This is a genomic window from Agromyces sp. LHK192, from assembly GCF_004006235.1.
Classification (GTDB): Bacteria; Actinomycetota; Actinomycetes; order Actinomycetales; family Microbacteriaceae; genus Agromyces.
This window is the reverse complement of record NZ_CP034753.1, coordinates 56,542-169,442: the sequence shown is the minus strand read 5'-3', so window position 1 is coordinate 169,442 and position 112,901 is coordinate 56,542. Positions and strand designations below refer to the sequence as shown.

At 71.3% G+C, this 112,901-nt stretch carries 108 protein-coding genes (2 of these 108 only partly in view); 55 read left to right on the top strand and 53 right to left on the bottom strand.

The annotated features are described in order from the left end of the window. The 3 genes in view from ELQ40_RS00795 to ELQ40_RS00785 are tightly spaced (at most 19 nt apart) and all read left to right on the top strand, a layout consistent with a single transcriptional unit that may run on beyond the window. Positions 1-1,260 carry the 3' portion of an esterase family protein gene (locus ELQ40_RS00795; protein ID WP_164863433.1) on the top strand. The gene continues 48 nt to the left of window position 1, outside the view, so the window shows 1,260 of its 1,308 coding nt (coding positions 49-1,308); its start codon lies beyond the left edge, outside the window; the stop codon is at positions 1,258-1,260. Between the two features lie 19 nt (positions 1,261-1,279). Further along, positions 1,280-1,684, top strand: coding sequence for an NUDIX domain-containing protein (locus tag ELQ40_RS00790; protein WP_127791962.1), 405 nt, complete (start codon positions 1,280-1,282; stop codon positions 1,682-1,684). Next, positions 1,681-2,268: an ASCH domain-containing protein gene (locus ELQ40_RS00785; protein WP_205649397.1), complete on the top strand. Its 588-nt coding sequence runs from the start codon at positions 1,681-1,683 to the stop codon at positions 2,266-2,268. The genes ELQ40_RS00790 and ELQ40_RS00785 overlap by 4 nt, the downstream gene beginning before the upstream one ends. Before the next feature lie 46 nt (positions 2,269-2,314). On the opposite strand, the gene ELQ40_RS00780 is transcribed toward ELQ40_RS00785, so the two are convergent. Beyond that, the gene (locus ELQ40_RS00780; RefSeq protein ID WP_240665878.1) at positions 2,315-3,631 is read right to left on the bottom strand and encodes an alpha-hydroxy-acid oxidizing protein; all 1,317 of its coding nucleotides are present in this window, start codon (positions 3,629-3,631) and stop codon (positions 2,315-2,317) included. Between the two features lie 89 nt (positions 3,632-3,720). Between ELQ40_RS00780 and ELQ40_RS00775 the strand changes: the two genes are divergently transcribed. Next, the gene (locus tag ELQ40_RS00775) at positions 3,721-4,470 is read left to right on the top strand and encodes a triacylglycerol lipase (RefSeq protein WP_127791960.1); all 750 of its coding nucleotides are present in this window, start codon (positions 3,721-3,723) and stop codon (positions 4,468-4,470) included. A 60-nt stretch (positions 4,471-4,530) separates the two neighbouring features. Here ELQ40_RS00775 and ELQ40_RS00770 read toward each other — a convergent pair whose 3' ends face one another. From ELQ40_RS00770 to ELQ40_RS00760, 3 genes are all read right to left on the bottom strand, one after another. After that, positions 4,531-5,451, bottom strand: coding sequence for a hypothetical protein (locus ELQ40_RS00770; protein ID WP_127791959.1), 921 nt, complete (start codon positions 5,449-5,451; stop codon positions 4,531-4,533). Between the two features lie 115 nt (positions 5,452-5,566). Further along, a complete protein-coding gene (locus ELQ40_RS00765) occupies positions 5,567-6,475 on the bottom strand; it encodes a serine hydrolase (protein WP_127791958.1) in 909 nt (302 codons plus the stop codon). Between the two features lie 86 nt (positions 6,476-6,561). Then, entirely contained in the window at positions 6,562-8,583 is a 2,022-nt protein-coding gene (locus ELQ40_RS00760; RefSeq protein WP_127791957.1) for a M13 family metallopeptidase, read from the bottom strand. A gap of 164 nt (positions 8,584-8,747) precedes the next feature. On the opposite strand from ELQ40_RS00760, the gene ELQ40_RS00755 reads away from it, so the two are divergent. Genes ELQ40_RS00755 through ELQ40_RS00745 form a run of 3 tightly spaced genes read left to right on the top strand, consistent with a single transcriptional unit; the run spans position 8,748 to position 12,959 of the window. Next, positions 8,748-10,574, top strand: a complete 1,827-nt coding sequence (locus ELQ40_RS00755) for a substrate-binding and VWA domain-containing protein (RefSeq protein ID WP_127791956.1) — start codon at positions 8,748-8,750, stop codon at positions 10,572-10,574. A gap of 10 nt (positions 10,575-10,584) precedes the next feature. Then, complete coding sequence (locus ELQ40_RS00750) at positions 10,585-11,610, top strand: hypothetical protein (protein ID WP_127791955.1); 1,026 nt, start codon at positions 10,585-10,587, stop codon at positions 11,608-11,610. After that, on the top strand, positions 11,607-12,959 hold the full coding sequence (locus ELQ40_RS00745; RefSeq protein ID WP_240665877.1) for an MATE family efflux transporter: 1,353 nt from the start codon (positions 11,607-11,609) through the stop codon (positions 12,957-12,959). The genes ELQ40_RS00750 and ELQ40_RS00745 overlap by 4 nt, the downstream gene beginning before the upstream one ends. Before the next feature lie 15 nt (positions 12,960-12,974). Here the strand turns inward: ELQ40_RS00745 and ELQ40_RS00740 are convergent, their stop codons facing one another. Further along, positions 12,975-14,039 carry a LacI family DNA-binding transcriptional regulator gene (locus ELQ40_RS00740; RefSeq protein ID WP_127791954.1) on the bottom strand — a complete coding sequence of 355 codons (1,065 nt, stop codon included), beginning with the start codon at positions 14,037-14,039 and terminating at the stop codon, positions 12,975-12,977. An 88-nt stretch (positions 14,040-14,127) separates the two neighbouring features. On the opposite strand from ELQ40_RS00740, the gene ELQ40_RS00735 reads away from it, so the two are divergent. Then, positions 14,128-14,895, top strand: a complete 768-nt coding sequence (locus tag ELQ40_RS00735) for an SDR family oxidoreductase (protein ID WP_127791953.1) — start codon at positions 14,128-14,130, stop codon at positions 14,893-14,895. A gap of 89 nt (positions 14,896-14,984) precedes the next feature. Here ELQ40_RS00735 and ELQ40_RS00730 read toward each other — a convergent pair whose 3' ends face one another. Both ELQ40_RS00730 and tdh read right to left on the bottom strand, forming a co-directional pair. Next, complete coding sequence (locus ELQ40_RS00730; protein WP_127791952.1) at positions 14,985-16,193, bottom strand: glycine C-acetyltransferase; 1,209 nt, start codon at positions 16,191-16,193, stop codon at positions 14,985-14,987. A gap of 2 nt (positions 16,194-16,195) precedes the next feature. Then, positions 16,196-17,239 carry an L-threonine 3-dehydrogenase gene (tdh, locus tag ELQ40_RS00725; RefSeq protein WP_127791951.1) on the bottom strand — a complete coding sequence of 348 codons (1,044 nt, stop codon included), beginning with the start codon at positions 17,237-17,239 and terminating at the stop codon, positions 16,196-16,198. 394 nt (positions 17,240-17,633) lie between these two features. Between tdh and ELQ40_RS00720 the strand changes: the two genes are divergently transcribed. From ELQ40_RS00720 to ELQ40_RS00705, 4 genes are read left to right on the top strand one after another with little or no spacing between them, the layout of a single operon-like run. Further along, positions 17,634-19,019 carry a sugar MFS transporter gene (locus ELQ40_RS00720; RefSeq protein WP_127791950.1) on the top strand — a complete coding sequence of 462 codons (1,386 nt, stop codon included), beginning with the start codon at positions 17,634-17,636 and terminating at the stop codon, positions 19,017-19,019. Positions 19,020-19,079: 60 nt separating this feature from the next. Then, complete coding sequence (locus tag ELQ40_RS00715) at positions 19,080-19,673, top strand: dihydrofolate reductase family protein (RefSeq protein ID WP_127791949.1); 594 nt, start codon at positions 19,080-19,082, stop codon at positions 19,671-19,673. Between the two features lie 48 nt (positions 19,674-19,721). Then, positions 19,722-20,417, top strand: a complete 696-nt coding sequence (gene nucS / locus ELQ40_RS00710; protein ID WP_127791948.1) for an endonuclease NucS — start codon at positions 19,722-19,724, stop codon at positions 20,415-20,417. A 53-nt stretch (positions 20,418-20,470) separates the two neighbouring features. Beyond that, positions 20,471-21,163 carry an HAD hydrolase-like protein gene (locus ELQ40_RS00705; protein WP_205649396.1) on the top strand — a complete coding sequence of 231 codons (693 nt, stop codon included), beginning with the start codon at positions 20,471-20,473 and terminating at the stop codon, positions 21,161-21,163. Between the two features lie 44 nt (positions 21,164-21,207). Here the strand turns inward: ELQ40_RS00705 and ELQ40_RS00700 are convergent, their stop codons facing one another. After that, complete coding sequence (locus ELQ40_RS00700; protein WP_127791947.1) at positions 21,208-21,672, bottom strand: hypothetical protein; 465 nt, start codon at positions 21,670-21,672, stop codon at positions 21,208-21,210. Between the two features lie 278 nt (positions 21,673-21,950). Between ELQ40_RS00700 and ELQ40_RS00695 the strand changes: the two genes are divergently transcribed. Then, on the top strand, positions 21,951-24,857 hold the full coding sequence (locus tag ELQ40_RS00695) for an immune inhibitor A domain-containing protein (protein ID WP_127791946.1): 2,907 nt from the start codon (positions 21,951-21,953) through the stop codon (positions 24,855-24,857). 223 nt (positions 24,858-25,080) lie between these two features. Here the strand turns inward: ELQ40_RS00695 and ELQ40_RS00690 are convergent, their stop codons facing one another. Then, the gene (locus ELQ40_RS00690; protein ID WP_127791944.1) at positions 25,081-25,743 is read right to left on the bottom strand and encodes a TetR/AcrR family transcriptional regulator; all 663 of its coding nucleotides are present in this window, start codon (positions 25,741-25,743) and stop codon (positions 25,081-25,083) included. Between the two features lie 82 nt (positions 25,744-25,825). Here ELQ40_RS00690 and pepT point away from each other — a divergent pair, with 82 nt between their 5' ends. After that, entirely contained in the window at positions 25,826-27,130 is a 1,305-nt protein-coding gene (pepT, locus tag ELQ40_RS00685) for a peptidase T (RefSeq protein WP_127791942.1), read from the top strand. An 83-nt stretch (positions 27,131-27,213) separates the two neighbouring features. Here pepT and ELQ40_RS00680 read toward each other — a convergent pair whose 3' ends face one another. The 4 genes from ELQ40_RS00680 to ELQ40_RS00665 form a co-directional block, all read right to left on the bottom strand. Further along, positions 27,214-27,708 (bottom strand): glutathione peroxidase, encoded by a 495-nt coding sequence (locus ELQ40_RS00680; RefSeq protein WP_127791940.1) that lies wholly within the window; start codon positions 27,706-27,708, stop codon positions 27,214-27,216. A gap of 4 nt (positions 27,709-27,712) precedes the next feature. Next, positions 27,713-30,775 (bottom strand): AAA family ATPase, encoded by a 3,063-nt coding sequence (locus ELQ40_RS19295; RefSeq protein WP_164863432.1) that lies wholly within the window; start codon positions 30,773-30,775, stop codon positions 27,713-27,715. A gap of 132 nt (positions 30,776-30,907) precedes the next feature. Continuing rightward, complete coding sequence (locus ELQ40_RS00670; protein ID WP_127791936.1) at positions 30,908-31,102, bottom strand: hypothetical protein; 195 nt, start codon at positions 31,100-31,102, stop codon at positions 30,908-30,910. Positions 31,103-31,349: 247 nt separating this feature from the next. Continuing rightward, positions 31,350-32,030 (bottom strand): pyridoxamine 5'-phosphate oxidase family protein, encoded by a 681-nt coding sequence (locus tag ELQ40_RS00665; RefSeq protein WP_127791934.1) that lies wholly within the window; start codon positions 32,028-32,030, stop codon positions 31,350-31,352. Between the two features lie 78 nt (positions 32,031-32,108). On the opposite strand from ELQ40_RS00665, the gene ELQ40_RS00660 reads away from it, so the two are divergent. The 6 genes from ELQ40_RS00660 (at position 32,109) to ELQ40_RS00635 (ending at position 39,277) form a co-directional block, all read left to right on the top strand. Beyond that, positions 32,109-33,647 (top strand): PLP-dependent aminotransferase family protein, encoded by a 1,539-nt coding sequence (locus tag ELQ40_RS00660; RefSeq protein ID WP_127791932.1) that lies wholly within the window; start codon positions 32,109-32,111, stop codon positions 33,645-33,647. Positions 33,648-33,865: 218 nt separating this feature from the next. Beyond that, the gene (locus tag ELQ40_RS00655; protein WP_127791930.1) at positions 33,866-34,345 is read left to right on the top strand and encodes a LysM domain-containing protein; all 480 of its coding nucleotides are present in this window, start codon (positions 33,866-33,868) and stop codon (positions 34,343-34,345) included. A gap of 13 nt (positions 34,346-34,358) precedes the next feature. Next, complete coding sequence (locus ELQ40_RS00650) at positions 34,359-34,739, top strand: hypothetical protein (RefSeq protein ID WP_127791928.1); 381 nt, start codon at positions 34,359-34,361, stop codon at positions 34,737-34,739. A 1-nt stretch (position 34,740) separates the two neighbouring features. Beyond that, positions 34,741-35,169 carry a hypothetical protein gene (locus ELQ40_RS00645; RefSeq protein WP_127791926.1) on the top strand — a complete coding sequence of 143 codons (429 nt, stop codon included), beginning with the start codon at positions 34,741-34,743 and terminating at the stop codon, positions 35,167-35,169. 122 nt (positions 35,170-35,291) lie between these two features. After that, a complete protein-coding gene (locus ELQ40_RS00640) occupies positions 35,292-37,100 on the top strand; it encodes an oleate hydratase (RefSeq protein WP_127791925.1) in 1,809 nt (602 codons plus the stop codon). A gap of 29 nt (positions 37,101-37,129) precedes the next feature. Beyond that, the gene (locus ELQ40_RS00635) at positions 37,130-39,277 is read left to right on the top strand and encodes a S9 family peptidase (protein WP_127791923.1); all 2,148 of its coding nucleotides are present in this window, start codon (positions 37,130-37,132) and stop codon (positions 39,275-39,277) included. 57 nt (positions 39,278-39,334) lie between these two features. Here ELQ40_RS00635 and ELQ40_RS00630 read toward each other — a convergent pair whose 3' ends face one another. Further along, positions 39,335-40,879, bottom strand: a complete 1,545-nt coding sequence (locus ELQ40_RS00630; RefSeq protein ID WP_127791921.1) for an MFS transporter — start codon at positions 40,877-40,879, stop codon at positions 39,335-39,337. 109 nt (positions 40,880-40,988) lie between these two features. Between ELQ40_RS00630 and ELQ40_RS00625 the strand changes: the two genes are divergently transcribed. Together ELQ40_RS00625 and ELQ40_RS00620 are read left to right on the top strand one after the other, a co-directional pair. Further along, a complete protein-coding gene (locus ELQ40_RS00625; RefSeq protein WP_127791919.1) occupies positions 40,989-41,675 on the top strand; it encodes a helix-turn-helix domain-containing protein in 687 nt (228 codons plus the stop codon). An 80-nt stretch (positions 41,676-41,755) separates the two neighbouring features. Further along, a complete protein-coding gene (locus tag ELQ40_RS00620) occupies positions 41,756-43,090 on the top strand; it encodes an FAD-binding oxidoreductase (RefSeq protein ID WP_164863431.1) in 1,335 nt (444 codons plus the stop codon). A gap of 7 nt (positions 43,091-43,097) precedes the next feature. Here ELQ40_RS00620 and ELQ40_RS00615 read toward each other — a convergent pair whose 3' ends face one another. Together ELQ40_RS00615 and ELQ40_RS00610 are read right to left on the bottom strand one after the other, a co-directional pair. Further along, entirely contained in the window at positions 43,098-44,129 is a 1,032-nt protein-coding gene (locus ELQ40_RS00615; RefSeq protein WP_240665876.1) for an RNA polymerase subunit sigma-70, read from the bottom strand. Continuing rightward, complete coding sequence (locus tag ELQ40_RS00610) at positions 44,060-44,461, bottom strand: SgcJ/EcaC family oxidoreductase (protein ID WP_127791915.1); 402 nt, start codon at positions 44,459-44,461, stop codon at positions 44,060-44,062. Before ELQ40_RS00610 ends, ELQ40_RS00615 begins: the two co-directional genes overlap by 70 nt. 215 nt (positions 44,462-44,676) lie before the next feature. Between ELQ40_RS00610 and ELQ40_RS00605 the strand changes: the two genes are divergently transcribed. Then, positions 44,677-45,396: a Type 1 glutamine amidotransferase-like domain-containing protein gene (locus ELQ40_RS00605; RefSeq protein WP_127791913.1), complete on the top strand. Its 720-nt coding sequence runs from the start codon at positions 44,677-44,679 to the stop codon at positions 45,394-45,396. A gap of 2 nt (positions 45,397-45,398) precedes the next feature. On the opposite strand, the gene yiaA is transcribed toward ELQ40_RS00605, so the two are convergent. Further along, positions 45,399-45,884 (bottom strand): inner membrane protein YiaA, encoded by a 486-nt coding sequence (gene yiaA, locus ELQ40_RS00600; RefSeq protein ID WP_127791911.1) that lies wholly within the window; start codon positions 45,882-45,884, stop codon positions 45,399-45,401. 208 nt (positions 45,885-46,092) lie between these two features. Between yiaA and iolC the strand changes: the two genes are divergently transcribed. From iolC to iolD, 4 genes are all read left to right on the top strand, one after another. Then, on the top strand, positions 46,093-47,109 hold the full coding sequence (iolC, locus tag ELQ40_RS00595) for a 5-dehydro-2-deoxygluconokinase (RefSeq protein WP_127791909.1): 1,017 nt from the start codon (positions 46,093-46,095) through the stop codon (positions 47,107-47,109). Continuing rightward, positions 47,096-48,001 (top strand): deoxyribose-phosphate aldolase, encoded by a 906-nt coding sequence (locus ELQ40_RS00590; protein ID WP_127791907.1) that lies wholly within the window; start codon positions 47,096-47,098, stop codon positions 47,999-48,001. The genes iolC and ELQ40_RS00590 overlap by 14 nt, the downstream gene beginning before the upstream one ends. Before the next feature lie 89 nt (positions 48,002-48,090). Beyond that, a complete protein-coding gene (gene iolB, locus ELQ40_RS00585; RefSeq protein WP_127791905.1) occupies positions 48,091-49,071 on the top strand; it encodes a 5-deoxy-glucuronate isomerase in 981 nt (326 codons plus the stop codon). Continuing rightward, the gene (gene iolD / locus ELQ40_RS00580) at positions 49,068-50,966 is read left to right on the top strand and encodes a 3D-(3,5/4)-trihydroxycyclohexane-1,2-dione acylhydrolase (decyclizing) (RefSeq protein ID WP_127791903.1); all 1,899 of its coding nucleotides are present in this window, start codon (positions 49,068-49,070) and stop codon (positions 50,964-50,966) included. The genes iolB and iolD overlap by 4 nt, the downstream gene beginning before the upstream one ends. Before the next feature lie 47 nt (positions 50,967-51,013). On the opposite strand, the gene ELQ40_RS00575 is transcribed toward iolD, so the two are convergent. Continuing rightward, positions 51,014-52,063 (bottom strand): hypothetical protein, encoded by a 1,050-nt coding sequence (locus ELQ40_RS00575; RefSeq protein WP_127791901.1) that lies wholly within the window; start codon positions 52,061-52,063, stop codon positions 51,014-51,016. 510 nt (positions 52,064-52,573) lie between these two features. Between ELQ40_RS00575 and ELQ40_RS00570 the strand changes: the two genes are divergently transcribed. The 4 genes from ELQ40_RS00570 to ELQ40_RS00555 all read left to right on the top strand — a co-directional run bounded on the left by ELQ40_RS00570 (position 52,574) and on the right by ELQ40_RS00555 (position 55,303). Continuing rightward, on the top strand, positions 52,574-52,777 hold the full coding sequence (locus tag ELQ40_RS00570; protein WP_127791899.1) for a hypothetical protein: 204 nt from the start codon (positions 52,574-52,576) through the stop codon (positions 52,775-52,777). 290 nt (positions 52,778-53,067) lie between these two features. Next, complete coding sequence (locus ELQ40_RS00565) at positions 53,068-53,832, top strand: hypothetical protein (RefSeq protein WP_127791897.1); 765 nt, start codon at positions 53,068-53,070, stop codon at positions 53,830-53,832. Beyond that, positions 53,829-54,383: an RNA polymerase sigma factor gene (locus ELQ40_RS00560; RefSeq protein WP_127791895.1), complete on the top strand. Its 555-nt coding sequence runs from the start codon at positions 53,829-53,831 to the stop codon at positions 54,381-54,383. The genes ELQ40_RS00565 and ELQ40_RS00560 overlap by 4 nt, the downstream gene beginning before the upstream one ends. After that, positions 54,380-55,303 (top strand): hypothetical protein, encoded by a 924-nt coding sequence (locus ELQ40_RS00555; RefSeq protein WP_127791893.1) that lies wholly within the window; start codon positions 54,380-54,382, stop codon positions 55,301-55,303. Before ELQ40_RS00560 ends, ELQ40_RS00555 begins: the two co-directional genes overlap by 4 nt. A 349-nt stretch (positions 55,304-55,652) precedes the next feature. Here ELQ40_RS00555 and ELQ40_RS00550 read toward each other — a convergent pair whose 3' ends face one another. The 11 genes from ELQ40_RS00550 to ELQ40_RS00500 all read right to left on the bottom strand — a co-directional run bounded on the left by ELQ40_RS00550 (position 55,653) and on the right by ELQ40_RS00500 (position 68,544). Beyond that, the gene (locus ELQ40_RS00550; protein WP_127791891.1) at positions 55,653-56,417 is read right to left on the bottom strand and encodes a GntR family transcriptional regulator; all 765 of its coding nucleotides are present in this window, start codon (positions 56,415-56,417) and stop codon (positions 55,653-55,655) included. Positions 56,418-56,474: 57 nt separating this feature from the next. Beyond that, entirely contained in the window at positions 56,475-59,321 is a 2,847-nt protein-coding gene (locus ELQ40_RS00545; RefSeq protein WP_127791889.1) for an alpha-mannosidase, read from the bottom strand. A gap of 87 nt (positions 59,322-59,408) precedes the next feature. Continuing rightward, complete coding sequence (locus ELQ40_RS00540) at positions 59,409-60,665, bottom strand: CehA/McbA family metallohydrolase (protein WP_127791887.1); 1,257 nt, start codon at positions 60,663-60,665, stop codon at positions 59,409-59,411. 2 nt (positions 60,666-60,667) lie between these two features. Beyond that, positions 60,668-61,744 (bottom strand): ABC transporter ATP-binding protein, encoded by a 1,077-nt coding sequence (locus ELQ40_RS00535; protein WP_127791885.1) that lies wholly within the window; start codon positions 61,742-61,744, stop codon positions 60,668-60,670. After that, positions 61,744-62,673 (bottom strand): carbohydrate ABC transporter permease, encoded by a 930-nt coding sequence (locus ELQ40_RS00530; protein ID WP_205649395.1) that lies wholly within the window; start codon positions 62,671-62,673, stop codon positions 61,744-61,746. Before ELQ40_RS00530 ends, ELQ40_RS00535 begins: the two co-directional genes overlap by 1 nt. Continuing rightward, positions 62,670-63,608: a carbohydrate ABC transporter permease gene (locus tag ELQ40_RS00525; protein WP_127791883.1), complete on the bottom strand. Its 939-nt coding sequence runs from the start codon at positions 63,606-63,608 to the stop codon at positions 62,670-62,672. The genes ELQ40_RS00530 and ELQ40_RS00525 overlap by 4 nt, the downstream gene beginning before the upstream one ends. After that, on the bottom strand, positions 63,608-65,014 hold the full coding sequence (locus ELQ40_RS00520; protein WP_127791881.1) for an extracellular solute-binding protein: 1,407 nt from the start codon (positions 65,012-65,014) through the stop codon (positions 63,608-63,610). The genes ELQ40_RS00525 and ELQ40_RS00520 overlap by 1 nt, the downstream gene beginning before the upstream one ends. A 58-nt stretch (positions 65,015-65,072) precedes the next feature. Continuing rightward, positions 65,073-66,239 carry a Gfo/Idh/MocA family protein gene (locus tag ELQ40_RS00515; protein ID WP_164863430.1) on the bottom strand — a complete coding sequence of 389 codons (1,167 nt, stop codon included), beginning with the start codon at positions 66,237-66,239 and terminating at the stop codon, positions 65,073-65,075. Further along, the gene (locus tag ELQ40_RS00510) at positions 66,236-67,144 is read right to left on the bottom strand and encodes a TIM barrel protein (protein ID WP_127791877.1); all 909 of its coding nucleotides are present in this window, start codon (positions 67,142-67,144) and stop codon (positions 66,236-66,238) included. The genes ELQ40_RS00515 and ELQ40_RS00510 overlap by 4 nt, the downstream gene beginning before the upstream one ends. 287 nt (positions 67,145-67,431) lie before the next feature. Next, positions 67,432-68,097 carry a hypothetical protein gene (locus ELQ40_RS00505; protein WP_127791875.1) on the bottom strand — a complete coding sequence of 222 codons (666 nt, stop codon included), beginning with the start codon at positions 68,095-68,097 and terminating at the stop codon, positions 67,432-67,434. Positions 68,098-68,253: 156 nt separating this feature from the next. Beyond that, positions 68,254-68,544, bottom strand: a complete 291-nt coding sequence (locus tag ELQ40_RS00500) for a hypothetical protein (protein ID WP_240665875.1) — start codon at positions 68,542-68,544, stop codon at positions 68,254-68,256. 44 nt (positions 68,545-68,588) lie between these two features. Between ELQ40_RS00500 and ELQ40_RS00495 the strand changes: the two genes are divergently transcribed. Genes ELQ40_RS00495 through ELQ40_RS00480 form a run of 3 tightly spaced genes read left to right on the top strand, consistent with a single transcriptional unit; the run spans position 68,589 to position 70,265 of the window. Beyond that, complete coding sequence (locus tag ELQ40_RS00495) at positions 68,589-69,050, top strand: MarR family winged helix-turn-helix transcriptional regulator (RefSeq protein WP_127791873.1); 462 nt, start codon at positions 68,589-68,591, stop codon at positions 69,048-69,050. Positions 69,051-69,099: 49 nt separating this feature from the next. Continuing rightward, positions 69,100-69,621: a MarR family winged helix-turn-helix transcriptional regulator gene (locus tag ELQ40_RS18890; protein ID WP_205649394.1), complete on the top strand. Its 522-nt coding sequence runs from the start codon at positions 69,100-69,102 to the stop codon at positions 69,619-69,621. Continuing rightward, entirely contained in the window at positions 69,618-70,265 is a 648-nt protein-coding gene (locus tag ELQ40_RS00480; RefSeq protein WP_127791871.1) for a hypothetical protein, read from the top strand. Before ELQ40_RS18890 ends, ELQ40_RS00480 begins: the two co-directional genes overlap by 4 nt. 67 nt (positions 70,266-70,332) lie before the next feature. Here ELQ40_RS00480 and ELQ40_RS00475 read toward each other — a convergent pair whose 3' ends face one another. From ELQ40_RS00475 to ELQ40_RS00465, 3 genes are all read right to left on the bottom strand, one after another. Beyond that, a complete protein-coding gene (locus tag ELQ40_RS00475; protein ID WP_127791869.1) occupies positions 70,333-71,211 on the bottom strand; it encodes a GyrI-like domain-containing protein in 879 nt (292 codons plus the stop codon). A 119-nt stretch (positions 71,212-71,330) separates the two neighbouring features. After that, the gene (locus ELQ40_RS00470; protein ID WP_127791867.1) at positions 71,331-71,741 is read right to left on the bottom strand and encodes an arsenate reductase ArsC; all 411 of its coding nucleotides are present in this window, start codon (positions 71,739-71,741) and stop codon (positions 71,331-71,333) included. Between the two features lie 47 nt (positions 71,742-71,788). Further along, positions 71,789-73,147 carry an NAD(P)-binding domain-containing protein gene (locus ELQ40_RS00465; protein ID WP_127791865.1) on the bottom strand — a complete coding sequence of 453 codons (1,359 nt, stop codon included), beginning with the start codon at positions 73,145-73,147 and terminating at the stop codon, positions 71,789-71,791. A gap of 113 nt (positions 73,148-73,260) precedes the next feature. On the opposite strand from ELQ40_RS00465, the gene ELQ40_RS00460 reads away from it, so the two are divergent. Continuing rightward, complete coding sequence (locus ELQ40_RS00460) at positions 73,261-73,608, top strand: helix-turn-helix transcriptional regulator (protein WP_127791863.1); 348 nt, start codon at positions 73,261-73,263, stop codon at positions 73,606-73,608. Positions 73,609-73,622: 14 nt separating this feature from the next. On the opposite strand, the gene ELQ40_RS00455 is transcribed toward ELQ40_RS00460, so the two are convergent. Both ELQ40_RS00455 and ELQ40_RS00450 read right to left on the bottom strand, forming a co-directional pair. After that, a complete protein-coding gene (locus ELQ40_RS00455; protein WP_127791861.1) occupies positions 73,623-74,540 on the bottom strand; it encodes an NAD(P)-dependent oxidoreductase in 918 nt (305 codons plus the stop codon). A gap of 153 nt (positions 74,541-74,693) precedes the next feature. Beyond that, positions 74,694-76,238 (bottom strand): FAD-dependent monooxygenase, encoded by a 1,545-nt coding sequence (locus tag ELQ40_RS00450; RefSeq protein ID WP_205649393.1) that lies wholly within the window; start codon positions 76,236-76,238, stop codon positions 74,694-74,696. A gap of 63 nt (positions 76,239-76,301) precedes the next feature. Here ELQ40_RS00450 and ELQ40_RS00445 point away from each other — a divergent pair, with 63 nt between their 5' ends. The 3 genes from ELQ40_RS00445 (at position 76,302) to ELQ40_RS00440 (ending at position 78,976) form a co-directional block, all read left to right on the top strand. Beyond that, complete coding sequence (locus tag ELQ40_RS00445) at positions 76,302-77,276, top strand: cation diffusion facilitator family transporter (protein ID WP_205649392.1); 975 nt, start codon at positions 76,302-76,304, stop codon at positions 77,274-77,276. A 114-nt stretch (positions 77,277-77,390) separates the two neighbouring features. Next, on the top strand, positions 77,391-77,690 hold the full coding sequence (locus tag ELQ40_RS18665) for a helix-turn-helix domain-containing protein (RefSeq protein ID WP_164863429.1): 300 nt from the start codon (positions 77,391-77,393) through the stop codon (positions 77,688-77,690). Then, positions 77,687-78,976: a type II toxin-antitoxin system HipA family toxin gene (locus tag ELQ40_RS00440; RefSeq protein WP_164863428.1), complete on the top strand. Its 1,290-nt coding sequence runs from the start codon at positions 77,687-77,689 to the stop codon at positions 78,974-78,976. The genes ELQ40_RS18665 and ELQ40_RS00440 overlap by 4 nt, the downstream gene beginning before the upstream one ends. A 15-nt stretch (positions 78,977-78,991) precedes the next feature. Here ELQ40_RS00440 and ELQ40_RS00435 read toward each other — a convergent pair whose 3' ends face one another. The 3 genes from ELQ40_RS00435 to ELQ40_RS00425 all read right to left on the bottom strand — a co-directional run bounded on the left by ELQ40_RS00435 (position 78,992) and on the right by ELQ40_RS00425 (position 80,892). After that, on the bottom strand, positions 78,992-79,810 hold the full coding sequence (locus ELQ40_RS00435; protein ID WP_127791857.1) for a DNA/RNA non-specific endonuclease: 819 nt from the start codon (positions 79,808-79,810) through the stop codon (positions 78,992-78,994). Between the two features lie 159 nt (positions 79,811-79,969). Further along, complete coding sequence (locus ELQ40_RS00430; protein ID WP_127791855.1) at positions 79,970-80,191, bottom strand: hypothetical protein; 222 nt, start codon at positions 80,189-80,191, stop codon at positions 79,970-79,972. Between the two features lie 11 nt (positions 80,192-80,202). After that, complete coding sequence (locus ELQ40_RS00425) at positions 80,203-80,892, bottom strand: hypothetical protein (protein ID WP_127791853.1); 690 nt, start codon at positions 80,890-80,892, stop codon at positions 80,203-80,205. Between the two features lie 224 nt (positions 80,893-81,116). Between ELQ40_RS00425 and ELQ40_RS00420 the strand changes: the two genes are divergently transcribed. Further along, positions 81,117-81,320: a hypothetical protein gene (locus ELQ40_RS00420; protein ID WP_127791851.1), complete on the top strand. Its 204-nt coding sequence runs from the start codon at positions 81,117-81,119 to the stop codon at positions 81,318-81,320. 16 nt (positions 81,321-81,336) lie between these two features. On the opposite strand, the gene ELQ40_RS00415 is transcribed toward ELQ40_RS00420, so the two are convergent. Next, on the bottom strand, positions 81,337-81,681 hold the full coding sequence (locus ELQ40_RS00415; RefSeq protein ID WP_205649391.1) for a type II toxin-antitoxin system PemK/MazF family toxin: 345 nt from the start codon (positions 81,679-81,681) through the stop codon (positions 81,337-81,339). Further along, positions 81,678-81,914: an antitoxin gene (locus ELQ40_RS00410; protein WP_127791849.1), complete on the bottom strand. Its 237-nt coding sequence runs from the start codon at positions 81,912-81,914 to the stop codon at positions 81,678-81,680. The genes ELQ40_RS00415 and ELQ40_RS00410 overlap by 4 nt, the downstream gene beginning before the upstream one ends. 178 nt (positions 81,915-82,092) lie before the next feature. On the opposite strand from ELQ40_RS00410, the gene ELQ40_RS00405 reads away from it, so the two are divergent. From ELQ40_RS00405 to ELQ40_RS00395, 3 genes are all read left to right on the top strand, one after another. Beyond that, positions 82,093-82,506 (top strand): hypothetical protein, encoded by a 414-nt coding sequence (locus tag ELQ40_RS00405; RefSeq protein WP_127791847.1) that lies wholly within the window; start codon positions 82,093-82,095, stop codon positions 82,504-82,506. Between the two features lie 219 nt (positions 82,507-82,725). Then, positions 82,726-83,037: a hypothetical protein gene (locus ELQ40_RS00400; protein ID WP_127791845.1), complete on the top strand. Its 312-nt coding sequence runs from the start codon at positions 82,726-82,728 to the stop codon at positions 83,035-83,037. A 15-nt stretch (positions 83,038-83,052) separates the two neighbouring features. Continuing rightward, positions 83,053-83,571: a hypothetical protein gene (locus ELQ40_RS00395; protein WP_127791843.1), complete on the top strand. Its 519-nt coding sequence runs from the start codon at positions 83,053-83,055 to the stop codon at positions 83,569-83,571. A gap of 43 nt (positions 83,572-83,614) precedes the next feature. Here ELQ40_RS00395 and ELQ40_RS00390 read toward each other — a convergent pair whose 3' ends face one another. Beyond that, positions 83,615-85,897 (bottom strand): LLM class flavin-dependent oxidoreductase, encoded by a 2,283-nt coding sequence (locus ELQ40_RS00390; RefSeq protein WP_127791841.1) that lies wholly within the window; start codon positions 85,895-85,897, stop codon positions 83,615-83,617. Positions 85,898-86,000: 103 nt separating this feature from the next. On the opposite strand from ELQ40_RS00390, the gene ELQ40_RS00385 reads away from it, so the two are divergent. Next, entirely contained in the window at positions 86,001-86,396 is a 396-nt protein-coding gene (locus ELQ40_RS00385; RefSeq protein WP_127791839.1) for a helix-turn-helix domain-containing protein, read from the top strand. Positions 86,397-86,441: 45 nt separating this feature from the next. Here ELQ40_RS00385 and ELQ40_RS00380 read toward each other — a convergent pair whose 3' ends face one another. From ELQ40_RS00380 to ELQ40_RS00365, 4 genes are all read right to left on the bottom strand, one after another. Further along, entirely contained in the window at positions 86,442-87,806 is a 1,365-nt protein-coding gene (locus ELQ40_RS00380; protein WP_127791837.1) for a hypothetical protein, read from the bottom strand. 115 nt (positions 87,807-87,921) lie between these two features. Further along, positions 87,922-89,118, bottom strand: coding sequence for a low temperature requirement protein A (locus tag ELQ40_RS00375; RefSeq protein ID WP_127791835.1), 1,197 nt, complete (start codon positions 89,116-89,118; stop codon positions 87,922-87,924). A 5-nt stretch (positions 89,119-89,123) separates the two neighbouring features. Then, positions 89,124-90,092 (bottom strand): acetylxylan esterase, encoded by a 969-nt coding sequence (locus ELQ40_RS00370; protein ID WP_127791833.1) that lies wholly within the window; start codon positions 90,090-90,092, stop codon positions 89,124-89,126. Positions 90,093-90,283: 191 nt separating this feature from the next. Then, positions 90,284-91,201, bottom strand: coding sequence for a DNA-3-methyladenine glycosylase (locus tag ELQ40_RS00365; protein ID WP_127791831.1), 918 nt, complete (start codon positions 91,199-91,201; stop codon positions 90,284-90,286). 176 nt (positions 91,202-91,377) lie between these two features. On the opposite strand from ELQ40_RS00365, the gene ELQ40_RS00360 reads away from it, so the two are divergent. After that, complete coding sequence (locus ELQ40_RS00360) at positions 91,378-92,259, top strand: carbohydrate kinase family protein (protein WP_127791829.1); 882 nt, start codon at positions 91,378-91,380, stop codon at positions 92,257-92,259. Positions 92,260-92,285: 26 nt separating this feature from the next. On the opposite strand, the gene ELQ40_RS00355 is transcribed toward ELQ40_RS00360, so the two are convergent. The 3 genes from ELQ40_RS00355 to ELQ40_RS00345 form a co-directional block, all read right to left on the bottom strand. Next, positions 92,286-93,392 carry a phosphatidylserine/phosphatidylglycerophosphate/cardiolipin synthase family protein gene (locus ELQ40_RS00355; RefSeq protein ID WP_164863427.1) on the bottom strand — a complete coding sequence of 369 codons (1,107 nt, stop codon included), beginning with the start codon at positions 93,390-93,392 and terminating at the stop codon, positions 92,286-92,288. A 126-nt stretch (positions 93,393-93,518) separates the two neighbouring features. Then, positions 93,519-94,769: an amidohydrolase gene (locus tag ELQ40_RS00350; RefSeq protein ID WP_164863426.1), complete on the bottom strand. Its 1,251-nt coding sequence runs from the start codon at positions 94,767-94,769 to the stop codon at positions 93,519-93,521. Continuing rightward, the gene (locus tag ELQ40_RS00345) at positions 94,766-96,250 is read right to left on the bottom strand and encodes an MFS transporter (protein WP_164863425.1); all 1,485 of its coding nucleotides are present in this window, start codon (positions 96,248-96,250) and stop codon (positions 94,766-94,768) included. Before ELQ40_RS00345 ends, ELQ40_RS00350 begins: the two co-directional genes overlap by 4 nt. A gap of 112 nt (positions 96,251-96,362) precedes the next feature. Between ELQ40_RS00345 and ELQ40_RS00340 the strand changes: the two genes are divergently transcribed. Both ELQ40_RS00340 and ELQ40_RS00335 read left to right on the top strand, forming a co-directional pair. Further along, positions 96,363-97,364: an Lrp/AsnC family transcriptional regulator gene (locus ELQ40_RS00340; RefSeq protein WP_164863424.1), complete on the top strand. Its 1,002-nt coding sequence runs from the start codon at positions 96,363-96,365 to the stop codon at positions 97,362-97,364. Positions 97,365-97,605: 241 nt separating this feature from the next. Next, positions 97,606-98,964 (top strand): aminotransferase class V-fold PLP-dependent enzyme, encoded by a 1,359-nt coding sequence (locus ELQ40_RS00335; RefSeq protein WP_240666074.1) that lies wholly within the window; start codon positions 97,606-97,608, stop codon positions 98,962-98,964. 52 nt (positions 98,965-99,016) lie between these two features. Here ELQ40_RS00335 and ELQ40_RS00330 read toward each other — a convergent pair whose 3' ends face one another. Further along, positions 99,017-99,649 (bottom strand): pyridoxamine 5'-phosphate oxidase family protein, encoded by a 633-nt coding sequence (locus tag ELQ40_RS00330; RefSeq protein WP_127791818.1) that lies wholly within the window; start codon positions 99,647-99,649, stop codon positions 99,017-99,019. Between the two features lie 104 nt (positions 99,650-99,753). Between ELQ40_RS00330 and glsA the strand changes: the two genes are divergently transcribed. The 6 genes from glsA (at position 99,754) to ELQ40_RS00305 (ending at position 105,638) form a co-directional block, all read left to right on the top strand. Beyond that, complete coding sequence (gene glsA, locus ELQ40_RS00325; RefSeq protein WP_127791816.1) at positions 99,754-100,794, top strand: glutaminase A; 1,041 nt, start codon at positions 99,754-99,756, stop codon at positions 100,792-100,794. After that, entirely contained in the window at positions 100,791-102,422 is a 1,632-nt protein-coding gene (locus ELQ40_RS00320) for an MFS transporter (protein ID WP_205649390.1), read from the top strand. Before glsA ends, ELQ40_RS00320 begins: the two co-directional genes overlap by 4 nt. A 57-nt stretch (positions 102,423-102,479) precedes the next feature. Then, positions 102,480-103,139 (top strand): hypothetical protein, encoded by a 660-nt coding sequence (locus ELQ40_RS18660; protein WP_164863423.1) that lies wholly within the window; start codon positions 102,480-102,482, stop codon positions 103,137-103,139. Positions 103,140-103,254: 115 nt separating this feature from the next. Continuing rightward, complete coding sequence (locus ELQ40_RS18655; RefSeq protein WP_164863422.1) at positions 103,255-104,007, top strand: YcnI family protein; 753 nt, start codon at positions 103,255-103,257, stop codon at positions 104,005-104,007. A 237-nt stretch (positions 104,008-104,244) separates the two neighbouring features. Further along, on the top strand, positions 104,245-104,451 hold the full coding sequence (locus ELQ40_RS00310) for a helix-turn-helix domain-containing protein (protein WP_127791812.1): 207 nt from the start codon (positions 104,245-104,247) through the stop codon (positions 104,449-104,451). Continuing rightward, entirely contained in the window at positions 104,448-105,638 is a 1,191-nt protein-coding gene (locus ELQ40_RS00305) for a type II toxin-antitoxin system HipA family toxin (protein ID WP_127791810.1), read from the top strand. Before ELQ40_RS00310 ends, ELQ40_RS00305 begins: the two co-directional genes overlap by 4 nt. Before the next feature lie 40 nt (positions 105,639-105,678). Here ELQ40_RS00305 and ELQ40_RS00300 read toward each other — a convergent pair whose 3' ends face one another. Beyond that, positions 105,679-106,311, bottom strand: coding sequence for a TetR/AcrR family transcriptional regulator (locus tag ELQ40_RS00300; protein WP_240665874.1), 633 nt, complete (start codon positions 106,309-106,311; stop codon positions 105,679-105,681). Between ELQ40_RS00300 and ELQ40_RS00295 the strand changes: the two genes are divergently transcribed. The 3 genes from ELQ40_RS00295 (at position 106,310) to ELQ40_RS00285 (ending at position 110,158) form a co-directional block, all read left to right on the top strand. Continuing rightward, positions 106,310-108,019, top strand: coding sequence for an FAD-binding protein (locus tag ELQ40_RS00295; RefSeq protein WP_127791808.1), 1,710 nt, complete (start codon positions 106,310-106,312; stop codon positions 108,017-108,019). The genes ELQ40_RS00300 and ELQ40_RS00295 overlap by 2 nt on opposite strands. Continuing rightward, positions 108,016-109,083, top strand: a complete 1,068-nt coding sequence (locus ELQ40_RS00290; protein ID WP_127791806.1) for an SDR family NAD(P)-dependent oxidoreductase — start codon at positions 108,016-108,018, stop codon at positions 109,081-109,083. The genes ELQ40_RS00295 and ELQ40_RS00290 overlap by 4 nt, the downstream gene beginning before the upstream one ends. Before the next feature lie 142 nt (positions 109,084-109,225). After that, positions 109,226-110,158 carry an alpha/beta hydrolase gene (locus tag ELQ40_RS00285; protein ID WP_205649389.1) on the top strand — a complete coding sequence of 311 codons (933 nt, stop codon included), beginning with the start codon at positions 109,226-109,228 and terminating at the stop codon, positions 110,156-110,158. A 130-nt stretch (positions 110,159-110,288) separates the two neighbouring features. Here ELQ40_RS00285 and ELQ40_RS00280 read toward each other — a convergent pair whose 3' ends face one another. The 4 genes in view from ELQ40_RS00280 to ELQ40_RS00265 are tightly spaced (at most 28 nt apart) and all read right to left on the bottom strand, a layout consistent with a single transcriptional unit that may run on beyond the window. Beyond that, a complete protein-coding gene (locus tag ELQ40_RS00280) occupies positions 110,289-110,747 on the bottom strand; it encodes a GNAT family N-acetyltransferase (RefSeq protein WP_127791804.1) in 459 nt (152 codons plus the stop codon). 28 nt (positions 110,748-110,775) lie between these two features. Next, entirely contained in the window at positions 110,776-111,945 is a 1,170-nt protein-coding gene (locus ELQ40_RS00275) for a zinc-binding dehydrogenase (RefSeq protein WP_127791802.1), read from the bottom strand. Positions 111,946-111,952: 7 nt separating this feature from the next. Next, positions 111,953-112,720 (bottom strand): phosphonatase-like hydrolase, encoded by a 768-nt coding sequence (locus ELQ40_RS00270; RefSeq protein ID WP_127791800.1) that lies wholly within the window; start codon positions 112,718-112,720, stop codon positions 111,953-111,955. Further along, positions 112,717-112,901: the end of a TIGR03364 family FAD-dependent oxidoreductase gene (locus ELQ40_RS00265; protein WP_127791798.1), read on the bottom strand. The gene runs 1,042 nt beyond the window's last position; only the last 185 of its 1,227 coding nucleotides appear in the window; its start codon lies beyond the right edge, outside the window; its stop codon occupies positions 112,717-112,719. The genes ELQ40_RS00270 and ELQ40_RS00265 overlap by 4 nt, the downstream gene beginning before the upstream one ends.

Below are 112,901 nucleotides of genomic sequence, written 5' to 3'. Positions count from 1 at the left end.
TTTACGTGCTGGGTGCTGAGCGCCGCGATCTTCATCTACCTCCTCGGCAAGCGCCCGACGCTGAAGTGGGCGTTCGGGGCGTTCATGGCGGTGTTCCTCGGCGCGCTCGTCGGGTACGCGATCGTGTTCGTGGCCGTGAACGTGCTCGACAGCTTCGGCGGCCCCGTCGACGACTCCGTCTGGATCTGGGTGCCCGCGGCGTTCGCGGGCGTGCTCCTCGCGATCGCGAACCTCTGGGGTTCACGGTGGTGGCGCAAGCTCATCGCGGGCATCGGAGCGGTGGTGTTCGTGCTGACGGCGGTGTTCTCGATCAATGCGGCGTACGGGCTGACGCCGACGATCGGCGGGCTGCTGCACATCAGCACGGACAAGCCGATCCCGATTCCGACGCCACCGCCGACGGATGCCCCCGATCCCGCCGAACCGCTGTACCAGACCTGGCAGCCGCCCGCCGACCTGCCCGCGCAGGGGACGACCGGGCTGGTGCAGGGCGGTATCCCGAACACGAACTCCGGGTTCCCCGCGCGGCCGGCGTCGATCTACCTGCCGCCGGCGGCGCTCGTCGAGAACCCGCCCGCCCTGCCGCTCGTCATCTTCATGATGGGACAGCCCGGCGATCCCGACCCCCAGTACATCGCGGCCGCCCTGGAGCCGTTCGCGGCGAAGAACAAGGGGCTCGCCCCGATCGCGCTCGTGATCGACCAGCTCAGCGACCCATCGACCGATCCGCTGTGCCTGGACACCGCCCAGGGCAAGGTCGAGACGTACGTCATGCAGGACGTGGTGCCGTGGGCCCGCGCGAACCTGCACGTGCTGAACGGCCCGAAATTCTGGACCGTCGCGGGGTATTCGAACGGCGGCCAATGCTCCCTGTACTTCGGGTCGAAGTACCCGGAGGTGTTCGGCGACATCCTCGACATCTCAGGCGAGGAGTACCAGGGTGCCGACATCGCCGACCAGGTGCTGCAGAACACGTTCAACGGCGACCAGGCGGCGTACGACGCGGTGAAGCCGACGAGCATCATGGCGCAGAAGGGGCCGTACGCGGACACCGTCGCCGTCTTCACGGTCGGCGGCCAAGATCCGGGGTACATCCCCGGCGTCCAGCGCAATGCCGATGCCGCCAAGGCCGCCGGCATGCAGGTCACGTACTACGAGGTCCCCGGCGCCGGCCATGGCGGCGACGCCCTTTCGGGCGGCCTGACCGAGGGATTCACGATCCTCTATCCCCGCCTCGGCCTCGCGCCGCCCGCCGGGTGATCGCGAGTAGCCTGATCGGATGCCCCTCCCCGACCTGCTCGTCTCCGCGATCGCGCTCGTGCGCGACCGTCACGTGCTGATGGTCACGGCCCGCGGTCGCGAGGTGCACTACATGCCGGGCGGCAAGATCGACCCGGGTGAGACGGCTGCGCAGGCCGCCGCGCGCGAGGCGTTCGAGGAGGTCGGTCTGCAGCTCGACCCGGCCGAGCTGGCCGAGCTGTTCGAGGTGCGCACGTTGGCGCACGGCGAACCCGACGGCCGTCACGTGCGCATGGCCGTCTTCCGGGCGAAGACGGATGCCTCCCCGGTCGCGTCCGGCGAGGTCGGCGCCCTGCACTGGGTGACCACCGCCGACGCCGACCGGTGCCCCCCGGCCGGCCGCGAGGTGCTCCGTCGGCTCGCGGCATCCGATCTCATCGATTGACGCAAGGCCCCGCCGTGCTGTTCCGTCGCGACGTCCTGGACGGCATCGTCTCCGGCCGGATCGACCGGGTCTACCGGCGCTGGTCCGAACCCCGCGCCCGGGTCGGCGGGCGGCAGCGCACGCAAGTCGGCGTGATCGAGTTCACCTCGGTCGAACCGGCCGACCTCGCGTCGCTCGGCGAAGCGGATGCCGCGGCATCCGGTCATCCGTCGCTGGAGGCGCTGATCGCCGCCCAGGCGGGCACCGGCGAGCTCTATCGCATCGGGGTGCGTCACATCGGCGAGGACCCTCGCATCGCCCTGCGCGAATCGACGACGGTGGACGCCGACGAGCGCCGCGCGATCGACGCCCGGCTGGCCGGCATGGACGCCCGCTCACCGCGCGGGCCGTGGGCGCGCGACACGTTGCGGCTCCTCGCGGAGAATCCCGGCGTGCGCGCCGCCGACCTCGCCGCCACGGCCGGCGTCGAGACGCAGCCGTGGAAACGCGACGTGCGCAAGCTCAAGGAGCTCGGCCTCACGGAGAGCCTCGAGCTCGGCTACCGGCTCTCGCCGCGCGGCCGCGCGTACCTGGACGGTCCGTAGGCTTCCACGCCGGCGGGGCGGACCCGGGTTCGCAGCGACGTTCCGCTCATGCTTCCCGCAGCACCCCCGGCCCGAGGTCGTCGATCGACGTGCAGCCGGCGAGCGCGAGGGTGACGTCGAGCTCTGCGATGGTGTTGCGCACGACCTCGCTCACGCCAGTCGCGCCGGCAACGGCGAGTCCGTAGGCATACGGTCGCCCGAGTCCGACCGCGGTCGCACCGAGGGCCAGGGCGATCACCGCGTCGGCGCCGCCGCGGACCCCCGAGTCGAGGATGATCGGCGCGCGGCCGGCGACGCGCTCGACGATCTCGGGCAGCACGGCGATCGTCGGGACCGAGCGATCGACCTGGCGTCCGCCGTGGTTGGACACGACGATGCCGTCCATGCCGGCGTCGACTGCGCGGTCGGCGTCGTCGGGGTGCACGACCCCCTTGAGCAGCACGGGGAGGTCGGTGAGGTCGCGGATCCGGGCGATGCGCTCCCACGTCAGCGACGGGTCTGCGAAGACGTCGAGGAACGTCTCGACCGCGGCCCTCGGCAGCGGCGAACGCACCGCGGCGGCCAACCCTCCGTCGACGAGCCCGGCACGACTGCCCGCCCGCGCGATGCCGAGCGCGGCCCGGATCGCCTTCGGCGTGACCTTCACCGCCGGGGCATCGGGCGCGGTGTCTGCGCCGTGCTCGACGCGGTCGCGCACCAGTTCGGCGAAGACCGGGTCGGAGGTGTACTGCGCGATCCCCTGCCCGCGCGTGAACGGCAGGAACCCGAGGTCGAGGTCGCGAGTGCGCCAGCCGAGCAGGTGGGTGTCGAGCGTGATCACGATCGCCTCGCAGCCGATCGCCTCCGCACGCCGCACGAGCGAGGCGTTGAGGTCGTCGGACGAGCTCCAGTAGAGCTGGAACCACCGCGACGCGTCGCCCATCGCCGCGGCGACCTCCTCCATCGGCCGGGATGCCTGGTTAGAGAGGATGTACGGCACGTCGAGGGCCGCTGCGGCGCGCCCGACGGCCACGTCGGCGTCGGGATGCGCGAGCTCCATCACACCCAGCGGCGAGAGCACGATCGGGGTCGCCCGCCGACGGCCGAGCAGTTCGATCGACAGGTCGCGCTCGGAGACGTCGCGCAGGACGCGCGGGATCACCTGCCAGCGGGCGAACGCCTCGGTGTTCGCCGCCATCGTGTGCTCGGAACCGGCGCCGCCCGCGAGGTAGGCGAACGCCTCCGGTGCGAGCGCCCGCCTCGCCGCCTCCTCGAGGCCGGCGAAGGTGGTCGGAACCGCCGGGCGCCGCCCCGAGATGCCGGCACGGTAGACCGCGGACTGCACCGCCCTCGCGAATCCTCGACCGGTGTCGAGTCGTGCCATCCGGGACCTCCTCGTCGCCGTTCGCGTCATCCTCGCCGGGCGCGCGAAGGCTCACTCTAGCAACGGCCCCCCGCCCCTAGACTGCCGGGATGGGGGGTCGGGGGCTCACGCCGTGGCGCATCGCGCGGATCTGGATCGCGGACTACCTCTACGCCGGCGTCCGCCAGCTCGCGGTGCTGACCGCGTGGCGGAGGCCGATGGACTGGCTGTCGGGCGACGACCGCCTGCCCGACGTGATCCTCGTGCCCGGGGTGTACGAGCACTGGACGTTCCTTCGGCCGCTCGGCGCGCGGCTGCACCGGGCGGGGTTCCGGGTGCGGACGGTGCACGGCCTCGGCGTGAACCGCCGCCCGATCCCTGGCACCGCGGAACGCCTCGGACGCGCACTCGGCCGCCTCCCGGTGCCGGCCGCGGGCCGCGTCGTCGTCGGCCACAGCAAGGGGGGCCTGATCGGCAAGCACCTCGTCGTCGACGACCTCGACTCGCGGGCGCTCGGGCTCATCGGCGTCGTCGCGGTGGCGTCGCCGTTCGCGGGCACCCGCCTCGCGACCCTGCTGCTCGACCCGAGCGTGCGAGAGTTCCTTCCCGACGGCCCGGCCATCGTGGCGCTCGGCGACGCGAGTTCGGTGAACGGCAGCATCGTCTCGGTCTTCGGGCCGTTCGACCCGCACATCCCCGACGGATCCGCGCTGGACGGGGCGACCAACGTCGAGGTCGCGACGCCCGGTCACTTCCGGCTGCTCGGCGCACCGGCGACCGCCGATGCGGTCATCGAGGGCATCCGGCTGCTCATCGAGCGGAGCGCGCCGAGCGGCCCGTCGTCGCCCGAGGCCACCTGAGGAACGAGAACGGGCGGGCCGTCCGAAGACGACCCGCCCGTTCCGTACGGTCGGCAGGGGTCAGCGACCGGCGACCGCCTGGCGACGGCGCGCGACCACGACGAGCGCACCGAGCGCGACGAGCGCGAACGCGGCGACGCCGACCGCGAGGGGCTCGACACCGGTCTCGGCGAGCGCCGGCCCGGTCGATGCGGCGGCCGGAGCAGCGGCAGCCGGGTCTGCGGGCTCGGGGGCCGGAGCCGGAGCCTCGACGACCTGCACGAACGCCTCGGCCTGGAGGCCGCCCTCCGAGCCGATCCAGACGACGACGAAGTCGCCGACGTGGGCGCCGGCGAGCTGCGCACTGATCGTGCCGGCACCGCTCGCGTCGGCGGTGACGTCGGCCTCGACGGAGTCGACGAGCTCTGGCTGGTCCGCACCTTCGGTGGAGCGGAGGAGGTCGAAGTAGGAGAAGAGCGGCTCATCGGCACCGAAGCCCGCGAACTGCGCGGAGATGCCGGCGGCGAGCTGCTCGGGCGAAGCCTCCCCGGCGACGGTGAGCGACGTGCCCTCGGTGATGGTGAGGTCGACGGTGTTCGAGAACAGCCAGGGCTGCCCCTCCGCGATCTGCTGGCCGACGTTGACGCGGTACTGCGGATAGCCGGTCGAATCGGGTGCCTGCGTCGGTGCTTCCGGCACGACGGCCGCGCTGATCGTGCCGGCAGGCGAGACGGCGACCTCGGTCGACCAGGCGACTCCCCCGCCGTTCTCACCGTAGGAGCCGATGCTGAGCGTCGCCGTGTCCACCGTCGTGTCGAAGCCGGAGCCCGTCACGGTGAACCCGCCGTCCCAGTCACCGGCCGGGAACGAGGTGCGGTCGAGGGAGATGGTCGGGCCGTCTTCGGCGACGGCGGGGGCCGCGCCGAGCGCGAGCCCGGTGATGCTGAGCGCAGCGGCGGCGGCAAGGGCGCCGACGCGGATGCGGAGTGCGGAAGTGGCCACTGAAGGTCCTTCGGGTCGAGGTGCGGACAGAAGGGTCCGGTACCGGACCCCGAACGATCCTATTGATCCGGAGCACACTCGCCGTATGGGCAGGAGTGCCCATACGCAGACCCGCTCAGTGCACGTACTCGAGCAGGTCGAGGCCGACCTGGCGCATGCCGTCGAGCACCGAGAGGCGGCTCGTGAGCCCCGTGTCGGCGAAGTAGGTCGACACGGCGTACGAGACGCTCGCGCGAGGGCCGCGCAGCACGCCGACCTCGCTGCGGACTCCCCCGTCGGTGCCGGTCTTGTTCATGAGCAGCACGTTGTGGTCGGGCATGCGATGCGCCAGCGGATCGAGCCCGAACGCGGATGCCACCATCGACAGGTCGGCGTTCAGCGATAGCCAGCCCACCACGCGCTGCGACACCTCGGGGCTCACGATCTCGCCTCGCGCGAGCGCCGCGAACAGCCAGGTGAGCTCCTTCGCCGAACCGATCGACAGCTGCGGGGCGTCGTCGGGCCCGCGGTGGTCGCGCACGAGGTCGAGCAGCGCCGTGCGGGTCAGGCCCAGCGCCTCGGTTCGCGCGCGCACGGCCTCGAGTCCGACGTACCGGATGAGCACGTTCGTCGCGAGGTTGTCGCTCGTGGCGCCGATGAGCGCGGCGAGGTCGGCGATGGGCAGGCTCGGCGACTGCAGGTGCTGCCAGATGCCCGAGTCGCCGACCGCGTCGCGCGGAGCGCGGTCGAGCACGGCGAACGCCTCGGTGCTCGCCGAACCGAGCCGCGACGCGACCTCGACGAGCAGCAGCACCTTGCCGATGGAGGCCGTCGGCATCACGACGTGGTCGTCGACCGAGAAGAGCACGCGCCCCGTGGCGAGGTCGGTCGCCCGCGCCGAGACCTGCACCCCGGCGAGCGCGAGCTCGCCGAGCGCCGCGAACCCGCGGCTGAAGTCCTCCTTCGGACCGTCGACCTCGTGCTTGCCCTTCCGGATCGCCGCATGGCGCGAGCGACGCTCGGAACCCTGCGACGAGGTCACCACGGTGGCGAGCTCCTTCTCTGTCTGGCGGCGCTGCACCGCAGGCGGCGGCGCAGGCGCGAGTCGGGGGATGTGACCGGAGGTGGGGGTTACCAGATCGTCACCCGCTCGGCGGGTTCGAGCCAGAGTGCGTCTTCAGCGGTCACGCCGAACCCAGTGTAGAACTCGTCGATGTTGCGGACGATCTGGTTGCACCGGAACTCGCTCGGCGAGTGCGGGTCGATCGCGAGCAGGCGCACGACCTCGGCGTCGCGCGACTTCTGCTGCCACGCCTGCGCCCACGAGAGGAAGAACCGCTCGACCCCGGTGAGTCCGTCGATCACCGGCGGCTCCTCGCCGCCGAGCGAGATCAGGTACGCCTTCCACGCGATCGCGAGACCGCCGAGGTCGCCGATGTTCTCGCCGATGGTGAGTGCGCCGTTGACGTGCGAGGGTGCGGCGTCACCGGCGTCGGATGCGTCGGCCGAGGCATCCGCTTCGCCGTCGAGCAGCTGCAGCGGGACCAGGGCGTCGTACTGCTCGATGAGCGCCTTGGTGCGCTCCTCGAACGCGGCGCGGTCCTCGGCGGTCCACCAGTCGGTGAGGCGGCCGTCGCCGTCGTACTTCGATCCCTGGTCGTCGAACCCGTGTCCGATCTCGTGGCCGATGACCGCGCCGATCGCACCGTAGTTGGCGGCCGCGTCGCGCGTCTCGTCGAAGAACGGGAACTGGAGGATCGCCGCCGGGAACACGATCTCGTTGAAGCCCGGGTTGTAGTACGCGTTGATGGTCTGCGGCGTCATGAACCACTCGTCGCGGTCGATCGGCTTGCCGATCTTGCCCAGTTCGCGGTTGAACTCGTACTCGGCGGTCGCCCGCACGTTGCCGACGAGGTCGGCCGGGTCGACCACGAGCGACGAGTAGTCGCGCCACTTGACCGGGTAGCCGATCTTCGGCGTGAACTTGCCGAGCTTCTCGAGCGCGCGCTCACGGGTCGCCTCGCCCATCCACTCGAGCTTCGAGATCGACTGCCGGTACGCCTCGACGAGGTTCGCGACGAGGTCGTCCATCGCATCCTTCGCGGCGGGCGGGAAGTGCCGCTCCACGTAGATGCGGCCGACGGCCTCGCCGAGCGACCCCTCGACGAGCGAGACGCCGCGCTTCCACCGCTCGCGCATCTGGGGCGTTCCGGTGAGCGTGCGGCCGTAGAAGTCGAAGTTCGCCTCGACGAAGTCGTTCGAGAGGTAGGCGGCGTTCGAGCGGATGACCTGCCAGGCGAGCCAGTCGCGCCACGCGGGCAGGCGGTCTTCGACGAGCAGTTCGCCGAGGCCGGCGACGAACGACGGCTGGCGCACGACGACCTCGTCGAATGCGCCGGCGGGCACGCCCATCGCGTCGCGCCAGACCGCGAGGTCGGCGCCGGAGCCGGATGCCGCGCCGACGACGTCGGCCCACGGGGTCAGGTTGTACGTCTTCTCGCTGTCGCGCGACTCGACGTTCGACCAGTGGACCGCGGCGATGCGCGTCTCGAGCTCGAACACGCGCGCCGCGCGCGCTGCCGGCTCGTCGAGCCCCGCGAGGCCGAACATGCGCTCGAGGTGCGCGAGGTACGCGTCACGGATCGCGGCGAACCGCTCCTCGCGGAAGTACGACTCGTCGGGCAGGCCGATGCCGCCCTGCTCGACGAACACGAGGTACCGCTCGGGATCGCCCGGGTCGTTGTCGACGAAGAGCTGCACGAACCCCGAGGTGTTCAGGCGCTCGAGGCGGCCGATCGTCTCGAGCAGCTGCGCCACCGACCGGACCAGCGAGGCCTCGAGCAGGTTCGCCGCGATCGGGGTGGCGCCGAGCATCTGGGCGCGGTCCTCGTCCATGAAGCTCGCGTAGAGGTCGCCGACCTTACGGGCCTCGGTGCCGGGCTCGGCCGCCTGCGACTCGACGATGATGTCGCGCACGGCCTGCTCGGCCTCCTCGTGCAGGAGGATGAACGACCCGTAGCGGGCCTTGTCGGCCGGGATCTCGGTGCGATCGATCCACCGGCCGTTGACGTGACGGAAGAGGTCGTCCTGCGGGCGGGTCTCGGAGTCGAGTTCGTCGAGCGCGATGCCGGAGGTGAGCGAGACGTCGGTCATCGCTCCAGCCTATGTCGCCCGTCACCCCGCTCGGTGGGCGGTGCCGCCCGATCGGGCGGGTTCTCGGCGTTCTGTCGGCGAAACCCGTGCGAAGGAGACCGCTCGGCACGGAGATCGTCGATCGGGCGTGACCCGACGGGCACCGCCCGACGTACCCTGTTCCCATGGCACCCGTTCCGCGGCGCACGGCCGCCCGTCTCCCGCTCGCCCTCGCGCTCGTCACGGTGGTGTCGATCGGGTTGAGCGCGTGCACGTTCGGTGATGATCGGCCGAGCGCCGACGGCGGCGATTTCGCCGACGACGGATGCACGAGCGTCGTCATCGCGACGTCGTCCGAGAAGGTCAACATGCTCGACGCGCTCGCGAAGGCGTTCAAGGAATCACCGGAGCACGAGGGCCTCGCCGAGTGCGCGACGGTGCGGCCGATCAACGTCTCGTCGGGCGACGCGACCCGCTTCCTCACGGCCGGCGGGGGGTGGCCCGACGACGACACCCGCCGGTGGCCGTCGATGTGGTCGCCGGCATCCACAGTGTGGACGGAACGCGTCGCGGCCGCGGCGAACCCGGCGCTCGTCGGCGAACCCGTGTCGTTCACGCACACCCCGGTCGTCTTCGGCATGCCCGAGACGATGGCGAAGGCGCTCGGATGGCCCGACCAGCCGATCGGCATCGCCGACCTGGAGCGGCTCTGCGCCGATCCCGCCGGCTGGGCGAGCGCGGGCAAGCCGATCTGGGGCTCGTTCAAGATCTCGAAGACGAACCCGAACACGTCGACCACCGGGCTCTCGGCGATCCTCATGCAGTCGTACGAGGCATCCGGCAAGACGGCCGATCTCACGGCCGACGACGTCGCAGCGGCCGCCGACTTCTCGCGCGTCTTCGAGGAGTGCGTGATCCACTACGGCGACACCACGGGCAAGGTGCTCAACACCCTCTACGAGGAGACGCAGCACGGTGCCGGCGGCTCCGGCTACGTCTCGGCCGTCGCGCTCGAGGAGACGTCGCTGCTGAACTACAACCAGGGCAACCCGGACTCGCACACCGTGGAACCCGGCGAGACCCTCACGCCGCCGAAGGAGAAGCTCGTCGCGATCTACCCGTCGGGCGGCTCGATGTGGTCGGACAACCCGGTCACGGTGCTCGGCGCCGACTGGGTGACCGACGTGCAGCGCACCGCCGGCCTCGCGTTCGCCGAGTTCCTCCAGACGGATGCCGCGCAGCGGATCCTGCCCGAGTACGGCTTCCGGCCGCTCGACCCCTCGGTGCCGCTGGGCGATCTGTTCACGGCGGCGTACGGGGTCGACCCCGCGGGCCCGGCGATCACCCTGCCCCGCCCCGCCGTCGACGTCGTGTCGACCGCGATCGACCAGTGGACGCAGATCCGCAAGCCCTCCTCCGTGCTCGAGCTGATCGACATCTCGGGGTCGATGGACGACCCCATCGGCGACGGCCGGTCGAAGCTCGACGGGGCCATCGAGGGCGCCCGGGCGACGCTCGACCACTTCCGATCCACCGACGAGGTGGGCGTGTGGGCCTTCACGACCGACGTCGAGTCGGCCGCCGGGCGCAACCTGATCGACCTGCGCGACGTGACGCCGCTGGGGTCCGATGCGGAGGCGCTGGGAACGTCGATCGAGGACCTCCGCTACGCGACCCGTCAAGGCACTCCGCTGTACGACGCGATCGCGGCGGCCCACCGGGAGATGAGCGCCCGCGCCGAGCCCGGGCGCATCAACGCGATCGTCGTCCTCTCCGACGGGCAGGACACCGACTCGTCGACGTCGATCGACTCGCTCATCGCGAAGATCGGGGCGTCGAACGGCGAGGGCGGCGGCGACGCACCCGTGCGCATCTTCCCCATCGCCTACGGCGAGGGCGCGGACATCGGCGCCCTCCAGCGGATCGCCGAGGCGACCGGCGGCCAGTGGTTCGACGCCACCGACCCGGCCAAGATCGACCTCGTGTTCGCGTCGGTCATCAACAACTTCTGAGGGGCGACGGATGGGCTCTGCGTTCGAGGCCGCCGAGGGCGGCGGGTACGTCGACGACGCGGCGACCGCGCTGTCGCAGGGCTCGCACGTCTACGTGTCGCCGGAGGTGACCGACGCGAGCGCCCTCCAGGCGCAGCTGGCGGCGCAGGTCGGCGCCGACTCGATCGGAGTCGCGGTCTTCTCGGACAACGCGGCGCTCGAGGCATCCGCCGGCGACATCGTGCCGCGCCTCGCCGAGCAGACGGGGTACGACACCATCGTCGTCGCCGTCGGCGACGACCTCGCCGCCGGTTCCAGCGTGCTCGAGCGCGGCCAGGCGATGGAGATCGCGAACACGGCCCAGACGAATCCCGGCGGGGTGGATGCGGCGCTCGCGCAGACGGTGACCGAGGTGCAGGCGGCGACCGACGACGCGGGGGCCGGCGGGGGCGGCGGCGACACCGGCGTGATCCTCGTCGTCGCCATCTCGGCGGCGGCGGTCCTCGCGGCTGTCGGCGGAACGATCGCCGTCGTCCGCGCGCGGCGCCGGAAGGGCGCGGGTCGCGCCGGGCTCCCCGACCCGATCCGCCGACACGTGGCGAACCTGCGGTCGCTCGCCGGCGCGTACGGGCAGGTGGGCGCGACCGGCAACGCGGCGGCGGCGCAGACCGGTACCGAGATCGCGGCGATCGCGGAGCACGTCGAGGAGCTCTTCGCGAGGCTCGACCGGCAGAGCGGTTCCGCACAGCGCGGACTGGCGGCGGGCGAACTCGACGGGACCCTCGGCAGGCTCACCGCGGCACTCGACCGGGACTACCTGCTCGACATCCTCACGCACCCGCACCTGTGGGACGACCCCGACGAGCGCGTCGCCGAGGTCCGTGATGCGGTGTCAGCGGTCTCCGAAGACCTGGTGCGCAACATCCGGCAGGTCAACGCCCGGCGGGGCGTGCACTTCCAGGTGTCGCTCGACGGGCTCGTCGGTCGGCGCTCGGAGCTGCAGGAGTGGGAGCGCGCGTTCAAGACCGCCTCCGACGACGCGAACCCGCCCGCGTGAGCGCTCGCAGCGGCGGTCGGCTGAGCCTCGTCGACCGCGACATCCTGCGGTTGGCCGTGCCGGCGCTCGGCGCGCTCGTCGCGGAGCCGCTGTTCCTGCTCGCCGACACCGCGATGGTCGGGCACCTCGGTGCCGAGCCGCTCGCCGGGCTCGGGCTCGCGAGCGCGATCCTGCAGACGATCATCGGGCTCATGGTGTTCCTCGCGTACGCCACCACACCGGCGGTCGCACGACGACTCGGCGCGGGGGACGAGCGCGGCGCGGTCACCGCGGGCATCGACGGCCTCTGGCTCGCGCTCGGACTCGGCGCGGTGCTCGGCGTGCTGGGATGGCTCGGCGCGCCGTGGCTCGTCGGCGCCTTCGGCGCGCCCGCGGAGGTCGCGGCCGAGGCATCCGCGTACCTGTCGATCTCGATGGCGGGGCTGCCGGCGATGCTGCTCGTGTTCGCCGCGACCGGGCTGCTGCGCGGCCTGCAGGACACCCGCACCCCGCTCTGGGTCGCAGGCATCGGGTTCGCGGCGAACATCGCGCTCAACGCGGTGTTCATCTACGGCCTGGGGCTGGGACTGGCCGGTTCGGCGATCGGCACCGTCGTCGCGCAGTGGGCGATGGTGGCCGTGTACCTCGTCGTCATCCGCCGGCACGCCGCGCGGGTGGGCGCCGGGTGGCGGCCGCACCGGGCGGGACTGCTGCGCGGGGCGGCATCCGGCGTCTGGCTGTTCGTCCGCACGCTGGGCCTTCGCGCCGCGCTGCTGCTCGCGACGTGGTCGGCGACCGCGCTCGGCCCCGAGGAACTGGCCGCCTACCAGGTCGTCATCACGCTGTTCTCGACGCTGGCGTTCGCCCTCGACGCGCTCGCGATCGCCGCGCAGGCGCTCATCGGCCGGTCGCTCGGCGCGGGCGACGTCACGACCGTGCGCGCCGTGCTGCGTCGGTGCGTGCAGTGGGGCGTCGGGTCGGGGCTGGTGCTGGGGCTCGTCGTGGCGGCATCGGCGTGGGTGCTCCCGCTGGTGTTCACCTCCGACGCCGACGTGCGCGCGATGCTGCCGCTCTCGCTCGTGGTGCTCGGTGTCTCGGCGCCGCTCGGCGGACTCGTGTTCGTGCTCGACGGCGTGCTCATCGGCGCCGGCGATGCGCGATACCTGGCGTGGACGGGACTCGTGAACCTCGCGGCCTACGTGCCGCTCGCGCTCGGCGCGGTGTGGTGGTCGGTCGCGGCGGAGCTCGAGGCGTCCGTCGCGCTCGCCCTCGTGACGGCGGCGTTCGCGATCGGATACCTCGCCGCGCGAGCCGTGACGCTGTCGTTGCGGGCCCGCGGGGCGGGCTGGATGGTGACGGGCGCGGCGTGACGCGCGCGGCGCGCGTCAGCGGGCCGGGCGGGCGGCGGTGTCGCCGATGTGCAGGGTGCTCGTGAAGGCGACCGACTCGGGCTCCTCCCCCGCGAGCATGCGCACGACCGCCTCGCCCGCCGCCCGGCCCTTCGCCGCCGACGGCTGGTCGAGGGTCGTGAGGTCGTGCTGCAGGCCGTCGACGCGAATGCCGTCGAACCCGATGACGCTGAGGTCGCCGGGCACGTCGAGACCGAGTTCCTCGGCGGCCGCGATCACGCCGGCCGCGAGCAGGTCGGACTGGGCGATGATCGCGGTCGGCCGCACGCCGGCATCGACGTCGAGCAGGGTGCGCGCCGCGATGCGGCCCTCCTCGATCGAGCTCGCCGAGGTCTCCACGGCCGGCGCGTCCGGGTAGACCTGGCGGGCGCCCGCGAGCCGCTCGAGCGTGACCACGTTCGTCGCCTCGGCGAGCAGGGCATCGGTGACGGCGCCGCGACGGCGCTCGGCGTCGAGCGGCAGGGCCACCACGGCGACGTCGCGATGGCCGAGCTCGCGCAGGTACTCGGCGCCTCGACGGGTCGCGTCGACGTTGTCGATCGTGATGCGCGGGATGCCGTCTTCGACCTCGCACTCGATCGCGACGACCGGGATGCCCCGCGAACGCAGCGCCTCGATCGACTTCGCGCTGCGCAGGCCGCACCAGAGCAGCACGACGGCGTCGAGCGGCGCCGACTCGACGCTGATCGTGGTCTCGCCCTCGCCCAGGTCGGGCAGCAGCAGCAGGCCCGCGCCGAGCGGGGCGATGCCGTCGGCGATGCCGTCGAGGGTCCGGATCTTCACCGGGTCGAGGAACGCGGCGCGCACCCGCTCCTCGAGCACGACGCCGACGATGCCCGAGCGGCCGCGACGCAGCGATCGGGCGCGCGGATCGGGTCCGGCGTAACCGAGTTCGGCGGCCGCGGCGAGCACGCGCTCCTTCGTGGCATCCGAGACCGGGCCGGAGCCGCTGAACGCGAGTGACGCGGTCGACGCGGAGACGCCGGCCTTCGCGGCGACGTCGGCGAGGGTCGGATGCCTCGGCGCGGGGTCGGTGGGCATGCCCCCGATCATAGGACATCCCGCTCGAATCGATTCGAGAACGGTGCCGGTCGACGCACGTCGCCCGACCGTGCATATGCTGTCCGGCATGGCCGGAACCGCCCTCATCACCGGTGCGAGCTCAGGGCTCGGCGCCGAGTTCGCCCGACAACTCGCCGCGACCGGAGCGAGCCTCGTGCTCGTCGCGCGCGATCGCGACGCCCTCGACCGAGTGGCCCTCGACCTCCGCTCCCGCTTCGGGGTCACCGTCGAGGTGCTGCCCGCCGACCTGCTGAAGCGTCGCCACCTCGCGAAGGTCGTCGCCCGCATCGCCGACCGCGAGCGGCCGATCGACCTGCTCGTGAACAACGCCGGCTTCGGGCTCCCGCTCGACTTCGCCTCGAACGACATCGAGGACGAGGTGCGCCACCTCGCCCTCCACGTCGAGGTGCCGATGCGCCTCAGCCACGCCGCCCTCGGCCAGATGCTCCCCCGCGGGCGCGGGCGCATCATCAACGTCGCCTCGGTCGCGGGGTTCATCCCGCGCTCGACCTACGGCGCCTGCAAGGGCTGGCTGATCAGCTTCAGCCGGTGGGCGAACGGCGCCTACGGCGCCCGAGGCGTGACGACGACCGCCGTCTGCCCTGGCTTCACGCACACCGACTTCCACGCGCGCATGGGCCTCGCCCGCGGCAAGGAGGGCGTCGCCCCGTGGATGTGGCTCGACGCCCGCACCGTCGTCGAGGAGGGGCTGCGCGACGCCGCACGCGGCAAGGCGGTCTCGATCCCGTCGCTGAAGTACCGCGTGATCATCGCGCTGAGCCGGCTCGTGCCGCCGTCGGTCTCCGCCGCGGTCGGAGCGCGCGGGCGGCGCTGAGCAGCGCCCCCGGTGGTCGAGTAGGCGCGCAGCGCCCCCGGTGGTCGAGTAGGCGCGCAGCGCCGTATCGAGATCTCGCGGACGCTCCCCTACTCGGCCGCTGCTCCGGCCACCTCATCGCGCGCCGCGGTGAACGCGTCGACGCAGGCGCGGATCTCGTCCTCCGAGTGCGCGGCCGACAACTGCACGCGGATGCGGGCCTGCCCCTTCGGCACGACGGGGAACGAGAACGCGGTCACGTACACGCCCCGGCGCTGCAACGCGTCGGCGATGCGCGCGGTCAGCGCGGCGTCGCCGAACATGACGGGCACGATCGCGTGCGAGCCGGGCAGCAGGTCGAAGCCCGCGGCATCCATCAGCTCCCGGAAGAGGGCCGCGTTCGCGACCAACTGCTCCCGCAACTCGCCCGACGACGCGAGCAGGTCGAGCGCCTGCAGCGTGCCTGCGACGATCGCCGGCGCGAGGGTGTTCGAGAACAGGTACGGGCGGGCGCGTTGGCGCAGCAGGTCCACGATCTCCTGGCGGGCGGCGACGTACCCGCCGGATGCCCCGCCGAGCGCCTTGCCGAACGTCCCGGTCGTGATGTCGACCCGACCCTCGACGCCGCACAGCTCCGGGGTGCCGCGGCCGTTCGCGCCGACGAATCCGACCGCGTGCGAGTCGTCGACGAAGACGAGCGCGTCGTACCGGTCGGCCAGGTCGCAGATCTCGGCCAACGGGGCGTAGTAGCCGTCCATCGAGAACACGCCATCGGTCACGATCACCCGGCGCCGCGCGTCGGATGCCTCGACGAGCTTCGCCTCGAGGTCGGCCAGATCGCGGTTCGCGTACCGGTACCGGCGCGCCTTCGACAGCCGGATGCCGTCGATGATCGATGCGTGGTTGAGCGCGTCCGAGATGATCGCGTCATCGGGCCCGAACAGCGTCTCGAACACGCCGCCGTTCGCGTCGAAGCAGGACGAGAACAGGATCGTGTCGTCGTACCCCAGGAACTCCGACACCTTGCGCTCCAGGTCGAGGTGCTGGGTCTGCGTGCCGCAGATGAACCTGACGCTCGCCATGCCGTAGCCCCACTCGTCGAGGCCGCGATGCGCCGCCTCGACGATGCGCGGATCGTCGGCGAGCCCGAGGTAGTTGTTCGCGCAGAAGTTCAGCACGCGCTGCGTGCCGCCGTCGGCCCCCTCGACCTCGACCTCGGCGGCCTGCGGGCCGCGGATGCCCCGCTCGCGCTTCGTCAGCCCCGCGGCCTCGATCTCGTCGAGCTCGGCCCGCAGCTGGTCCTTCACCGATCCGTACATGCTCAGACCTCCGTCCAATCCAGGATGACCTTGCCCACGCCACCCGATTCCGCCGCATCGAACGCCGCGCGCCACTCGCGCGCCGGGAACCGGTCGGAGATCAGCGACCCGACCCGCTCGCGCAGCACGTCGCTCGTCTGCAGCATCGCCGACATGGAGTTCCACGTCTCGAACATCTCGCGTCCGTAGATGCCCTTGAGCGTCAGCATGTGGGTGACGACCTTGCCCCAGTCGACCGGGAACTCCTGCGCCGGCAACCCGAGCATCGCGATGCGGCCGCCGTGGTTCATGTTGTCGATCATCTGCGGCAGCGCCTTCGGCGCCCCCGACATCTCGAACCCGACGTCGAAGCCCTCGCGCATCCCGAGCCGGCGCTGCACGTCGTGCAGGTCCTCGGATCGCACGTCGACCGCGGCATCCGCACCCATCCGCACCGCCAACTCGAGGCGGGCCGGTGAGACATCCGTCGCCACGATGAACCGGGCGCCGACATGCCGCGCGACCGCGATCGACATCAGGCCGATCGGCCCGCAGCCGGTGACCAGCACGTCCTCGCCGACGACCGAGAACGACAGGGCCGTGTGCACCGCGTTGCCGAACGGGTCGAAGATCGCCGCGACCTCGGGGGCGACCGGCGAGTGGTGCACCCACACGTTCTCGCCCGGGATCACCACGTACTCGGCGAACGCGCCGTCACGGTGCAATCCCAGGCCCAGCGTTCGGATGCACATCTGCCGACGCCCCGCGCGGCAGTTGCGGCACATGCCGCACACGATGTGCCCCTCGCCCGACACCAGGTCGCCGACCTCGACGTCGTGCACGAGCGGTCCGACCTCGACGACCTCGCCGGCGAACTCGTGGCCGGCGATGAGCGGCGCGGCGATCGTGGACGCAGCCCAGTCGTCCCACTGCTCGATGTGCAGGTCGGTGCCGCAGATGCCGGTGCGCAGCACCCGGATCTTCACGTCGCCGGGGCCCACCTCGGGCTCGGGCCGGTCGACGAACTCGAACCCCGCGCCGGGCGCGGGCTTGAAGAGGGCTTTCATCCTCGAATACCTCGATCTCTGGAACGGGTCGACGGGGTGGGCCGACCAGGCGGGTGGTCCGGGTCGTGTCCGGATGCTCCGTGCGCCAGTCCCGCCATCGTATCGGCGGGGCCGCCGACGGTCGGGTGTGTGACGGGCCGACCCGCCACCGATCGAGTGGGCGACGATCGCTGTTCCCGTGCGATGTTGGAGCGATACCTGCCCACTCGATGCCGAGCTGGTGCGTCATGGCGATGCCGAGCGGGTGCGTCGGGGCGATCGAGAGCGGGCGCGGCGCCGCGATCGCGAGTTGCCGCGCCCGGCGCCGGGCGCTACCATTCGAATCGATTCGACTCGAATCGATTCGACCGGCCCCGTGTGCGATTCCCGCACGGCCTCAGGCAAGGAGCATCCGATGGCGCAGCCCGCCTCCCCCGATAGCGTGGACGACGTGCGCGACACGACCGGGCCGTCGGATGCCGCAGCGCCCGAGCCGAACGGCGGCGAGCGCGGCGTGGGCGAGCGCGGCGCAGGTCACGCCTCCGGCGCACACGGCGGTTCCCGCTCGCCGCGCGAGCTCCGCGCGTGGCGCAACGCCGTGTTCGCGGTGTTCTTCCTCTCGGGCCTCAGCATGGCGACCTGGGTCGCGCGCCTGCCAACGCTGCGCGACGCCGTCGACCTGACCACGCAGGGCGTCGGGCTCGTGATCCTCACCGGATCGCTCGCCTCGGTCGTCGGACTCGTCGTCGCACCGCTCGTGCTCGCACGCGTCGGGCCGCGGGCGAGCATGGTCGCGATGCTGCTCGTCGTCGCGGTCGGCATCGCGCTGGTCGGGGTCGGCGGCTCGCTGGTGCCCTCCCTGCCCATCATCGTCATCGGGCTCATGCTGGCGGGCCTCGGCAACGGCGCGGTCGACGTCGTGATGAACGTCGACGCGGCCGAGGTCGAGCGCGAGCTCGGCCGCACCGTGATGCCGCTCATGCACGCCTTCTTCAGCTTCGGCACGGTCGCCGGCGCCGGCCTCGCGGCCGGGGCATCCGGTCTCGGCGTGCCCGTCGCCCCGCACTTCGCCGTCGTCGGCGCGATCATCGCGGGCGGCGTGCTCCTCGCCGGACGCTTCATCCCGCACCGCGCGGCGTACGGCGAGCCCGATAGCGCGCACGGCGCCGCGGCGGGCAGACGGCGTACCGGATGGGCCCAGCGCCTCCGTTCGAACCTCGCCGTCTGGGCCGACCTGCGCCTCATCGCCATCGGCGTGGTGATGCTCGCGATGTCGTTCGCCGAGGGCAGTGCGAACGACTGGATCGCGATCGCGGTCGTCGACGGCCACGAGTTCGACGAGACCACAGCCGCCACGGTGTTCACGGTGTTCACGATCTCGATGACGGCCGCCCGAGTGCTCGGCGGACCGATCCTCGACCGGTTCGGGCGGGTGCCCGTGATCCGCACCGAGGCGATCGTCGGCGTCGCCGGGCTCGCGCTGTTCATCTTCGGCACCGAGCTGTGGATGCTCGTGCTCGGCGTCGTGCTCTGGGGCATCGGCGCGTCGCTCGGGTTCCCGGTCGGCATGTCCGCCGCCGCCGACGTGCCGGACCGCGCCCAGGCCGCCGCCCGTGTCTCGGCGGTCGCGATGATCGGCTACACCGCGTTCCTCGTCGGCCCGCCGCTGCTCGGACTCATCGGCGAGCACCTCGGCATCCTCACGGCGCTGTGCGTGCTGCTCGGGCTCATGGTCGTCGCGGTGGCGATGGCACCGGCCGTGCGCGAACGGTCGGGCACGAGGGGCGCCCGGCACGACTGACGGGCTGCTCCGACCTGTCAACCCGTTGCAGGCCTCGGCGGTCGCTCGCAGACTGACGGCATGGCTCGCGTGATCGGCGACATCAGCATCAGCATCGACGGCTTCGTGACGGGACCCGACGACGGCCCGGCGCTCGGCCTCGGCCGGGGCGGCGAGGAGATCCAGACCTGGGTCGAGTCGCCTGCGGACGCCGACCAGCAGGCGCTCGACCGCGCGAGCGAGGCCGCCGCCGTGATCATGGGGCGCCACCTCTTCGACGTCGTCGACGGTCCATACGGGTGGCGTGAGGGCATGGGCTACGGCGCCGACCGCGACGCCCGCCCGCCGCTGTTCGTCGTCACGAGCGAGGCGCCTGATGCGCCTCGACTGCGGGACCTCTACCCGCTGACCTTCGTGACCGATGGACTGGCGTCGGCGGTCCGTCGGGCGAGTGCGGCCGCCGGAGACGGCGACGTGTACGTGATGGGCGGCGGCGAGACGGTCGGCGGATGCCTCGAGGCGGGCCTGCTCGACCAGTTGCGCCTGCACGTCTCGCCGATCGTCATGGGGCGGGGCACGCCGCTGTTCACCGGCGAGACCCGACGCATCCTGCGCCAGGTCGACGTCGCGGTGTCGCCCGTCGCGGTGCACGTCACTTATGCCGTCGACGCCTGAGCGCACCTCGCGCCCCCGGCTCCACCTGCGGGCGCCTACACTCGAACGGTGCGCCTCGTCATCGCCCGTTGCTCCGTCGACTACGCCGGCCGGCTCTCGGCGCACCTTCCGCTCGCCACGCGCCTGCTCATGGTCAAGGGCGACGGGAGCCTGCTCGTGCACTCCGACGGCGGCAGCTACAAGCCGCTGAACTGGATGAGCCCGCCGTGCGTGCTCGAGGCATCCGAGCCCGATGACGACCAGCGCGAATCCGGCGTGACCGAACTGTGGACCGTCACCCACAAGAAGACCGCAGACCGGCTGATCGTGTCGATCCACGAGGTGCTGCACGACTCGAACCACGATCTCGGCGTCGATCCGGGCCTGCAGAAGGACGGCGTCGAGGCGCACCTGCAGCAGCTGCTCGCCGAGCAGATCGAGCTGCTCGGCGACGGCCACCGGCTGGTGCGCCGCGAGTTCATGACGGCGATCGGCCCGGTCGACATCCTGGCGAAGGATGCCTCGGGCGCGAGCGTCGCGGTCGAACTGAAGCGGCGCGGCGACATCGACGGCGTCGAGCAGCTCACCCGCTACCTCGAGCTGATGAACCGCGACCCGCTGCTCGCGCCCGTGACGGGCGTGTTCGCCGCGCAGGAGATCAAGCCGCAGGCCCGCACGCTGGCCGAGGACCGGGGCATCCGCTGCGTGGTGCTCGACTACGACGCGATGCGCGGCGTCGACAGCGGCGTGCCGACGCTCTTCTGAACGGCGACGTGTTCCTGAGAATCGCTCAGATGCAGGGACCGTAGGATGTCCCGGTGACTTCGACCCTCTCTACCCGAACGGCGCCCGTGCCCACGCGCACCTGGTCGGCCGTGCTCTTCGACCTCGACGGCACCATCGTCGACTCCGAAGGCGAGATCACGAACTCGCTCGCCCACACCTTCGCCGAACTCGGGCTGCCCGTGCCCGACGAGGCCACCCTCCGCGCCTACGTCGGCCCGCCCCTGCTCGACAGCCTCCGCCTCATGGCCGGGCTGGATGACGAGCAGGCCTGGGCGGCGCTCGAGGCGTACCGCGCCCACTACGGGGAGCACCTGCTCGAGTCGCCCGTCTTCCCGGGCGTCGCCGGAGTGCTCCAACGGCTCCACGCCGCCGGCATCCCCATCGCGCTCGCGACCTCGAAACCCGAGTCGATGGCCCGACGCGTGCTCGAGCACAACGCGCTGACCGGGTACTTCACGGTGATCGCCGGCGCCAAGGACGACGAGTCGAACAGCACGAAGGCCGACGTCGTAGCCGACGCCCTCGAACGCCTGCGGGCGGCAGGCGTCGACACGACCGACGCCGTCATGGTCGGCGACCGCGGCTACGACACCCTCGGCGCCGCCGCCAACGGCGTGCCGACGATCCTCGTCGAGTGGGGCTACGGCTCCCCCGCCGAGGCCGCCGACACCCTCGCCGTGGTTCACTCGGCCGACCAGTTGCGCGGGCTGCTGCTCGGCGGCTGAGGCGCTCGGTCCGCGAAGCCGGGCTCCGGGCGCCGGCAGCGAGGTCACGGAGCCGCCGTCACCTCGACGGTGAATTCCACGATGTCGCCCGTCGCCGAGTTCTCGAGCGTGACGTCGGTCGAGCCCTCGGCGAGCGCGTCGATGCCCGGGTTGAACTGGGCGCTGCCGTCGTCGCGACCGGGCACGAACGTCGCGACGGACTCGTCGGCGATCTCGGCGGTCCACTCCGTGTAGGTCTCGTCATCGCCGGTCAGGTCGATCGTGTTGCCGACCGCGACTTCGACCGTCGTGCCATCGACGTCGGCGAGATCGACGATCACCGGGGCGACGACGGAGGCCGACTCCGAGGCACCGTCGTCGGATGCCCCGCCTCCCGTGCATCCGGCGAGCGCGAGTCCGAGCGCGAGCCCCAGCCCCAGCCCCGACGCGAGCCGACCGCGTCGCGGCGATCGCTGCACGACGACGGATGCCGCTCCCCGAGCCGCACCTGCACCCCGATTCCGATGCATCAGAACCCCCCGATTCCGTCGACGCGAACGCGCCGACGGGGCAACCGTAGCGCCTCCCGCACGATTCTGGCGCGAGCGCGCAGGAAATGCGACGCCCGAGGCATCCCCGCGCAGATTCGTTGTGTCTTTTCGAGCGCCCGTTCGAATTCCCAGCGTTCTCAAAGGAAGGCCTTCCCCCGTTCGGGGGTCAGGGGCAGGATTCCCACTACGTCCGACCACTCGCCGGACGTCGTTCATGCCGGAGCGGCACCCCGCTCGGGCACTCGGAGGGAGAATCCATGTCACATCGGACCACACGCGCGCGACAGCGCGTGCTGGCGTCGATCACGTTGGTCGCCCTCGCGGGCGGAGGCCTCACGGTCTTCGGCGCGAGCGCGGCCACGGCGGCACCGGCGCCCGCGGCACCAGCGACACCAGTCATCACCGATGACGAGTACTACATGAACTACGTCGCGCCACGTGCCGAGGCTGCATTCGGCGACGACGCCGAGCAGGCCGTGTTCGACATCGACGGCAACAAGGTCGAGGGCACCGAGGCCCCCGCCGAAGCCGTGGCGCAGGCGCTCGAGCTCGCGCAGGAGATCGACGAGAAGTACGCGGGCGGCAACCCGCAGGCCGCCGAAGGCCTCGCGATGCTCGAGAACGAGTCGATCGTCACCGGCAAGAGCCCGAAGGAGATCCGCCAGGCGCACCTCGAGAAGTGGTGGAACTGGCTCAAGAAGAAGTTCGGCCCCCAATACAAGGAGGCCAAGGAAACCCAGGAGGCGAAGCTCCTGACGATCCTCGTCGAGTTCGACGAGAACGCGAACGACGACTTCTCCGACCTGTACGTGCCCACCGAGTTCGGTGCGACGACCTGCAAGCCCGGTGACGTGCAGAACGGTCCGCTGCACAACAACATCCCGAACCCCGCCGACTACGAGCTCGAGGACAACAACTCGATGTGGGTGCCCGACTTCTCGCCGGAGCACTTCAACAAGATGCTCTTCACGAAAAAGGGCATCACCGAGCGCGTGCGCAAGGACCTCACCGGTCCCGACGGCAAGGCCGGGTTCGACATCTCCGGCTACACGATGAAGAACATGTACGAGGAGATGTCGCAGGGCGCGTACACCGTCACCGGTTCGGCCACCCCGTGGGTGAAGGTACCGCACTCCGAGGCGTACTACGGCGCAACGGTCTGCCACCTCAACCCGGAGACCGGCGAGTACGAGGCCGGCGCGATGCAGGACATGCAGGGCCACCCCGACAACCCGCTCGGCCCGGGCCAGCTCCCCATCGACGCGGTGGCCGCGCTTGCGGCGGCGCAGCCCGACTTCCCGTGGGCGGACTACGACATCGAGGACCAGGGCGACCGTGACGGCGACGGCAACGTCGTCGAGCCCGACGGCGTGATCGACCACGTCGTGCTCGTCCACGCGGGCGAGGACAAGTCCGGCGGCGGCGGCGCCGAGGGCACCTACGCCCTCTGGGCGCACTCGTCGGCCGTGGCGGGCGGCGCCCCGATTCCCGGCACCGACCTCTTCCTGTCGAACTACATCGTGCAGCCCGAGGACTCCGGCGTCGGCGTCTTCGCGCACGAGTACGGCCACGACCTCGGCCTGCCCGACCTCTACGACACCTCGGGTGCCGGCGACTCCGACGTCGACTTCTGGGATCTCATGAGCTCGGGTTCGCACGCCGGCCCGATCTTCCAGTCGATGCCGACCCACATGGGCCTCTGGGACAAGTGGGTGCTCGGCTGGGCCGACCCGGTCGAGGTGAACCCGGGCGACCGCACGAAGACCTACACCGTGGGCCAGAACTCGCGGCCGCTCAAGCACACCGAGGACGGCATCAAGGTCAACCTGCCCGACAAGACCATCACGCTCGCGACGCCGCACAGCGGCGCGAACATGTGGTTCACCGGGGCCGACCAGGACTGGGCCGACCTGCGCCTGGGTCGCACGGTCGACGTGCCCGCGACGGATCCGAAGTTCTGGATGTGGAGCGACTACGTCATCGAGGCCGACTGGGACTACGGCTTCGTCGAGGTCTCGACCGACGGCGGCACGACGTGGACCGAGCAGAAGGTCTTCGCCGAGGACGGCACCGAGGTGTCGACGCCCGACGGGTACGCCGACCCGAACGGCCGCCTGGCCGACTTCGGCACCGACGGCGCACCGAAGCAGTACGGACTCACGGGCGACTCCCACGGCTGGCGTCACGACTACGTCGACCTGACGCCGTACGCCGGGCAGACGGTGCAGCTGCGGCTGCGGCTCGCGACGGATGCCGCCTACCAGGACAAGGGCTGGTTCGCCGACGACTTCGCCGTCACGAGCGGCGCCGACGCGGTGTGGACCGACGACGTCGAGTCGGGTGACAACGGCTGGACGGCCGAGGTCGCCTCGTTCACCACGACGACCGGACCGGGATGGCGGATCGGCAGCGGCACCTCGGTGCAGGCGCAGTACTACCTGGTCGAGTGGCGCAACTTCGACGGTTTCGACGAGGGCCTGAAGTACGCGTACAACAGCGTGTACCAGGAGGGAGCGTGGAAGGTCGAGAAGCTCAAGTACAACGCACCGGGCATGCTCGTCTGGTACCGCGACACCACGTACGGCAACTCGAACAACATCATCGCGAACGAGACCGCGTTGCCGAGCCTCGGCGCGAAGGGCGGCCTGCTGATCGTCGACAGCCACTTCAACCCGCTGCAGCGCACCGGCACTGCTGCTGACGTCGACCCGTCGACGCTCAACATCATGCCGTCGCGCGCGCAGTCCTCGAACGCGGCGTTCGGCCTCAAGTCGACGTACCCGTTCACGGAGTGCATCGTCGACGCGGCGCTCACCGAGCACTGCACCGACATCGCGGCCCTGCCGCCGGTGAAGACCTTCACCGACAACCAGGGCTGGGTGCCCGGGCTCGCGCTGCGCGAGTCCGACGGCGCGCTGTTCTACCGCGACCGGGATGCCTCGACGGTCGTGCCGTCGGTCGGCAACCAGCCGTACTCGGTGCCGCTGTACGACCTGGCGGGCAACCGCCTGCCGGCGTACGACGGGGTCGACATCGGGCTCGGCGCATTCGGCTCGGGCAACCCGTCCGACGCCGGCGTCGGGTACGGCACGGTGATCTCGCTGAAGTACGCCTGGCTGGGCAACCTGGCCGCATCGATCAGCGTGACCCCGCCTGCGGGCTGATCGGCTGAACGGAGCGCGGAGGGCCGGGGCGGATGCCTCGGCCCTCCGTAGTGCGTGCCCTCCGTCGTGCGCGCCGCCCTTCGCTCGTGCACGCCGCTGCCCCCACGAGGGGAGGAGTTCTGCGCCTCGGGAGGTTCGTATGCGCGAGGGGAGGCCTCCCGCGGCGCGATTCACCTCCCGTGCGTCGAACCACTGGTCGCGCGTCGGTGCCCGGCGGACGCCCTCAGCTCGTGGCGTCGGTCGCAACGGTGGCGAGCCAGCCGTCGACGAGGCATCCGATGGCGTGACGGAATTCGTCGGCGTCTCCGGCGCGCAGTCCGAGTTCGCCGGCCGCGTCACCGTAGGGGCGCGCGGGCGCGTCGCTCCAGAGCGTGGCCGGTTCGTCGGCGGATGCCACTCCCCACGCGGTTTCGATGGCGATCTGGCCCACCACGGCGGCCAGCAGTGCGTGCGCGGCGCGTGCGGAATCCGATTCGTCGAGGCCGCCCGCGGCGAACGCCGCACCGGCCAGCTCGCTGAACGCGCCCGCGTTCGGGCCGTCGAGCGGACCGGAGGTGACGAGGGCGATCGCGCCCGCGTGCTCCGCGAGACGGGCGCGCAGGTCGTCGGCGAGCGCGATCAGGCGTTCGCGCGGTGCAGCGGGCTGCGCAGCGTCCTCACCGCCGAGACCGCCGAGCCCATCGAGGCCGTCGAGCAGTTCTTCGACCATCGCCGCGAGCAGCGCGTCCTTGCCGTCGAAGTAGGTGTACATCGCGGTCGGCGTGAGGCCGAGGGCCGCGGCGACGCCGCGCACCGAGACGGCGGCGAAGCCCTTCTGCTCGAGGATCTCGAACGCCGCGGCGACGATGTCGCGCTGGGTGAGGCTTCGGCGGGGTCCGGGTCTCATGGGCTCCTCCAGGTCCTTTCAACCGTACCCGCTCGGCGGCCGCGCCCAGGTCGCGCAGCGTCGCCTGTGGCACGCTTGGAGGATGGCCGCAGCAACACCCGCACCCTTCACCTCCCCGCTCGCCGAGGCGCTCGCGCCCGCGTTGCTCGAACGGTTCGGCCGCTACGTGCGCGTCGGAACACAGTCGGATCGCGACAGCGAGACCGTGCCGAGCTCGGCCCGCCAGTTCGACCTCGCGCGGGTGCTCGTCGACGACCTGCTCGCCCTCGGCCTGGCCGACGCCCGCGTCGACGAGCAGTGCTACGTCTACGCCACGCTGCCCGCCACCATCGACGAAGCCGACGGCCCGGTGCCCGTGATCGGGCTCATCGCGCACATGGACACCAGCCCCGATGCGCCCGGCGACGGCGTCGAGCCGATCGTGCACCGCGCCTACGACGGCGGCGTCATCGAACTGCCGCGCGGCGGCACGGTGCTCGACCCCGAGCGGATGCCCGACCTCGCGGAGCACATCGGCCACGACCTCGTCACGAGTTCGGGCGACACCCTGCTCGGCGCCGACGACAAGTCGGGCGTCGCCGCGATCCTGACCGCGGTCGCGCACCTGGTCGCGCACCCCGAGCTGCCCCGACCGACGCTGCGTCTCGCATTCACGCCCGACGAGGAGATCGGCCGCGGCGCCCACCACTTCGACGTCGAGGGCTTCGGCGCACTCTGCGCGTACACCGTCGACGGTTCCGAGGTCGGCGAGCTGCAGGACGAGACGTTCTCGGCCGCGGGCGCGACCGTCACGATCGTCGGCCACGACGTGCACCCCGGCTTCGCGACCGGCAAGCTCGTCAACGCGGCCCGCCTCGCGGCCGAGGTGGTCGCGGCGCTCCCTACCGAGCTCACGCCCGAACGCACCTCGGAGCGAGAAGGCTTCATCCACGTCTACGACGTGCAGGCGAAGGCTGCACGGGCGACGATCCATGCGATCATCCGCGACTTCGACGACGAGCTGCTCGCCGCGCACGGCGACCTGCTGCGCCGCACGGTCGACGAGGTCGTCTCACGGGAGCCGCGCGCGCACGCCACCGTCGAGATCGTGCCGCAATACCCGAACATGCGCACGTTCGTCGACGAATTCCCCGAGGTCACGCGCGCCGGCGAACTCGCGATCGAGGCCGAGGGCCTGGTACCGCTGCGCACCGCGATCCGCGGCGGCACCGACGGATCGCAGCTGAGCGCCATGGGCCTGCCGACCCCGAACCTGTTCACCGGCGGGCACGAGTTCCACTCGGTCCGCGAGTGGGCGTCGGTGCAGGAGATGTCGGCGGCCGCCGCGACGGTGGTGCGCCTCGCCGAGGTGTGGACGACGCCCGAGTTCCGCGGCGCCAGTCGCTGAGGCGCGGTATCTGCCGCTGAGCCCGCGCTCTGAGCCCGACTCGAGGCATCCGCCTCGAGTCGGGCACGCGAGCGGTGTCCGACCTACGCGGCGGCCTCCGCGAGCGCCGCCTCGATCGCCGAGACCACGGCGGGGTCGTCGGGCTCGGTGCGGGGGCGGAACCGCGTGACCGTGCGGTCGGGCGCGACGAGGAACTTCTCGAAGTTCCAGCTCACCTTGCCCGCCTTGCCCTCGGCGTCCGGTGTCTTCTTGAGCTCGGTGTAGAGCGGGTGCTCCTTCTTGCCGTTGACGCGCACCCGGTCGACGATCGGGAACGTGATGCCCCACGTCGTCGAGCAGTACTCGGAGATCGCCTCGTTCGACGAGAGCTCCTGGAGGAACTGGTTCGACGGGAATCCGATCACGGTGAAACCGCGGTCGGCGTACTGCTTCTGCAGCTCCTCGAGCTTGGCGTACTGGGGCGCCAGGCCGCAGCGCGACGCGACGTTGACGACCAGCACCGCCTTGCCCGCAAACTCGCCGAGCGAGGTGGTGCCGCCGTCCATGGTGGTGAAGGGGATGTCGTCGATGCGGGTCATACCGTCACCGTAACGCGCCCACGCGCACGGCGGCCTCGGTGCGGGTGGATGCACCGAGCTTTCGCAGGATCGCCGAGACGTGCACGCTCGCGGTCTTGCCGCTGATGAACAGCCGCTCGCCGATCTGCCGGTTGCTGAGCCCCTCGGCGATCAGGTCCAGCACCTGACGTTCGCGGGCGGTCAGCTCGGCGATGCCGGGATCGGCGGATGCCTCCGCCGCGGCGTCGACCGAGCGCGCAGGCGCATCCGCAGACTCCGCCTCGGAGCCGGTCGCGGCACCGGTCACGGCGAGCCCCGCGGCCTTGGCCACGCGATCCACGTGTTGCGCGACCAGCGTCACGCCCGTCGCCTCCGCGAGGTCGCGCGCGGCCTGCAGACTCGCGCGTGCGGCCTGCCGATCGCCCGCCGCCAGTTCGGCTTCGCCGAGCCGGTAGGTCGCGTACGGCAGCGAGAAGACGTGCGCTTCGGGGGCGTCGACCGCGCGGACGGCCTCGCGCCACGCCTCGACCCGGACTTCCGGTCCATCGAACTCGCTGAGCTCGGCGTCGATCTTCGCCCGCCAGACCGGTGTGTTCGGCCACACGACGAAGCCATCGACGACCTCGCGCAGGCGCTCCACAGCCTCGGCGAGCGCGTCTCCGTCCATCCCGGCCGCCTCCCGGCTGGACTCGTCGCTGCGCACGATCATCGCGAGCACGCGCGCCGCGGTCCACGCCAACGGCCAGTCGTAACCGGGTGCGAGCGGTCCCCCGGCGAAGAGCTCGCCGCACGCGCGCCACGCGCCGGCCAGGTCGCCGGTCTCGAGCAGCAGTTCGGCCGTGAGCCGGCTCGCCCCGAGCCTCGTCTGGTTGTCGTCCACGACCATGTGCGCGAGCGGCTCACGGACCGGCGTGAGCATGGCCAGCGCGCCCATCGGGTCGCCCCGCCAGAGCTTCGCCCGGGCCCTCGCCAGGGTCAGGTAGACGCGGAACGGCGGCGGCGGGTCGAGGGCGAGTCCTCGCTCGATCAGTGCGTCGGCGCGCTCCCATTCGCCCAGTGCGATCAGGGGGTCGACGGCATTCCCGGCCAGCAGCACGCCCGTGCTGCGCTCCAATCCCTGCGCGCGAGCGCGGGCGAGGCCCTGCTCAGCGAAATCCACCGCCGACCGGTGGCGGCCGAGCAGGTATTCCTTGTCGCTGGTGTTGACCCAGTAGCGCAGCATCGCGGGTGGGTCGCCCTCGGCAAGGCGTTTCGCCTCCTCGAAAGCCTCGATCGACTCCTCGATGTCTCCCGTCACCGTGAGGCTGACGGCCTGGATGTTCTTCGCGACCGACGCAGTCCGGGCGGCGCCGAGTTCGACTGCGAGTTCCAGCGCCTCGCGCGCCGGCGCGGCCGCCTCATCGATGAAGCCGGCGACCATCAATCGGCCCGCGAGCGCCGACAGCACGGTCGCCCGCAGGTCGCGCGAGATCGGGTCGTCGGCGTCGCCGAGCCGCTCGAGCGCCTCGCGGAGCAGCGCGACCGCCTTGCCCGATCGGCCGACGCTCGACAGGGTCAGCGCCTGGTCGCGCAGCAGCCTCGCGGCCTGGAGGCCCTCGTCGGGGCATTCGTCGAGGGCCGCCTTGATCACCGCGAGCGAGCGCTCGCTCTCGCCCGCGTTGCGCAGGTGCGAGGCGGTACGGCCCATGAGCTCGATCTTGTCCATGCCCGCGACCCGCTCGGGGTCGGCGACCACGTCCCACAGCTCGATCGCCCGCTCGCCGAGCTGCGCCGCGGTCGCGTACGCGGTGGCGGCGCGCGCCTCGGCCATCGCCTGCACGGTCGCGGGGAACGCGCGCTCGGCGTCGCGCGCGCCCAGCCAGTGGAAGGAGATCTCGGCGGCGAGACGGCGCGTGCCGGTCGCGGTGAGCGTCTCGTAGGCCTCGGCGTACCTTGCATGGAACCGGCCGCGTTCACCCGGGAGCAGGTCGTCGAGGATCGCCTCTCGCACGAGCGCGTGCCGGAAGACGTAGTCGTCGCCGTCGATGGTGAGCACGCCCGCGAGCACCGCCTCGCGCGCCGCGCGCTCCAACTCGTCGGCGTCTCCGTGGTGCACGCGATCGAGGAGGTCGTGCGAGATGCGCACGCCCCCGGTCGAGATGAGGCGCAGCACCTGCTGGGTCGGCTCCGACAGTCGCTCGTACCGCGCGAGGAGGAGGTCGCGAAGGGTGTCGGGCATGCTGCCGTCGCGGCATCCGTCGATGCCGACGAGCTCCTCGATGAAGAAGGGGACGCCCTCGCTGCGGCGGTAGATGGTGTCGAGCGCATGGTCGGTCGGCGACTCGGCGATGAGCCGGCGCGCGAGCTTGCGCACCTGCGCCTTCGTCAGCCGGGAGAGCTCGCGACGCTCGACCCAGCGGTCGCGCTCGATCTCGGAGAGGAATCCACGCACCGGATGGCCGCGCCCGATGTCCTCGGTGCGGTACGTCAGCACGATCAGCACCCGGCTCGAGGTGAGCGCGCGCATCAGGAATCGCAGGAGCGACAGCGACGCCATGTCGATCCAGTGCAGGTCCTCGATGACGAGCACGATGACCTGGTCGCGCGACAGCGTCTCGAGCAGCACCGCGATCGCCTCGTGCAGCTGGCCCGTTCCCGCGGCTCCGGCGGGCAGCGCAGGCGCCTCGGGCGCGACGGCATGCAATTCGGGGAGCAGGGCCAGGATCGACGCCCGCCCAGGCCCGACGGCCTCGAGCACCGCCTCGGGGCCGAGTTCGGCGACGAGACCGCGGAGGGCGGCCTTGACGGGGGCGTAGGGCGCCGCCACCTCGCCGAGGTCGACGCACTGCCCGAAGAGCACGCGGACGTCGGTCGCCAACCCGGTCGCGAACTCGCGCAGCAGGCGGGTCTTGCCGATGCCGGCCTCGCCTCCGAGCACGACCGTGCGAGGCGCGCCCTCGCGCGCCTCTTCGAGCAGGCCCTCGAGCCAGGACAGATCGGCCTGCCGGCCCACCATCTCGGGGCTCGACATCGACGTCGTCACCATGCCATCGTGCCACGCACGACCGACATCGATGCCCGGCACGACCGGCTCCGGCAGCACGTCCACGAAATCAGGCCGAAACGGGACGGTTCGTTTCGCGCGGGACCGAGGCATCCGATGATCCTGCGTGAGACGAACCGTCCCGTCCGAAGCGGCGTGGGCGGATGGGGCCGGCGGCGGTCGCCGTGCTCCGCCGCGTCATGCGAGCCGCGCGGTGCGCACGACCGCACGCCGCGAGCGGCCCGGCCAGGCGAGCCGGCGCGACCGCGACGACGGACCGCCGTCGATCGCGGCATCCTCGTCGGCCAGACGGCGGGCGTCGAGCTCGAGCTCGCCGGCCAGGCGGTCGCTGTCGTACTGGTGCAGGACGGTGAAGTCGGCTGCGTGGTGCATGGTGATCCTCCTTCTGGATGCTTCGACTCTCGTCTCTGAGGTACCCCCGCCTCATCGGGCGATCGCCCTATTCCGGGCGACGGATGCCTCAGATCGCGCGGGTGGGCGTACGGCGGTAGCCGTCGCGCGTGAGCTGCACGACGGTGCCCGCGACCGCGGTGACGACCGCCGCCGCGACCAGGATGATGAGCATGGACATGGGACACCTCCTTTCCCGGCTCCGGTCCGATTTCCAAGGGGCAAGCCTTCACGCGGGGCGGGAGTCGGTCGCCAGCGCTGCCACCGAATCCGGTAGGGGCGTGCCCGGAGGCGTGAGCCCTGAGGCGATCGGTTCCCCCCAACTGGGAGCGTGCGGCACGACTCCGGCCCACTGCGCGTGGTCCTCACCGTCATCGGCCGCCTCGGACGGCCCGCCGGCCCGTGCCTTCATCACGACGTCGACGATCGGCAGGCGGAGCACCCGGGTGGCGGCGACCTCCTTGCGTGTGCTGGCGCGCAGCTCGGCGACGCGGCCCGGGAGCAGCCGATCCGACAGGGCGTCGAGGGCGGCCGGCTCGTCGGCGACCGGTTCGAGCACGCCGTACACGATCGCGCTGCGGTAGTTCATCGAGTGGTCGAAGAGCGAGCGGGCCACCACGACGCCGTCGAGCGCGGTCACGGCGAACGCGACGGTCTGCCGTTCGTCGGCTGCGCGTAGGGCGAATCCGCCTCCGGTCGAACCGTGGAGCAGCAGGTCGTCGCCGACGCGCGCGTACGCCATGGGCACGACGACCGGCTCGCCGTGGTGCACCGCGGCGAGGTGACCGATGAGCTGCCCGTCGAGAAGGCGGTCGAGTTCGGTGCGGTCGACGACCTGCCGGTCGGCGAGGCGGCGAATGCGGCGGGCGGGCGGAGCGACGGATGGCGCAACGGGTACGGCGTGGGTCATGGGTCCAGTTTCGGACGCAACTGGTATGCGATACAGTCCAGTCATTCCAAGATCAGCCAGACCAGTTGGAGCCTGCACATGGACGGACCCCTGCTCGTCGTGGACCGCGACGACTCCACGCCCATCGGCGTCCAGCTCGTCGACGGGCTCCGCCGGGGCATCCTGTCGGGCGCACTGCGCGCCGGCGACGTGATGCCGTCCACCCGCGTGCTCGCGACCGAGCTGGGCGTCGCCCGCAGCTCGGTCGTGCAGGCGTACGACCAGCTCGCCGGAGAGGGGTACCTGTCGACCCGCCAGGGCGCGCCGACCCGGGTGGCCGAACTCGAACGCCACCCGGCCGACGCGCACGCGCCGGGCTCGGCGCCGTCCGACCCGAGGTCGCGGAACACCGGGCCACTCGACACCGAACCGCTGGACGCCGACGAGCGGCCGTATTCCGTCGACCCGGTCGTGATCGACCTCTCCCCCGGCGTCCCGTCGCTGGCCCGGCTCGACGAGCGCGTCTGGCGCGCAGCCTGGCGAGCGGCCGGATCGGCCCCGGTCTCGGCCGATTCCCCGCCCCGGTTCGGCCTCCCCGAGCTGCAGCGCGCGATCGCCGACCACCTGCGGTACGCCCGCGGCGTCGCCTGTTCGCCCGACGACATCGTCGTCACCGCAGGCACCGGCGAGGCGACCGCGCTCGTCGCGATGGCACTCACCGAATCGCTCGGCCGCCCGCCGCACGTCGCCGTCGAGCACCCCGGGTACCCGACCGCTCGGCGCACGCTCGCCCGGCGAGGAGCGGTGCTCCGCGCGATCCCGGTGCTACGCGACGGCATCGACGTGGACGCACTCGCCGACCTCGCCGACGATGACCCGGCCGCCGCCGACACCGGCGGCGGGAGTGACACCGCCGGTGGCCTCGACGCCGTGGTCGTCACCCCGAGCCACCAGTACCCGCTCGGCGGGCGCCTGCCCGTCGCCGACCGACTCGCACTGCTCGACCTCGCCGACCGGAACGGCTGGCTCGTGATCGAGGACGACTACGACAGCGAGTTCCGGCACACCGGCGCACCGCTGCCGGCCCTCGCGTCGCTCGACCGCGGCGGTCGGGTGGCGCTCATCGGCAGCTTCTCGAAGGTGCTCACGCCGTCGCTCCGGCTCGGCTACCTGGTGCTGCCGAACGAGCATGCGACCGGGGCATCCGGTCGCCGGTTCCGCGATGCCGTCGCGGCGATCCGTCGCGACGAACTGCCGCCCGTCCCCGGCCCCGTGCAGCACGCCATGGCCCACCTGCTCGAGACGGGCGCGCTCCGACGGCACATCGCCGCGACCCGACGCGAGTACGCGCACCGTCGACGGCTCGTGATCCAACGGCTCGACGGATGCCCCGGCGCCGAGCTCACGGCCCTCGAGGGCGGTCTGCACGCCGTGGTGACGCTGCCGAGCGCCGAGGCATCCGCCCGGGTCGTCGACCGCCTGCGCGCCGAGGGCGTGGTGGTCGCGCCGCTCTCGATGTACGCGGTCGAGGGCGCCCTCGCCGGACCGGCGGGGTTCGTGATCGGGTACGCGGGCGTCTCCGACACGGCGCTCGACGGGGCGCTGCGCCGGATCCGTGCGGCCGTGCTCGACGGCTGACGCTGCGGCCGCCCCCTTCAGGAGAGTCCCGCTTCAGGAGATCGGAGGCAGGTCAGGACGAAATCGCGGATCCGGTCCTGAGCAGCCTCCGATCTCCTGAAACCGGCACTGCGCAGCGAGCTGTCGGGAATCCGATTTCCACATCATGGTCTGCACTGACCCACGCGCCCGGGCAGCGGCCTAGGCTGGCGATCGACGCCCTGCGGACGGAGGAAGCGATGGAGCTGGGGAGACGAGGCGCGGCGGCGGCCGGCATCACCGTCGTGCTCGCGTTCGCGCTCACCGGATGCTTCCCCGCCGAGGCCCCACCGGCCGAGACCGTGATGGTCACCGTGACGGCGACTCCGACGCCGACGCCCACTCCGACGCCGACGCCGGTCGCCGAACCGGCGCCCGCGCCCGAGCTGGCACCCGCCCCGGACCCCGTGCCCAACGACCCGGCGCCGGTCTACGAGCCCGGGCCCGCGTACGACAACGGCCCGATCCCGGGCGCCATGGGAACCGTCCAAGTCGACGGCAGTGGCACCCCCGCGCTGTACATCGTGGTGCAGGGCGACAGCTTCTTCGACATCGCCCAGCGATTCGACCTGCCGCAGCAGCAACTGCTGCGCATGAACCCGCAGATCCACGACTTCGGCGAGGCGGTCTACATCGGCGATCCGATCAACCTCGACTGGACGAGGGTCGGCGTCGGCTGAGACCATTCGGCTGATGGAGACCGTGTACCTCGAACCGTGGCATCCGTGGCCGTTGCTCTTCTCGGCCGCAGCCGTCGTGCTCGGGGCGGTGTTCGCGATCGCGGGGCGGGGCATCCGGTGGCTGCGGGAGATCGGGTACGTGCTCGTGGTCGGCGGCGGGCTGTCGGCCGTCGCGCTGCTCGGGTTCCTGTCGGGCACGTGGGACCAGGGGCAGCGGCGCGACGCGCTCGTCGGGCTGGGGTACGAGGATCCGACGTTCTCGGGGGGCGAGGGCATCGTCGGCGGCACGCCCGGCGCGATCGACTTCCGCGCGACCCTCGACGGCGAGGAGGTCACCGGGCAGATCGTGCCGCTCGGCGACGGGCAGTGGCAGGTCGTGGAGGACGGCGGCTGACGTGGACGCGACCGTCACCCTCGAACCGTGGGAGCCGTGGCCGCTCGTGATCCCGGCGCTGCTGCTGGTCGCCGGCATCGCGATGTCGATCGTGGGCACCCGCAAGAAGTGGAAGCCCATGCGCGAGGGCGGCTACGTCGTCTTCATCATCGGGGCGCTCGCGTGCGGCGCGATGGCATGGTCGCTCTCGGGCATCTGGGACGCCGAGCAGCGCACGCGTGCACTCGAGTCGCTCGGCTACGAGTCGCCGATGTTCGGGGCGGGCACCTCGCCGGTCGGCATCGACGGCTCTGGGGCGGGCGGAGACCTGCCGCCGATCGGATTCCAGGCCGTGCGCGACGGCGAGCGCGTGCGCGGCGTGATGCTGCACCAGGGCGGCGACCGGTGGCTCGTCGAGGAGGTCGAGCAGAGCGGCCCCGACGACGATTGAGCGGTGACTGAGCGCCGGAAGCTGAGCATCCCCTCCAGACCGTGCGTTGCGGCGGGGTGCGCCGCATAGTCTCGTCCTGCGGGCGGTGCCGGGGGGGCGCCACCGCACGAACGGGGGGTTCGATGTACTACAGCACCGGCAACTACGAGGCGTTCGCCCGACCGCGCAAGCCCGAGGGGGTCGACGCGAAGTCGGCGTGGTTCGTCGGGGCGGGGCTCGCCTCGATGTCGTCGGCGGCGTTCATGATCCGCGACGGGCGGATGTCGGGCGACCGCATCACGATCCTCGAACGGCTGCCGCTGCCCGGTGGCGCGCTCGATGGCATCAAGCGCCCCGCGAAGGGGTTCGTCATCCGCGGCGGCCGCGAGATGGAGGACCACATGGAGTGCCTGTGGGACCTGTTCCGCTCGATCCCCTCCCTCGAGGTCGAGGACGCGAGCGTGCTCGACGAGTTCTACTGGCTCAACAAGGACGACCCGAACTTCTCGCTCTGCCGGGTCACCGAGCACCAGGGGCAGGATGCTCGCACTGACAACCTGTTCGGCCTGAACGACGCCGCCCAGAAGGACATCGTCAAGGTCTTCCTCGCCACCCGCGAGGAGATGGAGGACAAGCGGATCGACGAGGTCTTCTCGACCGACTTCCTCGACAGCAACTTCTGGCTGTACTGGCGCACCATGTTCGCGTTCGAGGAATGGCACTCGGCCCTCGAGATGAAGCTGTACCTGCACCGGTTCATCCACCACATCGGCGGCCTGCCCGACCTGTCGGCGCTGAAGTTCACGAAGTACAACCAGTACGAGTCGCTCGTGCTGCCGCTGTACCGTTGGCTGCTCGACCAGGGCGTCGAGTTCCGGTTCGACACCCAGGTGACCGACATCGACTTCGCGTTCGACGGCGACGAGGCGCGCGCGACCCGCATCTCGTGGACGGAGGGCGGCCGGCCGGACGGCGTCGACCTCGGCGTCGACGACCTCGTGCTCGCGACCATCGGCGGGCTCACCGAGAACTCCGACGAGGGCGACCAGCACACGCCGGCGAAGCTCGACACGTCGCCCGCCGCCGGTTGGGCGCTCTGGCAGAACCTCGCGGCGAAGCATCCGACGTTCGGCCGGCCCGACGTGTTCTGCGGCGACATCGAGAAGTCCAAGTGGGAGTCGGCGACGGTCACGACGCTCGACGCCAGGATCCCCGAGTACATCGAGCGCATCGCGAAGCGCGACCCGTTCAGCGGTCGCGTCGTGACGGGCGGCATCGTCACCGCGAGGGACTCGGCCTGGCTCATGAGCTGGACCGTCAACCGGCAGCCGCACTTCAAGCAGCAGCCGAAGGACCAGATCGTGGTGTGGGTGTACGGCCTGTTCGTCGACGTGCCCGGCGACTACACCGGCAAGACGCTGCAGGAGTCGACGGGCGAGGAGATCACCCGCGAGTGGCTCTACCACCTGGGCGTGCCGGCCGACCAGATCGACGACCTCGCGGCGAACGCCGCGACGTGCGTGCCCGTGATGATGCCGTACGTCACGTCGTTCTTCATGCCCCGCAAGGCCGGCGACCGACCCGACGTCGTGCCCGAGGGCGCGGTCAACTTCGCGTTCATCGGCCAGTTCGCCGAGACCACGCGCGACTGCATCTTCACGACCGAGTACTCGGTGCGCACGGGCATGGAGGCCGCCTATCGACTCCTCGGCATCGACCGCGGCGTGCCCGAGGTGTTCGGGTCGACGTACGACGTGCGCGCGCTGCTGAAGGCGACGAGCCGCCTCCGCGACGGAGCCGCGGTCGACCTCCCCGGTCCGAAGTTCCTGCGCGAGCGGCTGTACCGGCGGCTCGACGGGACCGAGGTCGGCGAACTGCTCACGGACTTCAAGCTGATTCCCGAGCACGGCGGAACCACGGCCCGTCCCCGCACCGACGACGCGATCGAGTGAGGCGGGCGCCGGGGGCGTAGCGTGGAGGGGTGCTGACTCCGCCTACGCCGAAGCAGGTTCCGACGACGAGGGAGCACCACGGCGACGTGGTGACCGACGAGTACGAGTGGCTGCGCGACAAGGACGATCCCGAGGTGCTCGCGCACCTGCACGCCGAGAACGCGTACACGAACGCGCGAACCGAGCACCTGTCGCTGCTCACCGAGCAGGTCTTCGAGGAGATCAAGGCCCGCACGAAGGAGACCGACCTCTCGGTTCCGACCCGCGAGGGCGATTGGTGGTACTTCACGCGCACGCAGGAGGGCCAGCAGTACGGCATCCACTGCCGGGTGCCGGTCGCGGGCCCGGACGACTGGGAACCGCCGGCTCCGGATGCCTCGGCCGAACCGCTGCCCGGCGAGCAGGTGCTGCTCGACGAGAACGTCGAGGCCGAGGGCCACGAGTTCTTCTCGCTCGGCAGCTTCGACGTGTCGGGCGACGGCTCGCTGCTGCTCGTCGGCGTCGACGTGGAGGGCGACGAGCGGTACACCCTGCGCATCCGGGCGATCGACGGCAGCGGGCGCGAGTTCGCCGACGAGATCGATGACACGTCGTCCGGCGCGATCTTCGACCCGAGCGGCCGGTACGTGTTCTACACGACGGTCGATGATTCCTGGCGGCCCGACACCGTGTGGCGCCACGAGGTCGGCACCGAGGCATCCGGTGACGTGCAGGTCTTCACCGAGCCCGACGAGCGGTTCTGGCTGGGTGTCGGGCTGACGCGCAGCCGCCGGTTCCTGCTGCTCGAGGCCGGTTCGAACATCACGAGCGAGACCCGGCTGCTCGACGCCGACGACCCGACCGGCGAGTTCGCCGTCGTCTGGCCGCGCAAGGACGGCGTCGAGTACGACGTCGAGCACGTCGTCGCCGGGGGCAAGGACCGGCTCCTCATCGTGCACAACGACGGGGCCGTGAACTTCGAGCTCGTCTCGGTCGCGGCATCCGACCCGCAGGGTCCGCGGCGGATGCTGCTGCCGCACAGCGAGCACATGCGCATCGAGGGCGTCGACGCCTTCCGCGACTTCGTCGCGCTCGAGTACCGGCGCGACGGCCTTCCCCGCGTGGCCGTCGCGAAGGTGCCTCCCCAGGGTCTGCCGGCGGATGCCACTCCCGACGACACCCTGCACGAGCTCGCGTTCGACGAGGCGCTCTTCGCCGTCGGCGTCGGCTCGAACCCCGACTGGGCGCAGCCGATACTCCGCATCGGGTTCACGAGCTTCGTCACGCCGACGACGGTGACCGACATCGTCATCGCGACGGGTGAGCGCCTCGTGCGCAAGCAGCAGCCGGTGCTCGGCGACTACCACCCCGAGCGCTACGAGCAGCGCCGCGAGTGGGCGACGGCCGACGACGGCACCCGGATCCCGATCTCGCTCGTGTACCGGGCCGACCTGGTCGAGGCGGGCACGCCCGCACCGACCCTGCTCTACGGGTACGGGTCGTACGAGCACTCGATCGACCCGGGGTTCTCGATCGCGCGCCTGTCCCTGCTCGACCGCGGCATGGTGTTCGCGGTCGCGCACGTCCGCGGCGGCGGCGAGATGGGCCGGCTCTGGTACGAGCACGGCAAGAAGCTGCACAAGCGCAACACCTTCACCGATTTCGTCGCCGCGGCGAAGCACCTCGTGGACACGGATGTCTCCGAGCCCGAGCGCCTCGTCGCGCAGGGCGGTTCGGCGGGCGGACTCCTCGTGGGCGCGGTCGCGAACCTCGCACCGAAGCTGTTCAGCGGATTCCTCGCCGAGGTGCCGTTCGTCGACCCGCTGACGTCGATCCTCGACCCGTCGCTGCCGCTGACGGTGATCGAGTGGGACGAGTGGGGCAACCCGCTCGACGACGCCGGCGTCTATGCGTACATGAAGTCGTACGCCCCGTACGAGAACGTGCACGACGGCGAGCACGGCAGCCACTACCCGCCGATCCTCGCGGTGACCTCGCTGAACGACACCCGCGTGCTCTACGTCGAGCCGGCGAAGTGGGTGGCGCGGTTGCGCGACCGCGGCGCCGACGCCCTGCTGCGCATCGAGATGGCGGCCGGGCACGGCGGAGTCTCGGGTCGATACTCGGCGTGGCGCGAGCGCGCGTTCGCGTACGCCTGGGTGATCGACGCGGCGAAGGCGCATCCCTCGGGCGAATAGCGCGACTCACCGGTGTCACCGCGGCCCGGTCACCTCGAGCCGGTCACCTCGGGCCGGTCACCTCGGGCTGGCCTGCCCACTCGCGCCGCTGCCACGGCGGCGACGCGGGAGCAGCAGGGCCGCCGGTAGTCCGGCCGCGGCGAACACCGCTGCGGCGAGGAACGCCGCCCGGAGACCTTGGGCGAGGGCATCCGTCTGCTCGATGCCCGCGCCGCCCTGCGCGATCGCCGCGCCGGTGACCGAGGTGGCGACCGCCGTCGCGATCGCGATGCCGAGGGCGCTGCCGATGTGGAAGGACGTGTCGACGAGCCCCGCCGCCAATCCGGAATCCTCCGGGGGCACGCCGTGCAGGGCCGCGATCTGCCCCGCGACGAACGCCGCTCCCATGCCCAGGCCGAAGATCAGGAGCGGCCAGAACAGGTCGCCGAAGAACGACCCGTCCACTGAGGCGGTGCTGAGCAGCAACGTGGCGGCGACGATCAGCACGAGCGCGGGCACGGCGACCGCGCGCAGGCCGAAGCGGGTGACGGCGGCCTGACCCCCGAAGGCCCCCGCGACCGACGCGACCGTCATGACGGCGCACGCCAGCCCGAACTGCAGCGGCGAGAAGCCCAGCACCTGCTGCGCGTACAGCGTGAGCGGGAAGAGCATGCCGTCGACCGCGAGTCCGATCGCGAGGATGATGAGGTTGCCCGCCGTCAGGGTGCGCATGCCGAAGATGCGGAGAGGGACGAGCGGCGCGCTCGACCTCGACTCGATGAGTGCGAACACCGCGATCAGCACGACCGCGGCCCCGAGCTGCACGACCGTCGCGGCACTCGCCCACCCCGCATCGGGCGCGTTGACGATGGCCGAGATCAACAGCGCCAGCGCGGCCGTGATCGTGATCGCGCCGGCCGCGTCGAATCGGCGGACGGCGACCCGTCGGCGGCTCTCGCCCACGAGCCTCGGCAGCATGACGAGCACGACGACGCCGACCGGGACGTTGATGAAGAAGATCCACTCCCAGCCGAGCGTGGCGGTGATGACCCCGCCGGCGAGCAGTCCGGCGGTCGCGCCGATGCCGCCCAGGGAACCCCAGAGTCCGAGGGCGCGGTTGCGCTCGGCCGGGTCCCGGAACAGCACCATGACCAAGGACAGCGCCGTCGGCGCCATGACCGCAGCGGATGCCCCCTGGACCAGCCGTGCCACGATCAGGGCGATCCCGGTCCACGCGAACCCGCACGCGAGCGAGGCGACCACGAACACGGCGGTTCCGACGAGGAAGATCGCCCGGCGGCCGAGCAGGTCGGCGACGCGCCCGAAGAAGAGCAGCAGGCTGCCGAACGTCACGGCGTAGCCGGTGAGCACCCACTGCACCGCCGAGACCTCCAGGCCGAGGTCGTCCTGCATCGCCGGGATGGCGGTGAGCACGATCGTCGAGTCGAGGATCACCATGAAGAACGCCGCGCCGAGCAGCGCGAGCGCCTTCCATCGCCGCGGGTCGGGCGAGTCGTCGGGCGGGCCGTCGGTCGTGACGGCGTCGGCGGTGGTGTCGGCGGCGGCGTCGCCAGCATCGTCGCCCGACGTCTTGCGTCGTGCGGCGGATCGATCGTCGGTCATGGCCGACCTCCCAGCGGGGCGCGGGGCGCGCCCCGGCACACCTCACCACATCCAGTCCTAAACTACAATCATCATTCTCATATTCAGGACAATTTGGTATGCTTCCAGTATGGTGAACCGCTCCTACGACGACGGGTGCGCGGCCGCCCACGCCCTCGACCTCGTCGGCGAACGCTGGGCGCTGCTCGTCGTGCGCGAACTGTTGTTCGGCCCCAAGCGGTTCACCGACCTGCGAACCGGCCTGCCTGGCGCGAGCCCGAACGTGCTGGCGCTCCGACTGCGCGAACTCGAATCGAACGGCATCGTCAGCCGGAGGCGGCTCCCCCCACCCGCAGCCACCGTCTCGGTCTACGAGCTGACGCCGTGGGGCACACAGCTCGAGCCGGTCATCATTGCCCTCGGCCGGTGGGGCGGGAGATCGCCGTCGCTGGACCCCGACGCCCCGATCAGCGTCGACTCGGTCATGCTGGCGCTCAAGACGAGCTTCAGCCCCGACCTCGCGGAGGGCTTCGACGCCGAGGTCACGGTCCGGATGCGCGAGGACGTCTTCGACGTGCGCGTGTCGGCGGGCGAGATCACGATCCGCCGCGGCGAAGCGGGTCGCGCCGACGCCGTGGTGACCGCTGACCCTGCGACGATCAACGACATCGTCTGGAACGGCCGCCCGCTCGACGACGGCATCGATGCCGGCGATCTGTCGATCACCGGAGACCGCGGCACGGTCGAACGCCTCGTGACGCTGTTCCCGCTCCCCGAGCCGGCGAGCGCCCGACCGGCCGGGGCGGCGAGCGCTTGATTCGAGCGGAATAGGGCGATCGCCCGATGCGGCCGGGGTACCTCAGGGAGCAGAGTCGAGGCATCCAGAGGAGGAACTCCATGCCGCGAACGACCGATACGACCGTGCTCGACACCCTGATCGAACGCATCCCCGACCGGGCCTTCGGGCCGGGAACCTCGGCGTACGAGGCCGGCCGGCTCGTCTTCCTCGGTCCGGGCGACCCCGAGGTCGTCGTGCGTCCGACCAGCGCCGACGAACTGGCGCAGGCTGTGCGCGTCGCCGTCGAGCACGGGTCGCCGATCGCGGTCCGCTCCGGTGGGCACGGCGGCCTCCCCGCCGCCGAAGGGGTCGTGATCGACCTGTCCGGGCTCGACGAGATCACCGTCGGCGACGGCGACCTGGTCACCGTGGGCGCAGGGGCGCACTGGGGCGACGTGGCCGCGGCCCTCGCCCCGCACGGACTCGGCATCACGTCGGGCGACACGCGCGACGTCGGCGTCGGCGGACTCACCCTCGGCGGCGGCATCGGCTGGCTGGCGCGAACGCACGGGCTCACGGTCGACATCCTCCGCGAGGCGGAGCTCGTGACGGCGACCGGCGAGATCGTGACCGTGAACGCCGAGTCGCACCCGGACCTGTTCTGGGCGATCCGCGGCGGCGGCGGCAATTACGGCATCGTCACGCGGTTCACGTTCCAGGCGGCGCCGGTCGGCGACCTCGTCGGCGGGCACATCCACTTCGACACGTCCGACGTCGGCGCCGTGCTGCGCGCGTGGCGCGACGTCACCGTCGCCTCTCCCGACACGCTCAACTCGACGCTCATGGTCATGCCGCCGTTCGGCCCCGAGATGCCCGGCGGGCCTCAGCTCGGCGTGGCCCTGCTCGGCACCGAGGATGAGCTCCGCGCACTGCTCGCACCGCTGCTGGACCTGCCCTCGGTGACCGAGGTCTCGCTCGGACCGGTCGCCTACGGCGACCTCCTCGAATCGGCTCCCCCCGGCAAGCCGCCGTTCCGGTTCGTCGGCGGCAACGGGTTCGCGCCCGAGCTCTCCGACGAACTGCTCGGCGCGTGCGTCGAGGCGCTCGACAGCGGCATCCCGACGATGGTGCTGTTGCGCGCGCTCGGCGGGGCGTTCACGCGGGTGGCGTCGGATGCCACGCCGATCGCCCACCGCGACGCGCAGGCCCTCGTCGTGGTCAACGGGATCCTCCCGGGCGACGCGACGGATGCGCAGGCGGCGAGCGCGCTGCTCGACCTGGTCGGGCCGCTCGAGTTCACGACCGGGCGCTACTCGAACTTCACGCAGGAGTACGGCGACGACGTGCTCGCCGAGATCTATCCGCCCGCGACGCTCGAGCGGCTGCGCCGCATCAAGGCCGAGGTCGACCCCGGCGACGTGTTCCGCGGCGCGCACCACATCGCGCCGGCGTGATGGGTGGTCACCGGACGTCGAGTTTCGGTGGCAGTTCGAACGAGTCGAAGATCTCCGCGTCCTGGAAGACCGTGTTTCGGCTGATGCCGGCGTCCGTCACGGTGAAGATCTGCAGCGTGTGCAGCCGGTATTCGTCGCCGACGCGGTTGTAGGCGGCGAAGCCCGGCTGGCCGTTGGCGGCCACCGGCAGCACTCGCCAGTCGGCGCCATTGACGTCGAAGACCCAGTCCATGAACGCGCAGTAGTTCTGCGGCCCGGAGAACCAGTTGAGCAGTGGCGGCATCTCCATCAGCACGTCGTCGCTGAGGAGCTTCTTGATCGACTCGACATCGGCGCGCTCGAAGGCCGCCATGTAGCGGTCGATCCACGCGCGCTGCGCAGCCTCGGACGGCTCATTCGACTGCTCCAGTGCAACTCCTGCGACCTTGAGGCGCGCGCGTGCCCGCTGCAGCGAGCTGTTGACCGCCGAAACCGTGACACCGAGGATCTCGGCGGACTCCGCCGCGGAGAACCCGAGCACCTCGCGCAGGATCAATGCTCCGCGCTGGCCGGCGGAGAGGTGTTGCAATGCAGCGGCGAGGGCGAGGCGCAGGCTGCTGCGGTCGATCACGGTGGCGGCCGGGTCGGCGGTATCGAGCATGGCGTCAGGAAGGGGCTGCAACCAGGTGACATCCACGCCGACCGCGAACGGGGCATCCGGCTCTCTCGGCGCGATGAAACCCGAGGGCAGTGGTCGGCGCGACCGCGACTCGAGCGCGGTGAGACACACGTTCGTGGCGATCCGGTACAGCCAGGTGCGCAGCGACGCGCGGCTTTCGTCATACTGCCCGCGAGCACGCCAGGCTCTCAGGAAGGTGTCTTGGACCAGGTCCTCCGCCTCGTGCGCAGCGCCCGACATGCGGTAGCAGTACGCGAGCAGCTCGGGCCGGAACCGCTCCGCCTGCCGCTCGAACTCCGCGGCAGCTGCGCTCACGCCTGCACGGCGCTGTTGTGATACGCCGCGATCTTCCAGCTCCCGCGCTGTTTCGCCAGCACCCACGTCGCGTTCACCTTGCCCTCGTCAGGAACCGCGCTCTGCCCCGGGAACAGAATCCCGCTCTCGCTGACGACGATAGCGAGGTCCTCTCCGACGAAGCGTGTGCTGAGTGGTCTGCTGTACACCGAGGTGCCCCTCAGCGGACCCGCGAACGCCTGCGCCATGCTCGCGCGGATCGCCTCGCGCCCATCGCGCAAGGAGCCCGGCATGATGGCCGTCGCGTCCTCGATGTAGTCCGCCACCATTCCGGCCGCATCCCCCGCGGCCCACGCGCGATACGAATCCTCCAGGACCGTCTCGATCGCGGCCTCGTCGTGAGTTCGGCTGTCTGACATTCGCTTCCCCTTGCCTCCGGCTCCCCGGCCGACCCGGTGAACTCAGGAATACATACCGGCGGCACCCGCAGAACTCATCGCGCCGGAGTCAGCGGATACCCTCTTCGGGTGGCTTTCTCTGTGAACGACGGATCTGCGGGCGGGGGCACGCGGCCTGCTGGGCGCCCGTGCCGCGATGCGGGAGCATCGCTCGTCGCAGCCGGAGTTGATGCCGCGTGAGCGTGCATCTCATCGGCGGCGGCGCGACGACACGTGCGGATGCCCCGCTCCACACACCGTTCGTCGCCGAAGCGATCCGGCGCGCGAGCGAGGCGGGTCGCGCGCAGCCGCGCATCGCCGTGATCTCGCTGCACCCCGAGGCCGAAGAGAAGGCAGCGGCGCTCGGCGAACTCCTGGTCGAAGCCGCCGCGGGAGCGGCTATCGAGCTGCATCTGACCGCAGGCCGCGCCGGCGAGCCGATCGGCCTGGACGCGCTGGCCGACATCGACGGCATGGCGGTGGGCGGCGGCAACGTCGAGACCGTGCGTGCGGGACTCGAGCCGGTGTTCGACAGCATGCGCCGACTTGTGGCCGACGGAGTGCCGTACCTCGGCATCTCGGCCGGCGCGATGATCGCGGCGGCGGGTTCGCTCGGGAGCGGTTCACGCATCGGCGGCGTGGTGGTCTCGCCTGAGGACCCCGACGAGCCAGGGGTCGAGCTGGAGATCGAGGTCGGCATCGGGCTGGTCGACGTGGCGATCGAGGTCCACGTGGCCCAGCGGGGCATGCTGTCCCGCCTGGTCGCTGCCGTCGAATCCGGGCTGATCACGGGCGCACTCGGCATCGACGAGCGCACGGCGCTGATCGTCGGTGACGGCGGGCTCCGGGTCGAGGGGTCGGGCAGTGTCTGGCGTGTGCTGCCGGCCGAGAACGGCGTTCTCGTCTCGACGATCTGAACTCAGGCGTCGACCTGCGCGGTCTGCCGGCGTGCGTTGACGGCATCCGCACCGTAGATCTCGGGATGCCGCGCCTTGAACGCGAGCGAATCGCGAACGTTCTTCTGCACGACCACGGTCGCGAACACCGCCATCGCGAAGGTCATGCCGTAGAGCCCGTTCTCACTCGGCAGCATCGGGCTGTTCCACAGGCCCCAGGCCAGCATCGCCAGGCTGATGCCGAGGCCGAGCCACGAGACGCCGAGGTAGATCGTGGTGACCGGCACGCCTTCGTGCCGGTCGCGGACCGACTTCTGCAGGCCGACCGCGCTGAGCAGGCCGAAGAAGAACGCCCCGAGGAAGAAGCCCTTCTCGAAGGGGTCCAGGTCTGCGTTCCACAGGCTGATGAGGTACACGGCCACGGCGAGCGCCAGTGCGACCCATGCGGCGCCGATGAACGCCCCCGTCGGTCGGCCGAACTGATCACGCTGGGCTTCTGCGTCGTACATGAGACCCTCCTCGATTCGGCCGAATCGCGTTCGGCACTGAACATTTCGGCTCAGCGTAGAGGGCGGGATATGCCGTGAACGGACTGCATCGCGCGGCTGTGGAGAGCGTCGACTCGGGTGATCGCTCAAGAGCACCTAGTTTGTTAGGACATTCTGTGTAAACTGTGATCACCGTCCGCGGCGAAGCGAGGGAGTGGCACGGCGACGCATGACCACAGCAGCACACATCCATGACCTCATCACGATCGGGCGGATCGGCATCGACCTGTACCCGCTCGAGATCGAACGGCACCTCGACGAAGTCGAGACCTTCACCCGATCACTCGGCGGCAGCGCCGCGAACGTGGCCATCGCCGCGGCCCGGCACGGCCGGCGAAGCGCCATCGTCAGCAAGACCGGCGACGACGCGTTCGGGCGCTTCCTCCGGCGTGAGCTCGACCGCCTCGGCGTCGACCCCGGATACCTCGGAACGTCGCCCGACCTGCAGACGCCGATCACGTTCTGCGAGATCTTCCCGCCCGACGACTTCCCGCTGACGTTCTACCGGCGTCCGCTGGCACCCGATCTCGACCTCCGCGCGGAAGACCTTCCGCTCGACGACATCCGCGACGCCCGCATGTACTGGTCGACCGTGACCGGGCTCAGCGAGCAGCCGAGTCGCGACACCCACCACGCCGCCTGGGCGTCCCGCGGGCGTCGCCCGCTCACCGTGCTCGACCTCGACTACCGGCCGATGTTCTGGTCGTCGGTCGACGACGCGCGCCGCGAGGTGCGCCGTGCGCTCGAGCACGTCACCGTCGCGGTCGGCAACCTCGACGAGGTCGAGGTCGCCGTCGGCGAACGCGACCCGCACCGCGCTGCCGACGCACTGCTCGACCGCGGGCTCGACCTCGCGGTCGTCAAGCAGGGCCCCGCCGGCGTGCTCGCGAAGACCCGCGACGAGACGGTCGAGTCCCCACCGATCCCGGTCGAGGTCGTGAACGGTCTCGGCGCCGGCGACGGCTTCGGCGGCGCACTCGCGCACGGCCTGCTCGCCGGCTGGCCCCTCGATCGGATCATCCGCTTCGCGAACGCGGCCGGCGCGATCGTCGCCACGCGGCGCGAGTGCTCGACCGCGATGCCGACGACCGACGAGGTCGACGCGCTGCTCGCCGAGCGCGGACTCGACGGGCGCGGACTCGACGAGCGCGGACTCGACGGGAGGGCCGCCGATGTCCGGGCATGACCCGCAGCTCGTCGACCCGAAGCGGTTCGCCGAGATCCGCCACCTCCGGGCGACCGACCCCGACGCGATCGCCCGCGCCCACGCCGCGCGCCGGCGGCGGCCCGTGCTCGGCGACAACGGCCGGCTGTTCATCCTCGCCGCCGACCATCCGGCGCGGGGCGCGCTCGGCGTCGGCGACGAGCCCATGGCGATGGCCGACCGCTACCTGCTGCTCGAACGCCTCACGGTCGCGCTCGCCCGGCCCGGGGTCGACGGCGTGCTCGCGACCCCCGACATCATCGACGACCTCGCCCTGCTCGGCGCACTCGACGACAAGGTCGTCGTCGGGTCGATGAACCGCGGCGGCCTGCGCGGAGCCGCGTTCGAGATGGACGACCGCTACACGGCCTACGACCTTCCCGGCATCGTGCGCGACGGCCTCGACTTCGCGAAGTGCCTCCTGCGCGTCGACCTCGACGACGCCGGCACGAGCGCGACGCTCGAGGCGACCGCGCGCGCCGTGTCGGCGGCCGCCGCCGCTCGCGTGCCGATCATGCTCGAACCGTTCATGAGCACCCGACGCGACGGTGCCGTCGTCAACGACCTGAGCACCGAGGCCGTCATCACTTCGATCGCGATCGCCGCCGGACTCGGCACGAGCTCGGCGTACTCGTGGATGAAGCTGCCCGTCGTCGACGACATGGAACGCGTCATGGCCGCCACGACGCTGCCGACCCTGCTGCTCGGCGGCGAGCGCGCCGACGACCCTGCGGCGACCTACGCGAGCTGGCAGCGCGCACTGGCCCTTCCGGGCGTGCGCGGGTTGGTGGTCGGGCGTGCGCTCGTCTACCCTCCCGACGGCGACGTCATCCGCGCGGTCGACACCGCGGCAGCGCTCGTGCACGACGCGTGAGCGGCGCGCAGCCGGGCGTCGGGCATCCGCACGAGGCATCCGAAACGGACTGAAACTGCACCGAGGCATCCGGAACGAGAGGATCGAACGTGACCGACGACGACAGCGGGCGCTGGTTCCGGCCCGCAGGCACCCTCGCCGAGGGCGGGTGGGCCGCGGTGGTCGACGACCGCATCGACGGATGGCGGCACACCGGGTTGCGCATCGGCGAACTGGCCGGCGCAGATGGCGAGGAACTCACCCTCGACGCCGCCGACGTCGAGCGGCTCATCGTGCCGCTGCACGGCTCGTTCCGCGTCGAGGTCACCGGCGCCGACGGCCCGACCACGGTCGACCTGGCCGGGCGCGCCTCGGTCTTCGGCGGCGCGACCGACACCTGCTACCTGCCGCCGCAGGCCGCCGCCCGCATCTCGGGCTCCGGCCGGGTGGCGGTGGCCGAGGCATCCGCTTCGACGCACCGGCCCGTTCGCCACCTTCCTGCCGAAGCCGCACCCGTCGAACTGCGCGGACGCGGGCAGTCGAGCCGCGAGGTGCACGACCTCGGCACTCCGGCGGTGCTCGACGCCGACCGGCTCATCGTGTGCGAGGTGCTCACGCCCGCCGGCAACTGGTCGTCGTACCCGCCGCACAAGCACGACGAGCACGTGCCGGGGGTCGAGTCGGCGCTCGAGGAGATCTACTACTTCGAGGTCGAGCCGGTCGAGACCGGCGACGGCGCCGGCAGCGACGCCGCACGTGACGGCGGATATGCGCTCTTCAGCGCGTCGTCGTCGGCCGCCACGCACATCGAACTCGACGAGCGGGTGCGCACCGGCGACGTGGTGCTGCTGCCCGGCGGCTACCACGGCCCGGCGGCCGCGGCGCCCGGCTACGACCTGTACTACCTGAACGTGATGGCCGGCCCCGGCGATCGCGTATGGAACATCACCGACCACCCGGACCACGGGTGGGTGCGGTCGACCTGGGACGCCGAGCCGGTCGATCCCCGGCTGCCGCTCGCGGGTACGGATGACACGACGCGCACGGATGACACGACGCGCACGGATGACTCGAAGGGAGCCCCGGCATGACGACGCGGCGGATGACGGTGGCGCAGGCGCTCGTGGAGTTCCTCGCCCACCAGTGGACGGTCGACGGCGACCACCGCGAGCGCACGATCCCGGGGGTGTTCGGCATCTTCGGCCACGGCAACGTCGCCGGCCTGGGCGAGGCACTGCTCTCAGCCCACCGCCGCGACCCCGACCTGATGCCGTACCACCAGGCGCGCAACGAGCAGGCGATGGTGCACCAGTCGGTCGGCTACGCGCGGATGCGTCGTCGCCGCGCGACCTTCGCCTCGACCGCGTCGGTCGGGCCCGGTTCGGCGAACATGCTCACTGGTGCAGCGCTCGCGACGAGCAACCGGCTCCCCGCCCTGCTGCTGCCGAGCGACACGTTCGCGACCCGCGTCGCCGACCCGGTGCTGCAGCAGCTCGAACTGCCGCACGACACGAGCCTGCAGGTGACCGACGCGTTCCGCCCGCTGTCGCGGTACTTCGACCGGGTCGAGCGGCCCGAGCAGCTCTTCTCGATCGCGCTCGCGGCGATGCGCGTGCTGACCGATCCCGCCGAGACCGGTGCGGTCACGATCGCGCTGCCCGAGGACGTGCAGGCCGAGATGCTCGACGTGCCCGAGGCGTTCCTCGCCGACCGCGAGTGGCACGTGCGCCGTCCGCTGCCCGAGCGCGGGCCGCTCGAGCGCGCGGTCGCTCGCATCCGCGCGGCGAAGGCCCCCATCATCGTCGCCGGCGGCGGCGTGCTGTACTCGGAGGCCGAGCTCGAACTGCTGCGCTTCGTCGAGGCGACGGGCATCCCGGTCGGAACGACGCAGGCCGGTGGCGGCGCGCTGCCCTGGGACCACGCGTCGAACCTCGGCGGCATCGGCGCGACCGGCACCCCCGCTGCGAACCGGCTCGCGGCCGAGGCCGACCTCGTCATCGGCATCGGCACGCGGTACAGCGACTTCACGACCGCGAGCCGCACCGCGTTCCGCAACCCCGACGTCGAGTTCGTGAACATCAACGTCGCGAGCTTCGATGCGTACAAGCACGGCACGCAGCATCCGATCATCGCCGACGCGCGCGAAGCGCTCGCAGCGCTCGGCACCGCGCTCGGGGGCCACCGCGTGACGGATGCCTACGCCGAGCGCATCGCCCACGAGCGACGGGAGTGGTTCGCGCGTGCCGACGAGGTGCTCGCACCGTCGGACCGCGCGCTCGCGACGCAGGCCGAGCTCATCGGCGCCGTCAACGAGGCCAGCGATCCCACCGACGTCGTCGTGCAGGCCGCCGGCTCGATGCCGGGCGACCTGCACCGGCTGTGGCGGGTGCGCGATCCGCTCGGGTACCACGTCGAGTACGCGTTCTCGTGCATGGGCTACGAGATCGCCGGCGGACTCGGCGTGCGCCGGGCCGCGCCGGACCGCGACGTGATCGTGCTCGTGGGCGACGGCTCCTACCTGATGCTGCACTCCGAGCTCGCGACGGCCGTAGCCGAGGGGCTCAAGATCATCGTCGTCATCGTGCAGAACGACGGCTACGCGTCGATCGGCAGCCTCTCGGAATCGGTCGGGTCGGAGCGCTTCGGCACGAAGTTCCGCAGCTACGATGCCGAGCACCGCGACTTCGAGCACGGCGGCCGCGTGCCCGTCGACCTCGCCGCGAACGCCCGCAGCTACGGCGTCGACGTGATCGAGGTGCCGACCGGTCCGGATGCCGCCGCGGCCCTGGGCCGCGCGATCGCTGCGGCGAAGGCGTCAGATCGTTCGACGGTGATCCACGTCGAGGCCGACCCGATCTCGGTCACCCCCGACAGCGAAGGTTGGTGGGACGTGCCGGTCGCCGAGGTCTCCGAACTCGACGGGGCGCGCGCGGCGAGGCGCGAGTGGGAGCAGGCGCGCGGGGCGCAGCGGCCGCTGCTCGGGTGAGCGGGCGGGCGGTACACCGCAATATCTGCGTGATCACCCGGTCCGGTTCAGTCCGGCGCTGAGGTGTGGTTGGCAAGATACTCGGTGGCCGGAGCGGAACTACGCCGCTTGATGGTGAAGACCTCGCAGTTGAAGAGTCCTCCGAATCCGCCCGAGCTGCTGAACTCCGGGCCGGCGACGATCTCCCCGCCGAACGACTCCACAACATGACGGGTTGGCGCGTCGGGACTATCTTCGGCGTCGACGAGTAGGAACAATCGCTCTCGATAACGTCCCGTGAGGTCCACCACAGCGCGAGCGATGCGGAAGGACGGCTCACGGTCAATATCCTGCGGGATGTCGTGCTCGAGTTGCCAACGCCTCGTGTCGGCGTCGGCGCGTTCGAGGAGCGCGCGATGCCGGGTCGAGAAGACGGTCTCCACATTCACCCACTCGTCGTGTGGCCCCAACCGGTTGAGTGCGCGCGCCCCGATCCAGATTGTCTGCGACGACAGGTCCGCGAGCCAACGAGCGTCGAACGACTCGGGGTCACGCCGAACCGCCGAGAACACATCCAGGCCCTGCGCCAGGGTCGCGCCAATGACGTGGAGCTGATCGCCCGCCTCCCAACCCGCGGCATTGAGCACGTCGGATAGCTCGAGGGCCTTCAGTCCGGCCGTCTGCGCCCAGCGGACCGCGAACTCTTCGCCGCGGTCGGCGGTGAGTCGCTCGGCCTTGCGAGTGGTGCTTTCCCACGTTCGGCCCCCGGGGCTGTCGATGATCGGCCAGAACTCGGCGTCGGGCAGCGCTCGTGCGGTTGTCGCGTCGATCACGCGCTCGACTGGCGTCTCGTAACGGTCCAGGTTGCCATCGAAGAAGCCGTGAGCCTCCTCAGCGCTTCCCGCGTTCACCGACCCATCCCACAGCAGTAGTGATTCTCCGGCGACGCCTTCGAAGCGGAATTCTCCCACCACGATCTCGTCGGAGCCGGGAAGATCCCACTCCTCGGCCGGCTTCCCATCGAACAGCGCCCTGAACCTCTCGACCCGTGTGCGCGCCGATAGGACCAAGGAACGAACGACCACTCCCGACACCGGGTCACCCGCGCGAATTCTCACGACGCGAATCTAGCCCGAATGATGGTGCGTGAACTTTCTCCCTACGTCGGCGACCGTAGGTAAACCATCGCTCATGGGGCGGCCGCGGGTCGGCGACTGCACGCGAGACAGGTCGGAGTTTCAGGAGCAACCTCCTTCGGCTGAGCGTGCAGCTCAGACGTCGGTTACCCCCACAGCCCGCGGCCGATCTCAAACAGGCCACCAACGATGAGCAAGCACCCGAACGCCGCGACAATGGATGGCGTCGACCCCGTTGCGGAATACTTGCCGACCCGACCGAACTGCTCTTGAAGCGCCCTCGCGTTCCTTCGCGCGATCTGCCTCCGCAGCACGATGAACACGATTCCGACGGCGACGAGGATCGGTCCGATGATGAAGCTCGGCGGCAAAGGAAGGTCCTCTCTCGGGTTCAGGGTGGTCCGACAGTACTGCCGCCCGCACGACCCGAAGGTAAGGTGCACTGGTTGGCGGCCTTCATGGCCGCAGCATCCGCGCCGAAAGAGTTCGGGCATGGACCCGACCGCGGCAACGATGCTCTGGGCAGTCATTACCACCGTCTGCGTGCTCGCGCTTGCGTTCGCTCTCCTATTCGCACGGCCGATCTATCTCATGATCGCTGTTCTGGTGGTCGTACCAGCATTGATGATCGCGCTCGGCCGGCAACGCTCCGAAACTCGAGACGCCGATGAAGATCCAGCCGGCACCCAATGCTGATCGTCGTGCTCCTCGGCCGTCGCTCTGCGAGCAACACGGCGCGCGAGTCACGCCCGTAAGGCGATCCTTCACCGTGCACTTCGGTGGATTAGTCGCTGACGCAGTCCCGGGTGTACAGAAGCCGTGCCTCCCACGGCAGGCGACGTCGCCCAGTTCATCGCCCGTGGCCCCTAGTTCCACCGATGTGACGTCTACCGGTCGATGCAGGGCGGCAACGAGTTCGCGCACGGGCTTCCTCATTTTTCCTTGCTGGCTGTCACACTTCTGAAGGTGGCGGCCATGGATAGGGCATGAGGGCAGAAGAATCGCAGGTTGACGACGACCCGGGGTTCTGGGCGCGCGTGCAACCTCTGGGAGCGGTCCGGCTCGATGCCGCCGTCACGATCGCAGCGGTAGCTTTGGCGGTCCAGCTCGAGGACGAGACGATCCGGGCCGAAGCCCTCCGAGCGTCGTCACAGCGGACGCGCCGGCGGCGGATCGGCGCACTCGTGGCTGGGGTTGTGGCCGCGGTGCTCGCTATTGGGGTCGCGGTCCCGGTGACCGCGGTCGGCGCTTGGCTTTCGGCGAGAACCGGGCAGTACGGTGACCCGAGCCAGAGCACGGAAGAAGACGGCACCGAGTGGCTGAACCTGACCGGCGAGGATCTTCCCGCGATCATTGACTCGGCCTATCCGGAGGGGCTGCAACTCCCGGCCGGCTGGGGGCGGGTCGATGCAATCGAGCGGGTCGACGCGACTGTAGCGCGACTTGGGAACGATGAGGACTCGTTCATTCAGGAAGGGCTGGTCACGACGACGTTCGAGTTCTGGGCCGTCTGCAGCTGGTACGACGAATGGCTCGTCGCCGACGCGGCAGACGAATCAGTGCGTCGCGGAGTGGCCAGTGACTGGCTGCTCGATGAATCGCACTACCCGTCGATCGTCGCGCATGACGGCGGAGGCGTCGTCGACCGACTCCAAGAAGTCGCCCGCGGTGCAGCGGCCGGCGATCGAACGCTCGTCGAAGCCGGGTACGGCGAATCAGCCTGCGACGGCCTGCTGGGGCGTGACGAGTGAGCAACGAACCGGGAACAGCATCGGCTGCGGCGCCGAGCTTGAGCGAGCCTGAAGATGGTGATGGGTTCACCGTGTTCGTGCGATCCGTATCGCCCGAGCTGCTCGCCTTCTTCGGTCGTCGGGTCAGCCCCACTGAAGATGCCGCCGATTGTCTCGGCGAAACGCTGCTCGTACTGTGGCGTCGCCGGGACGCGTTCCCCGTCGACCGATCGGAGCAACGCGCGTGGACGTACGGCGTCGCCCACCGAGTCCTGAAGACCCACCGTCGCGGTGCGGTCCGTCGGATTCGTCTCACCGAGCGTCTCCGGGGCGAGCTCCATGTCTCGGCCCAGTTCAGTGCACGAAGCGATGACGACATCGCCATTGACGCCTTCACGCGACTCTCCGAGGCCGACCGCGAAGTCCTCGCGCTCGTCATCTGGGAGGGTTTCACGCTGGCGGATGCCGCGGAGATTCTCGGCATCCGCCCGGCGACAGCACGGGCTCGCTACTCGCGCGCCAAGTCCCGGATGAGTGGAATGCTCGCCGCCCATGATGAGTCGACATCGTGAAGCCGGCTGACGCGGGCGCGTCCGGCCGCCAGCGGCGAGCCTTGACGGCTCGCCGCGACGTCGGCGCGACGATCCTGAAAACCTTGGCCGCTGCGGTCAGCCGGATAAGTACGAGCATGTTCACTTCCGGAGTGTTCGGTGCGCTCACCGCATTGCTGCTCAGCGGATGCATGTCGTTCGTGCCGCAGCCGCCGGCCGACTTGCAGTACGAAGCTCAAGAGCTTGCCGAGCGTGTCGAACGGATCGACGGAGTCGCCGCTGCACACGGCGAAGTTCATGACATCGATTGGAAGGATCGTCCCGGCGAATGGCGGGCAAGCCTCGTGGTCAGAGCGGATACAATCGACCTCCAGTACCTCGCCGACGAGTTGCGCCCGGAATTGGAGCGCACGCGTATCGCCCGCAATTCGGTCGATCTCGCGCTGCAGATCCCCGGAACCACGCAGCTCGCACCCGTGACGCTTGGGAACCTGTCACCTGGTGTCATCACGACCATCGAGGTGATCCGCGCATACCCCGAAGTCATCGAAGTGAATGCCTCCGCGTTCGTGAACCCAAACGTGAGAATGCGGCAAAGCGTTTCCCTGAGCGAGGCAGTCAATGTACTCCGGCAAGCGTCAATCGCAGGAGACCCATCGGGAACGCTCACTGCCGCCTGGCAGCCCGATGCCGCGAGCCGGTCGGATATCACGATCGACGTCAACGCAGACTGGCCGACTTCTGCCGTGTTGGACGCACTCACGGAGCTCGAACGTCTGCCGTCGACAACGGACATCTGGGCGCGCGGACCGAGCGCGGAGCGCAACGCGGGCTACGTGGCTGTGACGTCCACCGATGAACCAGCAGCCCTCGAGATCATCGAACGAGTGACATCGCGCCCGACCGAGACCACAATCTTCCGCGTGGACCCACCTACCTGACGCTGATCCGCTGGCCTTGAGCCGAGAGAGTGCGCGAATGACGGTCGCTCGCAGGGCACGCTAACGACTGTGCAGTCGAGTTCGTACATTCGTGCAGCCGACTTCGGACTTTGACAGGCGGCGTGCGAACCGTGAGCCGGCCCTTCGCCGACGAACGCAGGCACGTGAGAATCCTGACAGGGGTGGATTCCCGTAAGCCCCGCCCGCGAAAATGCCCGGTGAAGGGGCGTCAAGCGCTACAGTCCCGAGCATGCGCTGAGCCCACGGCAATTCGAGACGAGCTTCGTGTACCGCAAGAGCGAGACGAGGGGCGCGCGGGGCGGCATGCGCGGACGGGGTGAGGGCTCACTTACCGGTCGACGAGCGTGACCTCGAACGAGTAGCGGTCGGGGCGGTAGCAGTGCTGCCCGAACTCGATGGCGACGCCCGAGTTGTCGAACGCGGTGCGCGACATCGTGAGCACGGGCGCGTGTCCGGGCAGGTCGAGCAGCTCGGCCTCGGCGTTCGACGCCGCTCGGGCGCCGATGCGCTGCTTCGCGACCCGCATGGTCACGCCGCGCGCCCGCAGGAGCTGGTACAACCCGTGCTTCTCGAGGTCGTCGTGGTCGAGGTCGATGAAGGCCTCGGGCAGCACGTTGTCGAGGAGGGCGAGCGGCACGCCGTCAGCGCTGCGCAGGCGCGAGATGTGCAGCACCGGGCTGTCGACCGCCACGCCGAGCGCCTCGGCGACCTCGGCGTCGGCACCGACCTGCTCGATCGACAGCACCGTCGTCTCGGGCTTCTGGCCCGACCGCTCGAGGTCCTCGAAGAGGCTCGTGAGCTCGACATTGCGCGTCACCTTGCCGTGCACGACCTGGGTGCCGATGCCGCGCCGACGCACCAGCAGCCCCTGGTCGACGAGGTCCTGGATGGCCCGGCGGATCGTCGGCCGCGACAGCCCGAGCCGTGCGGCGAGCGCGACCTCGTTCTCGAGCCGCGCCCCGGCCGGCAGCGTCTGGTCGCGGATCGCCTGCTCGAGTCGGCTCGAGATCTGATAGTAGAGCGGCACCGGCCCGCCTCGATCGAGGTCGAGGAACAGCTCGACGGGGAGCCGCTGCTCGGGTAGCTGGGGCATTGGGCCTCTCCAGGTTGTCGGAATGATCTGACAGTAGTGCCGCGCGGCCTCGCGCGATCACCCGTGACCGGGGGTGACATCCGATCGCGGCGACCAGCGCCGGAACGTCTCGATGCGCGCCGCGCCGATCTCGAACGCGGCGAGGTCGACGTCGCGCTCGATCACCTGCCCCGCGAGGTCGGTGCGGTCCCAGGTGCCGGATGCCTCGGCGCCGAGCACCTGCGGCCGGTCGCGGTAGTTCACGAACCGTGCCTCCCACACCGGCGCAGCGGCGGACGCGCCGCCGCCCGCATCGACGGGCGTCACCTCGCGGAGCGACTCGAGCACGACATCGCCAGACAGCTCGATCGCCGCACCCGAGGGCAGCTCGGCGCCTTCGGCGGCTCCCCCGGCGCCGGCGACGCCGCCGACCACGGCGGGGCCTCCGCGCGTGCCGCGGGCGACCGCCGGGTCGACCCGCAGGAGCTCGGCCCAGCGGGCGGTGCCGGCCTCGGCCCAACCGGCGGCCGCTGGCAGCACCGCGAACTCGGTGTGCACCCGCACGCCGAGGTACTGCGCCCCGGGCACGGCGAACTCGGCGCCGGCGGGCTCGTCGCGCAGCGGGTGCACGTTGACGCTCATCATGCCGACCGAACGCACGAGGGTGAGTGCGATCGCGTCGTCGCCCGATCGCTCGTCGCCGACGATCTCGTACTCGGAGTGCTTGGTGACGAGCAGGCTCGCCGAGCCCGCGTGCACGAACCGCGCGGCGGGGAAGGTCGGCAGCGGGAATTCGCCGCCGCCGCCCTCGCCGGTGCGGCCTCGGTCGGTCACGGCGTACTGGCCCGCGGCCGACGAGACGGCCACATCGGCGACCGCCGTCGGCACGAGCACGCGCAGGCGGTGGTCGGCGACGGGGTTCACGAAGTCCATGGCGACCCGCAGCATCGGCTCGGTCTCGCGCAGTTCGAGCACGGTGTCGACGACGAGCGGCGTCGTGGCCGCCACACGGCGGTCGCGGTCGGTGGCGTCGACGCCGACGGGCACGTCGTAGGTGCGGCGCACGAGCAGGCGGCCGCGCACCGGGCCGCGCTCGAGCACCGAAACCTCGACCGAGCTCGGGTCGGTGATGCCCGCATCGCCGGCGAGCGGGCCGAAGTTGTAGGAGTCGCCGCGGTCACCCTCGTCGACGAGTCGCAGCGCCTCGTCGAACACCGTGCCGTCGGCGGACTCGATGCGCACCGACCCCGAGGGCAGCACCTCGACCGACACTTGCCCGTTGGCGAGCGATCGGTCGCCGACCCGCACCGGGTCGCCGGCCGACGGCGCCGTGGCGGGGTCGACCTCGGCGACGGCGACGCCGCCGACCTCGACGCCGACGAGCGCGGTCGTGCGCGGCGCTGCGATGATCTCGATGCGCCACTCGCGCTCGCCCGACGGGTCGGCGGCGATGCGTGCCTCGAGCGCCTCGGTGAACGCGGCCAGGTCGAATTCGCCGACGGGCGCCTCGGCGACGTCGAAGCGGATGCCGGCGTCGCTGAAGGCCCAGTCGTTGATGAGCTGGCCGAAGAGTTCGCGGCCGTGGATGCGCAGGAGCAGGCGGCGCAACTGCGCCGTCGTCATGATCTCGTCGCCGAGCACCTCGGGCAGCGACTCGAGCAGCTGCACGCCGTCGCCGAGCGCAGCCGGGTCGGGCGCGTGCAACCGGATCTCGACGTGGGCGCGGCGCGCGAAGCCGGTCGCGTTGGCGACGACGTAGCGTTCGGGATCGACGGATGCCGCGAGTCCCTCCATCGTGCGCAACATGACGCCGCGGGCCACGTTCGCGGCGGTCTTGAGGCGGCTCTCGACCTGGTCGGCGGTGGCGTCCACGCCGCAGCCGGTGACCGAGTCGTGCGCGGTGCTCTCGACGAGGCGGTACCACGCGGTGTCGAAGAACCCGCGGTGGTCGTCGGCGCCGAACGCGGCATCCAGTCGTTCTGCGGTCGACAGGTGGCGCTCGGCATCCGACATCGCCTGCTTGAGGTTCGTGCGGATCGAGTAGACGCCCGGCAGCAGGTTGCCGCGCAGGTGCGAGCGGAGCTCGCCCGCGACGGCGGGCAGCGAGCCGAGCGCGGCGTCGTCGCCGGCGGCCCACTCGGGCGCGGCCCGGCGCAGGTAGCCGTCGACCGTGTCGACGGTCATCGCGGCGCCCATCGCGGAGGCATCCGCTGCACCGACGACGTCCATCAGGTCGGCGGGCGGCGCGAAGTGGTCGGTGCCGAGCATGCCGAGGATCGGCTCGGAGCCGTACCAGGACGCGACCGCCTCGCGGTAGTCGCCGACGAGGGACTCGAGCTGGCCCGGCAGGGCGAACAGGTCGAGCGCGTTGCCGTACCCGTCGAAGAGGTACTCGGCACGCACCGTCGAGCCGTCGGGTGCCGACCACGCGAACGCGTGGCGATCGACGCGCGCCGGCACGCCGCGCCACATCATCGCGTCGCGGATGCCGAAGCCGCGCAGCACCTGCGGCATCTGCGCCGAGTGGCCGAACATGTCGGGCAGGTAGCCGACGCGCATCTCGGGTCCGATCCGGCGGCTGGCGCGGATACCGAGCTCGAGGTTGCGGATGATCGTCTCGCCGTCGCACAGGAACTCGTCGAGGAGGATCAGGAACGGTCCGATCGCCAGCTGCCCGCGCTCGACCGCCGCCGCGACCCGGTCGCGCTGGTCGGGACGGATCTCGAGGTAGTCGTCGATCGCGGCGGCCTGGCCGTCGAGCGTGAACCGGTACCCCGGGTTCTGCTCGAGCGTGTCGAGCAGGCGGTCGAGCATGTGCACGAGGCGCAGCCGGAACACGTCGTGCGGTTCGTACCACTCGCGGTCCCAGTGCGTGTGGGGAACGACGACGATCTCGTCGGGGATCGACGGGTTCGGGGTCGACATGTGCGGAAGCTCCTTCGGTGGTGCGGTACGGGTGATGCTGGTGGTGCCGTTGCGGTACTGGGGGAAGTGGGCGGCGGGCCGGATGCCTCAGGCGCAGAGCGCCAGGATGCGCCGGTCGGCGAGGACGAGGTGGTACGGGCCGTCGGCCGGGTCGGCGGCGAACGTCTCGCGCGCGGAGCGCACGCTCCGCCGGTTGCCCGCGCCGTCGACGAGCACGAGCCCCTCGGCATCGACCGCGACGACGTCGCCGCCGAGACGGACGAGCGCGGGAACGCCCATCAGCTGCGGCATGAGCACCTGGCCGTCGAAGCTGCCGGTGCCCGTGATCGCGGTGCGGCCGGCACGCACGCCCTCGAGGATCGCCTCGGCCGAGGCATCCTCCGCCGCGACCCACGTCGTCGGCGTACCCGGGCGCTGCGGCTCCTCCAGCATGTGGAAGTCGCTGCCTCCGAGGAGGGTCGCGCCCTCGGGCCAGGTGCGGAACCACGAGAACGGCGCCGTCGAGATGAGCTCGAGGTACCAGGTCGCATGCCACAGCTCGACCGCTGCGGGCCGCCGCTCGAGGCGGTGCACCCACGAGCAGTCGCCCGAGATCGGATGGTTGATGCTGAGCACGCCGCCGCGCCGCTCGACCTCGTCGACCCACTCCTGCGCGGGCCGGCGGAAGTCGATGAAGCCGATGTCGCCGAACGCGTTCGCGTGCCCGAGGTGGGTCGTGACCTCCTGGCCCGGCAGCAGCGTGATGCCGTGCTTCGCGCCCTCGGCGGGCAGGTGCGCGTGGTGGCTCGTCGTGTTGTGGTCGGTCACGGCGAGGAAGTCGAGACCCGATGCCACGCCGAGCGCCGCGAGCCCGCCGATCGGCAGGCGGCCGTCGGAGTGGATCGTGTGCCCGTGGAAGTCCCCCGCGAACCAGGTGAGACCGGGCTCCGCCGGGAGCCCGCGATCGCTCCCGCGGACCGCGCGGGTCGCCGGCGCGGCATCCGGAATCGGGGGAACCGGCCGACTCGCCGGGATCGTGATCTCGACGTCGACGTCGACACCCTGCGCCGGCACCCGGTGCAGGCCCAGCACGACGTTCCACTCCCCCGGCTCCGGCTCGCCCGGCAGGTACCCCGGCGTCGCGTCGTCGCGCGCGATGACGTAGTCGGTGCGCGCACCGCCCGACCATCCGCGCCATCCCGCCGCGCCGTCGCAGCCGAGATCGATGCCCGACTCCGTCGGGTCGAAGCGGATCACGACCTCGAGCGAATCGGTGCCGGGCGGCACCTCGAACGGCACCGGCAGGTACCGCTGCTCGTTCTGCTGGTCGACGGTGACGTGGACGCGACGCCGGATCACGGTCATGGTCAGCCGATCCGGTCGCCGGAATCGGCGTCGAACAGCAGCGACTTGGCCGTGTTCGGCACGATCCAGCCGCGGTCGCCCGGCGCCGGCTCGTGATCCTCCGGCACCGAGACCTGCACCTTGTGGCCACCCGCGTTGACGACGATGAGCACGCTCGCGCCGAGGTTCTCGACGACGCCGACCTCTGCCGGGATCGCCCCCGGCTCCTCGGCGGTGACCCAGCGCAGGTACTCGGGCCGCATGCCCCAGACCACGCTCTGGCCCTCGCGCACGAGCCCGTCGGTGCCCGGCGCCAGCGGAACCGTCACGTCGTCGCCCAGCGCGACGCGCGAACCCTGCACCGTGCCCGCGAGCAGGTTCATCGGGTTCGACCCGATGAAGCCCGCGACGAACGTGTTGTTCGGACGCTGGAACACCTCGCGCGGCGTGCCGATCTGCTGCAGCTTGCCCGACTTCATGACCGCGATGCGGTCGGCGAGCGCGAGCGCCTCCGCCTGGTCGTGCGTGACGAACACGGTCGTCACGCCGAGGTCGCGCTGGAGCTCCTTGAGGAACGTGCGCGCCTCGAGGCGCAGCCGCGCGTCGAGGTTCGAGAGCGGCTCGTCGAGCAGCAGCACGTCGGGGCGGGTCGCGACGGCGCGCGCCAGGGCGACGCGCTGCTGCTGGCCGCCCGAGAGCTGGCCGGGCCGGCGCTCGATGAGCCCCTGCAGCGACAGCCCGTCGGCGACCTTCGACGCGGTCGCGCGGCGCTCGTCGCGCTTCACCCGCTTGATGCGCAGCGGGTACGCGATGTTGTCGGCGACGTCCATGTGCGGGAACAGCGCGTAGTCCTGGAACACCATCGCGACGCCACGCTCGCCGGGCTCGGCGTTCGTGACATCCCGGTCGCCGATCACGAGCTGCCCGCCCGTGATCGCCTCGAGGCCCGCGATCGAGCGGAGCAGGGTGGTCTTGCCGCAGCCCGACGGGCCGAGCAGCGCGAAGAACTCGCCGTCCTGGATCTCGACGTCGACCTCGTCGACGCCGCGCACCCCGCCGGGGTACTCCTTCACGAGTTGGGTGGCGTTGATGCCGGCCATCAGGACTTGATACCTCCATGGAAGCGGAACCCGTAACGACGGTTCACGACGAAGTAGATGATGAGGACCGGCGCGGAGAACAGCAGCGCGAAGGTCGAGATGAGGCGGAGGTCGGCCTGGCCGCTCTCCGTGTAGAAGGTGTACATGAGCACGGCCGCCGGCTGCAGGTCGGGGCTGCGCAGCAGGATGAACGGCACGAGGAAGTTCGCCCACACCTGCACGATCGTCCAGATGGAGATGAACGCGAGGCCCGGCCGGGCGATCGGCACGACCACGTCGCGCAGGATCCGGAACGGACCCGCGCCGTACAGCCGCGCCGACTCCTCGTACGACTTCGGGATCGAGTCCATGAAGTCCTTGAGGATGAAGATCACCGTGGGCAGGATGCCTCCGGCCAGCACGAGCAGCACGCCGACGTAGTTGTTGATCAGGCCGAGCTGGGTGATGATCTGGAACGTCGGGACCATGGCCGCGGTGCCGGTCACGATCGACGAGAGCAGCAGCAGGGCGTACAGGATGCCGTCGCGACCGGGGATGCGGATGCGGCTCATCGCGTACGCGGCGAGCGCACCGAGCACGACGACGATCACCATCGTGCCGACGCCCAGGATCAGCGAGTTGCCGATCGAACGCAGCGCGTACGGGTTCTCGGCGAGCCGGGCGAAGTTGTCGAGGGTCCAGTCCGGCCACTCGAGCGACAGCGTCGGCGTCGCGTCGAACGGCGCGAGCACGAGCCACACCATCGGCAGCGCGAACAGCACGCCAACGAGCGTCATGGTGACGGCGAACACGACGCGGGCGACATAGTGCCGCACGGTCTTGTCGCGGGCGACCGTCCTGACCGGCGAGTCGGTCTTGGCCGGCGAGTCGGTCTCGACCTGCGAGTCGGACTTGTTCGGCGAGGCGGCCTTGTTCGGCGAGGCGGTCATCGCTTCTTCCTCCCCTGCGACACGCGCATGTAGCCGAGCGCGATGACGAGATTGATCAGCAGCATGATGAGCGAGATCGCCGCACCCAGGCCGAGCTGGCCGCCGGGGATCGCCGTCTCGTAGATGTAGACCGAGAGGATCTCGGTCTTGCCGTTCGGGCCGCCCGCGGTGACGAGGTACGGCGTGAACGTGTTGAACGTCCAGAGCGTGATGAGCAGCGTGTTCGTGAGGATGTGGCCCTTGATGTTGGGCACGATCACGTCGCGCAGCTGCTGCCAGCCCGACGCACCGACCATCTTCGCGCTCTCGATCTGCGAGGGCGGCACGGCGCTCAGCGCCGAGGAGAACAGCTGCATCGAGAAGGCGGTGCCCACCCAGATGTTGAAGATGATGATCGCCTCCATCGGGTGGTCGATCAGCCATGCGGCGCCCTCGGTGCCGAGCAGCGCGTTGACGGTGCCGGTACGGCGGTCGAGCAGCGCGAGCCAGAGGAACGAGGCGACCGAGGCCGGGATCACCCAGGCCGCGAGCACGAGCCCCTCGATGAGCGACTTCGCCCAGCCCTGGAGGTTGCGGATGCTCCACGCGAGCGCGAAGCCGATGAGGGTCTGCCCGAGGATGCCCGACGCGATCACGAAGATCAGCGTGAGCCAGAGCGAGTTCCAGAACGCGGAGTCGGTGAGCGCCTCGGCGTAGTTGTCGAGGCCGACGAACTCGGGCGATGCGGCCTGGAGGCCGGTCAGCCGGTAGTCGGTCATGCCGAGCCAGATCGTCCACACCGCGGGGAACAGCAGGAACAGCCCGATGATGATCAGTGCGGGGGCGACGAAGAGCCCGGCCCGGGCGGTGCCCAGGCCGGCCACGTCTTCGGCCCGCCGGCGGCGGGGCGCTGTGGCGCGCCCCGCCGTCGGTGTTGCGGTACTGCTGGTGGTCATCAGTTGCCCGAAACCGCGTCTTCTCCGACGATGTCGGTGACCTCGCCGACGTAGGTCGACATCGCGTCATCGACGCTCGAGCCGACGACCACGTCCAGCGTGGCCTGCTGGAGCGCGGCCGACACCTGCGGGTACGCCGCGAGCGGCGGGCGGTACGCCGTGATCGGCAGCACCTCCTCGTTGATGTACGTGAGCATCGGGTCGTCGGCGAGGATCGTCTCGTTGACGTCGGTGCGCGGCGTGATCGAGATGGTTCCGGCGGTGCGCGCCTCGTAGGCCTCGGCCGAGTTCATGAACGCGAGGAGCTCCCAGGCGAGCTCGGGGTGCTCGCTGTTCGGGTTGAGCACACGGCCCGCGCCGCCCGACATCGAGACGAAGTCCTGGTCGCGGATGCCGTCTCCGGGCTCGACCGAGGGGATCTTCGTGTAGCCGACGACGGTGTCGCGGTCGGCCATCGGCGCGGTGCCGACGCCCTCGGCGGGGTTGATCACGCTGCGCCAGAAGTAGTCGCCCTCGAGCAGGATGCCGATCTGGTTCTGCGCGAAGAGCTGGAACGACGTGTCGCGGCCGGCGGCCTCCTGCTGGAGCACCGGGTCGCCGAGGCCCTCGTCGACGTAGATCGTCTTGTACAGGTCGAGCACGTCGCGCAGGCCGTCGGAGTCGCCGATCCACTTGTCGTCCTCGTAGACCTGCTCGCCCGTGCCGGCGAGCATCGGCAGGAGACCCTGCATCGTCGTCGCCTCGCCCATCGCGGTGCCCGCGTTGAGCTGGATCGGGGTGACGCCGTCGAGCTGCTTGAGGTCGCGTGCCGCCTCCAGCACGTCGTCCCAGCTCTCGGGCTGCCAGTCGGCGGGCAGGCCCGCCTGCTCGAACAGCGTCTTGTTGTAGTAGAGCACGCGACCGTCGGCGCCCTGCGGCACGCCGTAGCGCTCACCGTCGAACGAGGCGGCGCCCTGGACGGCCTCGGGGATCTGGTCCCAGCCCTCCCACTCGTCGACCGCGTCGCCGGCGACGTCGCTCAGCGGGGCGATGTAGCCGGCCTCGGCGAACTCGCCGACCCAGATGCCGTCCATGCTGATGATGTCGGCGCCCTCGCCCGACTGGAGGTCGAGCGCGATCTTCGTCTTGTAGTTCTCGTCGTCGACGCCCTGGGGCTCGAACTCGACGGTGACGTCCTTGCCCTCCTCTTCCATGGCGGCCTCGAACTCGGGGATCACCCAGTCGGAGATCCAGTCCGCCTCGGCGGCGTTCTTGCCGCCGGTGATGGCGTTCGAGGTGAGCGTGAGGGTGACGGGCCCGTCCTCGGAGTCCTCGGGCTCCGAGGCGGAGCATCCGGCGAGGACGAGCGCGCCCGCTGCGGCGAGTGCGATCGCGGCGACGGTGCTGCGCCTGCTGTGGTGGATCATCTTCGACCTCTCGTGTTTCGGTGTGGGATTCGCCCGCTCGCGCGGGCAGGGGGGGTGATCAGGCCCGGTCGCGGTCGACCCGCGATCCGAACGATTCGGCGATCGCGCGGATCATCCGCTGTCCGACCGCGATGTCCTGGGCGGATGCCTCCGCCGACGGCCCCGGCTGGGGGTCGTCTGCGACGAGCGACGCGAACGCGCGGAGCTCGTTCTCGAACGCCTCCTCCTGCATCCAGCGGGACTCGGCGGACCGGGCGCCGAGCGTGCCGACGCCGTCGACCACCGTGAGCACGGTGGGGGCGTTCAGCACGTACGGCACCGCGAAGCGCAGCGAGATCGTGCCGGTCGCGTGGTGGAACGTGACGGTCTCGCGGTACTCCGGGTATTCGGGGATGAAATGCCAGTCGATCGCCCACGGCACGTCGGGCTGCTGGGCGAGCCTGCCGCCGAGCGACAGCGAACCGGGGAACCCGCCCCAGTGCAGCGCGCGGTCGACCTCGCCGATGCCGCCGACGAGGTGCCGGAGCAGGCTGATGTCGTGCACGATCGAGCCCAGCACGACGTTCGTGTAGAGCTTCGGCAGCGGAGCCGGGGCCTGGCCGATCACCGAGGCGACCGTGGCATCCGTCTCGGCGACGAGACCGGCGAGCACGTCGGCGGGAACGTCGTCGGGAGCGGGCGCGAGGTTGGCGAACGCGAGCTGCGCGCCGTCGGCCGGGTGCAGCACCTCGACCGTGACGTACCGCAGGTCGGCGTCGGCGAGCAGGCGCAACGCCTCGGCCGTCGCGGGGTCGTGCTCCTTCATGTACCCGACGCGCAGCCAGTCGGCCAGGTCGACGCCGCGCTCCTCGGCGATCACGCGGAGCGCGTCGACCTCTTCGAGCGTGAAGGCGAGCGGCTTCTCGGCGAGCACGCGGATGCCCGAGGCGATGAGCCGGCCGGCGTCGGGGGCGTGCGAGCCCGAGGTCGCGAGGATCGCGCCGTCGACCGCGACGTCGCCGGCGGCGACCGCGGCGAGCAGCTCGTCGACGGACGCGAACGCCGCGACGCCGGTGCCCGCGGCGCGGGCCATCGACTCGGCACGGCTCGGCGACAGGTCGACGACGGCGGTCAGCTCGACGCGGTCGGCGTTCCGGCGGATGAGGGGCAGGTGCACGCTCTGGCTGATGCCGCCGAGCCCGATGACGGCGAGACGGACGCGATCGGATGCCGCTGCTGCGCTCACGCGAACCACCGCCGGAGGCGCTCGCGGTTGGCGACCTGGTCGCGGCGGGCGCGGTCGACGTCGGCGGCATCCTGGAGGATCACGTCCTGCTCGATCACGAGCCATCCGTCGTAGCCGGACTCGACGATCGCGTCGACGATGCGGTCGACGTCGAGGTCGCCGTCGCCGAGCGCGACGAAGACGCGCTTCGACCAGACCTCGCGGAGCGGGTCCGCGGCGCCGGCGGCGCGGCGCAGGACCTCGCGGTCGGCATCCTTCAGGTGGATGTGGTTGATCCGGTCCTTCCAGCGCGTGAAGTCGGGCAGCGGGTCGCCGCCGCCGATGAGCAGGTGGCCGGTGTCGAACGTGAGGTCGACGTCGGTGTCGGCCAGGAGTCGCTCGATCTCGCGCGGCGTCTCGACGTAGGTGCTCGCGTGGTGGTGGAACGTCGGCTCGAGGCCCGCCTCGCGGGTGCGGTCGGCGGCGCGGCGCACGCGGGCCGCGAAGCGGCTCCAGGCCTCGCCGTCGAGCTCGAGCTCGGGAGCACCGCCCGGGGTGGCCTTGCGCTCGGCCGAGCCGGAGTCGGCCAGGGTGGGCTTCGGGGCACGGTCGGGTGCCGCGGCCGCGGCGGCGCGGAACACCTCGAGCGCGGAGTCGAGGCCCGACATCGCGGCCTCGAAGTCGTCGTCGGATCCGGCGAAGGGCAGGTCGACCCATCCTCCGGCGAGCGCCAGCCCGTGGCGGCCGAGGAAGCCGGGCAGGGTGTCGCGGTCGCCGAACAGGCCGAGCGGGCCGAGGTCGACGCCGTCGTAGCCGGCTTCGGCGACCCACGCGGCGAGCTGCTCGCCATCGGGCAGCGGCACGAGGTCGGGTCGCGACAGTTCGAAGACGCCATAGCTGACTGGCGCGTTCGCGGTGCGGATCACGGGGGTCCTCTCGACAGAGCAGGCGCAGCTCCGCGCCTCACGTCGATACGTTACTAGGTTCTGACATATTTACAACCGCACCTGACAATGTTCACTCTCCGGCCGCCTCGGAGGTCGTCGGCACCCCTCCCGATTCAGGAGATCGGAAGCTGCTCAGGACCGGATGTGCGATTCGGTCCTGATGGGCGTGCGAAGTCCTGAAACGGGCACGAACGGGCGGCGGATGGCGGAGACGCGACGGATGGCGCGAATGACACGGATGACACGGATGCCGCGGATGGCGGTGGCTAGCCGAAGAGGTCGAAGGGCTCCTCGAGCGCGTCGAGGTCTTCCCGGCGCTGCCGGTGGCGCTTCATGGCGAGGTCGAGGTCCTCGGCGAGCTCGATCATGCGCTGGTCGCGGGCGAGCTCGTACTCGGCGTCGATCTCGAACTCGGTCCAGTCGCGGTCGAGACGCTGCTCGATGACGCCGGCCACCTCGTCCCACGCGGCATCCCGAGCGCGGACGGCGAACGCCGACAGGTAAGCCGGATCCTCGCGGAGCTTGGCGAGCTGCGCCGCGACCTGCTCGTAGACCCGCTCCCGGCGACGGAGGTTGAGCACGTCGGCCCGGTGGTAGTCGTGCTGGTGCTCCGAGCGCCCTTCGCGGTTCGCCGCCGCCGCACGCTCCTCATGCGAGAGCTCGGCACTCTCACCGGCCTCCTGGATGAGCTCGTGCAGCACCTCGCGCGCCGCGGCAACGGCCCGATCGTCGTCGTACGGCTCCTCGCCGCGGAGCGCTTGCACGATGAACCGGTTCTTGAGCGCGAGACGGCCGGCGCCCTCGGCCATCATCACGCCGTCCTCGACCATCTCCTCGAAGCTGGCCTGCGGCAGGTCGGGCAGTGCCGAACGGTCGAACGGCTTGAACTTGCGCCGTTTGGGACGTCCGCGGAACCGGTCGAACCAGCCCATCCGCGCACCTCCCTCCGTGTGGTCGCACTCCCCCGCCGGACCCCGTCGTCCGCGGATCACGACCGCACGATCGAGCCTACCGAGGGCAGGTGTCGCGCGAGCCCGACGTCGCCCGCGCGGGCGCGGTCCGCGACGGCGTCGCTCAGCGCGACCGCGTCAGGGGCAGTGCAGCTGTGTTCGCGGTGCGCTGCGGTCGATGACGTGCTCGGCCATCGGCCGCGAGCAGAGCGGGCACACGGGCGGGGGCGGCGCCTTCGCCGGAGCCGGCTCGTCGTACGGGCCGAGCGGCGGCGGGCCGAGCCAAGGCAGGAGCCGGGCGTTGAGTCGGTCGATGAAGCCGGCGTAGCCGCGACGAGGCACGCCCGACCCCGCGGCCGATTCCGAGGCCGAGGCCGACCCCGCGGCCGGGCCCGAGGCATCCGATGGCGGTCGCTCACGTGCGGTCATATTGTTAGTGTACTAATCATTTGCCCACGCGTCATACTGGTGGCATGACCGAATCGCGCGACGCCGAGGCATCCGTCGACGTCCTGGCCCTCGAGAACCAGGTCTGCTTCGCGCTCGCGGTCGCCGCACGCGGCGTGATCGGCGTGTACCGACCGATCCTCGAGCCGCTCGGACTCACGCACCCGCAGTACCTCGTGATGCTCGCGCTCTGGCAGCGCAGCCCCCGCACCGTGCGCGACCTCGGCGACGCGCTGCAGCTCGAGCCGGCGACACTGTCACCACTGCTCAAGCGGCTCGAGGCGCAGGGCTATGTCACGAGGGCGCGCAGCGCCCGCGACGACCGTGCGCTCGACGTCGGGCTCACCGACGCGGGACGCGCGCTGCGCGAGCAGGCGCTGCGCATCCCTCCGCAGGTCGTCGACCGGCTGGGCATGAGCCTCGATGAGCTCGGTGCGTTGCGCGATCGCCTCACCGAGGTGATCGACGCGGTGCGCGACCGGGGTTGACGTGCGTCGAATTTCCTGAATACAGGTAATCGTGTACTAAGGTAACGATATGCACGAGCCGCTGCTCCTCGACCGCCTGCTGCAGATCGCCGACCTGTTCCAGCGCGACATGTCCCGCGAGTACGACGGCACCCAGCTCTCGGCCGCTCGCATGGGCGTGCTGTGGACCATCCACCACGCCGGCCCGGTCGCGCAGCACACGATCGCCGCGACGCTCGACGTCAGCCCACGCAACGTCACCGGGCTCGTCGACGCGCTCGAGGCCGCGGGGTACGTGCAGCGGGTTCCGCACCCGACCGACCGGCGGGCACGACTCGTCGAGCTCACCGCCGCCGGTGCGGCCGTGATGGACCGCACGGTGCGCGAGCACGCCGAGTTGAACGCGACGCTGCTCGACGCGGTCGACGAGGCCGACCGCGATCGGGTCGGCACGGCGATCGCCGCCATCGCCGACCGGCTCGCGACGATGGTCGCCGGAGCCGCCGCCGGAGCCGAAACCGCTAGCGCTCCTGCTGCCGCTGCCGCTGCCGCTGCCGACGGCGCAGCCGACTCCGAGGCCCGCGCATCATGACCACCACGCGCACCGAGTCCACGAGGCCGGCCGTCTGGTCGGTCGCCGCCCGCGCCCTCCGGATGGAGCTGCGGATCTACGAGAGCATCGGCCGCGCGATCGCCCGACGGCCGGCGATCGAACCCGGCGGCTCGGGCTTCTCGTACCACCGGCCGGTCCTCACGATCCTGATCATCTTCATCGCGCTGTCGGCGCTCGAGATCCCGATCCTCGACCTGATCGTGCACCGGTGGCCGGTCGTGCGGATCGTCGTGCTCATCATCGGCATCTGGGGCCTGACGTGGATGATCGGCCTGCTCTGCGCCTACTTCATGCGGCCGCACGTCGTCGGACCCGCGGGCGTCCGCATCCGAGACGGCCTGGAGATCGACCTCGCGTTCGACTGGGACGACATCGCCTCCGTCGAGCGCATCCGCAGGGTCGACCCGCCGAAGACGCCGCGGCTCACCGAGCACGAGGGCCTGCGCGAGCTGTCACTGCGAATCCAGGACGAGACGTCCATCGAGATCCGGCTCGAACGGCCCACCGCGGTCGGACTGCCGGGGCGGCCGCCGAAGGGCGGCATCCACGAAGTCGAGGTCATCCGCCTCTGGACGGACGACCCGGCAGGATTCCTCGACGCCGTGCGCACGCACATGCCCTGACGGACGACGGCCGGCGCCCCGGCCGGCACCGCAATCGACGCACGATGCCGACGAGGCATCCGTCGTCTCAGCCGGCGCGCTCGACCGGCAGCCACAGCTCGCAGGTCGCGGTGCTGAAGTCCGGAGCCCGATCGAGCACGGCGACGATCGACGGACCCTCCCGCAGCCGCCACGGGTTCGACGGGAACCAGTCGGTCGCGGTCGCCGCCCAGGTCTCCTGCAGCACCTGCGGGTAGGCGCCTTCGGCCTGGAACACGGCCCACTCCCCCGCGTCCACGTCGATGACGTCGAGATCGTCGGGCACGGATGCCTCGGCGCGCACGGCGACGCCGTGCAGGTAGGTCAGCTCGCTGCCCTCGGCGTAGTCGGGGTCGACGTCGGCGCTGACCTGCAGCAGCCCCGCCGGCTCGGTGTCGCCGAGCTCCTTCAGCCGGGCGTGCTCGCTCGCGGGCAGGGCGGCGACGTGCGCCTGGATGTGCGGGTTGACGCCCTCGTGGATGAGCGGCACCCGCGCGGCGTGTCCGATGAGGCGGAACGACGGGCGGTCGGTGATTCGGGTGTCCATGGGTGAGTTCCCTTCGACGGTCAGGCGGAACCTGAGGTGCGGTTGCGCACGAAGGGGGCCGCCGTTCCGGCGCACGTCCGCCGGCGAGACGCCGTGCACGGCGCGGAACGCCCGGTTGAACGCCTCGGTCGAGCCGTAGCCGTGCCGTACCGCGATGTCGAGCAGGTCCCGCTCGGACGCGCCGCCGATCAGGTCGGCGGCGGCGAGCGTCATCCGACGCCGCCGGACGTACTCCGACAGCGGCATGCCCGCCAGCGACGAGAACATGCGACGCAGGTGGTACTCGGTCGTGCCGAACTCTGCGGCGGCGGCGGCGAGGTCGACGTCGGCTGCGGGGTCGGCCTCGACGGCCTCGACCACCCGGTTCAGTGCTCCGATCACGGTTGCCTCCTTCGCGTTCCAGCCTCACGGCTGGGGCGGGCACGTACCCGATGATCGCGGTCCGATGCGATCGGATGCCTCCGCGCTGCGCGCAACCGCCCGCGACGCCGCATCGCCCGCTACCCCCGGGCTGCGTCCAGCTCGGCGATCAACTGCACGACGCGCGCGCGGATATCGTCGCGGATGCGCCGCACCGCGTCGATGCCCTGCCCGGCCGGGTCGTCGAGCTTCCAGTCCTCGTACCGCTTGCCCGGGAAGACGGGGCACGCGTCGCCGCATCCCATCGTGATGACGACGTCGGATGCCGCCACGGCATCGGTCGTGAGCAGCTTCGGGGCGTTCGCGCCGAGGTCGATGCCGTGCTCGGCCATGGCTTCGACGGCGACCGGGTTGACGGCGTCCTTCGGCTCGGATCCGGCCGACCGCACCTCGACGCGGTCGCCCGCGAGGTGGCTCAGGTAGCCGGCCGCCATCTGGCTGCGCCCGGCGTTGTGCACGCAGACGAACAGGACGGTGGGCTTCGCGGTCATGGTTTCATCATCTCCGATCGTTCCCGCCTGTTGCGGATCTCCGGTGCTCAATTGCAACTCGCCAGTGAGGCGGATCCGCAGCAGGAGGCGTCCGCTGCGGCGGTGTCGCCGAGGCTGGTGGAGCAGACGCCGGTCGCCGGCAGCAAGAGCTCGACCGCCTCCGCCGCGCGCCGATCCCCTGCGAGGTGCGCGGCGATCGAGCGGACCTGCTCGTAGCCGGTCGCGAGGAGGAACGTCGGTGCGCGGCCGTACGACTTCATGCCGGCGATGAAGAACTGGGGCTCGGGATGCCGCAGCTCATCGACGCCGTGCGGGGGCACGGTGCCGCAGCTGTGCACGTTCGGGTCGATCAACGGTGCGAGTCGTCGCGGCGCCTCGACGACCTCGTCGAGGTCCAGCCGGATCTCACGCAGGAGGCCGAGGTCCGGTCGGAATCCGGTCGCGGTGACGACCACGTCCGCGGTGACCTCCTCGGGCATTCCGCCGCGGTGACCGATGAGCGTCGCCTGGTCGCCGTCGCGACGAAGGCGCTCGATCTCGAAGCGATCGACGAGTCGCACACGTCCGGTCGCGACCAGGCGGTCGACGCGGCCGCCGATCGACGCCCGCGCGGGCAATCCGTCGTCGACGGACGCGCTGACGCGGACCGCCGAACGGTTTCGGATGATCCAGGTCACGCGTGTTCCCGGTGCTTCGTCGGCGAGTGCCGCGAGGTCCAGCAGAGTGTTCGCCGCGGAGTGCCCGGCCCCGACCACGACGGTGTGGAGACCGGCGAAGCGGTCGCGGTCGCGACCGAGCACGTCCGGCAGCGCGGACGTAACCAGGTCGCGCACGGTCTCCGCACCCAGAGGGTCGATGCCGGAGGAGCCGAGCGAGTTCGGGCTGCGGGTCGTGCCGGATGCATCGATGACCGCTCGTGCTCGCCGTTCGTCGGCACCGTCGGCGCCGTCGATGCGGAGCACGAACGGCGTGCCCTCACGGCCCGTCGTGCGGGTCCGATCAGCGCCGTCGCGGCTGACGGCGACGACGGTGGATCCGGTGACGATGTGCCCGGCGATCGCGGGAAGCGCGGCCAGCGGCTCGAGGTACTCCGAAACGAGTTCGGCGCCGGTCGGCAGGCGGTCCTCCTGGGGGTGCTGCCAGCCTGTGGGCTCGAGCAGGCGTCGCGATGCGGGATCCACGAGGTGGCGCCATGGCGAGAACAGTCGGGTGTGCCCCCATCGTCGAATCGCGTCGCCGACGCTGTCGCCGGCTTCGTGGATCTCGAACGGGATGCCCCGCTCGACGAGGTTCGCCGCAGCGGCGAGCCCGATCGGCCCGGCTCCGATGATCACGACGGGGAGCCCGTCGAGGCGATCGTCGCTCACGGTCGAGGTTGTCGGGGTCGTCGGTTCGACGAGGGTCATGGGATCGCTCCTCTGCGTGCGTCACGACGCATCCCGCGCCGTATCGAAGAACTTCGATGCAAGAAGCATCCGAGCTGCATCGAAGTTTGTCAATATGGCGTAGGATGATCGGTATGAGCTCAGTCGTCGAACTCCCGGTGATCCAGCAGGACGACTGCTGCACTCCGCTGACGACGACACCGATCACCCTCGATCAGGCGGCGCGCACCGCGAGCCTCTTCAAGGCCCTCGGTGATCCGACGCGCGTGCTGCTCATCTCGATCGTGGCGGCTGCAGAAGGTCAGGAAGCCTGCGTCTGCGACCTCACCGAACCCACCGGACTCTCGCAGCCGACCGTCTCGCACCATCTGAAGATCCTCACCGATGCCGGCTTCCTCAGCCGCACGCGGCGCGGCAACTGGGCGTACTACTCGCTGGTGGAGGGATCGCTCGACCGGCTCACCGCTGCGCTCGGGTCGTAACGGACGGTCGCCGCTCACCCCGCCGGGTCGAACCCCGCGACCCGCCCGTCGGGCGACGGGAACTTCGCGACGAGGCTCGCGTCCTTGCCCGCATACCCCTCGTCGATGAGCCGGCGGAACTGCTCGAGCGCGAGCTGCGCGGCCGGCGTCGACAGCCCGGATGCCTCGGCCGCGGCGAGCGCGAACCCGAGGTCCTTCTCGGCGAGCGCGGTCGAGAAGGTGGCGTCGTAGTTGCGGTTCGCGGGGCTGGTCGGCACGACGCCGGGCGCGGGATACCAGGTACGCAACGGCCAGGACTCCCCCGACGACACCGACGCGACGTCGAAGAACCGCTGCGGGTCGAGGCCGAGCGACGCGGCGAGCTGGGCGCCCTCGGCCACGCCGACGAGCGACACGAACAGCATCAGGTTGTTGGCGAGTTTCGCGGCGATCCCGAGGGTCGGGCCCCCGAGGTCGAACACGTGCCCGGCCATCGGTTCGACGAGCGGCCGCGCCTCCGCGACATCCGCCGTCGACCCGCCGAGCATGAAGGTGAGCGACCCCGCGATCGCGCCCGCGATACCGCCGGAGATCGGGGCGTCGACGAACCGGTACCCGCGCGCGGCCGACTCGTCGTGGCACCAGCGCGAGGTCGCGACATCCACCGTCGACGTGTCGAGCAGCAGCGCACCCGACGGCGCGGTCGACCAGACGCCGCCGGCGGCGTCGTACACCTCGTGCACATGCTCGTTGCGTGGCAACGACGTGAACACCGCCTCGGCGCCGTCGACCGTCTCGGCGATCGAGTCGAACACCCGGATGCCCCGCGCCTCGGCGACATCGAGTGCCGCCCGGTCGAGGTCGAAGCCGCGCACGTCGTGCCCCGCCGCCAGCAGGTGGGCCGACATCGGCCCGCCCATGTGTCCCAGTCCGATCCACGCGATCGCGGCCATGGCCCCTCCTCGACTCCGGTGTCGCATCCACGGTACGCCCGAATCAGCCGCGCCCAGTGCCGGTTTCAGGAGATCGGAGGCTGCTCAGGACCATTCTGCGCATCGGCTCCTGACCTGCCTCCGATCTCCTGAATCCAGTCCTGGGCGGATGCGTCAGCCGGCGAGTTGCTCGACGAACGCGAGCGGCACGCCCCGGCGATCGGGATCGGCGGATGCCGCGGCCGCGACGAACCCGTCACGTCGCACGATGTACACCCGGTCGGCGCGCAGGCGCCCGTGCGGGTCGGGCGCAAACACGTGGTGCTCGACGCCGAGGTCGCGGGCGATCCGTTCGACGAGCGCAGCGGATGCCCCGTACCCGTGCACCTGCCACGAGAACGCGCGCAGCGCGACGTGGTTGTCGCCGACCCACGGCAGCCGCAGGCCGACCGCGGGATCGGCGGGTGCGACGCGCGCGTCGGGTGGAGACATCCGATAGCGGATGCGGGTCTGCGAGACGTACCCGAACAGTCGACGCCGACCGATGAGGAGCGGGAGCAGACGGATGGCGACCGGTCCGACGATCGGTGCCAGCCGGCCGCGCACGAGGCGCGCGGTGCGCGACTCCGAGGTGACGGCGGCGAACAGCCGGTCGGTCGTCTCGACGAGGGTGCGGGCGACCGGACGGCGCTCGGCCTCGTACCGGTCGAGGCGACTGTCGGGCATCCCGCCGAGCACCACGTCGGCGATCGCGCAGGCGAGGTTGTGCGCATCCTGCAGGCCGGTGTTCATGCCCTGGCCGCCGACAGGTGAGTGGATGTGGGCGGCGTCCCCCGCGACGAAGCACGGTCCGACGCGGAACCGATCGGCGACCCGGTGGTGCAGCCGGTACGTCGCGAACCAGGTGCGCTCGCGGTACTCGACGCCGAAGTGATCGCGCATCCGGTCGCGCACGAGCTGCTCGGGCAGGGTTCCGTCGGGTTCGAGATCGCGGTCGCGCACGACACCGAGGAGCCGGTCGCGGCCGGGGCCGCCCATCGTGAACCCGAGGAGGATGTCGTCCTCGGCGACGCGCACGTTGATCGACTCGGGTACGAGCCCGGTCGTGCCGGTCGCGTCCGCGACGAAGAACGTGTGCTCGTTCGTGACGCCCGAGAAGGCGACCCCCATGGCCTTTCGAACGGCCGAATGCGCGCCGTCGGCTCCGACGCAGTAGCGGGCCCGCACGCGCACCTCGCCATCCGGGCCGTCGAGGGTGGCCACCACGCCGGTCGCAGCATCCATCGAGGTGCCCGCTGCGGGCCGCAGGTCGACGAGCCGGTGCTGCCAGAGCGGCGGCCGGCCGTCCACGTCGAGCGCGTCGGCGAGGATCCGCTCGTTCTTGCTCTGCTCGAGCACGAAGACGTCGTTGAACTCGGAGACATCGCGCCCGGCGAGCCGCAGGTCGAACCGCCCGAAGGGTCGGGCACCGGCGCCCGGCACGAGGGCGATGGCCGAGGCGCCCTCGGCGAGGACAGGCTCGATGAGCCCGAGCTGGTCGTAGACCTCGAGCGACCGCGCCTGCACCACGAGGGCCCGGGACTCGCGAGTCGGGCCGGGCTTGCCGTCGATCACGACCGCGTCGACGCCGAGCCGCGCCAGCGTCACCGCCAGCATCAGGCCGGTCGGCCCTGCGCCCACCACGAGTACCTCGGTCGTGATCTCTTCGCCCCCGGTCACCCGCCCACTCTCGCACCCCGACGGGTGCGGGTGCCAGACTCGATTTCGGCGGGAGGGGGCCGTGTGACCGACGACGACACGAAGGCGGATGCCCCGTCGACGGATGCCTCGGGCGAGAGCCTCGCCACGGTGCTCATCGCCCTCGCGGCGAACGCCCTGATCGCGATCGCGAAGTCGGTCGCCGCGTGGCTCACCGGGTCGGCGTCGATGCTCGCCGAGGCCGCGCACTCCTGGGCCGACACGGGCAACGAGGTGCTGCTCGTCATCGCCGAGCGGCGGTCGGCGAGGCCGGCCGACCGGAGGCATCCGTTCGGGTACGGCAAGGACGCGTACGTCTGGTCGATGTTCGCCGCGTTCGGCCTGTTCACGGTCGGCGCGGTGGTGTCGATCCAGCACGGCATCTCGGAGCTGGTCGACCCCGAGCCCGCGAGCGACTACGTGATCGCGTACGTGGTGCTCGGCATCTCGTTCGTGCTGGAGGGCGTCTCGTTCACCCGGGCGCTGCGCCAGGCCCGCGGCGACGCCCGCCGGCGGCGCGTCGGCACCCTCTCGCACGTGGTCTCGAGTTCGAACCCGACGCTTCGGGCGGTCTTCGCGGAGGACGCGGCGGCGCTCGTCGGCCTGGTGATCGCGTTCACGGGCGTGCTGTTGCACCAGGTCACCGGGTCGCCCGTGCCCGACGCGATCGGGTCGATCCTGGTGGGCGTCGTCCTCGCGATCGTCGCGGTCGTGCTCATCGCGCGCAACCGGGCGTTCCTCATCGGCGAGGCGGTCGACGACGCCGTGCGCGACGAAGTACTGGGGCGGCTGCTCGCCCTGCCCGACATCGACCGGGTGACGCAGTTGCACCTCGAGTACGTGGGCCCGGGGCGGGTGCTGCTCATCGCCGCGGTCGACCTGGCCGGCGATGAGCCCGAGCGCCACGTCGCCGAGGAGCTGCGACGGCTCGAACGGGCGATTGCACGCGACGACCACGTCGGCGCCGCCGTGCTGACGCTGAGCGCGCCCGACGAGGAGGCGCTGACGCCGACGCTGTGAGGCGCAGGCGAGGGCAAGATCCCAGGCTTGACAGGTATAAACGTCATAGTAGATGATTGTGGCGTCTATATCGGTCATTTCACCCGACCGAGATCGCAAACCTTCGGAGGGGTCATGGTCAGACGATCGAGCCTGAAGCGCGAACGTCTCCAGCGGGAGTTCGGACAGAACGTCCGACGCTGGCGGAAGGTCAACGGCCTCACGGCCTCGGAACTCGCCAACCGCGCCTCCGTGACCCGCGACACCCTACGTGCAATCGAGACCGGAACGGGAGCCGCGAGATTCGACTCGGTGCTCGCCGTGCTGAGCGTCATCGGCATCGCCGAGACCGTCGTGCACGCATCCGACCCGTATCGCAGCGAATCGGCACGACCGCGCATCGACGCGATCATCGCCGGAGGCGGCGAGCTGTGACGAATCAGCTCGAGGTCGCGGTCTGGGTCGACGACCTGGCGGACGCGCCGGTTCGGGCCGGCACGTTGCGGCCGTCGTTCCAGGGCGGGAGGAACCTTGCGGGTACGGCATTCACGTACGCGTCCGAATACCTCGCCCGCTCAGATCGGTACGAACTCTCCCCCGACCTGCCGTTCACGACCACGACGCAGTACACCCCTGAGGGCCAAGTACTCTTCGGAGCATTCAGCGACGCCGCTCCCGACGACTGGGGTGAACGGATCATCCGGGCGAACCACGCGAACCGGCTGCGAGACGATCCGACCCTGCCGACCAGGATCGGGAAGTACGACTTCCTCACGGGCGTCGCCGACTTCACACGGATGGGGGCGATCCGCCTTCGGGCACGCGTCGATGGTGGCCAGGAGGAGGACGACACGGGTTGGCTCTCCGGCGACGATGGCGTCGCGAACCTGCACGACCTCGGCAGAGTCGTCGAGACCGCCGCACGGTACGAGACCGGCGCCGCGACGGACGCGGACATCGCGTACCTGAACGACGTGGCCACCTCGCCTGGCGGGGCGCGTCCGAAGGCGAACATCCTCACCGGTGCGGGACGCCTGGCGATCGCGAAGCTGCCGCACTCCGATGACCGCGATGTCGACATCGAACGATGGGAGGCCGTCGCCCTCACGCTCGCACGGAACGCCGGTCTCGCGACGCCGCGATGGTCGCTGCACGGGGAGCGTCGGGGCGTGCTCATCACCGAGCGGTTCGACCGAACCGAAGCCGGCCGACGGATCGGATACATCTCGGCGCGCACGGCGCTCGAGCTCGGCGACTTCTCCGGCGACGGAATCTCGTACGACGAGTTCACCGACACGATCAGCGATCTCTCCGCCGATCCCGGCGCCGATCTCCGGGAGATGTTCGGACGAATCGCCGTGAGCGTCCTCATCAACAACGTCGACGACCATTGGCGGAACCACGGCTTCCTGAGAGCAGGCACGGGTTGGAGGCTCGCTCCGGCATTCGACCTGAACCCGGTCTCGATGCGCGGAACAGTGAGCGCGCGGCAGATCAGTGCGGAGGACGATCCCCGAGCTCGCGACGTCCGCCTGCTCGTCAAACATGCGGACCGATTCCAACTCAAGGCACCCGCCGCTCGAGAGATCCTCCACACGGTGGCACGGGCAGTGGGCGACTGGCCGGCGGTCGCGACGAAGCTCGGCGTGCCCGTAACCGAGCAGGAGCGGATGGCGGTCGCATTCGACGCCGATCAGATCGGCTTCGCGGCCGACGCATGACTGCGCTCGGTGGCGTCAGGCGATGATGTCGGCCGGCTCGTCGATGCGGCGCCACCCGGCAGCCACGGCGGTCTGTGGGAACCGGTCGGCCGCGACCCACTCGGGCATGTCGACCCCGGCGAGTGCGGCGACGTCGGCGATCGGCGCCTGGAACGTACGGAATGGGCCGAGCGCGGGCACTCCCGCGACACCGGGCTCGACCGGCCGCGCCCCCCGCTCGAGATCGGCCTCGTCGAGCACGGGCGACTGGTCGAGCACGAACCCGACGGCGGCGAGCGCGTCGCCGTCGCGCCAGGCAGCGACCTTCCAGAACCGCAACGGCACTCGGATGCCCCGGTACGGCGGGTCGCCCGCCGCGAGCACGGGTGCGGTGCACACGCTCAGGCGCAGGTCGTTGGTCTCGGCGAAGGCGAGCACATGGTCTTCGAGGCCGAGCCAGAGCTCCTTCGACTGGTTGAATCCGCCGGCCTGCGGCGCCGCGTTCGTGTAGTGGAACGTGTCGGAGTTGGCACGCGCCGCGACGGCCCGCGGCCCCCACACCGGATCCCGACGCCGCACCAGGTGACCCCGATCGAGGTCGTTCGCGGCGTACACCGCGGGCCCCGCCTGCCAGTCGGCCGGGATTCGCTCGTCGAGCCGCCAGTCGTCGCCGCGTTCGAGGTCGATGAGGTTCGCGCCGTCGATGTTGACGCCCGTCACGCGGGCGAACCGTCGCCCGGTGTCGAGCAGCACGGTGAAGTGCAGGTAGTCGAGCTCGACGGTCGTGTCGGCGTCGGCGTCGGGTACCCGCGGCAGCGCCGCCTCGACCCCCAGGAAGCGTGCATCGAACCCCATGCCCTCAGTCGACCACGAACCTGCGACACCGGCGAAGCCGCGTGACGGCGCGTGGCGCCACGTCGCCTGCCCATCCGCCCGACGACGGTCCCCTCACTCGCGAGCACGGTCGGCAAATGGCACCCAGGCTCAATACCGCCCCAGCATTGGATCAACCGCTCAGAGCGCGACAAGGACGTTGAATGCGCCGATGGCAATGCAGACGAAACCCACGAACATGGCGTTTCCGGGGGTGGACTTTGTCGCCGAGCCGCCCGCCACCCGCCCGAACCGCTCGCGCAAAGCCTTGGCGTTTGCATGCGCTATCGGGCGACGAAATGCGATCAGCACGACGCCGACGGCTATCGCGATGATCCCAACCCAAACGCGCGCGCCATCCATCGTTGTCACCTTCACCCGACCCTGGCGGCGCGCTGCCGCTGCATCGCAGTGATGAGTGCGTCGATCTGCGATTCATCCCACGTGACCGTGAACGCGCGAAATTGGTACGGAGCGAGTTCCACGACAACGGCTGAGTCGTGAGTGACCACGCGGATCCCGCGGACCGTCTTGTACTTCAGCGGAAACAGCGCCGGTTGCAAGTCGGCGACTTCGCGCCAATCCAACTGCCAGAACTTATTCGGCGCCAGCGGCCAACCGACCCAGAAACTCAAGCCCTCGACGGATCCGACCACCGTGAAGATACCCGGTGTACGCGCTGGGGCCCGCTTGTCAGGGGTCGATCGGAGCGTGCGCTTCAGGTTGGGCGTCAGATCGACTGTGAACACTTCCGCCCCCGGATACCTCCGGGCGAGGTGGCGATCCCGCGCCGTGGAATACACCGTGAATCCGACAATGAGGATGACTGAGCCCGCGAGGACGCCGACAAGCAATGGAACGAACTCGCGGATGTCGTCCCATCCGTCTCCGCGGTCACCGAACGCTCGTACGAAGACCATCCCGAAGGCGCCGACGACGACAAAGCCGGACGTGACCAGTCCACCGAGACGACCAGGGCGCACGTGGATCCCTCTCTCCTTGGCGCAGGCATCCCATCGCGATCTCCCACCGAGCAACGGCATGCGGCGCTGGAGCTCTCCCATCCATGGCGGGAGGATGGTCGGCCTTGAGCACCGCAACGAATTCGCGCGAGCATCCTGCGAGCCCTGCGACTGTCCCCACCCTAGACGGGCTGCAGGGCTCCGCTGAGCACTGTGTCAGCACGCGTCGGCCGCGGTGTCAACGGGCTCGACCCGCTGACGCCCGGCGACGACCATCGGAGGATGACCGATCGCATCGGGCGGTCGAGGTCCGCGAGGAGGACGACATGAGCGACGGAATGAGCGACGCCCCCGTCGAGGACGGCGCGAACGAGGCCACCCGCGCCGAGCAGATCCGCGGGCTGCTCGCGCAGGTGCGCGAGGACGTGCGCCTCGGGCACGCGCAGGACGAGGAGCAGGTGCTCCGGCAGCGACTCGACGAGGCCGGCTTGTCCGTCGGCGAGGATGAACTGCGGCAGTACTTGCGCTGAGGCGCAGTCAGACGCGTCAGAGATCGAGGAAGTCGCCCAGCCACAGCCGCACCTCGCTGAGACACGCAGGCGAGACCCGGCCGGCGATGCTCGTGAGGCGGTCGCGGGAGAGCGTTCGGGGTTGCTCGGTCATGATCCACGACGGTCGGTCCAAGCCGCTCGGTCCGTCGACGGCGACGTGGTTGGGCCAGCGACGGTCGGTCGTCGTGATCGGCAGCACGATCGCGAGTGTCGTGACCGCTTCCAGGTATCCCGCTGAGGCGATGACGAGGACCGGCCGGTGGCCGCCCTGTTCGCGGCCACGTACGGGTTCGAGTGACGCCCAAGCGATGACGCCGGGTGCGAGCTCCTCGCCGCTCACGACTCGACGTCGGTGAGTTCGGTCCGCTCCCAATCGGCTGCTTCCATCGCATGCGATCGGCGCGCGCCGCCGGATGTCTCGGCGATCGCCGTCTGCAGTGCGCGCAGCCGCAGTCTGCGGTCCTCGGCGTCCGCCAGTCGCGAGAGGTGTGCTCCGAGGGTGCGCCCGTCGCGCGCGGCCTGCTCCTTGAGTCGATCGCGGAGCTCGTTGCTCACTTTGATCGTCGTGGTCATACTCTGAGTATACCGCCGGAGGATGGGCCGTCGCCGGGTCAGGCCTCAGCCGTTCGGTTCACCACCCTGGACGCGATCTGCCGAGGCCTCGACTGCGAAACAGCGATCCACTGCTTATGGCGCCTGAACGCTGGGGATGACTCGCCCGCACGCGGCCTGGTCCTGCCAGAGTTTGCGCATGGCTTCAGCGCTCAGGTGTTCGTCGGTCGTCGCAGTCGTGCTCTCCGTCGCGGTGCTGTCCGGTTGCGTCCAACCCGGCTCCGGATTCGCCGCGCTCGAGCGCGACCGCACGGCTGGAGACGAGGTACCCACCGACCTGCCCGACCATGCGTTCGGGGAGGCCGATCTCTCGAGCAGCCGCCTGGTCGGCAGTCACAACGACAGCGACCTGTACCTGCTCCGTTCGAACGACCGCCGATCCGTCTGCCTGCTCGCCTACCCGAACGACACCGAATGGGTCGTCTCGTGCGGTCAAGGCGGGTCGGGGTTCGGGCTGGGCGGCCCCGCCGGTGACTTCATCGTCCGCCCCGACCACACCCCCGCACCCGACGGGTACGTCGCGGTCGCGTCGAACGTGTACACCCGAGGATGACGAAACCCCGCCGCAGACACCGGTGACGGATGCTCGTTGCCCCGCCCGCGTCGGGCGTGGAAGTCTGGGGCGCATGGATCCGCTCTCCGGCATCTCCCTCCTCGTAACCCTCGGAGCAGTTGCGCTGTATGCGCTGTACTGGGTGATCCGGAAAGCCGTCGCTGCCGGTGTCCGTGACGCGGAGCGATCGAGGGCCGACTTGTCCCGCGAAGGAGCCAGATGACCATCGAGACGATGCCCCGGAACACCATCTGGGTCGGCGTCGCAACCGCCGCAGTCGGCGCGCTGCTCGTCATCTTGGCGCCGCAGGCGTTGAACACCTGGTGGGCGCCGAACACGAACGACTGGCAGACCGCCGCGATGGTGTTCGACGCGGTGCTCACGATCGCACGCCTGCTGCTGATGCCGCTTGGCGCAGCTCTGATCGCCGGCGGGCTCGTCATGCGCTACGTGGATGCCCGCATCCGGGGTGAGAGCGTCGCCGACCGCCCGAGGCGCTGGCGCTTCCCCGACGCATCACGCAGCGAGTAGGTCTTCGAGGCGATCATGCTGACCCTCGTTCCGGATCCTCAGCCACCCGGAACACGGGTGGCCGGAACGGGCACCGACCACGGTGTGCGGTCCGAAATCTCCGTGGAAGTCCCGCTCGTCGACGGTGGGCGGGTGATCACACTCCGGACGATCGCCCGGCTCGGCCAGCGCTTCACCGAGGACGGCAGCCCGCACGGGGTCCTCACCGACGCGGTCTCGGTCGCGAACTTGGCCGCCGTGTCTTGGATGCTGCAGACATTCCCGAACGGACTGCCGCGCCCGGAATTCGTCACGCTCATGGAGTCGATCCACGCGGAGGCGGACGCGGTCGCCAGTGACCGAGGGAGCTGGACAGCCACGTCTGCCACCATCGCGGGAGCCGACTATGCGCTCTGGCACCGACCGCATGGCGACGGGTTCATCGCGCACCTGGATGTCGGTGACCGCGTGATGGCGGCCTGGGGGCCCGGACGGTTGCCGTCGCTGCTGCGTCGACTGCAGTTGGTCGACCTGCCGGACGGCCTCCGCCCGTAGCGATCCGGTGCCCGCGCGATGACGACGTCGTGATCGACAACCCTCACCCCACCCCCACCGCCCCGTTGTCGCGGAACAGGTCGGTCGGGTCGACCTCGCGCTTGATCGCGCGGAGGCGTTCGAGCGTCGCGGGCGGGTAGGCGGCCTCGATCTGCGCGGCGCCCTGCTCGGTCTCGAAGCTGAGGTACGACCCGTTCAAATGCGGTCCGATGAGCTCGTCCCAGCGTTCGCTGGTGTGCGCACCGCGGGTGCCGAAGGCGACGATCGAGAACTCGGCGTCTCGGTGAGCGAAGGCCGTGGCATCCGCCGGCACGTCGTGCACCGCCCCGCCGATCGACCGGAGCTGGAAGAAGTTCGTCGCACCCGACTCGAGGAACCGCGCGGCGTCACGCGCGAACTCGGGCGTGATGCGCCCGATCAGCCCGGACCGCGCGGTCGGCTGACCCTGCCCGTGGTGGGCGCCGTCGCCCGCGTTGGTGACGATCGAGCGATAGGTCGTGATGCGCACCTCCTGGCCGACGAGCGGCGCGACCTCGGCGAGCGGCTGCAACCGTGCGAGCACGGTGTCGGGGTCGTCGGAGTCGATGACCGACATGACCTGCGCATAGACCGGCTGCCCCGGCCGCGAACCGCCGAACATCGCGAAGCTCGTGACGTCCCGCGGCGAGTCGACGACCCAGTCGCCCCACCCCTGCAGGAACTCGGCGGTCTCGCTCGCGTCGAACGCGAGTTGCGCGAATCCGAGGTCGCCGACGACGTCGACCTCGAACTCGAACGCCGTCACGATGCCGATGTTGGCGCCGGCGCCGCGCACGGCCCAGAAGAGGTCGGGGCGCTCGTCGGCGCTGGCCCGAACGGTCTCGCCCGAGGCGAGCACGAGTTCGACGGCGCGCACGTGGTCGATGGTGAGGCCGTGCTCGCGGGCGAGCCAGCCGACGCCGCCGGCGGTCGCGAGGCCGCCGACGCCCACTCCGCCGGAGTCGCCCGACGACAGCGCCCAGCCATGCGGCGCGAGGAAGGCGGCGACGTCCTGCCAGCGTGCGCCGGGCTCGATGCGCACCAACCGGGATGCCTCGTCGAGCACCTCCATGCGGTTCAGCCGTGACAGGTCGATGACGAGCCCGCCGTCGTTGGTCGAGCGGCCTGAGATGCCGTGCCCGCCGCTGCGCAGGCTGAGCGGGAGGTGCGCGTGGTCGCGGGCGAACGCGACGGCGTCGACGACCTCGGCGGTCGAGGTCGGCTGCAGCACGATGCCCGGCGATCCGCCGCGCATGTAGGTCGAGCTGACGCGCGAGTACCCGGCGTCGCCGGGTTCGATGACGGATGCCGCGAGCGACGCGGGCACGCCGTCGTAGTCGATCCCGTCGCGACGCTTCGCGAGCGCGATGCTCGACCGGATCGGCTTCGCCGGGGCATCCGCCGCACCATCGGCGCCGCCCAGCTCGCGCGTGACCGCCTCCCGGAGTGCCGGAGCGACCTCGGCGGCGAACTGCGCCATCGCCGACGGATCGTCGCTCGCGAGGATGAACGTGTCGACGCCGTCCTCGACCGCGAACGGCAGGAGCTGCTCGACCCACTGCTCAGGCGGACCGTCGAGCAGGCGCCCGCCGGTCCCCGCCGAGAACCGGCCGAAGATGTTGAGGAGGCGTCGCACCTCGGCCGGGTTGCGGCCCGCGGCGACCGCGGCGTCGTCGATGCGCGCGGCCGACTCGGCGTACTCGCCGGGCTGCATGTAGCCGAGGGAGGGCAGCCAGCCGTCGGCGAGACGGCCCGTGAGGCGGAGCATCCGGGGCTTCAGCGCGCCCAGCCAGATCGGGATGTCGTGGGCGGGCGCCGGCCCGCGCTTTGCGCCGGTGACGCGGTAGTGCTCGCCCTCGACGTGGAAGCGGCTGCGGTCCGAGACATCCCACGTGCTGCGGATGATGCCGATCGCCTCGGCGAGCGCGTCGATCGCCTGCCCCTGCGTCATGCGCGTGCCGCCGACCGACTCGATCGCGTCCCAGAACGAGCCGGCGCCGAGCGCGAGGTCGAAGCGCCCGCCCGACAGCAGGTCGAGGCTGGCCGCGGCCCGCGCGAGCACGACGGGCTCGCGCGACAACGGCAGGTTCAGGACGTTCGCCGCGACGTGGACCCGCTCGGTCGCCGCGGCGACCCAGCTCATCAGGGTCCACGTGTCGTGGAAGCCCGGCTGGTACGGGTGGTCCTGGAAGGTGACGAGGTCGAATCCGGCCTGCTCGGCGATCTGCGCGAGGCGCACGGGCTGCAGCGGCGGGTCGTTCGTCGGGGTGATGAAGGTGCCGAACTGCAGCGGGCGTCCGTAGTGCATGGTGCTCCGATCTCGCGAGGGTCCCATCTTCGAACGGATGCCCCTCCGCGCGCACGGTGGGGGTAAGCTGCTTACTCGAAGTAAGCAGGTTGGAGGCCCCGCAATGTCCGACGACGCCCCAGACGACGAGATCGGCGCCCGGCGCAGCGCGCGCCTGCGCGAACTCGGTCACATCGACGAGGCGGCCTGCCGTCGCTTCACCGGCTCCATCGAGTTCGCCGGCCGCAAGTGGAACGCGGCGATCCTGCTCGCGGGCGTCCGCGGCGCGCGCCGGTTCTCGGAGTACCGCGACACCGTCGACGGCATCTCCGATCGGGTGCTGAGCGCCCGGCTCCGCGAACTCGAGGCCGAGGGGCTGCTCGAACGCCACGTGCGCCCGACCACGCCCGTCTCGATCACGTACACGCCGAGCTCGCTCGGCCTGCAGCTCATCGAACTGCTGCAGCCCCTCGTCACGTGGGAGCTGCGACGGGCGGAGCCGGCGGCGGAACGCGCCTGACCGAGTACTCAGGTCGACGGCGCAGGTTTCGGCGAGCAACGCGGCCTACGGCGTCGCCGACGACCCCACCGACCAGGACCAGTCGCCGCTGAGCAGCCCCTTCGCGACCCACAGGGCGACGAAGATCAGTGCGATCACCCCGAGCGCGACCATCAGCCGCGCCCACACCCGAGACGGATGCTCCGGCACCCGCTCGACGGAGATCCCCGCTCCCCGCTTCGGCAATCCCGCGCGCGCCCGCGCGGCCGGGCCGGCGATCCCGCCGTCGGCGCCGCCGGCACCCGCGATGCCCGCCCCGTCCGGTCGCCGCAACGCCCCGGCGCCGGGCTGGTCCACCGCGCCCGCGCTGAAGCCGAGCTGACGACCCATGGCACCGAAGTACTCCTTCGCCAGGATCGCCCCCTCGGGCAACGGTGTGCCCGAGGCATCCGTCGGCGCCGGCTCCGGTTCGGGATCGGGGATGAGCGGGGCATCCGTCGCCACCGCGTTGGCCTGCAGCAGGTCGGCGATCGCGAACAGCTGCGCGTGCCGGCGACTGTCGTCAGGGGCGATCACGGCGGGCGACGAGATGCGAGCCGACTCGTTCCACGTCGTGACCGACAGGCGAAGTCCGGTCGCGCGCAACGCGTCGAGCACCACGGGCGTGAACAGCGCCCGGGCCTCGTCGACGAACTCGGGCTCGGCGTAGAGCGCGAAGTCGTCGACACCGGGCAGCGCGACGCGGTACCGCTCGTCGGCGTCGATGAACGCCCACCCGTCGACCGCCTCGAGCGAGAACTGCGGGAACGTGCGGCCGAGCGGCACCTGCACCTGACCTCGCCGGCTGATCGACCGGTGGTAGTGACGCGGCTGGTCCTCGCTCCACCGGTTCAGCACCTGTTCGTTCGTGTGGTGGCGCTCGGCGATGAGCGTGCCGTCGGGCCGCCGCAGGACGTCGCGGAACTCGAGGAACCGCGCGGCGGGATTCCACCTCGGTTCGGACGCCGACCTCGTCGGTTCACCCCAGGGCGTGTACGAGAGCCCGTTCGCCCGCGCATACCGGTCGAGGCGCTCCCACCGCCGCCACGGGATGCGCAGCCGCACCGCGCGTCGTACGAACCGCACGACCACCGCGATGCCGATGACCGCCGCGATCGACAGGGGCAACGCCACGAGGATCGCGGGGCTCCCCCAGATCGTTCCCTCCCACAGGCGGCTCAGCATCGGCATGCCGACCTGGAACCAGAGGAACACCCCGAAGCCGACGCCGAGCACGCCGAGCACGAACGGACCGACCGCGGTGGACCATCCGGCGTAGGTGCGGCGGTATTCGCTGGTCTTCGCCAACTGCTTCCAGTGCGCGTGCGAGGCACGGAAGGCGGCGACGTCGCCGGACTCGTGCAGCGGACCGGCGTCGATCGAGGTCGTCACGTGCGCCCCCTCGGAGGGTTCGGGCTTCAGGGTGCGTCGACCGTACACCGGTGTCCGGTCGATCGGCTCGGTGCTGGCACCGATCCTGCACGACCGGTCGCCGTGATCTGCCCGTTCAGCCGCCCGCGCGGCGCCCCTGCCGCCACCGCACGATCGTCTCGCCCACGGCGGTCGCGACGAGCACGGCGACGGATGCCACCGCGGTCGCGATCGCGTCGAGCCAGGGCGTCACCGCCAGCACCACGGCGAGCCCGGCGAGCCCCCACAGGTGCGCCGGCGGCCACCGGCGATCGATCACCCGGCGGAACAGCGCCGTGCCGACGAGGAACAGCACCGGCCCGCCGAGCACCGTCACGACCGCGGCGACCGACTGCTCGTGCGGATGCCCCAACACCTCCTTGTCGCCCACGCCGAGCAGCACGATGCCGGCGATCACCAGCAGGTGCACCCACGTGTACGCGGTGCGCGCGAGGCGACCCGGCGTCTCGGACGCCTCGATCGCCTCCGCGCCGACCCGTTCGCCGTGGTCGAAGTAGATCCACCAGCACGCGGCCGCGGCGACGAACGCGGTGACGAACGCGACCACGACTTCGACCGAGGTCTCCTTCGCGGCGACCTCGAAGCCCGTCACGAGCAGGCCCTCGCCGAGCGCGATGAGCACGAACAGCGAGGTGCGCTCGGCGATGTGCGGACCCGAGAGGTCCCACGCCGCGATCTCCACGCGGCGACGACCGGGCAGCGGATACCCCACCACCGTGCCCAGCAGCTCGACGCCGAGCGCGAGGATCCAGACCGGCAACTGCAGGGGCTGCGGCAGCAGCGCGCCGCCGACCCACAGCGCGCACGCCAGCGCGGTCCAGGCGAACACGCTCGTGAAGTCGTGGGCGGCCCGACGGTCGTGCCGCACGGTCGCCCACACGATGAACCCGGTGCGTGCGAGCTGGAGCACGACGTAGGCGACGGCGAAGCCGTACGCCCGATCCCCGAACGCCTGCCCGATCGACACGCTCATCACGAACGCGACGAGGGCGAGCGTGATCACGGCGATGCGCACCGGGAGCCGAACCGGGTCGAGCCAGTTGGTGACCCAGGTCGTCGAGACCCAGGTCCACCAGAGCGCGCACACCATGATGGCGCCCTCGAGTGCGCCGGTCGGCGTCTGGTGCTCGTACAGGTACGAGCCGAGCTGGGTGAAGGCGAACACGAAGACCAGGTCGAAGAACAGCTCGACGTAGGTCACCCGGTCGGAGCCGGCGCCCGAGCCGGTACCGGACCGATCCCGCAGGACGTTGCGCCCCAGCCCGAACGCCATGGCGGTCAGCCGATCCGCTCCGCGAGCCAGGCCGCCTGGCGCTGCCACTGCACCCCGATGCCGCCCTCGTGCTCGTTGAAGGGGTACTCGACGACCTCGGCCCCGGCGGCGTGGTGATTCGCCGCCGCATACACGGTCGACGGCGGGCACACGGGGTCCATCAGCGCGACCGAGATCAGTGCGGGCGCCGTCGCCCGCTTCGCGAAGTTGACGGCGTCGAAGTACGACAGCGTCGTGAACACCTGCTCGACCGCGTCGCGATGCACCGCGAGGAACCGCACGACCTCCTGATACGGGTCGCGATCGATCAGGCCGACCGCGCGCTCGAAGTGGCAGAGGAATGGCACGTCGGGCATCGCCGCGACGAGCCCGGGTGTGAGGCCGGCCGCGGCAAGGGCGATTCCGCCGCCCTGGCTCGTACCGGTGACCGCGATGCGCGAGGCATCTACGAACTCGAACCCGCGCACCGCGTCGAGCAGCAGGGCCGCGTCGGTGAACACGCGCCGGTAGAAGTACTGCTCCGGGTCGAGGATGCCGCGGGTCATGAACCCCGGCACCGCGGGCCCCGACCCGTGCGGGTCGGGCGTCGAACCGCCCGTGCCCCATTGGCTGCCCTGCCCGCGCGTGTCCATGTAGACCCACGCGTACCCGGATGCCGCCCAGCCGAGCCTCTCGTGCGGCAGGCCCCGCCCGCCGTTGTATCCGATAAACTCGACGACGGTCGGCAGCGGCTCGGTCGTCCCGGCCGGCACCACCACCCATCCGCGCACCCGGTCGCCCGCGAACCCGCTGAAGTCGAGGTCGTAGACGTCGACGAGCTTCAGCGGCGAGTCGACCTTCGTCAGCTCGGGAGACTCGGCGACGGCTCGCGACTCGGCGAGCGTGCGCTCCCAGAACGCGTCGAAGTCGGCGGGCTCGGCGACCTGGGGCCGGTACTCGTGCAGCTCTGCGCGGGTGAGGTCGAGGCGGGGCATCCGGTTCCTTCCGTGGCGGCGCGACACTGCGGTGATGCGGCACTGCGGTAATGCGGCACTGGGATAGTGCGGCACTGGTGTATTGCGGCACTGGTGTATTGCGGCACTGGTGTATTGCGGCACTGCGCGCCGACCGCCAGCGTAACGAGTCCGAGCCGATCGTCGCGCGCTCCGCCTGCCGGACCGCGGGTTCAGTGCCAGGCGTGGTCGACGAACGGCATCCGCGGGCCGCGGCTCGGCCGGCCGCGCACCCCGGCGTGGCCGAGCAGCCGGATGACGCGGTAGCGCTGGCCCGCCCACGGTTCGAGCGCGACCAGCATCTCGTCGTCGGTCATGTCGCGACCCTCGAGTGCATGCCCGACGAAGTTCGACAGGTGGTAGTCGCCGACCGACACCGCGTCGGCGTCGCCGAACGCGCGCTGCGCGACCTCGGCCGCGGTCCACGCGCCGATGCCCGGGAAGTGCGTGAGCCGCGCCGTGGCCTCGGCCGGAGGCATCCGGGCCGCCTCCTCGATGCGGTCGGCGAACTTCGCCGCGGTGACGATGGTTCCCGCGCGACGCGGGTCGACGCCGGCGCGGTGCCACTCCCAGACCGGGATGACCGCCCACGTCGCGGCCGCGGGCGGCACCCGCATCGGCCGCGGCGTCGGCCCGGGCGCGACCTCGCCGAAGCGGTGCAGCAGCCGGCGCCACGACTCGTGCGCCTGCAGCGTGATGACCTTCTGCTCCAGGATGGCCGGCGCGAGCGCCTCGAAGACCCGCGCGGAGCGCGGCACGCGCAGCCCCTCGAACCGCCGGTGCGCGTCGCGGAGCACCGGGAGGAGCGGCTCGAAGGCGCCCGGGTCGTCGCCGTCGCCGCAGAGTTCGGGCGCCTGCGCGACGGCCGCGGCCGCGCCCGGACCCCAGGCCTCGGCTCGGAGCATCCGCTCGTCGATGCGGCGCAGGCGGACGGTAGCGACGCCCTCGGGCATGCGCGTCGCCCGCCAGATCGATCCGTCGGGCCCGGTCGCGTAGGCCGGGTCGCCGGGGCCGCGGCGCAGCCCGCCGACCGTGAGGCGCAGGTCGGTCGGATGCCGCGGCTCCCAGTCGAGACGGTGTTCGGCGATCACCGCTCCAGTCTGACCCCTGCCGCCGACCGCCGCCTGTGCGAGAGCCCCAGCGACGTGGCGTGCACTCCCCGATTCAGGAGTTGGAAAGCTGCTCAGGACGAAATCGCCGTTCTCGTCCTGAGCAGCTTCCGATCTCCTGAATCCGGCGTCTGCCGCCGGGGCAGTACGCTCGGCACATGCCTGCAAGCGTTTGCATCGTCGGCCCCGCCTCGTGGAACCGCATCGTCCTGCTCGACCGGCTCCCCGAGCCGACCCCGCACATGCAGTTCGCGCTCGACGAGTGGGAGACGGTCGGCGGCACCTCCGCCGGCAAGGCCCTCGGGCTCGCGGCGCTCGGCCGCGATGTCGCGCTGCACGCCCTCATCGGCGACGATGCCGACGGCCGGCGCGTGCGCGAGGCCCTCGGGGCATCCGGAGTCGAACTGCTGGCCGAGGCATCCGATCGCACCGAACGCCACTGCAACCTGATGACCGCGGCCGGCGAGCGCGTGTCGCTCTACCTGTCGACGCCGACGGATGCCCCCGACGGCCCCGCATCCGACGTCATCGCCGCCATGGCCGGCGCCGACGTGATCGTGCTCGACCTCGCGGAACGCTCGCGGCGACTCGTGCCCGACGCTGTCGCGACCGGTCGGCCCATCTGGACCGACCTGCACGACTACGACGGCGCGGCCGAGTTCCACCGCCCGTTCCTCGAGGCATCCGACGCCGTGTTCATGAACGGCGACCGCATCGGCGACCCGCTGCCGTTCCTGCGGTCGGTCGTCGAGCGCGGCGCGTCGCTCGCGGTGTGCACGCTCGGTGCCGAAGGGGCGATCGCGGTCGCGCGAGACAGCGACGGCAACGGCGACGGCAACCCGACGCTGCACCGGGTCGCGGCGGTCCCGGTGGACGTGCGCGACACCAACGGGGCCGGCGACGCGTTCATGGCCGGCGTGCTCGACGCCACCCTCGCGGGAGCCCCAGTCGACGACGCGCTGCGCGCGGGTGCGCAGCACGCGGCATCCGTGCTCGGCACCCGGCACCTGCACCCGGTGCTCGATCCGATCCTCGGCTGACCGGCCTCAACCCACCGGCTGCCGTCTCAGACCACCGGCACCGGCACCGAGAGGTCGGCGATGATGCGGTCGATCTCGGCGAGCGCGTAGGCGGCGACCTGCCGCTGCGCGTCCTCGGCGGCGGAGTCCTGCTCCTCGAGGTCGCCGAGCACCACGATGTTCTCGTCGTTCAGCGTGTTCGCCGGTGCCGTGTAGTTGAAGCTGCCCACGATCGTCAGGCGCTCGTCGATGACCATCAGCTTGTGGTGGAGCTTGCGCACCCCACTGCCGCGCCGATTGGCGAACAGTTCGACGCCGCCCGCACCGAGGCCGGTGGTCGCCGCCCACTCCGCCGCGCCCTGGTCGCGATCGAGCACCCCGCGGATGCTGCCGAGCGTCGGCCGCAGCCGGATCATCGTGTCGTCGATGCCCGACGACTGCGCGAACGTGAACATCGCGAAGTCGATGCGCTGCTTCGACTTCAGCATCTGCTTCATGATCTCCATCTCGGGGCCGTGGCGCGGCGCGAACAGCGGCTTGACCCGCAGCTTCGGCAGGCCGAACTCCGACGGGCTCGCCTCTACGCGGTCGTGCAGCGCCCCGAACGTGCCCGACCGCATGCGATCGAACTCGCGCAGGTACTGGGTGGCGGCGCGCTGGCCGTGCAGGATCACGACGTGGTTGAGGTTCTGCCCGGCACCCGCGCCCGTGACGGCGTTCGTGCCGGTGTCGGTGCGCGTGAAGTTCGTCGATCCGGTCAGCACGGCGGCGCCCGACTTGCCGCTGTCGCGCACGATGAACTTCTGGTGGAAGATCTTCGGGTTGAGGTCGCTGACGACGTCGACGCGGGTCTTGAGGAGCGCCGAGAGGATCTCGCGATTCTCGTCGTGGGCGCCGCGACCGGTCCAGGGGTCGGCGACGGCCTTCTCCTCGGTGAGGTAGTCGCCCTCGACGATGATGCGGACCTTCACCTTGCGCTGCCGGGCGGCGACGATGGCCTCGGCTATCGGCCGCGAGTCGATCTCCTGCACGGCGATCGCGAGCGAATGGTCGGCGCCCTCGATGAACTCGCGGATCGCGCGGTCGAGGTCGTCGGGTCCGCCGACCGAGGTCGGCCCGACGTGCAGTTCGATTCCGCCCACCCTGATCGGCATGGCTCCCCCTGAGGTCGGGTGCTCGGCGTGCGAGCGCCGTGTGATCGAGTCTTCCTCAGTATTGTGCCGCCCCTGACGCGAGCGAGGCATCAGGGGCAGCACGGGGGCGGATGCCCCGAGGTCGACTCAGTCCGCGGCGGCAGCGGCCGAGTCGAGATAGCGGGGCCTCACGGCCTGCGCGGCGAGGAGCCGCTCGCGCACCGCGTCGTCTTCGACGGCGCCGACCGCGGTGAGCGCGAGCGCGATCGCGCCGTCGACGACGGCCCGGTCACCTGCCGGCGAGACGGCGGCCGCCGCGAAGCTCTGGTGGTGCGGCACCGCCTCGACGCCCAGGAGCGCGATCATCGGATGGATCGACGGGAGGTACTGCGACACGTTGCCCATGTCGGTCGACCCGCCCGCGATTCCCTCGGGCTTCGGAACGAGGTCGTACGCCAGGTCGCCCGAGATCGCCTCGTCGAACAGCCGAGAGAGGTCGGCGTCGGAGTCGAGCGGCGCATACGGCAGTTCGGGCTGCTCGATCTCGAGCGCGCAACCGGCGGCGAGCGCCGCTCCCTCGAGCACGCGTCGCACGCGAGCCCGCGCGTCGCGCCACTCCTCGTCGGTGTTACCGCGGATCTCGACCTCGAGCACACCGGTGTCGGGGATCACGTTGGTCGCGCCACCGGCGGAGACCACGAACGAACCGACCACGATCGTCTTGCGCAACTGCTGGCGCAGCAGGCCCAGCCCGACCTGCGCGAGCGTGATCGCGTCGCCGGCGTTCACACCCTCGTGGGGCATCGCCGCCGCGTGCGCCGCGCGGCCGCGGAACGTGGCGATGATGCGCTCGTACGCCTGCGTCGCGAATCCGCTCGAGGCGATCTGCGCCCACGGCCCGCCGTGCACCATGAGCGAGAACGTCGAGTCGTCCCAGGCGCCGCGCTGCAGCATGAGGATCTTCCCGCCGCCGAGCTCCTCAGCCGGTGTCCCGAGGAACTTCACACGGATGCCGAGGCGGTCGGCGACGGCACGGAGGCCGATCGCGGCGCCGACTCCGGCGCCGGCGATCACGTTGTGGCCGCAGGCGTGGCCGACCCCGGGCAGCGCGTCGTACTCGCCCACGACCGCGACGGTCACGTCGCCGCTGCCGTACACGGCCTCCACCGCGGTCGGCAGGTCGTAGGCACCGCGCGTGACGGCGAAGCCGTCGGCCTCGAGCACGTCGGCGACGCGGGCCGCGGCGCGGTGCTCCTCGAACGCGAGCTCCGGGTCGCCGCCGATGGCGTGGCTGAGGGCGACGAGCGCGTCTCGATGCGACTCGACCGCGGCTCGTGCGAGGGCACGGCTCGTGCCGGCGAACGCGTCGCCGATGGTCTGCTCCTGGGTGAGGGTCACGGGCGTGCTCCGATCTCGAGGGCATCGTCGGCGGTGGCCGGCGACGGGGTGGCGGCCCGGCGGGGGCCGAGCGACAGCGCCAGGACGGCGGCCGCGATGAGCACGGCGGCGAAGATCGCCCAGATCACCTGGAACGCCGCGAACGGGGTCGCGGGGGGCGCGTCGCCGACCGTGCCGGCTGCCCCCGCCGCGACGAAGGCGGTCATGATCGAGGCCACGAGCGCGCCCGCGAGCGAGCCGCCCAGCGTGCGGCCGGTGTTGTACAACCCCGAGACCGAGGCGGACGCCGTCTCCGGCGCTCGGTCGATCACGACGCCGGGAAGGACCGCGAGCATGACGCCCGTGCCGAGCGCGGTCGTCGCGAAGACGGCGGTGGCCAGCCCGGGGCCGGCCGGCGCGACGAGCAGGACGACCATGCCCGCCGCCATGAGCACGCACGCTGCGACGATCGTCGCCCGCAGGCCGGCGCGCCGGGCGAGCAGCGGGGCGAGGAACGATCCGGCGGTCATGACGAGCGCGGTCGACGCGAACACGATGCCGACCAGGCCGGTCGAGAATCCAGCGCCGTAGCCGACGAGCTCCGGATCGGCGCTGAGGTAGAGCACGGTCGGAGTCTGCGAGCCGAACATCGTCATGGCGACCAGCACGCCGAGCACCATCGGCACCCCGAGCTTCGCCCGGCGGAGCAGCTTCACGTCGAAGAGCGGCGTGGTGGCGCGGTTCTCGACCATGAGGAACGCGATGAAGGCGACGAGCCCGAGCACGAGCGGCACGAGCGCCAGCGGCGAGGTCCAGCCGGCGTTCGACCCCTCCGACAGGCCGTACATGACGCCGACCAGTGCGACGCCGAACAGCCCGGCGCCGGCCCAGTCGACCACCCGGTCGGGGTCGCCGGCCGTCGACGGAACGGTGAAGCCGACGACGAGCGCGAGGATGACGAGCGGTGCCGCGCCGATGGCCTGCGCGACGACGAGGTCGCCGACGGCCTCCATCACGAGTCCGCCGCCCAGGCTGCCGAGCGCGACGCCGAAGGTCAGGGTGCCGACGAGGATGCCGACGATGCGGTTCGCCGATTCCGGGCGGTGGTGCTTGAGCAGCGACATCTCGATCGGCAGCATCGCGGCGACCGGCCCCTGCACGATCGACCCGAGGAGCACGAGCGGGAACACGGGTGCGAAGGCGATCATCGTCGATCCGATCGCGGTCAGCGCGACCGCGAGCACGAGCATCCGTCGGGCGCCGTAGCGGTCGGCGAGCATCGTCATGAGCGGCACGGAGACGGCCGATGAGAGCAGGCCGACGGTGAGGATCCAGCCGACGGCGCCGCCGCCGACCTGGTAGTGGGTCGCGATCTCGCCGAGCAGCGGGGTGATCCACCCTTGGATCACGCCGCCGAACAGTTCGAGTGCGACGAACGTCGGGACGAGCAGGAGGCCCGCTGCACTGCGGGCGCTCCGGCTCGTGGAGGTGGGTTCGGACATGTTCTGGTTCCTCATTCGATCGAGGGAAACGTGCGGAGGTGCGGCGCCCACTGTCGTACGATCGCGCGAAGCTCGTGTACATTGCAGGAAATTCACATTCAGAGGTGCTCGCATGCAGCGTTCCGGTCTGGACGATCTCGATCTGCAGCTGATCCACGCCCTGCAGCTCGAGCCGCGGGCCCCGTGGAACGTCCTCGCCGGGGTGCTCGGCACCGACGCCGTCACCCTCGCCCGCCGATGGGCGCGGATCGAGACCGAGGGATACGCCTGGATCACCGCGCTCGGCGGATCGGCAAGGATCGGCGCCGGGGCGATCGTCGAATTCTCGTGCGAGCCGGGCGAGGTGCTCCGCGCGGCAGATGCGGCCGCCGCCGTCCCCGAGATCTACTCGATCGACCTGACGGCCGGGCGCCGGGACTTCGTGGCGACGCTCGTCGCCGCCGACGACGACCAATTGGCCGACTTCGTGCTCGACCGGCTGGGGTCGGTGCCGGGCGTGCGCAGCATCCGGACCCACGTCGTCAACGACGTCGTGCGCCTGGGCTCGGACTGGACCGTGCAGGCCCTCTCGCCGGGGCAGCGCACCCTGATTCCGGCGCCGAGGCCGCCGAGGCCGGGCGCGGCCAGGCACATCCCGGCCGACCTGGCGCGCGGCATCCGTCTGGCGCTGTCCGACGATCCGCGCGCGGCGTACGCCGCCGTCGGCACCGCCGTGGGGATCAGCGCGCAACGGGCGGCCGACGCGATCGCGCTGCTGCGCCGCACGGGCGACCTCGTGCTGCGCACCGACGTCGCCGGACCGCACTCGAACTGGCCCCTCGCGGCCTGGTACTTCGTCCAGGTGCCCGCGCCGTCGCTCGTCGAGTCCGCGCAGGCGCTGGTCGACCTCCCGGCGGTCCAGTACGCGTCGATCACGACGGGCCCGGGGAACCTCATCGTCGCGGCCGGTGCGCGCACCAAGCCCGAGGTGCTGCGGATCGAGGCCGAACTCGAGCGAAGGATGCCGGGCGCCCGCATCATCGATCGCTCGATGGTGCTGCGCGTCCACAAGCACCTCGGCCGGTTGCTGGACGCGCGCGGTCGCTCGACGGGCCGGTCGGTGCCGATCCCGTAGTCGGCGAGATCCACCGCGAAACACCGGAATATTGCGCTGTTCGCGTCTGATGAGTGATTTCTTGCGTTTCAAGCGGATTTCACGCGAATGATTTGCGTTTCGGATGCCCCGTGCGCACACTGGTGCACGCTCCATCAGCATCCCGGAGGACGATATGACCATGACCGACGCACTCGGAACCCACGGCCGCCACGACGCCACGACCGCCCGACGCCCCGCCCCCGCGGCGGGCCCGGCGCGCATGCACGACGTCACCGCCGAGAACGAGCGCATCGTCGACCTCGTGCTCGACTACTCGCGTCGCCGCATGCTCTCGGACGACACCCCGCTCGACAAGCCCGAGACGCAGGCCGAGCTCAACCGGCTGGCCGGCCGCACCATCCACGAGGGCGGCATCGGCGCCGAGCGCGCGCTGTCGATCTTCGAGCACGTGCTCGCACCGGCCTGCATCACCACCGACCACCCGCAGTACCTGTCGTTCATCCCGACCGCACCGACGAAGGCGGCGACCGCGTTCGACCTCGTCGTGTCGGCGAGCGCCCTGTACGGCGGATCCTGGCTCGAGGGCTCGGGCGCCGTGCACGCCGAGAACGAGGTGCTGACCTGGCTCGCCGGCGAGTTCGGGCTGCCCGCCGGCGCCGGCGGCGTGTTCGTGCAGGGCGGCACGCTCGGCAACCTGTCGTCGCTCGTCGCGGCCCGCGAAGCGGCACGCGTCCGACTCACGCTCGCCGACGAGGATCATCCGGCCCGCTGGAAGGTCGTGTGCAGCGCCGAGGCGCACTCCTCGGTCGCGTCGGCGGCCCGCGTCATGGACATCGAGATCGTCAAGGTGCAGCCCGACGACGACGGCACGCTCCGCGGGGACGCCGTGCGGGGCGCGCTCGACGAGCACGGGGCATCCGTGTTCGCGGTCGTCGCGACCGGCGGCTCCACGAACTTCGGCATCGTCGACGACATCGCCTCCATCGCGGCCCTCAAGCAGGAGTACGACTTCTGGCTGCACGTCGACGGCGCCTACGGGCTCGCCGCGATGCTGTCGCCGCTCGCCCGGCACCGCTTCGCGGGCGTCGAACAGGCCGACTCGGTCATCGTCGACCCGCACAAGTGGCTGTTCGCGCCGTTCGACGCGTGCGCGCTGATCTACCGCGACCCCGAGACCGGCCGGCGCGCGCACACCCAGCACGCCGAGTACCTCGACACGCTCACCGAGACCGCCGACTGGAGCCCGTCGGACTACGCGGCGCACCTCACCCGGCGGGCCCGCGGCCTGCCGTTCTGGTTCTCGCTCGCGAGCTACGGCGCCGGCGCCTACCGCGACGCGGTGACCGCGTCGATCGAACTCGCCGCGCGCATCGCCGACGAGATCCGCTCACGCGAGGGCTTCGCGCTCGTGCGCGACCCGCAGCTCGGCGTCGTCGTGTTCGAGCGGGTCGGCTGGTCGAAGGCCGACTACGACCGGTGGTCGGCGAGGCTGCTCGACGAGCAGCGCGCGTTCGTCGTGCCGAGCTCCCACGCGGGGCGGCCCAACACGCGGTTCGCGATCCTCAACCCGCGGACGACGTTCGACGACCTGGTGGCGATCCTCGACGGCATGGAGTGAATACGGCGGATGCCGCGCCCGGTCGGGTGCGGTGCCCTCCGCGGCCACCCGCTCAGCCGTAGATCTTCTCCGCGTACGACGGCCCGTAGTACTCCTCGAGGTCGTCCAGCGATGCATCCGGCCGTTCGAGGGTCTTCGCGATGACCGCGCGCCGCGGCGCGGCATCCGGATTCCAGGTCTCGGGCACCCAGGCCTTCGAGCGCAGGAACGCCTTCGAGCAGTGGAAGAACACCTCGTCGACGGCGACCTCGAGCACGAGCTGCGGCACGTGCCCGCGCACCGACATCCGGTCGGCGTAGGGCACGTCGCGCAGGATCCGCGCCCGGCCGTTGACGCGCAGCGTGTCGCCGCGGCCGGGGATCACGAACAGCAAGCCGACGTGCGGGTTCTCCAGCACGTTGTGGAATCCGTCGGCCCGTCGATTGCCCGGGCGCTCGGGGATCGCGATCGTGCGGTCGTCGAGCACGAGCGCGAATCCGGCCGGGTCTCCCTTCGGCGAGACGTCGCCGTTGCCCGCGGCGTCCGCCGTCGAGATGAAGCAGAGCGGGGATGCCTCGAGCCACGCCCGATCGATCGACGTCAACCGGTCGCGACCCTTGTCACGGGCGGCGGGCAGCGGTCGCCCGACGATCTCCTCGAGTTCGGCGGCCGTGGTGACGGGGATGCCTCCGTGCGACGAGTCCATGACTCCAACCTACGCTCGGTCCGCGGGCGGGTCGCTTGCACTCCGCGGTCGGCATCGCGAGGATCGGACGTGAGCGGCACGGGCCGTGACGATCGGGGGGTCGGGTGGAACTCGGGGTCGGTGACGTCTCGCAGCGGGCGGCGACCGGATCGCTGCCGGGATGGGACGACGTCGAGTCGCTCGTCGTCGAGGCCTGGCAGCGGAATCGCGGCGTCGACGACGGGACGGTCGCCGACTACATCCCGATCCTCGCCGAGGCCGATCCGACGGCGTTCGGCATCGCCGTCGTCGAGGTCGACGGCGACACGCACGACGTCGGCGACGTGGACGTCGCCTTCTCGATCCAGTCGATCTCGAAGGCCTTCGTGTACGCGCTGGTCTGCGCGGAGATCGGACACGAGGCCGTGCTCGAACGGGTCGGCGTCGACAACACCGGCCTGCCGTTCAACTCGGTCATGGCGGTCGAGTTGGCGGCCGGGCATCCGCGCAACCCGATGGTGAACGCGGGCGCGCTCGCGACGACCGCCCTGATCCCGGGCGATCCGGCCGACCAATGGCGTTTCATCGTGGACGGGCTGTCGCGCTTCGCCGGTCGCGCGCTCGAGCTCGACGACGTCGTCTACGGGTCCGAGGCGGCGACCAACCAGCGCAACCGGGCGATCGCCAGGCTGCTCGAGAGTTACGGCCGGATCGACCGCGACCCGCTCGAGGTGGTCGACGTCTACACGCGTCAGTGCGCGCTGCGGGTCACCGCGCACGACCTCGCCGTCATGGCGGCGACCCTCGCCGACGGCGGCGTCAACCCGATCACGCGCGAGCAGGTCGTACCCGCGACGGTCTGCCGCGACACGCTGGCCGTGCTCGCGGCGTCGGGGCTCTACGAGCACTCGGGCGAGTGGTTGTTCGAGATCGGGCTGCCCGGCAAGTCGGGGGTGGCCGGCGGGGTCATCGCCGTGGTGCCCGGCAAGGCCGGCATCGGCACCTACTCGCCGCCGCTCGATCGCGCCGGCAACAGCGTGCGGGGGCAGCGCGCCGTCGCGTTCCTGTCGCGGGCGCTCGGCCTGAACCTCTTCGCATCGGATGCCGCGCGGGCGGCGGACACCCCGCACACCTCGCCCGGGCACACGGAAGGAACCCCCGCATGAGCGACACCGCAGCAACATCCGCCGCCGCCGCGGTCGCCCGCGCCTCGTGGGTGCCGATGATCGGCCTCTTCCTCGCGCAGGTGCTGATGTCGTTCAACGTCGCCGCCCTGCCGGTGTCGATCGGCGGCATGGTCGAGGAGTTCGGCGTGCCGCCCACCGCGGTGAGCACCGCGATCGTGACCTACGGCATCGCGGTCGCAGCCCTCGTGATGGTCGGCGCGAAACTCGGGCAGAAGTTCGGCTGGGTGCGGGTGTTCCGCATCGTCGTCGGGCTGTTCGCGATCGCCGAGCTGATGATGGTGTTCGCCCCGTCGGTCGACTGGGTGATCGCCGCGCAGGCGCTGGCGGGGGCATCCGCCGCGATCATCGTGCCGTCGCTCGTCGCGCTCATCGCCGAGAACTACCACGGTCCCCAGCAGGCGACCGCGGTCGGCTCGCTCGGCTCGGCGCGCGCGATCTCGGGCGTGAGCGCGTTCCTCATCGGCGGCGCACTCGGCACGCTCGTCGGCTGGCGGCCGGTGTTCGTGATCCTGATCGTGGTCGCGGTCGCGGTGTTCGCGCTGAGCTTCACCTTCCGCTCGGACCGCGGCGACCCCGGCATCCGCATCGACCTCGTCGCGGCCGTGCTCATCGGGTCGGCGATCATCCTGCTCACCGTCGGCTTCAACAACCTGAATTCGTGGGGGGTGCTCCAGGCGACGGCGGACGCGCCGTTCTCGTTCGGCCCCGTCTCGCCGGCACCGGTGTTCGTCGTCGTCGGCATCATGCTCGGCCAGGGGTTCTTCCTCTGGACGCGCCGGCGCGTGCGGCTCGGCCGGGTACCTCTCGTGAGCCTCAGCGTGCTCGGTTCGGGCCGTGAACGTGCCGCGGTCTACGCGATGTTCATCGTCGTGGGGCTCGAGGCCGCGATCAACTTCACCGTGCCGCTGTACATCCAGATCGTGCAGGGCCGCACGCCGTTCGACACCTCCCTCGCGATGATGCCGTTCAACCTGACCGTCTTCGTGACCGCGACGCTCGTCGTGCGCCTCTACCGCCGATTCACCCCGCGGACGATCGGCGTGTTCTCGTTCACGCTCACGACGATCGCGCTCGTGTGGCTGTCGTTCGTGGTGACGAACAACTGGGAGACCGTACCGACGATCCTCGGCCTCATCGTGTTCGGCATCGGCCAGGGCGCACTGGTCACCCTCGTGTTCAACGTGCTCGTCACCGCTGCGCCGCGCGAACTCGCGGGCGACGTGGGTTCGATCCGCGGCACGACGCAGAACCTCGCGTCGGCCGTCGGCACCGCACTGGCCGGGGCGATGCTCGTGTCGCTGCTCAGCCTCGGGGTCACCCAGGCGCTCGCGGGCAACGACGACCTCCCCGACGAGATCGTCGCCCAGGTGCCGCTCGACCGGGTCAACTTCGTGAGCAACGACCAGCTCCGGTCGACGCTCGAGGACACGGATGCCACCGAGGCGCAGGTCGACGCCGCGGTGCAGGTCAACACCGACGCCCGCCTGCAGGCGTTGAAGTACGGGCTCCTGATCCTCGCCGGCATCAGTGCGGTCGCGATCCTGCCGGCGAGCCGCCTGCCGAACTACAAGCCCGAGGAGATCCCCGACCCGTCGCCGGAGGAATGAACGGCGATCTCCTCGGCCGGATGAGGGCGGGCGGCCCCGCTCGACTAGGATGACCCGGTGCGCACGGACCGGCTCGGCAGGCTCGCGCGCGGCGCCTCGATCGCCGCGTTCGCGACGCTCGTCGCCGCGCTCGCGCACACCATCGGCGGCGGGGCGCCTCCCGGCGGCCTGACCCTCGCGCTCGCGCTGGCGTTCGCCGTGCCGTTCGCGGCGGTCGTCGTCGGCGCACCCGCGAAGGCGTCGACGCGGGCGGGCGGCATCCGTGCCGCGATCGCCGCGGTCGGTGCGCAGCTCGCCCTCCACGCGCTCTACTCGCTCGGCACCGGCGCGCCCGTCTCGGGCGTCGTCATCGGAGCGGATGCCACCGCCGTGCATCACGCGCACGGCGCGGTCGCCCTGCCCGAGCTCGTCGCCGGGGCATCCGGCGTCGGCGCCGTCCTCGGCGCGGGTCATCACGGCGGTTGGATGCTCGCCTCGCACGTGGGTGCGGCGGTGCTCACGATCGCCTTCATCGTCGTCGCCGATCGCGGGCTCGCGATGCTCGCCACGCTGGCCGGCGGCATCCGACGCGCGGTGCTGCTGCTGGTCCCGGTCACGGCACCCGCGGCGGGCGGCACGTCGCGGGCCGTCGCGCCCGAACCCGGCGCGGTGCGTGATCCCCACCTGCGCGCATTCCGTCTGCGCGGGCCTCCGGTGGGAGTCCCGGCCGTCGCCTGACGGTCACGACGACCCCCCGATCCGACGCGGACGCGCCGTCCGTGCGCCATCGAGCGCACGCGCGTCCGCAGGCGCGACCGACTCCGGCCCGCCTCGTGCAGAAAGCAGCGCTCACATGACCCGCACCACCCGTACCCGCACCGCCCTCGCCTCGTCCGTCGCCCTCGGCGGCGGCCTCCTGCTCGCCCTCGCCGCACCGCTGTCGGCGTCGGCGCACGTCGGCGTCACGCCGTCGAGCACCGCCGCCGGCTCGTACACCGTGCTCGGCTTCTCGATCCCGCACGGCTGCGGTGACAGCCCGACCACCAAGGTCACGTTCACGATCCCCGAGGGGATCAACAGCGTCACGCCCACCGTCAACCCGAACTGGACGATCGCGGAGGTCTCCGAGGAGCTTCCCGAGCCGATCGTCGACAGCCACGGCGCGAGCGTCGTCGAGCGCGACGCGCAGGTGGTCTACACGGCGATCACGCCGCTCGATGCACACCAGCGCGACGTCCTCGAGCTGAGCCTGCAGCTCCCCGAGGACGCCGAGGGCGAGGACCTCGTCTTCCCCGTGCTCCAGGAGTGCGTCGAGGGCACGACCGATTGGTCCCAGGTCGCCGAGGAGGGTGGCGAGGAGCCCGAGTCGCCCGCCCCGGTCATCACGGTGACCGCCGCCGAGGGCGACGGCCACGGTCACGGCGCCGACGAGGAGGCGGCCGAGCCGATCTCGTCCGAGCACGACCACGGCGCCGAGGCGGAGTCCGCATCGACGTCGTCGGACGACGCGGTCGCCCGCTGGCTCGCGGTCGGCGGCATCGCCGTCGGCGCGGTCGGCATCGTGCTCGCGGTGCTCGCACGCCGCAAGCCGACGACGAAGGCGTAGACCGCCGTCTCCGGCACCTGAAGCAGCGGATGCCCCGTCCGAGCGCGCTCGGGCGGGGCATCGTGCTGCTCGGCGACACGTCAAGCCCGGCAGGATCTTGCCGGAATGCGCGATCTGCGCCGCAGACGAGCACCCGAGGCCGGTTTCCGGCAGTAAACTGCCGAAATGAGCCGGTCACTGGACGGGGCTACCCCGATCAGCACTGATCGGCATGATCCTGCCGGAAGGGAGGGGCGCATGATCGACGAAGCGGTCCACGCCCTCGGCGCTGCGATCCGCCACGCGCGGAAGGCGTCGAACCTCACCCAACGCGACCTGGCCGAGCTCGCCGAGACCTCGGAGCGCACCGTTCGCGACATCGAGCGCGGAACCGGCTCCGCCTCGATCGGCACCGTCGCGCGGGTCGCCGCGACCGTCGGCCTCACCCTCGAAGTCCGCCGATGAGCGACCTCGAGCGACTCCGCACGGTCAGGGTCGCCGACGTCTACAAGGCCGGGCGACCGGCGGCGACGTTGGAGCGGACCGAGCGCGGCGACATCCGCTTCGCATACCGAGACGGATATCTCGCCGACCTGACCGCCCGTGCGGTCGCGACCACCCTTCCGCTCGCCGACGAGCCGGTCACCACGACCGCGGGATCGCTCCCCGCCTTCTTCGCAGGGCTGCTCCCCGAAGGCCACCGCCTCTCCGTACTCCGCCGCGCGGTGAAGACCAGCGCCGACGACGAGCTCACGCTGCTGCTCGCCGTCGGCGCGGACGCTCCGGGCGACGTCCAGGTGCTGCCCGCCGGAGAATCCGTCGGAGAGGCCGCTGCGCTCGTCGGTTTCGACGAGGCGCCGACGACCGTGTTCCGGGAACTCGTCGACGAAGTCGACACCCACGCCATTCCGGGCGTGCAGGCGAAGGCCAGCGCGTCGATGATCAGCGCGCCCGTCTCGGCGAAGAACGGAAGGTTCATCCTCAAGCTCGGAGTTCCCGAGTACCCGCGGCTCGTCGAGAACGAACACGCGCACCTCACCGCGGCCAAGGGACTGCGGGTTCCGGTCGCCGACGCGCAGATCGCCACCGACCGAACCGGCGAGACCGGGCTGCTTGTCCGGCGGTTCGATCGGTTCCGCGCTGGCGCGGTATGGGGCCGGCTGGCATTCGAGGATGGAACCCAGGTGCTCGGGCTCCCCCCTGCGTCGAAGTACCAGATCCCCGCTGAGGATGTCGCCCTCGCGCTCGCGAGCCTCACCACGGCGCCGGTCGTGGCCGCCAGGAACCTCTACCTGCAGTTCGTCTTCGCGTGGCTCGTCGGCAACGGCGACCTGCATGCGAAGAACCTCGCGGTGCTCGAGGCCGAACCGGGCCGTTGGACGATCGCGCCGGTCTACGACGTCGTGTGCACGCTGCTCTACGGCGACGCGTCGATGGCGCTGCCGATCGACGGACGCACGACCTCGCTGAAGCGCCGCCACTGGGACGCCTTCGCCCGCCGGCTCGGCATTCCGGATCGCGCCGCGACATCGGCGAACGCGCTCGCGCTCCGCGCGGCAGCCTCGGTCGACCTCGACGCGGTGGGCATGACCGGCTCGCCCGTACGCGGTGCGGTACGCGAGCTGGGCTTCCGGCGGGCCGAACTGGGTTGAGCCGACTCGCGCCGACGGGTCGATCGGCGAACGCGCGCCGTCAGCGCGGTTCGAACGCAAGGTCGATGAGCTCCCTGGCGCGATGCGCGTCGGTGCGGGGATCGGCGCCGTCGCTGCGTTCGCTGACGGTCGCGAGCATGGTGATCGCGAGCAGCACGTCCTCGGTGCGGACGTGCGCGCCGACCCGGCCGGCTGACTGCTCGTGCGCGAGGGCCGTGTCCGCCAGGGCGCGGATGCGCTCCCCGAACCGGGCGACGCGCTCGTCGTCGCGGTGATCCCAGATGAGCTGGATGATCGCCGCCGAGATCGTGGCCTGGTCGATGATCGCGTCGAACAGCGTGTCGAGCGTGGCCCCGGGCCGAGCCGACCCGGCTTCGAGCTCGTCGATGTTCTCGTCGAACACGGCGATGGCGATCGAGAGGCGGTCGGGGAAGTGCCGGTACAGGCTGCCCTGGCCGACGCCCGCGCGCTTCGCGATCGAGCTGTAGGGGGCCTGCAGGCCGTCTTCGGCGAAGATCTGCCGCGCTGCGGCGATGAGCGCCCGCCGGTTCGCCGGCCCCGCGATCGGTCCCCGATTCGGCTTCCGGTCCGCCGTCGAATTCCCAGCTCCATGCGCAGCCATGAGTGTTAGCGTAGTACCGGACAACGATGTCCGGTCAGAGGAGGAAAGCATGACCCGATCCTGGGATCGAGAAGTCGACGTACTGGTCGCCGGCAGCGGCGCCGCGGGCCTGACGGCGGCGATCACCGCCGTCGACGCGGGATTGACGGCACTGGTCGTCGAGAGCACCGACCGTTGGGGCGGCACCACGATGCGCAGCGGCGGCGGCCTGTGGATGCCGAACAATCCGGCGATGCGACGCAAGGGCATCCCCGACTCCCGCGAGGAGGCACTCGACTACCTCGAGGCATCCATCGGCCCGGTCGCCGACATCGGGCCGGCCTCGTCGCAGGAGCGCAGGGAGGCGTTCGTCGACGGCGTCGCGCCCACGTTCGACCTGCTCGAACGCCTGGGAGTCGTCTGGACCGTCGGCACCGACTACCCCGACTACTACCCCGATCGGCGCGGCGGCAAGGTCGGCCGCTCCATCGAGGTGAAGCCGATCAACGCGAAGAAGCTCGGCGACTGGCAGCGCACCTCGCGCATGAGCGACGCCATTCCCGTGCCGCTCAAGACCGACGACGTGTGGCTCCTCACGCGCGCCTGGTCGACGGTGTCCGGATTCATCCGCGGCGCGAGGTTCGTCTTCCGTACCCTCGGCGGACTCCTCACCGGACGTAGGCTCATGGGCATGGGGGGCGGACTCATGCTCAGCCTCGGGCTGATCGTGAAGAACCAGGGCACGGAACTGCTCCTCGACGCGCCACTCACCGAACTCGTGAAGGACGAATCCGGCCGGGTCGTCGGCGCCGTCGTCGCGACGCCGTCCGGTCCGATCTCGATCCGCGCACGGCGCGGGGTGATCCTCGGCGCCGGCGGATTCGCGCAGCGCACCGAATGGCGCGAGCGCTACCACGGCATCCCCGGGTACACGTCGGCGGCCGAGGGCGACCTCGGCACGGCGATCGAGGCGGGCGCCGCCGCAGGCGGTGCGCTCGCCCTCATGGACGACGCGTGGTGGGGGGCCTCGGTGCCCATCCCAGGCAAGCAGCCGTCGTTCATCCTCAACGAACGCAGCGACCCGTTCTCGCTCGTCGTCGACCAGTCCGGGCAGCGGTACCTGAACGAGTCCGAGAGCTACATCGACTTCGGCCACCACCTGCTCGAACGCGACCGCACCGTGCCCGCGAACCCCTCCTGGCTCATCACCGAACGGCGCCACGCCCAGCGGTACCTCGCGCCCGCCGGGCTCATCGGCGGCAAGGCGATGCGCACCGAGGGCATCATCGTCGAGGCGCCGACCCTCGACGAACTCGCCGAGAAGATCGGGCTCGACCGCGACACGTTCCGAGCGACGATCAGCCGCTTCAACGGATTCGCGAAGACCGGCGTCGACACCGACTACGGCCGCGGACGCACCGTCTACGACAACTACTACGGCGACCCGCGCGTCAAGCCCAACCCGAACCTCGGGCCGATCGAACGCGGTCCGTTCCGCGCCACCCAGCTCGTTCCGGGCGACCTCGGCACGAAGGGAGGCCTCCTCACCGACGAGCACGCCCGCGTGCTCGACGAGCAGGGCGAGCCGATCCCGGGCCTGTACGCCGCCGGCAACACCACGGCCAGCGTGATGGGCCGCACCTACCCCGGCCCGGGATCGACCATCGGTCCGGCCGCCGTCTTCGGATACCTCGCCGCCGTCCATGCGGCGGAGGCATCCGACCACACCGGCGTCGCCACCGCGGCGCCGCAGCACGAAGAGAAGGAAACCCTCGTATGAGCACCCCCAAGACCCTGACGGGCGACGACTCGATCAAGACCTGGCTCGAGCACCCGGTGGGCGGCCCGATCCTGCGCGACATGCTCGCCCAGTCCGGCCAGTCCGCCGACGTCTTCAAGCCCGTCAGCCGCCTGGCGATCAAGCGGCTGATCAAGCTCAGCAAGGGCCAGTTCTCGCAGGAGACGCTCGACGCGCTCATCGCGCGCGCCGCGGCCGGCGACGTGCCGGCCGGCGCGCCCGAGGCCCCCGAGCCGACGAGCGAGGCGGACGAGGACGCCGGCGTGCCGCAGGTCGAGACCCCGGAGTGGGTCGAGCGCATCGACGACGGCCGCTTTTCCGGCAAGACCGTCATCGTGACCGGCGCGGGATCGGGCATCGGCCGCGCCACCGCGTCGCGCATCGCGCGCGAGGGCGGCCGGGTCGTCGCGGTCGACGTGTCGCAGGAGCGCCTCGACGAGTTCGCGTCGGAGCATGCGGGCGCCGACATCGTGACGCTCGTCGCCGACATCACCGACGACGCGAAGGTCGCCGAGATCGTCGCCGCGGCCGGCGGCCGCATCGACGGCCTCGCGAACATCGCCGGGATCATGGACGACATGACGCCGATCGGCGACCTCACCGACGCGGTGTGGCAGCGCGTGTTCCGGGTGAACGTCGACGGCACGATGAAGCTCATGCGCGCCGTGATCCCGACGATGCTCGCCCAGGGCATCGGTTCGATCGTCAACACGGCCTCCGAGGCCGCGCTGCGCGGCTCGGCGGCGGGTGTCGCCTACACCGCGTCGAAGCACGCGGTCGTCGGACTGACGAAGTCGACGGCGTTCATGTACGGTCCGCACGGCATCCGCACCAACGCGGTCGCCCCCGGCCCGACGATCACCAACATCGAGGCCACCTTCGCGTCGCCGCTCGGCGCGCAGCGCGTGCGCCAGGCGATGGCGATCCTGCCGGACGCCGTCGAGGCCGACGCCCTCGCCGCGTCGATCACGTTCCTGCTGTCCGACGACGGCGTGAACGTCAACGGCGTGGTGCTCGCCTCGGACGGCGGCTGGTCGGCCACCTGACCCATCCGGTGGTCGAGTAGCGACACCCCTCCGGTGGTCGAGTAGCGACGAAGGAGCGTATCGAGACCCCTCACCCGGTCTCGATACGGCGCCGAGGCGCCTACTCGACCACCGACCCCACTCACCCCGAACGGAGTCGACGTTGCCCCCGTACCACCCCGACCTCGCGGTCGCCCGGTTCATCCCCAAGATCTCGTTCTCGCGCGGCTCCCTGCGGTTCCTGCGCCGGAAGCTCCCGACCATGCCCGACGTGCCCGGCATGCGCATCGAGAACGTGTCCATCCCCGGCGGAGACGGGGCGCCGCCCGTGCGCGTCCGGGTCTACGACCCGGTCGATCGCGCCGCCGACTCCCCCGCCCTGCTCTGGCTGCACGGTGGCGGGTTCCTCATCGGCGATCCCGAGCAGGACGAGGCGTCGAGCATCGGATTCGCCCGCGACCTCGGCGCACTCGTCGTCAGCGTCGACTACCGGCTCGCGCCCGAGCATCCGTCGCCCGCGGCGACCGCGGACGCCTACGCGGCCCTGACCTGGCTGTTCGACCAGGCGGCCGAACGCGGCGTGGACCCGGCCCGCATCGCGATCGGCGGGGCATCCGCCGGCGGCGGACTCGCCGCCTCGCTCGCGCTCTACGCGCATGACCGCGGCGTGGTGCGGCCGGCGTTCCAGCTCCTCGTCTACCCGATGCTCGACGACCGCACGGTGCTGCGCGACGACCTCGACACGCGCTGGGTGCGCGGCTGGACGCCGAAGTCCAACCGGTTCGGATGGACGAGCTACCTGGGCGGCGAGCCGGGCGCATCGGATGTCTCGGCGTACGCCGCCCCGGCACGTCGGGTCGACCTCACGGGACTCCCACCCGCGTGGATCGGCGTCGGCTCGCTCGACCTGTTCCGCGACGAGGACCGGGTCTACGCCGAGCGGCTCCGCGAGGCCGGTGTGCCGTGCGAGTACGTCGAGATCGAGGGCGCGTTCCACGGCTTCGACGCGATCCTGCGGAAAGCGGGCGTCTCGAAGTCGTTCTGGCGGATGCAGGCCGACGCGCTGCGCCGCGCGCTGGCAGCGGCGGTCGAGTAGCGCAGCCCGGCCCCGGCGGTCGAGGAGCGCAGCCCGGCCCCGGCGGTCGAGCAGCGCGGCCCGACCCCGGCGGTCGAGTAGCGCAGCGTATCGAGACCCGCGCTCCCGGTCTCGATACGGCGCTGCGCGCCTACTCGACCACCGGCGAAGTCCGCCGCATCGGGATGTGCGGGATCCCGTCCTCCGCGAACTCCGCACCCGAGCGGACGAACCCGAATCGGCCGTACCACTCCTCGAGCTGCATCTGCGCGTCGAGGTCGATCGGCACGCCGGGCGCGAGCTCGTCGCACCGGTGGATCGCGGCACGCATCAGGTCGGCTGCGAGCCCTCGGCCGCGCGCCTCGGGCGCCGTGGCGACGCGGCCGATGCGCATGGCCGAGGCATCCGTGAGGATGCGGAGCGTCGCGAGCACGTCGTCGCCGTCGGCGATCCACATGAGCTCGGCCTCGGGCTCGAGGTCGCGCCCGTCGAGCTCGGGGTACGCCGCCGCCTGCTCGACGACGAACACGCGGATCCGCAACCACAGGATGCGGTAGAGCACGACCGGGTCGATCGCCGCGAGCGGGGAACGGTGCAGGGAGGCGGGCATCCTCCGACGGTACCGCGCGCACCGTGCGCTACCGCCCGGAACCCGCGCCCGAGCCGGGCCGCTCGGGCCGCACGGGCCGCTCCGGTCGCACGCCGACTCGCACGTGCCCACTGCTGGCCGCGGCCTCGAGCGCCGCATCGACCTCGGCCAACGGGTACTCGGCCGACACGAGCTCGCCGAACGGCGGCGCTCCGCGCACGCCGGCCAGGTAGTCGATCGCGCGCTCGAGGTGCTCGACCCGGTAGTTGTGCACGCCGGTCACCGTGAGCAGTCCGCGCACGATCGCTTCGGGGTCGAGGTCGACCGTCGGCCCCGGCGACACGCTTCCGACCAGGACGAGGATGCCGCCGGTGCCGATCGCGCCGAGGAGGGCGCGCACGGAGGACGGAGCCCCCGACGCCTCGATCGCCACCAGCGGTTCGGACAGCCGACGGCGGGCGAGTTCGGCCGCGAGGTCGTCCGACGGGTCGAGCGTCGCCTCGGCGCCGAAGCGACGGGCCATCACCCTCCGGTCGACGTCGGGGTCGACGACGACCACGTCGGCACCGGCCTCGGTCGCGATCGCGGTGACGGCGAGGCCGATCATGCCGGCGCCGCCGACGAGCACGGTGGCGCCGTCGAGCGGCACGCGGGATGCCGCGTCGAGCGCCGCGACCGCGGTCGCGGTCGAGCACGCCGCGGGTGCCGCCAGTTCGGCCGGCAGCTGCTCGGGGACCCGCACGATGCCGGTCCCGCGGCGCAGCTGCACGTGCGTCGCGAAGCCGCCCGAGAGCTCCCAGCCGCGGGTCATCCGCTCGTGGCCGTACTTCGCGAGCGACCGGCACTTCTGCGGATGCCCCGACCCGCAGCGGTCGCATCCGCCGCAGCTGACCGTCACCGTCCACACGACGCGGTCGCCGGGGCGCAGCGGCGTGCCGTCGGAGGCGAGGACCTCTTCGCCTCCGACGGCGAGCACGCGCCCGACCTGCTCGTGGCCGAGCACCGTCGGCGTCGGCGAACCGCGGTGGCCGCTCACGGTGTGCACGTCGGAGCCGCAGACGGTGGCGAGCTCGACCTCGACGAGCACGTCGCCCGCGTCGAGGCGCACGCCGGGGACCGCGACCTCCTGGTGCCGGGCGCCGGGCTCGAACCACACCATCGCGGTGGGCGTCGGGGTGACGAGCAGTTCCTGCTCGCGCCCGCGGGCGAGGGTGGGCATGACCGCCCTACGCCTCGAGGCCGGGCAGGCCGGGCAGGATGGAGGGGCCGGGCAGGCCGGGCAGGCCGAGCAGCGCGGGGAGGTCGGCGATGCTCTCGATGATCGCGTGCGCGCCCGCGGCCTCGAACTCGGCGCGGCCGTGCGTGCCGGTGAGCACGCCGACGACGAGCCCGGCCCCCGCGGCGAGGCCCGATCCGATGTCGCTCTGCGTGTCGCCGACGACGACCATCGACCCGACGGATCCGGCACCGGTGCGCAACAACGCCGTCAGGGGCAGGTCGGGGTAGGGGCGGCCCCGGCCGGCGTCGGCCGGGGCGAGCGCCGCGTCGGCGAGATCGTGCCAGTCGAGCGCATCGAGGATCGCGTCGCGCGTCGCGGGGGCGAAACCGGTCGTGAGCACCACGGATGCCCCCGCTTCGCGCAGGAGCCGCACCGTCTCGGCGGCACCGGCGATCGCCGACACCCCGAGCTCGGCGACGAGTTCGGCGTAGGCGCCCTCGAACTCCGCGTTCGCGCGCTGCGCGAGATCCTCGTCGCCCGTGAGCACCCGGAAGACGGCGATCTTCGACTGCCCCATGGTGTCGCGCACGTACTGGAGGGCGCGCTCGCGCGCCTCGCCCTCGGGTGCGAACCCGGCCCGCTCGGCCGCGAGCGCGAACGCCCGTTCGACGAGACCGTCGTCGCACACGGTCGTGCCGGCCATGTCGAGCACCACGAGCTCGACGGTGCGGTCGCCGATGCGCGGCGGGGTGGTGGCGGTCTCGAGGGTGGTCATGCTGCGCTGCCTTCCTGGGTGGTGATGGTGGGGATCGGTCCGGCGTGCGCCGGCGTCGTCGACGACGCGGCGGCCGACGGACCCGAGAATCGGGCGACCACGGCCTCGGCGAGGCCGAGTCCGGTGGTCATGCCGATGCCGGTGGTGGCCGCGGCGAGATGCACGCCGGGTTCGACCTCGA

Excerpts from the sequence above, each read along its gene's own strand:
- ELQ40_RS00345 (WP_164863425.1), bottom strand. The coding sequence starts at position 96,250 with ATGTCCGAACCCACCTCCACGAGCCGGAGCGCCCGCAGTGCAGCGGGC.
- ELQ40_RS00525 (WP_127791883.1), bottom strand. The coding sequence starts at position 63,608 with ATGACCACCAGCAGTACCGCAACACCGACGGCGGGGCGCGCCACAGCG.
- ELQ40_RS00520 (WP_127791881.1), bottom strand. The coding sequence starts at position 65,014 with ATGATCCACCACAGCAGGCGCAGCACCGTCGCCGCGATCGCACTCGCC.
- ELQ40_RS00360 (WP_127791829.1), top strand. The coding sequence starts at position 91,378 with ATGCCTGCAAGCGTTTGCATCGTCGGCCCCGCCTCGTGGAACCGCATC.
- ELQ40_RS00420 (WP_127791851.1), top strand. The coding sequence starts at position 81,117 with ATGAGCGACGGAATGAGCGACGCCCCCGTCGAGGACGGCGCGAACGAG.
- ELQ40_RS00740 (WP_127791954.1), bottom strand. The coding sequence starts at position 14,039 with ATGCCCACCGACCCCGCGCCGAGGCATCCGACCCTCGCCGACGTCGCC.
- ELQ40_RS00405 (WP_127791847.1), top strand. The coding sequence starts at position 82,093 with ATGGCTTCAGCGCTCAGGTGTTCGTCGGTCGTCGCAGTCGTGCTCTCC.
- tdh (WP_127791951.1), bottom strand. The coding sequence starts at position 17,239 with ATGAAAGCCCTCTTCAAGCCCGCGCCCGGCGCGGGGTTCGAGTTCGTC.
- ELQ40_RS00550 (WP_127791891.1), bottom strand. The coding sequence starts at position 56,417 with ATGCCCCAGCTACCCGAGCAGCGGCTCCCCGTCGAGCTGTTCCTCGAC.
- ELQ40_RS00700 (WP_127791947.1), bottom strand. The coding sequence starts at position 21,672 with ATGCATCGGAATCGGGGTGCAGGTGCGGCTCGGGGAGCGGCATCCGTC.
- ELQ40_RS00435 (WP_127791857.1), bottom strand. The coding sequence starts at position 79,810 with ATGGGGTTCGATGCACGCTTCCTGGGGGTCGAGGCGGCGCTGCCGCGG.
- ELQ40_RS00395 (WP_127791843.1), top strand. The coding sequence starts at position 83,053 with ATGCTGACCCTCGTTCCGGATCCTCAGCCACCCGGAACACGGGTGGCC.
- ELQ40_RS00545 (WP_127791889.1), bottom strand. The coding sequence starts at position 59,321 with ATGTCGACCCCGAACCCGTCGATCCCCGACGAGATCGTCGTCGTTCCC.
- ELQ40_RS00320 (WP_205649390.1), top strand. The coding sequence starts at position 100,791 with ATGAGCGACACCGCAGCAACATCCGCCGCCGCCGCGGTCGCCCGCGCC.
- ELQ40_RS00370 (WP_127791833.1), bottom strand. The coding sequence starts at position 90,092 with ATGCCCCGCCTCGACCTCACCCGCGCAGAGCTGCACGAGTACCGGCCC.
- ELQ40_RS00385 (WP_127791839.1), top strand. The coding sequence starts at position 86,001 with ATGTCCGACGACGCCCCAGACGACGAGATCGGCGCCCGGCGCAGCGCG.
- ELQ40_RS00640 (WP_127791925.1), top strand. The coding sequence starts at position 35,292 with ATGTACTACAGCACCGGCAACTACGAGGCGTTCGCCCGACCGCGCAAG.
- ELQ40_RS00660 (WP_127791932.1), top strand. The coding sequence starts at position 32,109 with ATGGACGGACCCCTGCTCGTCGTGGACCGCGACGACTCCACGCCCATC.
- ELQ40_RS00270 (WP_127791800.1), bottom strand. The coding sequence starts at position 112,720 with ATGACCACCCTCGAGACCGCCACCACCCCGCCGCGCATCGGCGACCGC.
- ELQ40_RS00465 (WP_127791865.1), bottom strand. The coding sequence starts at position 73,147 with ATGACCCTCGTCGAACCGACGACCCCGACAACCTCGACCGTGAGCGAC.
- ELQ40_RS00780 (WP_240665878.1), bottom strand. The coding sequence starts at position 3,631 with ATGGCACGACTCGACACCGGTCGAGGATTCGCGAGGGCGGTGCAGTCC.
- ELQ40_RS00480 (WP_127791871.1), top strand. The coding sequence starts at position 69,618 with ATGACCACCACGCGCACCGAGTCCACGAGGCCGGCCGTCTGGTCGGTC.
- ELQ40_RS00340 (WP_164863424.1), top strand. The coding sequence starts at position 96,363 with ATGCAGCGTTCCGGTCTGGACGATCTCGATCTGCAGCTGATCCACGCC.
- ELQ40_RS00775 (WP_127791960.1), top strand. The coding sequence starts at position 3,721 with ATGGGGGGTCGGGGGCTCACGCCGTGGCGCATCGCGCGGATCTGGATC.
- ELQ40_RS00390 (WP_127791841.1), bottom strand. The coding sequence starts at position 85,897 with ATGCACTACGGACGCCCGCTGCAGTTCGGCACCTTCATCACCCCGACG.
- ELQ40_RS00610 (WP_127791915.1), bottom strand. The coding sequence starts at position 44,461 with ATGTCAGACAGCCGAACTCACGACGAGGCCGCGATCGAGACGGTCCTG.
- ELQ40_RS00500 (WP_240665875.1), bottom strand. The coding sequence starts at position 68,544 with ATGACCGCACGTGAGCGACCGCCATCGGATGCCTCGGGCCCGGCCGCG.
- ELQ40_RS00665 (WP_127791934.1), bottom strand. The coding sequence starts at position 32,030 with ATGACCCACGCCGTACCCGTTGCGCCATCCGTCGCTCCGCCCGCCCGC.
- ELQ40_RS00335 (WP_240666074.1), top strand. The coding sequence starts at position 97,606 with ATGCACGACGTCACCGCCGAGAACGAGCGCATCGTCGACCTCGTGCTC.
- ELQ40_RS00650 (WP_127791928.1), top strand. The coding sequence starts at position 34,359 with ATGGAGACCGTGTACCTCGAACCGTGGCATCCGTGGCCGTTGCTCTTC.
- ELQ40_RS00355 (WP_164863427.1), bottom strand. The coding sequence starts at position 93,392 with ATGCCGATCAGGGTGGGCGGAATCGAACTGCACGTCGGGCCGACCTCG.
- ELQ40_RS00535 (WP_127791885.1), bottom strand. The coding sequence starts at position 61,744 with ATGGCCGGCATCAACGCCACCCAACTCGTGAAGGAGTACCCCGGCGGG.
- ELQ40_RS00280 (WP_127791804.1), bottom strand. The coding sequence starts at position 110,747 with ATGCCCGCCTCCCTGCACCGTTCCCCGCTCGCGGCGATCGACCCGGTC.
- ELQ40_RS00790 (WP_127791962.1), top strand. The coding sequence starts at position 1,280 with ATGCCCCTCCCCGACCTGCTCGTCTCCGCGATCGCGCTCGTGCGCGAC.
- ELQ40_RS00655 (WP_127791930.1), top strand. The coding sequence starts at position 33,866 with ATGGAGCTGGGGAGACGAGGCGCGGCGGCGGCCGGCATCACCGTCGTG.
- ELQ40_RS00460 (WP_127791863.1), top strand. The coding sequence starts at position 73,261 with ATGAGCTCAGTCGTCGAACTCCCGGTGATCCAGCAGGACGACTGCTGC.
- ELQ40_RS00505 (WP_127791875.1), bottom strand. The coding sequence starts at position 68,097 with ATGGGCTGGTTCGACCGGTTCCGCGGACGTCCCAAACGGCGCAAGTTC.
- ELQ40_RS00760 (WP_127791957.1), bottom strand. The coding sequence starts at position 8,583 with ATGACCGACGTCTCGCTCACCTCCGGCATCGCGCTCGACGAACTCGAC.
- ELQ40_RS00530 (WP_205649395.1), bottom strand. The coding sequence starts at position 62,673 with ATGACCGCCTCGCCGAACAAGGCCGCCTCGCCGAACAAGTCCGACTCG.
- ELQ40_RS00430 (WP_127791855.1), bottom strand. The coding sequence starts at position 80,191 with ATGGATGGCGCGCGCGTTTGGGTTGGGATCATCGCGATAGCCGTCGGC.
- ELQ40_RS00630 (WP_127791921.1), bottom strand. The coding sequence starts at position 40,879 with ATGACCGACGATCGATCCGCCGCACGACGCAAGACGTCGGGCGACGAT.
- ELQ40_RS00330 (WP_127791818.1), bottom strand. The coding sequence starts at position 99,649 with ATGGACTCGTCGCACGGAGGCATCCCCGTCACCACGGCCGCCGAACTC.
- ELQ40_RS00690 (WP_127791944.1), bottom strand. The coding sequence starts at position 25,743 with ATGAGACCCGGACCCCGCCGAAGCCTCACCCAGCGCGACATCGTCGCC.
- ELQ40_RS00735 (WP_127791953.1), top strand. The coding sequence starts at position 14,128 with ATGGCCGGAACCGCCCTCATCACCGGTGCGAGCTCAGGGCTCGGCGCC.
- ELQ40_RS00400 (WP_127791845.1), top strand. The coding sequence starts at position 82,726 with ATGACCATCGAGACGATGCCCCGGAACACCATCTGGGTCGGCGTCGCA.
- ELQ40_RS00695 (WP_127791946.1), top strand. The coding sequence starts at position 21,951 with ATGTCACATCGGACCACACGCGCGCGACAGCGCGTGCTGGCGTCGATC.
- ELQ40_RS00455 (WP_127791861.1), bottom strand. The coding sequence starts at position 74,540 with ATGGCCGCGATCGCGTGGATCGGACTGGGACACATGGGCGGGCCGATG.
- ELQ40_RS00310 (WP_127791812.1), top strand. The coding sequence starts at position 104,245 with ATGATCGACGAAGCGGTCCACGCCCTCGGCGCTGCGATCCGCCACGCG.
- ELQ40_RS00470 (WP_127791867.1), bottom strand. The coding sequence starts at position 71,741 with ATGACCGCGAAGCCCACCGTCCTGTTCGTCTGCGTGCACAACGCCGGG.
- iolD (WP_127791903.1), top strand. The coding sequence starts at position 49,068 with ATGACGACGCGGCGGATGACGGTGGCGCAGGCGCTCGTGGAGTTCCTC.
- ELQ40_RS00730 (WP_127791952.1), bottom strand. The coding sequence starts at position 16,193 with ATGTACGGATCGGTGAAGGACCAGCTGCGGGCCGAGCTCGACGAGATC.
- ELQ40_RS18890 (WP_205649394.1), top strand. The coding sequence starts at position 69,100 with ATGCACGAGCCGCTGCTCCTCGACCGCCTGCTGCAGATCGCCGACCTG.
- ELQ40_RS00295 (WP_127791808.1), top strand. The coding sequence starts at position 106,310 with ATGACCCGATCCTGGGATCGAGAAGTCGACGTACTGGTCGCCGGCAGC.
- ELQ40_RS00540 (WP_127791887.1), bottom strand. The coding sequence starts at position 60,665 with ATGACCGTGATCCGGCGTCGCGTCCACGTCACCGTCGACCAGCAGAAC.
- ELQ40_RS00755 (WP_127791956.1), top strand. The coding sequence starts at position 8,748 with ATGGCACCCGTTCCGCGGCGCACGGCCGCCCGTCTCCCGCTCGCCCTC.
- iolC (WP_127791909.1), top strand. The coding sequence starts at position 46,093 with ATGACCACAGCAGCACACATCCATGACCTCATCACGATCGGGCGGATC.
- ELQ40_RS00720 (WP_127791950.1), top strand. The coding sequence starts at position 17,634 with ATGGCGCAGCCCGCCTCCCCCGATAGCGTGGACGACGTGCGCGACACG.
- ELQ40_RS00570 (WP_127791899.1), top strand. The coding sequence starts at position 52,574 with ATGGACCCGACCGCGGCAACGATGCTCTGGGCAGTCATTACCACCGTC.
- ELQ40_RS00715 (WP_127791949.1), top strand. The coding sequence starts at position 19,080 with ATGGCTCGCGTGATCGGCGACATCAGCATCAGCATCGACGGCTTCGTG.
- ELQ40_RS00300 (WP_240665874.1), bottom strand. The coding sequence starts at position 106,311 with ATGCTTTCCTCCTCTGACCGGACATCGTTGTCCGGTACTACGCTAACA.
- ELQ40_RS00590 (WP_127791907.1), top strand. The coding sequence starts at position 47,096 with ATGTCCGGGCATGACCCGCAGCTCGTCGACCCGAAGCGGTTCGCCGAG.
- ELQ40_RS00620 (WP_164863431.1), top strand. The coding sequence starts at position 41,756 with ATGCCGCGAACGACCGATACGACCGTGCTCGACACCCTGATCGAACGC.
- ELQ40_RS18655 (WP_164863422.1), top strand. The coding sequence starts at position 103,255 with ATGACCCGCACCACCCGTACCCGCACCGCCCTCGCCTCGTCCGTCGCC.
- ELQ40_RS00290 (WP_127791806.1), top strand. The coding sequence starts at position 108,016 with ATGAGCACCCCCAAGACCCTGACGGGCGACGACTCGATCAAGACCTGG.
- ELQ40_RS18665 (WP_164863429.1), top strand. The coding sequence starts at position 77,391 with ATGGTCAGACGATCGAGCCTGAAGCGCGAACGTCTCCAGCGGGAGTTC.
- ELQ40_RS00670 (WP_127791936.1), bottom strand. The coding sequence starts at position 31,102 with ATGCACCACGCAGCCGACTTCACCGTCCTGCACCAGTACGACAGCGAC.
- ELQ40_RS00425 (WP_127791853.1), bottom strand. The coding sequence starts at position 80,892 with ATGGGAGAGCTCCAGCGCCGCATGCCGTTGCTCGGTGGGAGATCGCGA.
- yiaA (WP_127791911.1), bottom strand. The coding sequence starts at position 45,884 with ATGTACGACGCAGAAGCCCAGCGTGATCAGTTCGGCCGACCGACGGGG.
- ELQ40_RS00750 (WP_127791955.1), top strand. The coding sequence starts at position 10,585 with ATGGGCTCTGCGTTCGAGGCCGCCGAGGGCGGCGGGTACGTCGACGAC.
- ELQ40_RS00375 (WP_127791835.1), bottom strand. The coding sequence starts at position 89,118 with ATGGCGTTCGGGCTGGGGCGCAACGTCCTGCGGGATCGGTCCGGTACC.
- ELQ40_RS00305 (WP_127791810.1), top strand. The coding sequence starts at position 104,448 with ATGAGCGACCTCGAGCGACTCCGCACGGTCAGGGTCGCCGACGTCTAC.
- ELQ40_RS00495 (WP_127791873.1), top strand. The coding sequence starts at position 68,589 with ATGACCGAATCGCGCGACGCCGAGGCATCCGTCGACGTCCTGGCCCTC.
- ELQ40_RS00680 (WP_127791940.1), bottom strand. The coding sequence starts at position 27,708 with ATGACCCGCATCGACGACATCCCCTTCACCACCATGGACGGCGGCACC.
- ELQ40_RS00625 (WP_127791919.1), top strand. The coding sequence starts at position 40,989 with ATGGTGAACCGCTCCTACGACGACGGGTGCGCGGCCGCCCACGCCCTC.
- ELQ40_RS00410 (WP_127791849.1), bottom strand. The coding sequence starts at position 81,914 with ATGACCACGACGATCAAAGTGAGCAACGAGCTCCGCGATCGACTCAAG.
- ELQ40_RS00565 (WP_127791897.1), top strand. The coding sequence starts at position 53,068 with ATGAGGGCAGAAGAATCGCAGGTTGACGACGACCCGGGGTTCTGGGCG.
- pepT (WP_127791942.1), top strand. The coding sequence starts at position 25,826 with ATGGCCGCAGCAACACCCGCACCCTTCACCTCCCCGCTCGCCGAGGCG.
- ELQ40_RS00275 (WP_127791802.1), bottom strand. The coding sequence starts at position 111,945 with ATGCCCACCCTCGCCCGCGGGCGCGAGCAGGAACTGCTCGTCACCCCG.